The 115343-nt window shown below is 55.2% G+C and carries 99 protein-coding genes, 1 tRNA gene and 3 riboswitches (1 of these 103 running past the window's edge); of the genes, 56 read left to right on the plus strand and 44 right to left on the minus strand.

What is annotated here, in order from left to right:
- The 21 genes from ACOCF6_RS08470 to ACOCF6_RS08570 form a co-directional block, all read left to right on the plus strand.
- Window positions 1-764, plus strand: partial view of a phage head morphogenesis protein gene (locus tag ACOCF6_RS08470; protein ID WP_482459947.1) — the 3' portion only. The gene continues 49 nt to the left of window position 1, outside the view; 764 of the gene's 813 nt are visible here — the last part of the coding sequence; the start codon falls outside the window, past its left edge; it ends in the stop codon at window positions 762-764.
- Window position 765: 1 nt separating this feature from the next.
- The gene (locus ACOCF6_RS08475) at window positions 766-1314 is read left to right on the plus strand and encodes a phage virion morphogenesis protein (protein ID WP_482459948.1); all 549 of its coding nucleotides are present in this window, start codon (window positions 766-768) and stop codon (window positions 1312-1314) included.
- Between the two features lie 352 nt (window positions 1315-1666).
- Complete coding sequence (locus ACOCF6_RS08480; RefSeq protein ID WP_482459949.1) at window positions 1667-2782, plus strand: hypothetical protein; 1116 nt, start codon at window positions 1667-1669, stop codon at window positions 2780-2782.
- A gap of 2 nt (window positions 2783-2784) precedes the next feature.
- Window positions 2785-3159 (plus strand): hypothetical protein, encoded by a 375-nt coding sequence (locus ACOCF6_RS08485; protein WP_482459950.1) that lies wholly within the window; start codon window positions 2785-2787, stop codon window positions 3157-3159.
- 33 nt (window positions 3160-3192) lie between these two features.
- On the plus strand, window positions 3193-4122 hold the full coding sequence (locus ACOCF6_RS08490; protein WP_482459951.1) for a hypothetical protein: 930 nt from the start codon (window positions 3193-3195) through the stop codon (window positions 4120-4122).
- An 81-nt stretch (window positions 4123-4203) separates the two neighbouring features.
- Complete coding sequence (locus tag ACOCF6_RS08495; RefSeq protein ID WP_482459952.1) at window positions 4204-4521, plus strand: hypothetical protein; 318 nt, start codon at window positions 4204-4206, stop codon at window positions 4519-4521.
- Between the two features lie 3 nt (window positions 4522-4524).
- Window positions 4525-4956, plus strand: a complete 432-nt coding sequence (locus ACOCF6_RS08500; protein ID WP_482459953.1) for a phage protein Gp36 family protein — start codon at window positions 4525-4527, stop codon at window positions 4954-4956.
- Window position 4957: 1 nt separating this feature from the next.
- The gene (locus tag ACOCF6_RS08505) at window positions 4958-5380 is read left to right on the plus strand and encodes a hypothetical protein (protein ID WP_482459954.1); all 423 of its coding nucleotides are present in this window, start codon (window positions 4958-4960) and stop codon (window positions 5378-5380) included.
- A 10-nt stretch (window positions 5381-5390) separates the two neighbouring features.
- Entirely contained in the window at window positions 5391-5570 is a 180-nt protein-coding gene (locus ACOCF6_RS08510) for a hypothetical protein (RefSeq protein WP_482459955.1), read from the plus strand.
- Entirely contained in the window at window positions 5554-6495 is a 942-nt protein-coding gene (locus tag ACOCF6_RS08515; RefSeq protein WP_482459956.1) for a hypothetical protein, read from the plus strand. Before ACOCF6_RS08510 ends, ACOCF6_RS08515 begins: the two co-directional genes overlap by 17 nt.
- 156 nt (window positions 6496-6651) lie before the next feature.
- The gene (locus tag ACOCF6_RS08520) at window positions 6652-7236 is read left to right on the plus strand and encodes a hypothetical protein (RefSeq protein ID WP_482459957.1); all 585 of its coding nucleotides are present in this window, start codon (window positions 6652-6654) and stop codon (window positions 7234-7236) included.
- 185 nt (window positions 7237-7421) lie between these two features.
- The gene (locus ACOCF6_RS08525) at window positions 7422-10733 is read left to right on the plus strand and encodes a phage tail tape measure C-terminal domain-containing protein (RefSeq protein WP_482459958.1); all 3312 of its coding nucleotides are present in this window, start codon (window positions 7422-7424) and stop codon (window positions 10731-10733) included.
- Window positions 10733-11092, plus strand: coding sequence for a hypothetical protein (locus tag ACOCF6_RS08530; protein WP_482459959.1), 360 nt, complete (start codon window positions 10733-10735; stop codon window positions 11090-11092). The genes ACOCF6_RS08525 and ACOCF6_RS08530 overlap by 1 nt, the downstream gene beginning before the upstream one ends.
- Window positions 11092-11709: a phage minor tail protein L gene (locus ACOCF6_RS08535; RefSeq protein ID WP_482459960.1), complete on the plus strand. Its 618-nt coding sequence runs from the start codon at window positions 11092-11094 to the stop codon at window positions 11707-11709. The genes ACOCF6_RS08530 and ACOCF6_RS08535 overlap by 1 nt, the downstream gene beginning before the upstream one ends.
- On the plus strand, window positions 11706-12092 hold the full coding sequence (locus tag ACOCF6_RS08540) for a C40 family peptidase (RefSeq protein ID WP_482459961.1): 387 nt from the start codon (window positions 11706-11708) through the stop codon (window positions 12090-12092). The genes ACOCF6_RS08535 and ACOCF6_RS08540 overlap by 4 nt, the downstream gene beginning before the upstream one ends.
- 221 nt (window positions 12093-12313) lie before the next feature.
- Window positions 12314-16183 (plus strand): TipJ family phage tail tip protein, encoded by a 3870-nt coding sequence (gpJ, locus tag ACOCF6_RS08545; RefSeq protein WP_482459962.1) that lies wholly within the window; start codon window positions 12314-12316, stop codon window positions 16181-16183.
- 8 nt (window positions 16184-16191) lie between these two features.
- Window positions 16192-16560 carry a hypothetical protein gene (locus ACOCF6_RS08550; RefSeq protein ID WP_482459963.1) on the plus strand — a complete coding sequence of 123 codons (369 nt, stop codon included), beginning with the start codon at window positions 16192-16194 and terminating at the stop codon, window positions 16558-16560.
- Entirely contained in the window at window positions 16560-16901 is a 342-nt protein-coding gene (locus ACOCF6_RS08555) for a hypothetical protein (RefSeq protein WP_482459964.1), read from the plus strand. The genes ACOCF6_RS08550 and ACOCF6_RS08555 overlap by 1 nt, the downstream gene beginning before the upstream one ends.
- 17 nt (window positions 16902-16918) lie before the next feature.
- Window positions 16919-17074, plus strand: coding sequence for a hypothetical protein (locus tag ACOCF6_RS08560; RefSeq protein WP_482459965.1), 156 nt, complete (start codon window positions 16919-16921; stop codon window positions 17072-17074).
- A gap of 309 nt (window positions 17075-17383) precedes the next feature.
- Window positions 17384-17623 (plus strand): DNA adenine methylase, encoded by a 240-nt coding sequence (locus tag ACOCF6_RS08565; protein WP_482459966.1) that lies wholly within the window; start codon window positions 17384-17386, stop codon window positions 17621-17623.
- 327 nt (window positions 17624-17950) lie between these two features.
- A complete protein-coding gene (locus ACOCF6_RS08570) occupies window positions 17951-18154 on the plus strand; it encodes a hypothetical protein (RefSeq protein WP_482459967.1) in 204 nt (67 codons plus the stop codon).
- 186 nt (window positions 18155-18340) lie between these two features.
- Here the strand turns inward: ACOCF6_RS08570 and ACOCF6_RS08575 are convergent.
- Window positions 18341-18416 (minus strand) — tRNA-Lys (locus tag ACOCF6_RS08575).
- A 166-nt stretch (window positions 18417-18582) separates the two neighbouring features.
- On the opposite strand from ACOCF6_RS08575, the gene ACOCF6_RS08580 reads away from it, so the two are divergent.
- Window positions 18583-19722, plus strand: a complete 1140-nt coding sequence (locus ACOCF6_RS08580; protein ID WP_482459968.1) for a DUF362 domain-containing protein — start codon at window positions 18583-18585, stop codon at window positions 19720-19722.
- Here the strand turns inward: ACOCF6_RS08580 and ACOCF6_RS08585 are convergent.
- The 9 genes from ACOCF6_RS08585 to gatC form a co-directional block, all read right to left on the minus strand.
- Window positions 19719-20159, minus strand: a complete 441-nt coding sequence (locus tag ACOCF6_RS08585) for a TraR/DksA family transcriptional regulator (RefSeq protein ID WP_482459969.1) — start codon at window positions 20157-20159, stop codon at window positions 19719-19721. The two genes, ACOCF6_RS08580 and ACOCF6_RS08585, sit on opposite strands and share 4 nt — an antisense overlap.
- Before the next feature lie 96 nt (window positions 20160-20255).
- Window positions 20256-21572 (minus strand): 30S ribosomal protein S12 methylthiotransferase RimO, encoded by a 1317-nt coding sequence (rimO, locus tag ACOCF6_RS08590; protein ID WP_482463304.1) that lies wholly within the window; start codon window positions 21570-21572, stop codon window positions 20256-20258.
- Between the two features lie 45 nt (window positions 21573-21617).
- Window positions 21618-22103: a YajQ family cyclic di-GMP-binding protein gene (locus ACOCF6_RS08595; RefSeq protein WP_482459970.1), complete on the minus strand. Its 486-nt coding sequence runs from the start codon at window positions 22101-22103 to the stop codon at window positions 21618-21620.
- 34 nt (window positions 22104-22137) lie between these two features.
- On the minus strand, window positions 22138-22848 hold the full coding sequence (locus tag ACOCF6_RS08600) for a LolA family protein (RefSeq protein WP_482463306.1): 711 nt from the start codon (window positions 22846-22848) through the stop codon (window positions 22138-22140).
- Window positions 22849-22968: 120 nt separating this feature from the next.
- The gene (locus tag ACOCF6_RS08605; RefSeq protein ID WP_482459971.1) at window positions 22969-24597 is read right to left on the minus strand and encodes a chemotaxis protein CheA; all 1629 of its coding nucleotides are present in this window, start codon (window positions 24595-24597) and stop codon (window positions 22969-22971) included.
- Between the two features lie 3 nt (window positions 24598-24600).
- Window positions 24601-24963, minus strand: a complete 363-nt coding sequence (locus tag ACOCF6_RS08610) for a response regulator (RefSeq protein ID WP_482459972.1) — start codon at window positions 24961-24963, stop codon at window positions 24601-24603.
- A gap of 14 nt (window positions 24964-24977) precedes the next feature.
- The gene (gene gatB, locus ACOCF6_RS08615) at window positions 24978-26498 is read right to left on the minus strand and encodes an Asp-tRNA(Asn)/Glu-tRNA(Gln) amidotransferase subunit GatB (protein WP_482463308.1); all 1521 of its coding nucleotides are present in this window, start codon (window positions 26496-26498) and stop codon (window positions 24978-24980) included.
- Window positions 26498-27955, minus strand: a complete 1458-nt coding sequence (gatA, locus tag ACOCF6_RS08620) for an Asp-tRNA(Asn)/Glu-tRNA(Gln) amidotransferase subunit GatA (RefSeq protein WP_482459973.1) — start codon at window positions 27953-27955, stop codon at window positions 26498-26500. The genes gatB and gatA overlap by 1 nt, the downstream gene beginning before the upstream one ends.
- A gap of 30 nt (window positions 27956-27985) precedes the next feature.
- Window positions 27986-28273 (minus strand): Asp-tRNA(Asn)/Glu-tRNA(Gln) amidotransferase subunit GatC, encoded by a 288-nt coding sequence (gatC, locus tag ACOCF6_RS08625; protein ID WP_482459974.1) that lies wholly within the window; start codon window positions 28271-28273, stop codon window positions 27986-27988.
- Window positions 28274-28475: 202 nt separating this feature from the next.
- Here gatC and rplM point away from each other — a divergent pair, with 202 nt between their 5' ends.
- The 3 genes from rplM to argC all read left to right on the plus strand — a co-directional run bounded on the left by rplM (window position 28476) and on the right by argC (window position 30564).
- Window positions 28476-28904 carry a 50S ribosomal protein L13 gene (rplM, locus tag ACOCF6_RS08630; RefSeq protein ID WP_482459975.1) on the plus strand — a complete coding sequence of 143 codons (429 nt, stop codon included), beginning with the start codon at window positions 28476-28478 and terminating at the stop codon, window positions 28902-28904.
- Window positions 28905-28925: 21 nt separating this feature from the next.
- On the plus strand, window positions 28926-29318 hold the full coding sequence (rpsI, locus tag ACOCF6_RS08635; RefSeq protein ID WP_482459976.1) for a 30S ribosomal protein S9: 393 nt from the start codon (window positions 28926-28928) through the stop codon (window positions 29316-29318).
- A 205-nt stretch (window positions 29319-29523) separates the two neighbouring features.
- Window positions 29524-30564 (plus strand): N-acetyl-gamma-glutamyl-phosphate reductase, encoded by a 1041-nt coding sequence (gene argC, locus ACOCF6_RS08640; RefSeq protein WP_482459977.1) that lies wholly within the window; start codon window positions 29524-29526, stop codon window positions 30562-30564.
- An 84-nt stretch (window positions 30565-30648) separates the two neighbouring features.
- Here argC and ACOCF6_RS08645 read toward each other — a convergent pair whose 3' ends face one another.
- Genes ACOCF6_RS08645 through ACOCF6_RS08655 form a run of 3 tightly spaced genes read right to left on the minus strand, consistent with a single transcriptional unit; the run spans window position 30649 to window position 34762 of the window.
- On the minus strand, window positions 30649-31941 hold the full coding sequence (locus tag ACOCF6_RS08645) for an adenylosuccinate synthase (protein WP_482459978.1): 1293 nt from the start codon (window positions 31939-31941) through the stop codon (window positions 30649-30651).
- Between the two features lie 2 nt (window positions 31942-31943).
- Complete coding sequence (locus ACOCF6_RS08650; protein WP_482459979.1) at window positions 31944-33257, minus strand: ATP phosphoribosyltransferase regulatory subunit; 1314 nt, start codon at window positions 33255-33257, stop codon at window positions 31944-31946.
- Entirely contained in the window at window positions 33254-34762 is a 1509-nt protein-coding gene (locus ACOCF6_RS08655; protein WP_482459980.1) for a VCBS repeat-containing protein, read from the minus strand. Before ACOCF6_RS08655 ends, ACOCF6_RS08650 begins: the two co-directional genes overlap by 4 nt.
- A 466-nt stretch (window positions 34763-35228) precedes the next feature.
- On the opposite strand from ACOCF6_RS08655, the gene ACOCF6_RS08660 reads away from it, so the two are divergent.
- Together ACOCF6_RS08660 and ACOCF6_RS08665 are read left to right on the plus strand one after the other, a co-directional pair.
- Complete coding sequence (locus ACOCF6_RS08660; RefSeq protein ID WP_482459981.1) at window positions 35229-36197, plus strand: hypothetical protein; 969 nt, start codon at window positions 35229-35231, stop codon at window positions 36195-36197.
- Between the two features lie 119 nt (window positions 36198-36316).
- Window positions 36317-37594: a hypothetical protein gene (locus tag ACOCF6_RS08665; protein ID WP_482459982.1), complete on the plus strand. Its 1278-nt coding sequence runs from the start codon at window positions 36317-36319 to the stop codon at window positions 37592-37594.
- A gap of 166 nt (window positions 37595-37760) precedes the next feature.
- On the opposite strand, the gene ACOCF6_RS08670 is transcribed toward ACOCF6_RS08665, so the two are convergent.
- The 11 genes from ACOCF6_RS08670 to gltX all read right to left on the minus strand — a co-directional run bounded on the left by ACOCF6_RS08670 (window position 37761) and on the right by gltX (window position 54224).
- The gene (locus tag ACOCF6_RS08670) at window positions 37761-37931 is read right to left on the minus strand and encodes a type II toxin-antitoxin system CcdA family antitoxin (protein WP_482459983.1); all 171 of its coding nucleotides are present in this window, start codon (window positions 37929-37931) and stop codon (window positions 37761-37763) included.
- A gap of 149 nt (window positions 37932-38080) precedes the next feature.
- Window positions 38081-39499 (minus strand): histidine kinase, encoded by a 1419-nt coding sequence (locus tag ACOCF6_RS08675; RefSeq protein ID WP_482459984.1) that lies wholly within the window; start codon window positions 39497-39499, stop codon window positions 38081-38083.
- Window positions 39500-40040: 541 nt separating this feature from the next.
- Window positions 40041-40451, minus strand: a complete 411-nt coding sequence (gene mce / locus ACOCF6_RS08680) for a methylmalonyl-CoA epimerase (protein ID WP_482459985.1) — start codon at window positions 40449-40451, stop codon at window positions 40041-40043.
- A 68-nt stretch (window positions 40452-40519) separates the two neighbouring features.
- On the minus strand, window positions 40520-42172 hold the full coding sequence (locus ACOCF6_RS08685; RefSeq protein WP_482459986.1) for an acyl-CoA mutase large subunit family protein: 1653 nt from the start codon (window positions 42170-42172) through the stop codon (window positions 40520-40522).
- Between the two features lie 221 nt (window positions 42173-42393).
- A complete protein-coding gene (locus ACOCF6_RS08690; protein WP_482459987.1) occupies window positions 42394-45291 on the minus strand; it encodes an ATP-binding protein in 2898 nt (965 codons plus the stop codon).
- Window positions 45292-45324: 33 nt separating this feature from the next.
- On the minus strand, window positions 45325-47049 hold the full coding sequence (locus ACOCF6_RS08695) for a carboxyl transferase domain-containing protein (protein ID WP_482459988.1): 1725 nt from the start codon (window positions 47047-47049) through the stop codon (window positions 45325-45327).
- A 72-nt stretch (window positions 47050-47121) separates the two neighbouring features.
- The gene (locus ACOCF6_RS08700; RefSeq protein ID WP_482459989.1) at window positions 47122-47685 is read right to left on the minus strand and encodes a helix-turn-helix domain-containing protein; all 564 of its coding nucleotides are present in this window, start codon (window positions 47683-47685) and stop codon (window positions 47122-47124) included.
- A 200-nt stretch (window positions 47686-47885) separates the two neighbouring features.
- Window positions 47886-49169 carry a (Fe-S)-binding protein gene (locus ACOCF6_RS08705; protein WP_482459990.1) on the minus strand — a complete coding sequence of 428 codons (1284 nt, stop codon included), beginning with the start codon at window positions 49167-49169 and terminating at the stop codon, window positions 47886-47888.
- Window positions 49170-49275: 106 nt separating this feature from the next.
- Window positions 49276-51303: an excinuclease ABC subunit UvrB gene (gene uvrB, locus ACOCF6_RS08710; protein WP_482459991.1), complete on the minus strand. Its 2028-nt coding sequence runs from the start codon at window positions 51301-51303 to the stop codon at window positions 49276-49278.
- Between the two features lie 15 nt (window positions 51304-51318).
- Window positions 51319-52728, minus strand: coding sequence for a Ni/Fe hydrogenase subunit alpha (locus ACOCF6_RS08715; RefSeq protein ID WP_482459992.1), 1410 nt, complete (start codon window positions 52726-52728; stop codon window positions 51319-51321).
- 98 nt (window positions 52729-52826) lie between these two features.
- Entirely contained in the window at window positions 52827-54224 is a 1398-nt protein-coding gene (gene gltX / locus ACOCF6_RS08720; RefSeq protein WP_482459993.1) for a glutamate--tRNA ligase, read from the minus strand.
- Window positions 54225-54490: 266 nt separating this feature from the next.
- Here gltX and ACOCF6_RS08725 point away from each other — a divergent pair, with 266 nt between their 5' ends.
- Window positions 54491-55204: a diguanylate cyclase gene (locus ACOCF6_RS08725; RefSeq protein WP_482459994.1), complete on the plus strand. Its 714-nt coding sequence runs from the start codon at window positions 54491-54493 to the stop codon at window positions 55202-55204.
- 15 nt (window positions 55205-55219) lie between these two features.
- On the opposite strand, the gene mnmL is transcribed toward ACOCF6_RS08725, so the two are convergent.
- The 4 genes from mnmL to thiS are packed head-to-tail and all read right to left on the minus strand — an operon-like array spanning window position 55220 to window position 57812.
- Window positions 55220-56164, minus strand: a complete 945-nt coding sequence (gene mnmL, locus ACOCF6_RS08730) for a tRNA modification radical SAM protein MnmL/YtqA (RefSeq protein ID WP_482459995.1) — start codon at window positions 56162-56164, stop codon at window positions 55220-55222.
- The gene (thiE, locus tag ACOCF6_RS08735) at window positions 56148-56783 is read right to left on the minus strand and encodes a thiamine phosphate synthase (protein WP_482459996.1); all 636 of its coding nucleotides are present in this window, start codon (window positions 56781-56783) and stop codon (window positions 56148-56150) included. Before thiE ends, mnmL begins: the two co-directional genes overlap by 17 nt.
- Window positions 56776-57558: a thiazole synthase gene (locus ACOCF6_RS08740; protein ID WP_482459997.1), complete on the minus strand. Its 783-nt coding sequence runs from the start codon at window positions 57556-57558 to the stop codon at window positions 56776-56778. Before ACOCF6_RS08740 ends, thiE begins: the two co-directional genes overlap by 8 nt.
- 5 nt (window positions 57559-57563) lie before the next feature.
- Entirely contained in the window at window positions 57564-57812 is a 249-nt protein-coding gene (gene thiS, locus ACOCF6_RS08745; RefSeq protein ID WP_482459998.1) for a sulfur carrier protein ThiS, read from the minus strand.
- A 52-nt stretch (window positions 57813-57864) separates the two neighbouring features.
- A riboswitch (TPP riboswitch) is annotated at window positions 57865-57965 on the minus strand.
- 253 nt (window positions 57966-58218) lie between these two features.
- Between thiS and ACOCF6_RS08750 the strand changes: the two genes are divergently transcribed.
- The 5 genes from ACOCF6_RS08750 to ACOCF6_RS08770 all read left to right on the plus strand — a co-directional run bounded on the left by ACOCF6_RS08750 (window position 58219) and on the right by ACOCF6_RS08770 (window position 61640).
- Window positions 58219-58551, plus strand: coding sequence for a PilZ domain-containing protein (locus ACOCF6_RS08750; protein WP_482459999.1), 333 nt, complete (start codon window positions 58219-58221; stop codon window positions 58549-58551).
- A gap of 32 nt (window positions 58552-58583) precedes the next feature.
- On the plus strand, window positions 58584-59675 hold the full coding sequence (locus tag ACOCF6_RS08755; RefSeq protein ID WP_482460000.1) for an AAA family ATPase: 1092 nt from the start codon (window positions 58584-58586) through the stop codon (window positions 59673-59675).
- A 96-nt stretch (window positions 59676-59771) separates the two neighbouring features.
- Window positions 59772-60095 carry a flagellar FlbD family protein gene (locus ACOCF6_RS08760; RefSeq protein ID WP_482460001.1) on the plus strand — a complete coding sequence of 108 codons (324 nt, stop codon included), beginning with the start codon at window positions 59772-59774 and terminating at the stop codon, window positions 60093-60095.
- A 3-nt stretch (window positions 60096-60098) separates the two neighbouring features.
- Window positions 60099-60848: a flagellar motor protein gene (locus ACOCF6_RS08765; protein WP_482460002.1), complete on the plus strand. Its 750-nt coding sequence runs from the start codon at window positions 60099-60101 to the stop codon at window positions 60846-60848.
- A gap of 6 nt (window positions 60849-60854) precedes the next feature.
- Entirely contained in the window at window positions 60855-61640 is a 786-nt protein-coding gene (locus tag ACOCF6_RS08770; protein ID WP_482460003.1) for an OmpA family protein, read from the plus strand.
- Window positions 61641-61673: 33 nt separating this feature from the next.
- Here ACOCF6_RS08770 and ACOCF6_RS08775 read toward each other — a convergent pair whose 3' ends face one another.
- Window positions 61674-62618, minus strand: coding sequence for a class I SAM-dependent methyltransferase (locus ACOCF6_RS08775; RefSeq protein WP_482460004.1), 945 nt, complete (start codon window positions 62616-62618; stop codon window positions 61674-61676).
- A 105-nt stretch (window positions 62619-62723) separates the two neighbouring features.
- On the opposite strand from ACOCF6_RS08775, the gene ACOCF6_RS08780 reads away from it, so the two are divergent.
- Window positions 62724-62915 (plus strand): hypothetical protein, encoded by a 192-nt coding sequence (locus ACOCF6_RS08780; RefSeq protein ID WP_482460005.1) that lies wholly within the window; start codon window positions 62724-62726, stop codon window positions 62913-62915.
- On the opposite strand, the gene ttcA is transcribed toward ACOCF6_RS08780, so the two are convergent.
- Together ttcA and metX are read right to left on the minus strand one after the other, a co-directional pair.
- Window positions 62844-63641, minus strand: a complete 798-nt coding sequence (gene ttcA, locus ACOCF6_RS08785; protein WP_482460006.1) for a tRNA 2-thiocytidine(32) synthetase TtcA — start codon at window positions 63639-63641, stop codon at window positions 62844-62846. The two genes, ACOCF6_RS08780 and ttcA, sit on opposite strands and share 72 nt — an antisense overlap.
- A gap of 4 nt (window positions 63642-63645) precedes the next feature.
- Window positions 63646-64749: a homoserine O-acetyltransferase MetX gene (gene metX, locus ACOCF6_RS08790; protein ID WP_482460007.1), complete on the minus strand. Its 1104-nt coding sequence runs from the start codon at window positions 64747-64749 to the stop codon at window positions 63646-63648.
- Between the two features lie 56 nt (window positions 64750-64805).
- Window positions 64806-64904: riboswitch (SAM riboswitch) on the minus strand.
- A 176-nt stretch (window positions 64905-65080) separates the two neighbouring features.
- Here metX and ACOCF6_RS08795 point away from each other — a divergent pair.
- The gene (locus ACOCF6_RS08795) at window positions 65081-66082 is read left to right on the plus strand and encodes a hypothetical protein (protein ID WP_482460008.1); all 1002 of its coding nucleotides are present in this window, start codon (window positions 65081-65083) and stop codon (window positions 66080-66082) included.
- Between the two features lie 110 nt (window positions 66083-66192).
- On the opposite strand, the gene cobI is transcribed toward ACOCF6_RS08795, so the two are convergent.
- Window positions 66193-66897: a precorrin-2 C(20)-methyltransferase gene (gene cobI / locus ACOCF6_RS08800; protein WP_482460009.1), complete on the minus strand. Its 705-nt coding sequence runs from the start codon at window positions 66895-66897 to the stop codon at window positions 66193-66195.
- On the minus strand, window positions 66897-68114 hold the full coding sequence (cbiE, locus tag ACOCF6_RS08805; protein ID WP_482460010.1) for a precorrin-6y C5,15-methyltransferase (decarboxylating) subunit CbiE: 1218 nt from the start codon (window positions 68112-68114) through the stop codon (window positions 66897-66899). Before cbiE ends, cobI begins: the two co-directional genes overlap by 1 nt.
- A 273-nt stretch (window positions 68115-68387) precedes the next feature.
- Window positions 68388-68464, plus strand: a riboswitch (cyclic di-GMP riboswitch).
- An 84-nt stretch (window positions 68465-68548) separates the two neighbouring features.
- Here cbiE and ACOCF6_RS08810 point away from each other — a divergent pair.
- Window positions 68549-68983, plus strand: a complete 435-nt coding sequence (locus tag ACOCF6_RS08810; RefSeq protein ID WP_482460011.1) for a hypothetical protein — start codon at window positions 68549-68551, stop codon at window positions 68981-68983.
- Window positions 68984-69055: 72 nt separating this feature from the next.
- On the opposite strand, the gene ACOCF6_RS08815 is transcribed toward ACOCF6_RS08810, so the two are convergent.
- The 3 genes from ACOCF6_RS08815 to ACOCF6_RS08825 all read right to left on the minus strand — a co-directional run bounded on the left by ACOCF6_RS08815 (window position 69056) and on the right by ACOCF6_RS08825 (window position 75322).
- The gene (locus tag ACOCF6_RS08815; protein ID WP_482460012.1) at window positions 69056-71968 is read right to left on the minus strand and encodes an ATP-binding protein; all 2913 of its coding nucleotides are present in this window, start codon (window positions 71966-71968) and stop codon (window positions 69056-69058) included.
- Between the two features lie 192 nt (window positions 71969-72160).
- Window positions 72161-73966: a translational GTPase TypA gene (gene typA / locus ACOCF6_RS08820; protein ID WP_482460013.1), complete on the minus strand. Its 1806-nt coding sequence runs from the start codon at window positions 73964-73966 to the stop codon at window positions 72161-72163.
- Between the two features lie 99 nt (window positions 73967-74065).
- Entirely contained in the window at window positions 74066-75322 is a 1257-nt protein-coding gene (locus ACOCF6_RS08825; RefSeq protein ID WP_482460014.1) for a glutamate-5-semialdehyde dehydrogenase, read from the minus strand.
- A 261-nt stretch (window positions 75323-75583) separates the two neighbouring features.
- Here ACOCF6_RS08825 and ACOCF6_RS08830 point away from each other — a divergent pair, with 261 nt between their 5' ends.
- Window positions 75584-77878: an ATP-binding protein gene (locus tag ACOCF6_RS08830; protein ID WP_482460015.1), complete on the plus strand. Its 2295-nt coding sequence runs from the start codon at window positions 75584-75586 to the stop codon at window positions 77876-77878.
- Window positions 77879-77897: 19 nt separating this feature from the next.
- Here the strand turns inward: ACOCF6_RS08830 and ACOCF6_RS08835 are convergent, their stop codons facing one another.
- The 4 genes from ACOCF6_RS08835 to ACOCF6_RS08850 form a co-directional block, all read right to left on the minus strand.
- Entirely contained in the window at window positions 77898-78629 is a 732-nt protein-coding gene (locus ACOCF6_RS08835) for an RluA family pseudouridine synthase (protein WP_482460016.1), read from the minus strand.
- Window positions 78630-78645: 16 nt separating this feature from the next.
- On the minus strand, window positions 78646-80643 hold the full coding sequence (locus ACOCF6_RS08840) for a (Fe-S)-binding protein (RefSeq protein ID WP_482460017.1): 1998 nt from the start codon (window positions 80641-80643) through the stop codon (window positions 78646-78648).
- Window positions 80644-80784: 141 nt separating this feature from the next.
- Entirely contained in the window at window positions 80785-82104 is a 1320-nt protein-coding gene (locus ACOCF6_RS08845) for an electron transfer flavoprotein subunit alpha (protein ID WP_482460018.1), read from the minus strand.
- A gap of 21 nt (window positions 82105-82125) precedes the next feature.
- Window positions 82126-82941, minus strand: coding sequence for an electron transfer flavoprotein subunit beta/FixA family protein (locus ACOCF6_RS08850; RefSeq protein ID WP_482460019.1), 816 nt, complete (start codon window positions 82939-82941; stop codon window positions 82126-82128).
- Window positions 82942-83708: 767 nt separating this feature from the next.
- Between ACOCF6_RS08850 and gdhA the strand changes: the two genes are divergently transcribed.
- Together gdhA and ACOCF6_RS08860 are read left to right on the plus strand one after the other, a co-directional pair.
- The gene (gene gdhA / locus ACOCF6_RS08855) at window positions 83709-85055 is read left to right on the plus strand and encodes an NADP-specific glutamate dehydrogenase (protein WP_482460020.1); all 1347 of its coding nucleotides are present in this window, start codon (window positions 83709-83711) and stop codon (window positions 85053-85055) included.
- Window positions 85056-85151: 96 nt separating this feature from the next.
- The gene (locus tag ACOCF6_RS08860) at window positions 85152-86366 is read left to right on the plus strand and encodes an aspartate kinase (RefSeq protein WP_482460021.1); all 1215 of its coding nucleotides are present in this window, start codon (window positions 85152-85154) and stop codon (window positions 86364-86366) included.
- Between the two features lie 78 nt (window positions 86367-86444).
- On the opposite strand, the gene ACOCF6_RS08865 is transcribed toward ACOCF6_RS08860, so the two are convergent.
- The 4 genes from ACOCF6_RS08865 to nifX form a co-directional block, all read right to left on the minus strand.
- A complete protein-coding gene (locus ACOCF6_RS08865) occupies window positions 86445-87239 on the minus strand; it encodes an NAD(+)--dinitrogen-reductase ADP-D-ribosyltransferase (RefSeq protein WP_482460022.1) in 795 nt (264 codons plus the stop codon).
- A gap of 71 nt (window positions 87240-87310) precedes the next feature.
- Window positions 87311-87640: a NifB/NifX family molybdenum-iron cluster-binding protein gene (locus ACOCF6_RS08870; RefSeq protein WP_482460023.1), complete on the minus strand. Its 330-nt coding sequence runs from the start codon at window positions 87638-87640 to the stop codon at window positions 87311-87313.
- 55 nt (window positions 87641-87695) lie between these two features.
- The gene (fdxB, locus tag ACOCF6_RS08875; RefSeq protein WP_482460024.1) at window positions 87696-87959 is read right to left on the minus strand and encodes a ferredoxin III, nif-specific; all 264 of its coding nucleotides are present in this window, start codon (window positions 87957-87959) and stop codon (window positions 87696-87698) included.
- A 98-nt stretch (window positions 87960-88057) separates the two neighbouring features.
- Window positions 88058-88444, minus strand: coding sequence for a nitrogen fixation protein NifX (gene nifX, locus ACOCF6_RS08880; protein ID WP_482460025.1), 387 nt, complete (start codon window positions 88442-88444; stop codon window positions 88058-88060).
- A 445-nt stretch (window positions 88445-88889) separates the two neighbouring features.
- Here nifX and ACOCF6_RS08885 point away from each other — a divergent pair, with 445 nt between their 5' ends.
- The 17 genes from ACOCF6_RS08885 to ACOCF6_RS08965 all read left to right on the plus strand — a co-directional run bounded on the left by ACOCF6_RS08885 (window position 88890) and on the right by ACOCF6_RS08965 (window position 115299).
- Window positions 88890-89738, plus strand: coding sequence for a phosphate/phosphite/phosphonate ABC transporter substrate-binding protein (locus ACOCF6_RS08885; protein WP_482460026.1), 849 nt, complete (start codon window positions 88890-88892; stop codon window positions 89736-89738).
- A gap of 1 nt (window position 89739) precedes the next feature.
- Window positions 89740-91083 carry a PAS domain S-box protein gene (locus ACOCF6_RS08890; protein WP_482460027.1) on the plus strand — a complete coding sequence of 448 codons (1344 nt, stop codon included), beginning with the start codon at window positions 89740-89742 and terminating at the stop codon, window positions 91081-91083.
- Between the two features lie 38 nt (window positions 91084-91121).
- Window positions 91122-91850 (plus strand): PAS domain-containing protein, encoded by a 729-nt coding sequence (locus ACOCF6_RS08895; RefSeq protein WP_482460028.1) that lies wholly within the window; start codon window positions 91122-91124, stop codon window positions 91848-91850.
- Window positions 91837-94185, plus strand: coding sequence for an MASE3 domain-containing protein (locus ACOCF6_RS08900; protein ID WP_482460029.1), 2349 nt, complete (start codon window positions 91837-91839; stop codon window positions 94183-94185). The genes ACOCF6_RS08895 and ACOCF6_RS08900 overlap by 14 nt, the downstream gene beginning before the upstream one ends.
- Before the next feature lie 14 nt (window positions 94186-94199).
- Window positions 94200-95699: a PAS domain-containing protein gene (locus ACOCF6_RS08905; protein WP_482460030.1), complete on the plus strand. Its 1500-nt coding sequence runs from the start codon at window positions 94200-94202 to the stop codon at window positions 95697-95699.
- Between the two features lie 167 nt (window positions 95700-95866).
- Entirely contained in the window at window positions 95867-98224 is a 2358-nt protein-coding gene (locus ACOCF6_RS08910) for a PAS domain S-box protein (protein WP_482460031.1), read from the plus strand.
- Between the two features lie 27 nt (window positions 98225-98251).
- The gene (locus ACOCF6_RS08915; protein WP_482460032.1) at window positions 98252-101908 is read left to right on the plus strand and encodes a response regulator; all 3657 of its coding nucleotides are present in this window, start codon (window positions 98252-98254) and stop codon (window positions 101906-101908) included.
- 94 nt (window positions 101909-102002) lie between these two features.
- Entirely contained in the window at window positions 102003-103028 is a 1026-nt protein-coding gene (locus tag ACOCF6_RS08920) for a response regulator (RefSeq protein WP_482460033.1), read from the plus strand.
- Between the two features lie 47 nt (window positions 103029-103075).
- On the plus strand, window positions 103076-103939 hold the full coding sequence (locus ACOCF6_RS08925; RefSeq protein ID WP_482460034.1) for an MEDS domain-containing protein: 864 nt from the start codon (window positions 103076-103078) through the stop codon (window positions 103937-103939).
- Window positions 103936-104811 (plus strand): phosphate/phosphite/phosphonate ABC transporter substrate-binding protein, encoded by an 876-nt coding sequence (locus tag ACOCF6_RS08930; RefSeq protein WP_482460035.1) that lies wholly within the window; start codon window positions 103936-103938, stop codon window positions 104809-104811. The genes ACOCF6_RS08925 and ACOCF6_RS08930 overlap by 4 nt, the downstream gene beginning before the upstream one ends.
- Complete coding sequence (locus tag ACOCF6_RS08935) at window positions 104808-106283, plus strand: GAF domain-containing protein (RefSeq protein WP_482460036.1); 1476 nt, start codon at window positions 104808-104810, stop codon at window positions 106281-106283. Before ACOCF6_RS08930 ends, ACOCF6_RS08935 begins: the two co-directional genes overlap by 4 nt.
- On the plus strand, window positions 106280-107773 hold the full coding sequence (locus ACOCF6_RS08940) for an ABC transporter substrate-binding protein (RefSeq protein ID WP_482460037.1): 1494 nt from the start codon (window positions 106280-106282) through the stop codon (window positions 107771-107773). The genes ACOCF6_RS08935 and ACOCF6_RS08940 overlap by 4 nt, the downstream gene beginning before the upstream one ends.
- Before the next feature lie 12 nt (window positions 107774-107785).
- Entirely contained in the window at window positions 107786-109690 is a 1905-nt protein-coding gene (locus ACOCF6_RS08945) for a sensor histidine kinase (protein ID WP_482460038.1), read from the plus strand.
- Window positions 109683-110135, plus strand: coding sequence for a response regulator (locus tag ACOCF6_RS08950; protein ID WP_482460039.1), 453 nt, complete (start codon window positions 109683-109685; stop codon window positions 110133-110135). Before ACOCF6_RS08945 ends, ACOCF6_RS08950 begins: the two co-directional genes overlap by 8 nt.
- Window positions 110128-111117, plus strand: a complete 990-nt coding sequence (locus ACOCF6_RS08955) for a PAS domain-containing protein (protein ID WP_482460040.1) — start codon at window positions 110128-110130, stop codon at window positions 111115-111117. The genes ACOCF6_RS08950 and ACOCF6_RS08955 overlap by 8 nt, the downstream gene beginning before the upstream one ends.
- Entirely contained in the window at window positions 111114-113189 is a 2076-nt protein-coding gene (locus tag ACOCF6_RS08960; protein WP_482460041.1) for a TonB-dependent receptor plug domain-containing protein, read from the plus strand. Before ACOCF6_RS08955 ends, ACOCF6_RS08960 begins: the two co-directional genes overlap by 4 nt.
- Window positions 113190-113223: 34 nt before the next feature.
- Complete coding sequence (locus tag ACOCF6_RS08965; protein WP_482460042.1) at window positions 113224-115299, plus strand: TonB-dependent receptor plug domain-containing protein; 2076 nt, start codon at window positions 113224-113226, stop codon at window positions 115297-115299.
- Window positions 115300-115343 lie beyond the last annotated feature (44 nt).

A 115343-nucleotide genomic window follows, 5' to 3' on the forward strand; every position in this document is an offset into this window, starting at 1 on the left:
TCGCCTGGTTTAATGCCAAGGGTATGCAGTTCACTTGGGACTGGGCCGAGATGTGGCAGGAGGAACATGCCAGGGCCTTCACCGTAGCCAAGGTCACCAAGGCAGATATCCTGGTCGATATCTTCACTGCCCTGGACCAGGCCATGAAGAACGGGACCACCTTCGAGCAATTCAAGGCGGATCTTGTTCCGCTGCTGAAGCGTAAAGGCTGGTGGGGCAGGCAGGAGGCGCTCGACACGGCTACTGGCGAACTGCGCACCGTTCAGCTGGGCAGTCAATACCGCCTTAAAACCATCTTTAATGTCAATATCCAGACCTCGCTCCAGGTTGGTCACTACAAGGCCCAGACCGACCCGGACGTACTCAAGGCCCGGCCCTTCTGGCGCTACTCTGCCGTAATGGATGGCCACACTCGCCCCATGCACCGTATCTGGCATGGCATGGTTCTCCCTGCCGACTCTCCCTGGTGGGATACCCATTATCCGCCCAACGGCTGGAATTGCCGCTGTACCGTCGTCTCCATGTCCATGCGTGAAATCGCACGGGACGGCCTGCGTGTTTCCGACATGCCGGCGGAAAACCTGCGCCCCTGGACAAACCCGAAAACCGGCAAAACATTGTACGTCCCCGAGGGCATCGATCCCGGCTGGGCATACAACCCCGGCAAGGATCCCATCGGGCATGCCCTGGCTGTAGCCAAAGATGCAGCCAGTTCGATGCCGAAAGAGATCAGCTGGAAGCTGTTGAAAGACCTGGAGGCATAATATGGCCGGTTTTACTATCAGGCTCAACATACAGGATGAACCGGTAAAGGCGCTGTTTGTAGAACTGAGCCAACGATCGAATGACCTGACCCCGGCCATGCGGATCATCGGCGAGACCGTGCGGACCTCGGTTGTCAAAAACTTTGAAAGTGAAGGGAGGCCCACTCCCTGGAAGAAAAGCAAACGGGCTTTGAAGGAAGGTGGCCAGACGCTGACAAAAAGCGGCAGATTGCGCAAGGCGATCGTATCCAGGGCCGGCAGTACTTCGGTTGAGATCGGCACCAATCTTGTCTATGCCCGCATCCACCAGCTGGGTGGCACCATCAACATTCCGGCCAGGGAGCGGGTGCTGCATTTCAAACCCAAGGACGGCCGCAAGAAAAACAGCCCCATGCGATTTGCCAGGCCGAGCCAGGCCAGGTTCGGCATGAAGGTGGCCGGCAAGGCCTACACCATCACCATGCCCAAGCGTGAGTTCCTGATGGTCCAGCCTGAAGACTGGCGGGAAATTGAGGCGGCCCTGGCAGAGCACTTGACGGGCAAACCATAGAAAGCGCTAAAATCGCCCCGTAAGCGTCTGCAGCTTGCCAAGACGCTGTGACCCCCGCAGTCAATCCCGTTCGCCCCACACAGCAAAATTTAAAGACGGTTTTAAGACGGTTTCAAAACGCCACTCCGCCTCTAAAATCCAATTTCTTGTTTTGATCGTCTCCCTTGACATAAATTACCTGCCGTGTCATAAGGCAAAAAACGAAATTACTCAGCCCTTCTCCAAACCCCGGAGAGGGGCTTTCTGTTTTAAAGCCGCTTTAAACCACTCAACCAATCCCATCCAGTAGTATCCCATCTCGCATACACCCAGCCACTTCAAATTCGCTACTCCCTGGAGAAAGGGAAACACCATGACAGGAAAATGGATTGAGATGTTCAGAACCGGACGCCAAACCGACAGCGCCGGCAATACCCGCGACTGGACCGAGCAGGATCTGGACAAGATCGTACAGCAGTACAACGGCGGCGAGCATGAGGCTCCCATTGTTGTCGGTCACCCGGAGAGCAATTCCCCCGCGTTCGGCTGGATCGAGTCGCTCAAGCGTGAAGGCAAGCTGCTCTATGCCAAGCTCAAGGACGTCATGCCCGAGTTCGAAGAGCTGGTCAAGGCCGGTACCTACAAAAAGCGCTCGATCAGCCTTTATCCCGATCTGACCTTGCGCCATATCGGTTTTCTGGGCGGCATGCCCCCGGCGGTAAAGGGGTTGGCAGATATTGCCTTTGCCGATGGAAATCAGCAACCCATGGTCATTGAATTCAGTGACTGGAAAATGGTCGGAGTGGGTAGGTTGCTCTCTAATCTCCGCGACTATCTGGTAGAGACCCTGGGCGTAACCAAAGCAGACAGCATACTCCCGTCCTGGCAGGTCCAGGATTTACAGACGCTACCCGAGCCGGAAGCCATAAGCAGTCCAATGTTCAACGAACCCAACAAGGAGGAGAGTATGAAGCTTGAAGAGGTACAGGATCTTGTCGCCAAAGCGGTGACAGCAGTAACGTTGCAGTTCAACGAGGCGATGGGCAAAACCCGCAAGGGTCTGGAAACCCAGATCGCCGAACTAAAACAGGGGCAGGCCACGGAACGCGAGTCAGTCCTGCAGAGGGAGTTTAAGGAATTCCTGATGACCCCCGAAATGCAGAAACGCGTTAACGAGGGATCACGAGATGCCACCATCCGTCACATGATGACCCTGGCGAGTGCCGATCCTGTCGAGTTCGGCGAAGGTGACAACAAGACCAGCAAGCCTGCCCTGGATGTTTACAAGGCTCAGCTGATGGCACTGCCTGAAGTGATCCAGTTTGGAGAACACGTCACCAAGGACAAAGTTGGTGACGTGTCAATCAACGGCATGAGCGCCGAAGTACTCTCACAAAAAGCGGTCGAGTTCCAGGACTCCGAATCAAAGGCCGGCCGCACCGTGAGTATGACCGATGCGGTAAACCACGTCAAAAAGGGAGGTAAGTAGTCATGCCCAATCCAGGACTGATCAAGACCTACTTGGCAGAGGCGGCTGTTGCCGCCTACCGCATTGTTAAGCCCGGAACCGCCGACGGTAATGTCGTTCCGGCCGCCGGTGTCAACGATGCGCTCACCGGCATTAACGGTTCGATTGCCGGCGATATTAACAAGCGGGCGGATATTATCCATTCCGATATCGCTGATGTCGAATACGGAGGTGCAGTTACCCGAGGCGACTGGCTGACCTCGGATGCCACCGGTCGGGCTGTTACGGCTGCGCCTGCCGCAGGCGCCAATAATAATGTTATTGGCCGCGCACTCGTTTCCGGTGTGCTGGGCGATATCGGCTCTTGTCTCATCTACCCCGGCCGTATCCAGGGATAATTTTAACTACACATTTAACGGAGGTTTAAACTCATGCCAAATGCCCCATTTCCTATTCAACCTGAATTGACCGCCATCGCCATCGGCTACCGCAACCCCAAGCTGATCGCCGATGACGTGTTGCCCCGTATTGCTGTCGGCACCCAGGAGTTCAAATACCTGGAATACAATCTGGCCGATGGTTTCACCGTACCTGACACAAAAGTAGGCCGCAAAGGCAAGGTTAACGAGGTGGAGTTCTCGGCCACCGAAAAGACCGATCAGACCGACGATTACGGCTTGGAAGATCCGATTCCGCAGTCCGATATCGATAACGCCCCTCCAAACTATGATCCGGTCGGCCGGGCTACGGAGGGTACTACCGACCTGATATTGCTTGACCGCGAGATCCGTACAGCCGGTGTCGTCTTCAACCCTAATACCTACAGCGCAACCAACAAGGTTACCTTGGCCGGCGTCACACAGTTTTCAGACTTCGCCAACTCTGACCCCATCGGCGTCATTCAGGCCGGTCTGGATACATGCATTCTGCGGCCGAATACCCTGACCATCGGCCGACTGGCATTCTCGGTACTTTCCCGTCATCCCAAAATCTGCAAAGCGATCTTCGGCAATAACACCGATGCCGGCATTGTAAACAGGCAACAGCTCGCAGCGCTCTTCGAACTGGAAGAGGTCCTGGTCGGTGAAGCGTTCCTCAACTCGGCCAAGAAAGGTCAAGCCGTAGCTCTGTCGCGGGTATGGGGCAAGCATATCTCCCTCACGTACCGCGACAAGCTCGCCACTACCAGACAGCGTATGGCCTTTGGCTATACCGTGCAGTGGCGCGGCCGAGTGGCCGGATCCTGGGAGGATAAGAATATCGGTCTCCACGGTGGCACCCGGTTGCGAGTCGGCGAATCGGTCAAGGAAAAGATTGTCGCCCCGGATCTGGGTTATTTCATCCAAAACGCCGTAGCATAATTCACGTAGGGGCGGGTCACCCCGCCCACTACTACGGGCTGGCCCCTTAATTTTAATTCATTGTCAGAAAGGAATGCTCATATGGAAGATCTCAAAACATATCCTGTCCTTTCCCCGGTGCTGTTCGACCGGCGATACGAACCAGGTGAAACTATCAATCTGGATGAAGCTACAGCCGGGCCATTGAAGACCGCCGGTGCGATCGGCGAGGCAACCGGCAACGCAACCGGCAACGCCGCCACACAAGCTTCATCCGCCAAGCCGCTTCCCGCCGCCGAGCTTATCGAGCAGATCCAGCTCGCCGCCACTACCGACGCTGTCGATGCTATTTTAGGTTCAGACAAGCGGGCTACTGTTGTCGCTGCTGCCGCCGCCCGCAAAACAGAACTGGCAGGTTAACCCATGCCCAGTTGCACTCTGGCCGACATAGGACTGAGCGACAGGGAGTTGATCCAGCTCACCGATTCACAGGTCCCCCCAACGGTCATTGTCATGGCCGAGGTGGACAAGGCTATCGCATCTGCCGATATGGAGGTCAGGGCGCGACTGGGAACAAGGTTCCCCGGTGTGGTGGATGATCCGCCCGATATGGTGCGTCTGGCTGCGGCGGCCATTGCCCGATGGTATTTGTATAACCTCAAAAAGCGCCTGTCCATGCCCGAAGCGATCGACAAGCAGTATTCCAAAGCGCTGAAGGATCTGAACGATATCCGTGATGACAAGCTGGATATCGGTGTTACACCGGTCGGTGCCACAATACAGTCCTCATCTTCCAAGATTGTCTGCACAACACCGGACCGTGTTTTTTCGGATACAAATCTGGCGGGATTCTGATATGCCGACCGTTGGCCAGATAGAGGACACGCTCCTGCAGGTACTCACCACCCTCAACTGCTGGGCCATGATCCAGAGCGCCGGGCGCAAGGCCCTGCCGGATATGATCTGCTACCCGGCCTGTTTCGTGATCTGGGATGGTGATGACGATACCGGCAGCAAGCCCCGCCCCGTCGACCATGTTGACTTCAAGGTGATCATACAGAACCAGAACCTGGCCAGCGAAGATCTGGCAGCCTTCGATGCCTATGCCCTCAATGACCTGGTTCGGGCAAAAATCAGAGGTAAGGTACTGGGGCTCACCGACATCGAGCCTTTCGCCTGCGTGTCCCGTCGCTGTACCGATTACGATGACAGTGACGGCATGATCGAATACACACACATCTACCGCACCCGGCTCTATAACCCGATAGTAGTAGAATAAGGAGACCAGTATGAAACCAGAAGCCGCCCCCGGCATTACCATCACTACCAACGACGCATCTGTAATGCGAGTTGTGCAGCAGGTCGACGGTGTTGAACAGGACATAACCCCTGTGCCGGAACAGGAACCATCCGCCGCAAAAGCGGACAAAAAGAAACAGGGAGGAAATGCCAATGCTGACAAAGCGTAGAATCCTCGCCGGCAAGGTTGAGGCCGTTGAAGGAACAGCGGAAACTCTGACTGCAGCAGAGGGCGGCATAATCGCCATCGATGCCAAGTGGACGCCTGATATCAAGATGCTGGATCGCATGTCATGTCTGCCGACACTTTCCAAGCTGAAAAAGATACCCGGACTGGCACTTGCCCACATTTCATTCAAGGTCGAGTTGATGGGGCGCATTGCCGCCTTTGCGGCCCTTAACCTCCCATACATTGACCCCTATCTGCGCGCCTGCGGCTTCGCGGCCACCTTGGATGCCACGGTCAGCAACGAAAAGGTAACCTATCGACCAGCCAGCACCGGTTTTCCTTCGCTGACCCTGGGGCTCTATACGGATGGTCTGCGTAAGATGATTACCGGAGCACGGGGTACGGTCAAATTTTCCGGCACAGTGGGAGAGCAGATCTTCGCCGAGTTCGACTTTCTGGGGGCCTACAATGCGGTTACCGATACAGCAATTCTTGCTCCGACGTTTCCGACACACAACCCCCCGTTGCTGATCAGCGCCGGTTTGACGGTTGCAGGCTACACCCCGGTAGTAAAGAGCTTTAGTATCGATTTGGGCAACAAGCTGGCACCCAGAGAGGATATGAACGCCCCCAGCGGCTACAAGTCCTTCATGCTGACTGATCGGGACCCATCCGGACAGTTTGATCCGGAAATGACAACCGTCGCCGCTCGCGACTGGTACGGCCTCTGGAGGGCCGGGACATCCGGCGCTCTGAATATCGGTGCGATCGGAGCCACCCAGTACAACAAGGTCAAATTCACCGCCCCGACACTGACACATACCAAAGTCGGCGAAGGGGATCGGGAAGGCATGGAGATTGCCAATACGGATTTTCAGCTGGGCATGGGTACCGGTGATGATGAACTGGTAATTGAATTTTCGTAATTGACAATTCCCGCCTGACATAGTACAAGGCACAAAACTACTCAAGCCCTTCTCCGAATCCAATGGAGAGGGGCTTTTGTGTTTTAAAGCCGCTTTAAACCACCAAGCTTCCCGCCTGTCGTATCCTACCCTCCATACTCATCCAGGAGGGGCATCATGTCAGAAAAACAATACTACTACACCATCGGCGGCAAGCCATGGACTCAACGTCCACTGGTTCTTGGCCAGTGGAAACAGCTGATGGAAATCATCAAGGGCCTGGCCATTCCAGGCGGTGCGGACATATCGCAGCTGGTCGCTATTCTTGGCTCACGGCTGCCACTGGCTATGGCCGTAATACTGATCGAGGAGGATGGCAATCTGCGGAAGCGTTTCGGCTTGCGCACGGTCGCCGGGTCTGAAGGTGTCCAAATCCCCGAGTGGTACCAAAATCACGAGGTGATGCTCGATATCGCCAACGACATCGAGGCCGGCCTGGATGCCGGGACCGCTATGAGGGTGATTGACGATTTTTTGTCCTGCAACCCGGTCAGCTCGATTTTGGAGAGACTGTCCGGGGTTCTGGCCACAGCCAGCCAGATCCGGACAATGACGCATCCGGAATCGATGTCATCGTCTCCATCCTCTCCGGAGGCGATATCACCCGAAGCGAGCGCATCCTCTGGGGATACACACCACGAGACTGCATCCCGTACCTCAAGCACCGAGAGCGAGAGATCATCTACCGAGAGTCAGTCATAGCCATGTGTTGCGGGTTTGGCGTCAAGATTGGCAAATCGGCGGGACCAGGTACAACGGCAAGTCGTAAACAGCAGGGCATAGGCGAATATTGCCATGGGGCGGATGTAGAGGAATGTACGGCGATGTTTAGGGATGGGATTGCGAAGATATGCGCCACCTGTCCGAATTAATACAGGGAACCAACCATGAATGATCATAGAATCCAACTGATAATCGAAGCATTCAACAAAACCCAGGGGGCTTGGAACGAGCTGTCGGGGCAGGTTGAAAAGGCCAAGGCTCAGGCGGGTACTCTGTATGATGCTTACGGTAAACCTGTCCAGGCGCTAGATAAGACAGCGGCCGCAGGCACGGCCGCTGGAAATGCTCTTGATGTTGCCGGCAAGAAGGGCAGCAGTGCCCTGGGCCAAGTCGACAAAACCGCCGGATCTGTCGGTAACTCCCTGGACGCCGCTGGTAAAAAAGGCGGTCAGGGGATGAAAAACATCCATGACCAAGCTAGTCAAGCCCATTCTATGCTGGGTCAAATGGTGCAGATGGCGATCATCATGACGGCTGTTATGGGCTCCAAGCAGCTGGCTGAGTCTGGGATCGATTATAACCGCACCCTGGAAATATCAAAGCTGGGTATTGGCGCGATCATCACCAGTATGGGGGTGGTCACCGATCAGCAGGGTCGAATACTTCAGGGGGAAGAAAAGTGGCAAGCTTCACAGCAAATATCAGCTGAGGCGCAGAAAGAGTTACAGAAAATTGGCATGACTACGGCCGCCACATATCAGGAGCTGGTCCAGGCATATCAGGGGCTTCTTGCCCCAGCGTTGGCCGCAAAAATGACCTTTCGGGAGACCTTGGACCTGACCGGACTTATGACCAATGCCGTTAAATCCATGGGTATGCCGATCAACCAGATCGTCCAGGAAACTCGGGACCTGGTATCCGGTACAATCGACCAGAATTCCCAACTCTCCCGAAGCCTTCAGATCACCAACGAAGACGTTAAAAAGTGGAAAGAAAAAGGGATCGTCTTCCAGGAAATCAAGAAACGCCTGGAGGGATTTACCTATGCCGAACGAGAGTTTTCTAACACCTGGGACGGTGCCTGGTCCAACTTCAAGGACGTTGCCCAAAAGGCCTTGGGTGAAGGTTCCATGCCGATGTTTGACTTCCTGAAAAAGGAAATGATCAAGTACACAAATGACCTGGTTAATATTACCAAAGACGCCAATGGCAAGATTATCGATGTCCAGGTAAAGCCCGAGGTGCTCACGCGGATCCGCGAACTGGCAGAGGATTTGAAAAAGCTGGTTCAGGTCTTTGAAACAGCAGTTAAATGGGGTGTTAAACTCGCCGAGCCTGCGATGTATGTGGCCGTCGCTATAGGTATTGGCAAGATTACAACTGCCGTTCGTGAGCTCTCTCTGGCATCCAAGAGCATCAATGCCACGGTGATCGGCGCAATGGTCGCCGCTACGTTTTCTTTGGGCAAGGCTGGCTATGATGCACACAACAACACGGATGCTGATGATGTACGGAAACAATATAAAGCGGTCGGCGGCAAAGAGGACCTGGGCTGGCTAGGCCCTGACAAGCTTTCCGCTTTCAAAAACAGTTCCGGAATGGACAATAAAGACGTTGCTGCAGCACTCAAGTCCGGAGCATTGAAGCGCAGTAGCGAACCCAACGACAATATCTATGGTTGGGGTGATTTTGATTTCGATAAGGCTCTTTGGGAAAAGCAAAATAAAGCCAATGAAGGTACGTTTGGCCTGAAAGGCCCTAACAAGAAAAGTCCCGATCAGATCAAAAAAGATCGTGCTTCCGCCATAGCCGCCCTGGAAGATAGCTACGCCGAATCGGCCGGCATCTACAAGGTGGGCGAAGCCACAGAGGCCGAGGCTATCAAGACCGGTCTGAAAGAAAAGGAACTGGCTTACCAGCAGGGGCTGATCAGCCAGGAAGAATACAGCCAGGCCCGTGCCGAAATCCAAAAGAAGGGTCTGACAGCGGAGCTTGATGCAATCTCGGCCCAACAGGTCGAGTTGACCAAGAAGTATAAAGCGGAAGCCGCCCAGATCGAGGATCCCAAAGAGGCCTCGGACAAGCACAAGGCCTACGTTGCCGATTGGTATCGCCTGGAGGTGGATTTTGTAAAGAAGTCGGCCGACCTGAAGCGTGCCGGGCTTGATGAAAGTCTGCGCGGGATCGAGGAGCGCCGCAAGCTGGAAGCTGTTGAGCGGGATGGGGCTTTAAAGCTGCTTCAAGAGCGCTTAAACGGTGAGAAAGAACTGAACCAGATCCTGCTGGAGCGTGGCCGGATCACTCCCCTGGATGCGGAAAGCAGAAACATCGCCAACGAACAGGCCCTGCTCGAAGCCGACTACTGGAAAGCATTCGGCGAAAAGCAGTCCACACTGGACACCCCCGGCAAGAAGGCCAAGGAAAACGAGCTGCAGGATCTGGAGCAGCGCATGGCCAACCTGGACGCCAAAACGCCCCTGCGCTTGGAAAAGGCCGGACTGGAGACCAGGGCCAAGGAATTCCAACGGCGTGAGGCCGAGATCAATCACCAGCTGGCCCAGCTGGACGCTGATGAGAAAAACCGCGAAATCAGCAAAACAGCTGCCTTGAGCCGCCGGAAGATACTGCTTGAAGAGATCCTGCATATCCAGGAAGCCGACCTGAGCGCCATCGACAAGGCAGCAAACCCGCAAGCCTGGTTGTCACAACAGGCTGCCATTGACGGCACCCATCAGAAGCTGCTCGAACTGCAGATGCAGACGCGGGATCTGTCAAACGATCTGGCCGGTGGTCTGCTCGAAGGCCTGCTGCAGTACGTGGATGAAGCCGGTGGTCCATTCAATCGCATGGTGGAGCTGTCTCGTACCACGGCCCAGGCCATGGAATCATCATTCAGCGACTTCTTTTTCGACGCCATGACCGGCAAGCTGAAAAGCTTTGGTGATTATGTCAAATCGTTTCTCAGCTCTGTTGCTAAAGCCATGGCCAACATGATGGCCCAACAGGCCTCACAAGGGTTGGCTTCCGGCATTAGCAGCCTGATTAGCGGCATACTCGGCAGCGGCAGCGGCACCGGCACGGATGCGACTGCAGGCGGAACAGTCAACACTTCCGGCGCATACACCGGGACATCGATTTACGGCAATATTGCCGGACTCGGTAAATTTCACGATGGCGGCCTGATCGTGCCCCGCTTCCACTTTGGCGGCCTGGCGTCTGATGAAGTACCGGCTGTCCTGCAGACCGGAGAGCGTGTCCTGGATCGTGAACACAACGCTCTGATGGAGCGCTTTGCCAATAAGACGGAAGGCCCTGGCGGCATCACTAAAATCGAATTGATCAACCAGAGCGGGACGCCCATGAAACAGCGCGATGGGGGCACCAAGATCGATTTTAACGGTGCTGTAAAAACCATTGTCCTGACAGCCATGGATGACGACCCGTCCTTCCGCTGGGCTATGAGGGGAGGTGCCTGATGCTGACCTGGCCAGTACTATCAGTTACACCCTCCCTGGAAGGCTGGAAAGAGGGCATCGCCAACGATCCTACGTTGAAGACGAAAAGCGAAGCCGGCTATACCCAAACCCGGCCGCGCTTTACCCGTGTCCCCAAGAAATGGGATTTTCGTTATGCCGGCGGTAATGCATTGGACCCCAGCGATAAAGCTGCGCTTGAGACCTTCCAAGGCCTGATTAAGGTTGGTTCTTCAATCTTTATCTGGCCCAATCCAATGAACAATACAAACTATAACGTGCGCCTGGCTCAGCCACTCTCCTTTTCTCCTCAAGGCAATACCCTGCACTGGATGGTTGAAGTGTCGATCGAGGAAGCCTGATGAAGAGCCTCCCCCTCGCACTCCGCCAGGCAAAGAATCAGTTCGGCCAGGATTCCCCCTGGTTGATCATGCTGGACCTGGACCTGACATCCCTGGGCGGTCCGCTGTTCCACCTGGTGTCCAATAATGAGGACATCATATTTCAGACGCGGGAATATGTCGCCTGCCCAATTAACGTGGAGCTGCCAAAAGAAAGCAGCAAAGGCGAAATCCCATCGCTGAAACTGTCCATCTCCAACGTCACCCGCTTTCTGCAGGTTGAGTTCGAGAAATATGGCGGCGGCATCGGTGCGCCTGTCACACTCTACATCGTCAACGCCGGCCTTTTGACAGAGAACTATGCCGAGCTCATGTACGACTTCAACATCATCAGCGCTGCCTGCTCAGCACAATGGGCAGAAATAAGCCTGGGCGCATCAAACCCATTGCGGCGGCGCTTCCCGCTACATCGCTACATCGCGGCACACTGCAACTGGCAATACCAAGGTGCCGAGTGCTCCTATACCGGAATACTGACAACGTGCAAGCGTACACTTGAGGACTGCATCGCACACGGTAATGCCCCCCGTTTTGGTGGCTATCGCGGTCTGGCGTCCGGATCGTTGAGGCTGGCATGACATACATCGATCTGCTTGGAAAAGAGTTTGAATGGGGTGGCCGTGGACCGGAGCGATTCGACTGCTATGGACTGTGCATCGAATTGGCTCAGCGTAATGGACAAATCATTCCGGATTCAGCCTGGAGCGAAGAACCGGCAGAAATCGATGCACTGCTTGAAGTCGGATATAAACGGGGATTCCAATCGATCGACAAACCGGAAATAGGCGACTTCGTGACCTTCAGGTTACGCCCTCCGTTCGTTTCTCATGTGGGTGTAATCGTTAATACAATACCGCTTGAATTCCTGCACATCACAAAAGGGACACGAGTATCGCGTGAGCGCATAGACAGTCCGGTGTGGAATCGCAAATTGGCGGGGTACTATCGATGGATCGGATAACACTGGTCACCATACATAACGCATTCGAGCGTACCGGCAGGGACACCAAACAGATTGAATCCGGTCTGACGCTGGCAGAGTTACAGACGCTCTACCTGCCCGCGGCGGTCGACTTCGCCCTGTCAGTCAATGGCCGCACCGTCACCGACCTGAACACAATCCCTCGCGGGGGCGATATAGTCAGCGCGGTTCCTGTGCTACAGGGGGGCAGTGACGGCAAGATGATCGGGCGGCTGATTGCTATGGTCATCATTGCGGTCGTTGCCTGGTATGCCGCCCCCGTAATCGCAGGTGCATATTTCGGCGGGAGCATGGCCGCCGCTTCAATCATTGGCGCAGCTATCACCATGGTTGGCGGCATGATCGTCAACATGGCATTTGCTCCGAATACACCAGGTGGCGGAGGATTGCAGACATACGGGGATAATGTCACAAATTCCCCATCATATGGCTGGTCGCCACAATCTACCCAGCAGCAAGGCACCGTGCTCCCCCGCTGGTATGGCAAAAACAAGCTGTACGGCAACATCATAGTTGCACATGTGGATTATTCCGGGGCCAACAGCTATGTCAATGCCATCATAAACCTGGGCCTCGGACCGTATAAATCCCTGACAGACTATCAAATCAATGACCAGCCGGTTGCAAACTTTTCCGGTGTCCAGGCACCGGATATTCGGCTGGGATATGTCAATCAATCGGTATTATCAGACTTCAAGGACGCAACAGTCGAATACAGCACATCTCGACTTGTAACATTCAGCAGTCCGGTAATCTACACCACTCAGGGCAATGATTTCGATAGCCTGGAGATATTACTGCAGCTCCCGCGTGGTCTTGGATATTACAACGATCAGGGCGGGATCACATCGTTGACTGTGCAGTATCGTGTTTCCATAAAAAAACATACCGATGCAGCATGGACAGTTATTTCAAAGACACCATACCAGCATGGCCTGACGGCGGATAACCACTGGAGTTCCGGTTACTGGGTCTATCCCGACGGAGTTTCCAAGGTGTGGCACGAAACAACTGAAGGGTCGAATGATTATAGCGCCCATTATGAAGGCGAAATTTTCAGACAGTTTTCGCCGTTGTCAGGATACAAAACGGAGTGGTGGCACTGGATTGGAGGCAATGAAAGCATAGTTACAAGTTTTCATGATTATGGTGTGATCTCCGGCGCACAAGCCAACCCTATACGCATCACATGCGCCGGTAACACTCCTGAAAAAGACTACTACGATATCAAAATTGAGCGTCTCACCGCTGATTTTACTACAACCCGTCATTTAGGTGAATTATACCTGGCCAGCGTCAAAGAGGTAACTGGCCAGGCCTTTACCTATCCGAGACAGGTACTGGTCGGATTACGTGCGCTGGCCACTAACCAGCTTTCAGGGTCTCTGCGCTTCTCCTGCATAGCAGAATGCGCCATTGTCCGTGTGTGGAATGGGGTCGCGTGGACCAGTGAATACAGCACAAATCCGGCATGGATTTGTTACGACGTGCTGACTCAGCCTGTTTTATCTACAACCCCGATGTCATGGGGGTTCAATGGCGTTGCTGACGGCTGGACCGGCATTAATATGTCGCTGGCCGTAAATGCCAATTCAATTACAGTTACTCCTACTACAACAATAAACACTTTCCAGCGTACCGAATTGTCATTTCCCGGAGCCAGTTTTTTCATAGTGAAAATGCGCATCAAGCGCATATCCGGAACGTCGTGGGCTGGTTATTGCTTGGGCACGGTCCCTGGCGAAACTCTGACATATACGTTTTATGCAACTGTACCGGAGCCGGCATGGACAGGCGATTTCGTTGAAATAGTATTTGATATGTCAACGTCAATAAACCAGCATTTCGGTGGGCCGGGATGGACGGAAAGTGAAATTACAGCGTTATCGTTTATGTTTGCCTACCCTACTGACAACGTATTTGAAATCGACTCAATCATTATTACCGACCACGCAACAGCTGTGTACCGTTACGACGGCATAAACCCCGCCCGCATCGATCATGTCAAGTTCAAGGAATGGGCAGACTACTGCGACGAGCTGCTGCCGGACGGCACAGGCGGTACCGAAAAACGGATCGAGTTCAACGGCGGTTTCGACAGTGAAATGTCTCTATGGGAAGCTGTCCTACGTATCTGCACAGTGGCCTATGCTGCCCCGATCTGGAACGGTATCAAGCTGACGGTATCGATCGACAAGCCATCTGACCCGGTGCAATTATTCTCACTGGGTAATATCGACCAGGATTCATTCAAAGAAACCTTTCTCCCAATGGAAGATAGGGCGGCTGAGATTGAAGTGGATTTCATCAACGAGGAGAATAACTACCAACGCGATAAGCTGACAGTCATTAACGCAGAGATGACCAACATTACCAGCAAGGTCAACTTGTCGCTATTCGGAGTCACCAAGCCCTCTATGGCATGGCGAAGCGCTATGCGGAAGCTTGCCTATAACCAGCACATCAGCAGGATCATTGATTTTGGAGCTGATATCGATTCTATAGCCTGTACCATCGGCGATGTGATCCTGATCCAGCACGACGTGCCGCAGTGGGGCTATGGCGGCCGAATCGTATCCGCAACCACTGTGGCCATTACTGTTGATCAGATAATCACGCTGCAGCCTGGCACCCAATACGCCATCCTTGTACGTATGACTGATGATAGCCTGATCGAGCGAGATATTACCAACGCTCCAGGCGATACCAGCGTTCTGACCGTTTCCCCTGCCTTTCCAGCTGCACCGCAGGCGTTCGATGTGTTCACCGTAGGCGAAATACTCAAAACTGCCAAACCCTTCCGCGTGGCGAACATCTCCAGGGACAGCGATCTTAAAGCCATGATCAACGCAGTGGAGTACGTTGAAGGCATCTTTAACGTTGATTACAACATCCCCATTGTAGGTGTACTCGACTACACAGACCCGTTACGGACCTTCAAGCAGAGCCTGCCACCGTTTGAATCGGTAATAGGTCTGACCGTCTCAGAATCTCTCCGCAAATATAGTTCCGGCCAAGTATCAGCCATCGCCACAATCTACTGGACACCGGTTGTCAACCGCTATGCATTTCCTTCGGTCGAAATATGGGCCTGGCAGGATGGAACTACTCCTCAGAAGATCAGCAACCCGATCAGCGCCGACTCGTTTGAATGGCCGGTACCGGCCGATGGTGTTTACTGGAATTTCGCCGTTGCCTGCGTCAACCTCAATGGAGAATCACAGGCGCTGGCGGGGCTGGTCCCGTATCGTAAATTCATTTTTGGCAAAACTGCACCGCCGGAATCTGTATCCGATTTTTACGCGACAGCGGCAAACACCGGCGGCGTCCGTTTCGCCTGGACTCCTGTTGCCGATCTTGACGTCTATGAATATCTGATCAGGTACAGCCCACTGTTGACGGGCGCAGATTGGTTCGGCAGTTCGGAAATAATCCGCACCTCTGCCAATTACGCCAACCTGAATGTTGCACAGCCTGGCACCTATATGATCAAGGCCATCGATACGACCGGGCACGAATCAACGACAGCTGACAGCGTTGTAATTGCCAGCATACCGTCAATTGTAGGATTAACACCGCATACGCTGATTGAAGAGCATCCGGCCTGGGCGGGATATGGTTACAATTGCGTTCCTGATGGCAATGGTAATTTGATAGTTGCCTGGACAATGGGGCCACCTCCGCTGCCGGAGGAGTGGAGTTTAATAACGGAGATTTCAGGTGGGTATCAAGTCGGTACGGCTATTGATTTTGGCAGCCCCAAAAACGTCAGGGTCAGCGCTAAATGTGAATGGAATATAGTATCGATGAGCAATGATTTTGACGGAGTTTACAATATTGACAATGTTGTGGGGTGGGACCAAAGCACATCGGAAACAACTGTTAATTTATTTATTCGGACGTCACAAAACAGCGGTGCTCCGTATGATATGCAACCGTTATTTGCCGGTGATTATGTGTTTCAAAGAGCTGAATTCATGATTGGATTCGCAAATAAAATGCCCGACACATTAACCATATCGAGTCTCAGTATCAATATCGACCTTCACGACACCGCTATAACTCTATAGGAGGGCTTATGAGCCAGCATGATTACAACATCACAACTGCAGATGCTAACACAGGGATAGCATATAGAGCTGCAGTCAATGCAGCATTGCAGGCATTGGCCAGTAATAACTTCGGGAGTACGCCTCCGGCTGTTCCATACGCTGGTATGACGTGGGTGCAACCTCAAGTTAATTACAGCATTGTTCATATGAGAAATTACAATAATACCGCGTGGTCAATATTGTTTTTTATTACTGCAACCGGCTTGACGCTTGTCGGAAATATTAAACTCAACACCGTACCCACCGACTATGCCGATAATGCCGCTGCATTGGCTGGTGGTCTGACAGCTGGGGAAATGTACCGAACTGGCGACATTATGAAGGTGGTGCACTGATGACAATACGACTGATAGCAATCACCTTGATCCTGATCACCGCCTCGGCCTGGGCCGCGACTCAGAAACTGAACGAATTACCAACCATCCAGCAACTGCATGATGATAGCCGGATGTATGTTCACGACACGTTGAGCGGGAACCGAAACATCACTGGTGCAAAGCTGAAACAGGAGATCAATACAAGCCCTGTTCTTAAAATCCCTTACGGTAATTATTCGGCAATTCAAGCCAGGTATTCATCTAACGGCGTGCGGATCCGGATCTCGACTGAGTACTACAATCAACGATTCGTTTATTTCAGAGGTCCAACTTTGGTTATCACCCCCGTTGCACCATAATAAAAGGAGAGATCATTATGAAAACACTCATCTGCATAGCACTGGCAATACTGATTACCTCATCAAACGGCGGGCAGGTTGTCACCTCGAACGCCCTGGGCAAGGTCGTCTACAAGAACGTTAAAATCAATGGGACATTAACCGTCGGGCCGCCGGTTGGTGTTAGCCAGTAGTTGGCCCTATTGATCCTGTCTGACCTGGCCAGTCAGACACAACAGCCGCAGTGGTCCATACCAGAAACATCAAGCGATGGAGAGCGTACCTGTAGTAGGGGGCTGATGCGTAAACTCCCGGCTGGTGTGGCCACTGCGGTTTAGTTGTATTGGGAGATAAAACAGAAGAGGCAGCGACCGGCCTGCGCGCTAACACAGACCGGCCGCCAACACACAGTAGAGCTGTGAGCCAGCCAAGGCTACCCCACCACGATCGCGGCGAGGGGAGCCTACCATAAACCTACTCAAACATCAATGGAGGCACTCACAATGAGGCATTATCCTATATTGGCATGGCCGGGCGGGAAACGCCGCCTGGCAAAGAAACTGATTCCACTTATCACCAGCCGGCCGCATTCCTGTTATGTCGAAGAGTTTGCAGGCGGCGGTTCCATGTTCTTTCTCAGACAACCGGCCGAAGTCGAGGTTCTAAACGACGTCAACGGCGAAGTGATCAATCTCTATCGGGTGGTAAAGAACCACCTGGAGGAGTTCTTGCGGCAGTTTTAAAATGCCCTGGTCAGTCGGCAGCTGTTTGAATGGGCCAAAGAGACGCCTCCGGAAGTCCTGACCGATATCCAGAGAGCTGCTCGTTATCTGTACATCCAAAAGCTTTCTTTCGCTGCCAAGGTAACCGGGCAAACGTTTGGCACCTCACCCAGCTCCGCGCCCAGGTTCAATTATCTGCGATTGGAGGAGGATCTGAGCCAGGCCCATTTACGACTGTCTCGGGTGTGGGTTGAACACCTGGACTGGCAGAGCTGTCTGACTAAATGGGACCGCGACTATACTCTCCATTTCATGGATCCTCCCTATTGGGAGACCGAAGGATACGGCGTGCCGTTCCCCCTGGAGGAATACTACAAGATCGCAGAGGCCATGATGACGATGAAAGGCTCAGCGATATTGACCATCAATGACCACCCAAAGATGAGGACAATTTTCCAGGCATTTGAGATGGAAGTCGTGGATATAAACTACACGATCGGCGGGGCTGGGAAGGGTGCAAAAAGGAAGGAACTGATCTTTAAAAACTGGTAAATAAAGAGGGGCTTTAAGTGGTGTTAAATTACCCCCTTTAAAGCCCCTTTATTTTGTGCAATTTTTTACAGAAAGCATGTGTCCGCGTTTCGCGGATCATGTGTCGCGTTACACACCGCTGGACCGCAGCGACAATCAAAACAACAAAAAGGGCGTTACGATCAGATCGTAACGCCCTGTAATGTTTGGTGAGCCGCGTTGGGGTCGAACCAACGACCACCTGATTAAAAGTCAGGTGCTCTACCGACTGAGCTAGCGGCTCGAAAGAATTGAGTTTATACCGCAGCTGCGCCACCAAGTCAATACTTTTTTCCAGTCTTATATATTTTTTAGTTACATTCCATACAGACTTGCACTTGCCAGCACCATCGGATAGTTTGGAATGAATCTGTAACTGTCTTTTTTCAAGACCATGCAAGGAGCTTCCGATGAATTTGGTGTCACTCACCAGATGCGACGATTATGATCTTTCCCGCGTTCGGGCGGCGATTTACCAGCTTCTTGAACCGCTCGGCGGCATGAGTGCATTTGTCTACCCCGGCGAGCGAATACTGCTTAAACCCAATATGCTATCAGTCAAAACACCCGAACAGGCCGTCACCACCCATCCGGCCGTCGTGCGTGTCGTGGCCGAACTGGTCCGCGAAGCAGGCGGTCAGGCGCTGATCGGCGACAGCCCTGGGATCGGAGGATTCCAACGGGTTGCCGACAAGAGCGGGATTGCTCGTGCCGCTGCGGACAGTGGCGCCGAACTGGTAGAATTCGCAGCCACCGTTGATCTGCCCGGTAGCGGCACCTTCCGCCGCATTACACTGGCTCGGACCTACTGGGAGGCTGACAAGATCATCAATCTGCCCAAACTTAAGACCCACGAGATGATGACCATGACCTGCGCCGTAAAGAACCTGTTCGGAGCGGTCGTCGGGGCCGAGAAAGCCGGCTGGCACCTCAAGGCCGGTGCTTCGCGGGAACAGTTCGCCCGTCTGCTGCTGGAAATCTACCTGCTGAAAAAACCGGTATTGAATATTGTGGACGCGATTGTCGCCATGGAGGGCAACGGACCGGGGAGCGGGGACCCGCTGCAGGTGGGGGCACTGCTTGCCGGCGTAAACCCGGTGGCAGTTGATACGGTAGCAGGACGCCTGGCGGGTATTCCGGCGGAAATGCTGCCTGTGGAGCTCGAGGCACGCCGTATGGGCCTGGCCGGGACCGTGTGGGATCAGCTGGAGATCATCGGTGCCCCCCTAGACGGCTTTCCATCACACCCATTCAGACTGCCCAGCGGCCTGGACACACAGTTTGGGCTGCCGAAGTTTATGAGCACCCTGCTCAAGCACCAGCTGACAGCGTTCCCGATTGCCGACCGGGAGCTGTGCGTTCTGTGCGGAATTTGCCGGGAGGCCTGTCCGCCTGGGGCCATAGAAATAAAAAACAGCGCCCTGACGGTTGATCAGGAGCGCTGTATTCGATGCTGGTGTTGTCGCGAGCTTTGCCCCCACGATGCCATGCAGGTGCGCCGGAGCCTTATGCTGAAAATCGTTTCCGCCCTGGCCGGGCGCAGGCGCTAGGCGTCTTCCTCTTCGGAACCGAGCGGGATTTCACGGTAGGCGCGCTCCTCTTCAAAACGTTTGGTCTGGGCCTGTAGCTTCTCCAGATCCGATTTGCATTTGACGCAATGACGCGCGAACGGCATGGCCTTCAGCCGGCCTAGAGGGATTTCCTCCTCGCACTCCTCGCAGACCCCGTATTCATTCTCATCGATGCGCAGCAGGGCCTCATCTATGGCATGCACCTTCTCCCGCTCACGATCACCCAGCAGAAGACCAAGCTCCCGATCACGCTCGGACGAGGCCTGATCGTAGATGTCACCACTCGGTTCGCTGATCAATGCGGAATCGGCACCATTTTTGAGCGATTTTGCTATCTCTCGCAGGGTATCCTCTTTCATCTGCAGCAGGATATCCCGGATTTCTTGCCATTTCTGCTTCTTCGGCTTTGTCGCCATGTAGATACTCCCGTGGACTGCCTGTCATTTACCTTACCCGGAAAAAGGGGGCAAAATATTGCAGATAACAGCTGAGTTGTCAAGCCAAAAGAAATATCAGTCGACCATCTCTCCGATCAGATCATAATCTGATGAATCGGTTATCCGCAGAAGGACGATGTCTCCAACATCGGCCGTACCGGCAGTGATGTACACCTGGCCATCAATATCCGGGGCCTGCCGGGACGAGCGCCCCTTGAGAAGCAGTTCGGTCTCTTCGCTGTAACCCTCGACAATAACCTCTTCGGTCTGGCCGATCAGGGCACGGTTGCGACGGAACGAAAGCCGGGCCTGGGCACGCATCAGCTTGCGGTAGCGCTCGCGCTTGACCCGCTCCGACACCTGATCGGGCAGCGCCGCGGCCGGGGTGCCTTCCTCCTTGGAATAACAGAAAACCCCCAGACGGTCAAAATGGGTATGCTCAATGAAATGCATCAGGGTGTTAAAATCGTCGACCGTTTCACCGGGGAAACCGACAATCAGCGACGTGCGCAAGGTGATGGACGGGATTTCCTTCCGCAGCCGGGCGATCAGGTCACGAATCTGCTGTTCGCTGCTGCGCCGCTTCATGGCCTTGAGTACCGGGTCACTGATATGCTGGATCGGTATATCCAGATACTTGCAGACCTTGGGCTCATCACGGATCAGTTCGATCATGCTGTCGGTGATGCCGTCCGGGTAGGCATACAGCAGACGGATCCAGCGCAGACCTTCAATAGCGGCCAGGCGGCGCACCAGCGTCTCCAGGGTAGCGCCATCCTCCAGATCGCTGCCGTAGCGGGTAATGTCCTGGGAAATCACGTTGATTTCCTTGACACCACGGGCCACCAGCCGTTCTGCCTCCGCCACCAGCGCCTCCAGCGGACGGGAGCGATAGGCGCCGCGCAGCTGCGGGATGATGCAGTAGGAACAGCAGTTGGAGCAGCCCTCGCCGATCTTCAGGTAGGAGTACCAGGCCGGCGACGAATTGAGTCGCGGCAGGGACTCATCATAGACGTAATCAGGGTCACCAACATAGCGCAGCTGTCCCTCAGTCCCGCCCTTCTCGGCCAATATCTCGGCAATCCGGGGATAATCACCGGTACCGATGAAGATGTCCACCTCGGGCAGCTCCTGTGCCAGCTCCTCCTGATAGCGCTGCGGCAGGCAGCCTGAGACGATCAGGGTATGACAGCGTCCATCGCGCTTGCGTTCGGCCAGATCCAGGATGGCATCGATACTTTCCTGTTTGGCCTCTTTGATAAAGGAACAGGTGTTGACGATGATGACATCGGCATCCTTCTCATCGGTTGTTATCTCGTACTCCTGCTTGGAGAGCACGCCCAGCATGACCTCGGCATCCACCAGGTTCTTGGGGCAGCCCAGGCTGACCATGCTGACTTTCTGTTTTACAGTATCGCTCAATGTACCCTCTCTCACTTATTCCCTGAAATTCAAAAACTGCATCTCCACATCCAGATCCTTGCCCTTGAGGAGCTGGATCGCTTCCTGAAGATCGTCACGGTTTTTTCCGGTCACCCGCACCTGGTCATCCTGGATCTGGGCCTGCACCTTGAGTTTGGCCTCCTTGATAACGGCAATGATATCCTTGGCCTTCTCCTTGGATATGCCCTGCTGGACCGTGATGACCTGGCGTACCAGGCCGCCCGAGGCCGGCTCGACCTTGCCGTACTGTAATGCCTTGACGGAGATGTTGCGCTTGAGGAATTTGGACTGCAGCACGTCAATTACCGCCTTCAACTTGTAGTCATCGTCGGCCAGGATCTTGACCGAATCTTTTTCCGGGGTGATCTGGCACTTGGACCCCTTGAAATCGTAACGCTGACCGATCTCCTTGACCGCCTGATTGACGGCGTTATCTACCTCCTGCATATCAACCTTTGAAACAATGTCGAATGACGGCATACAATCCTCCACAAAACTGTATTGATAAATGTACTTACGGTTTTATGACCTCGACCCCTTTCGGGATTTTGAAACTGAAGGCGCTGTTGGCCAGCCCCTTGTTGACCCTGACGCGACTGTACTCGATGCGGGTCTGATTACCCCCGGCATCGTGGATAACAGAGGCCAGCACGGGAAAGATATCCTGCACGCTGCCGTCCCGCAAAAAGCTCTCCACGGCTGCGGCAGAGACGGTCAGCTGCAGCCGTGCCAGTACGGCGGACGGGCTCTTCGGTACCAGCTCAAGCAGATAATTGCCGTTCTTGTCCTGAGTCTCTTTTGCAAAGCTTGCATCAAAATCACGGGACACATGTCCCAGTCCCGTCAGGTAATTCAGGGCAATGGAATTACCCCCCTTGAACATGTCAGCCACCGGGGAAACCATGACCTGCTTGTTTTCTGCAAGATAGAACCAGACCTGTTTGCCGTTGGAGACAATCTGCTGTTTCGGTTTTGTGTAGTTGAAACGGAACATGGCGGTGGCAGAGGCCGGTTTTTTCAGCAGCAGCTCACCACTCCCTTTTTGCTCGCGGTTGATGCCGGCAATGATTGTTTTCTGTGCAAAGTCGGCCTGGACATCCTGCAACGAGGAATACCCCTTTTCCAGGGCCGAAACCACATCCTTCAAGGCAGCCTTTTTTTCAGCTCCCCACACGGGTGCGGAAAGCGGCACCATGAGCATCAACATTATCGCGGTACGTATCATGTTTTTCAAGATGGTCACCTTTTACACTCATCAATCTATTTCCAGCTTCGTAATGTGCCATAAGCACGCTGGTATCGCAACCGCTATCGATCAGTACCGCGAGTGTGTCACAACTGACGTTCACGCCAGGGCGCTGGCATCCACGACAAAAACGATCCGGCCGTCGCCGGTGATGGCCCCGCCGGTAAGACCCTTCATGCGCCCCAGAGGGATGCCCAGCGGCTTAACAAATATTTCCTGCTGCCCCAGCAGCCTGTCCGTAACCAGACCCACCGGGCTGCCGCCGGCCTCTGTCACGACCGCCGGAATAATCGGCCCGGCCCCTTGAGCGATTTCCTGACCGAGCAGCCGGTTAAGGCTCTTGACCGGCACAGGCCGGCCTGCAAGCAAAAAGACCTTGCGGCCATGGTCCTCAAAGATGTCGCTGCGCTTGAGTTCGATTGTTCGGGCGACGGCATTGACCGGGAAGGCTATCGTCAGCTTGCCGCAGTCCACCAGCAGTGCATGGATAATGGAAACCGTAATGGGAAGCCGCAGGGTGAAGCGGCTGCCCCGGCCGCATTCCGACTCAATGGACAGGGTGCCGCCCAAGACATGAACAGCCGTTCTGACCGCGTCCATTCCGACGCCCCGGCCGGAGATGTCGCTGACCTCCGCAGCGGTGGAAAACCCGGGGGCACAAACCAGCATCAGGGTCTCCTGCGGGGAAAGCCGCCGCGCCTGCGCAGCGGTAAGGATCCCCTTCTCAAGCGCCTTTTCGGTAATATGCGCGGGGTCCATGCCACGGCCGTCATCATGTACCATGATATCCACATGGTCCTTATCCCGGGTAACACTGATGCTAATCGTTCCAGCATGCGGCTTGCCCGCCGCAACGCGCTCATCGGGTGTATCCATGCCATGGTCAACCGCATTGCGCAGGATGTGAACCAGCGGCTCGGTAATCTCTTCCAGGATGCCCCGGTCAAGTTCGATATCCCTGCCTTCGATCAGGAGAGCGACATCCTTGCCCTGCTTTCGGGCCAGGTCACGCACCAGGCGGGGGAAACGTTCTGCGGCAAAGGCAAAAGGGAGCATGCGGGCCTGAAACACTTCGTCCCGCAGTTCCCGCAGGAGCGCCGAAAGCTGGTGAAGCGGTTCATCCAGCGCTGCACCGGAATGACGGCGGGCCTGATCAGTCAAGCGGTGACGGGTTGTGATAAGCTCGCCGGTTATATTGACCAGGCGATCAAGTATATCGGTTTTAACGCGGACACTTTTGAAAGAGTCCGTGTGCCGGAACTGATGTTTCTTGTGCGGAGAATCCGCGGATATGTCTGCAGCAGCTGCATCGGCGGGTGGCGGCTGTTCTCCCTGGACGCGATCCGCTGAATCAGGCGTAAACGATGTCAAACGATCGATCAGATCACTTGCGTCAGGCTGCTGCCCGTCTCCGTTTTCGATAACGGAAACCATGCCGGAGAGGAGATCGCCCCCCTCCAGCAGGAGATCAGCCATGTCTGCAGAGAAGGGAAACTCATCGTTGCGGACCCTGCTTAACAGATCCTCCATACGATGAGCCAGAGCGGTGATGGCATCAAACTGCATGGTGGCGGCCATCCCCTTGAGGGAGTGGGCATGACGGAAGATCTCATCAATGGCGTCCCGATCGGAAACATTCTCCTCTAGCTGAACGATCAGTTCGTTGAACGCGCTCAGGTGTCCCCGGGACTCTGAGACGAACAGATCCCGGTACTGGGACATGTCCATGCTCTAATCCTCCAGGCTCTGCAACACCTCAATAACCTTTTCGGGGGTAAAGGGTTTCTGAATAAAGGCCTTTGCCCCGTGATCCAGGGCCTTTTTCACAATCTGCTCCTGGCTGAGGGACGAGCAGACCACGACCTTTGTCCTGGGGCGAGCCTCGAGGATGGTCTCCAGCAGGTCAAGCCCGTTTGCGTCAGGCAGAATGATATCCAGGATGATGATATCCGGATTAAAGGTAAGCAGGTGCTTCATGGCCTCAATGCCACTGGCGGCCTCGGCGACAACGGTGTACCCCTTGTCCTGGATGATGCCGCGCATGATACTGCGCATAAAAACGGCATCATCGACGATCATGACAGTCGCGCTCATACCTACCTCCGCTGCTACCCCTTGAGTTTACTCAACAACAGCTCATTTACCACAGCCGGATTGGCCTTGCCCTTGCTGGCCTTCATAACCTGCCCGACAAAGAATCCGAACAGCTTGTCCTTGCCTGAGCGATACTCCGCAACCTGGCCGGCTTCCCGGGTCAGAATCTCATCGATAATCGCTTCGATGGCCCCGCTGTCGGAAACCTGGACCAGCCCCTGCTCCTGTACGATGACAGCCGGGGCCTTGCCGCTCTGCCATATCTCGTCGAAGACCGTTTTGGCGATCTTGCCGGAGATGGTTCCGCCTTCGATCAGCTTGAGCAACTCCACCAGGAGTTGCGGCGTGACCGGGCAGCGATCAATGTATGTGCCGGAGTCATTCAAGGCGCGGGTGATCTCACCCATGATCCAGTTGGAGACCGCCTTGGCATTGTCATGGAGCGCAACGCAGGCCTCAAAATACTCCGCCAGCGCGCGGCTGGCGGTCAGCACCTCGGCATCGTAGGCAGACAGGGACCAGTCGGTCATGAAGCGCTGTTTTCGCTGTTCCGGCAGCTCAGGCAACGCAGCCCGCGTCCGCTGCACCCAGGCATCGTCAATCACCAGCGGCACCAGGTCAGGATCGGGGAAATAACGGTAATCGTGGGCCTCCTCCTTGCTGCGCATGGAGCGGGTCGTGCCGGAGTTGGGATCGAACAGGCGCGTTTCCTGTACCACCGTACCGCCATCCTCGATCAGGTCGATCTGGCGCTGGATCTCGTACTCGATGGCCTGTTTGACAAACTTGAAGGAATTGACGTTCTTGATTTCGGCCCGCGTTCCGAGTGTCTCGGAACCCAGCGGCATGACGGACACATTGGCGTCACAGCGGAAGCTGCCCTCTTCCATGTTTCCGTCACAGATGCCGAGCCAGGTCACAATCTGATGGAGCTGTTTCAGATAGGAGACCGCCTCATCGGACGAACGCAGATCCGGTTCGGAAACCACCTCCAGCAGTGGTGTGCAGGCGCGGTTCAGGTCAACACCGGAGCCGTCCCCAAGACCGGAGACATCATTGTGCACCAGCTTGCCGGCATCCTCCTCCATATGGATACGGGTGATGCCGATCCGTTTAGTGCGTGAGAAGTTATTTTTTGCGCTTTTCTGGCAGGAAATAACTTCGTTAACGCACTTATCCTGTTTTTCAGGGCTTAATTCCTGCCCTTCGACTTGGATGTCCAGCCAGCCGTGCTGGCAGATCGGATCCTCAAACTGGCTGATCTGATAGCCCTTGGGTAGATCAGGGTAGAAATAATTCTTGCGGGCAAAGATGCTGCGGGGGGTGATGGAACAGTTGGTGGACAGTCCAGCCTGGATAGCGAATTCGACTACCTTTTTGTTCAGCACCGGAAGTGCGCCGGGCAGCGCCAGGCAGACCGGGCAGGTCTGTGAATTGGGCTCGGAACCGAATGCCGTGGAACAGCCGCAGAAAATCTTTGAATCCGTCTTGAGCTGGACGTGAACCTCAAGACCGATAACCGGTTGGTAGCGCATCAGATCACCGCCTTTCTGGTATGCCACTCGGTGGCCTGTTCAAAGGCGTGGGCTGCACGCAGGATCGTAGCCTCGTCGAACGGCTTTCCGACCAGTTGCAGGCCGATCGGCATTCCAGTGGAGCTGATTCCCGCTGGCACAGACAGGGCACAGGTGCCGGCCAGGTTGACCGGAATGGTGAATATGTCCGACAGGTACATCTGCAGCGGATCATTGACCTTTTCACCGATTTTGAAAGCTGGGGTGGGTGCCACCGGGGTCAGAATCACATCCACATCCTCGAAAGCCCGGATAAAGTCCCGCATGATCAGGGTCCTCACCTTCTGGGCCTTGACGTAGTAGGCATCGTAGTAGCCGGATGAGAGGGCATAGGTCCCGATCATGATGCGCCGCTTGACTTCGGCCCCGAACCCCTCGCTGCGGCTCCTGGTATACATATCAAGCAGGCCGGACGCACCCTCGGCGCGAAGGCCGAAGCGGACGCCGTCGTAACGCGCCAGGTTTGAGCTGGCCTCAGCCGTGGCGACCAGGTAATAGGTTGCCACCGCATAATCGGTATTAGGCAGCGAAATGTCGACGAACTCGGCACCCAGGCTGCGATAGGTCGCAATGGCCTGGTTCATGGCAGTTTGCACGTCAGCATCCAGTCCATCAATAAAATATTCTTTCGGCAGGCCGATGCGCAGCCCCTTGACATTGCCGGTCAAAGCCGCACGATAGTCCGGCACCGCTGTATCGACACTGGTGGAATCCTTGGGATCATGACCGGCCAGGGCCCCCAGCAGGATAGCGCTGTCAGTGACATCCCGGGTCAGCGGACCGACCTGGTCCAGAGAAGATGCATAAGCGATGACTCCGTAACGCGATACGCGGCCGTAGGTCGGCTTGAGGCCGACACAACCGCAGTGGGAAGCCGGCTGACGAATGGATCCACCCGTATCGGTGCCCAGGGTGGCCGTGGCCTGACGGGCGGCGACTGCAGCAGCCGAGCCGCCCGAGGAGCCACCCGGAATCCGCGTAATGTCCCAGGGATTACGCGTGGTGCCAAAGGCACTGGACTCGTTCGATGAACCCATGGCAAACTCATCCTGATTGAGTTTTCCCAGCAGAACAACGCCCCGTTCCATGAGTTTTTCATAGGAGCTGGCATTGTAGGGGGGCACAAAATTGTGCAGAATGCGCGAACCGCAGGTCGTGCGAATATCCTTGGTCAGAAAGATATCCTTGAGAGCCAGCGGGATACCGGTCAGTACATCCATTGTGCCGGAAGCAATCCGCTTGTCAGCGGACTCGGCGTCAGCCAGGGCCTTTTCCGGGGTGACCGTGATAAAGGAACCAACCTGCGGCTCAACCTCCTTGATTCGGTCCAGCATGGCCTTGGTCGCCTCAAGGGAAGAGACCGCCTTTGATTTCAGCCTGCTATGCAGTTCGTGTATGGTCAGATCACATATATTCATGCGGATGCTGTCTCCGATTCGGATTAATGTTTATTCTATGACTTTGGGAACTCGGAAAAAACTTTCCACTCGATCCGGGGCATTGGCCAGGGCCGACTCAATTCCGATGGCCGGGCAGGCGACATCCTCGCGAAAGGAGTTCTCCATCGGAACAGCGTGGGATGTCGGCAGAATCCCCTCTGTATCCAGCTCCTTGAGCGTATCGACATACCCGAGTATGGCCCCCATCTGGACGGCAAAGAGGCTTTTTTCCTCGTCACTCAACTCCAGGCGGGCCAAACGGGCAACATGCTCCACTTCTGCAACGCTAATATTCATGTCGGCAAACTCCGCAAAATTAGGTACTACTGCAGCTGGTTTGTAGCATGAATCAGCCCGTTTGACAACCCTCGTTCACCGGGTCGAAAGCGGGAACTGTTTTTTTGCTTGACATGTCTCCAATCTTTAAGTAATTTACACCTCTTCGAAAAAAAACCATCATCCAAGTACATGTACAGATTGTGCAGTATGTGAGGAAGCTATGAAAACACAAGTTGCAAAACTCGAAAACGTGAAGCGGGACTGGTACCTGGTTGACGCTCAGGAAGCGGTACTTGGCAGGCTTGCAACCCAGATTGCCGGTGTTCTGCGTGGCAAGAACAAGGCCATCTACACCCCCAGCGTTGACACTGGTGACTTCGTCATCGTGGTAAACGCCGAGAAGATCGCCCTGACCGGCCGCAAACTGGCCGACAAGATCTACTACAACCACTCCGGCTATACAGGCGGCCTGAAAGAGACCACTGCCGGCAAAATGCTTGAGACAAAGCCGAGCGAGCTCATCAAAAGGGCTGTCAAAGGAATGCTCCCCAAAAACAAGCTTTCCCGTCACATGCTCAAAAAACTTAAAATTTACGCGGGTGCCAGCCACCCACACGACGCTCAACAGCCCAAGAATCTGACATTTTAATTCTCTGAGGAGAGGCACGATATGGCAGCAGTAAGTTTTTACGGAACAGGCAAGCGCAAGACATCAATCGCCAGGGTTTGGCTTAAACCGGGTGCCGGCGCAATCACCGTCAACAACAAGACCCTTGATGAATACTTTGGACGTGAAACATCCAAGATGGTTGCCCAGCAATCGCTGGAGCTGACCGAGAATATCGGCAAGTTCGATATCTTCGTAACCGTCAAAGGCGGCGGCGACACCGGCCAGGCCGGCGCAATCCGCCACGGCATCACCAAGGCCCTGCTGGCAAGCGACCCCGAGTTGCGCGGCAACCTTAAAAAAGCCGGCTTCATCACCCGCGATTCCCGCGTTAAAGAGCGTAAGAAATACGGCCGCAAGGCAGCGCGCGCCCGCTTCCAGTTCTCCAAGCGTTAAACCGCTGGGAACATCTATCAGATTCGATACAAGGGGAAATCCGCAAGGGTTTCCCCTTTTTTTCGTATCATTACAAATGCGACGTAACCTTCTTCACCACGCCGCACCCTATTATCGCCGAATCAGTCACCCTGATCTTATTGACAGTCATGATTGTCTACACTAGAGTGTGTACAGTAACGATCGAAGGTATTGGAGGAAAGAGATGCTGAACGTAGCAATTGTTGGAGCCAGCGGTTACACCGGCCTGGAACTGATCCGTATCCTGCACTGCCACCCCGAGGTGGCGGTAACCTGCCTGACCTCTGAGCAGAGTGCCGGCCGTAAAATTTCGGATGTCTTCCCAACCCTGCGGGGACGCTGTGATCTTATACTGGAAAATCTGGAACCGGTTCGGGTGGCCGAAAAGGCCGACATCATCTTCACCGCCCTGCCCCACAAGGCGGCCATGGAAGTTGTTCCGACATTCCTGAAACTGGGCAAGCACGTCATTGACCTTTCCGCCGATTACCGCCTGAGCGCCCCTCAGGTCTACGCTGAATGGTATGAGCCGCATCTCAACCCCGCCAACCTGAAAAAAGCGGTGTACGGGCTGCCGGAGATCAGGCGCGCAAAGATCAGGGGCGCCAAACTGGTTGCGAACCCGGGCTGCTACCCGACCAGCATCATTTTAGCCCTGGCCCCGCTCTTGAAATCCAAAGCCATCAGCCTGCAAGGAATCATTGCCGACTCGGCCTCGGGCGTTACCGGAGCGGGACGGGCGGCAAAGGTGGACAGCCTGTACTGCGAGGTTAATGAAGGCTACAAGGCGTACGGCGTCGGGGGTGTCCATCGGCATACCCCGGAAATCGAGCAGGAGTTGTCACTTCTGGCCAAAGAGGAACTGCTGATCACCTTTACCCCGCACCTGGTTCCGATGGATCGCGGCATTCTTTCCACAATCTATGCTGTTCCCCATACACCAACAACTACGGAAAAACTGGTCAAACTGTACAATGAATTCTACAACGGGGAACCGTTCGTGCGTGTTCTGCCCCAGGGCAGCCTTCCCAGCACGGCCTTCGTCCGGGGTTCCAATTTCTGTGATATCGCTCCGGTTGTGGATGGGCGTACCGGGCGGATCATACTTGTCTCTGCCATCGATAATCTGGTTAAAGGCGCTTCGGGTCAGGCTGTTCAGAACATGAACCTTGTCTGCGGATTCCCGGAAACCATGGGGCTTGACGGGCTGGCGCTGTTTCCCTGATAACGTTCTCGGAACATTTGATGCGAAAAAGGGGTACCTCAACTGGAGGCACCCCTTTTTGTTTCCGACCATTATCGTTTAGATCTACTCAAATGGATTCCTCAAGGAAATGGTCTGGTCACGGCGCGGACCAACCGAAACCATGATGATCGGGCATCCCGCCAGTTCCTGCAGCCGGCGGACATATTTTCGGGCATTTTCCGGAAGATCTTCGAAGCTTTTTGCGCCGGTGATATCCGTCCTCCAACCGGGCAGTTCCTCGTACACCGGTTGGCAGCTTTCGAACACTTCCAGAGCTGCAGGCAGTGTTTCCAAGGCTTTGCCCTGGTAGGTATAACCGGTACAGACCTTGATCGTGTCGAAGTCGGAGAGCACATCCAGCTTGGTAAGGGCAATGCCGGTCAGACCGTTGACCCGCACAGCATAGCGGATCACCATGGTATCGAACCATCCGCAGCGGCGGGGGCGGCCGGTGGTAGCGCCGAATTCTCCGCCGGTCTGACGCAGTTGCTCCCCGGTTGCATCCAACAGTTCGGTCGGAAACGGCCCGCTGCCGACCCTGGTCACATATGCCTTGGATATACCGACAATTTCATGAATATCGCGGGGACTGATGCCCGACCCCGTGCAGGCACCGCCGGCACAGGTCGAAGAGGAGGTCACGTAGGGATAGGTGCCATGGTCAACATCCAGCAAGGTTCCCTGGGCGCCCTCAAAAAGCACTTTTTTCCCGGCCTTGAGGTCCTTGTCAAGAATCAGCGAGGTGTCGGCTACATATTTGGCAAGAACCGCTGCATACCCGCGGTACTCGGCCAGTATCTCATCAAAACTGCAGGGAGGCTCACCAAGCAGATTTTCCAGCAGGAAGTTCTTCTCAACCAGAAACTCTTTCAGCTTGCGAGCAAAAACCTCTTCGTTGAGCAGATCCATCAGGCGGATACCGCGGCGACCGATCTTATCTTCATAACAGGGACCGATACCGCGGCCGGTTGTACCGATTTTCTTGTCGCCGCTTTTGGCCTCGCGGGCTATATCAATCCGCTTGTGGTACGGCATGATCACATGCAGCGACTCGGACAGCAGCAGACTGGCATCATCCTTGATGCGGCCCGATTCCTTGAGCTTGGTAATCTCCTTGATGAAAACTTCCGGGTCGAGCACAACGCCGTTGCCGATGATGCAGCGTTTGCCTTCGTGCAGGATACCTGATGGGATCAGATGCAGTACAATCTTCTCGCTGCCCACGACCAGAGTATGGCCGGCATTGTTGCCACCCTGATAGCGTACGATGTCATCGGCAAATTCCGTATAAATATCGACTACCTTACCTTTACCTTCGTCGCCCCACTGGGCGCCAACCACTACTACGTTTGCCATAGTTATTCGTCTCCCTGGCTTTCTTCTATAAATTCCATCAGTCCAAATTGTTGAAGCTGTTCTTTTGCAATCGGTATTGTTCGGCCATCCCGGATACGTACGGCCCTGTACTGTCCACTGAGGGACTCGTCATCTATAACCAGCATGCAGCGGATATTCATGCGGCGGGCGTATTCCAGCGAATGGTCATATTCACGACGAATGATGTCGCGGGCAGCGGTATAACCCTGCGAACGAAGCAGGTGTGCCACTTCCAGCACCTCGCGACGGTCATCACGCGCATTGAACAGCAGAAAATCTCGCGTCGTGCTGGCTTCAAGCTCGGGGCGTTTCTGCAACGCCTGCAGCAGGCTGAGAATATTGAACGTGAAGCCTGTGGCCGGAGCCTGGAAACCGTAACGTCCGGTCAGGTTGTCATAACGGCCGCCGCTGCAGACCGGCTCGCCCAGACCGGCTACGAAACCTTCAAAAGTGATGCCGGTATGATAATCCAAACCGCGGGTTTCTCCCAGATCGATGGTCAGGTGTTCACTGACGCCGTGTATGTCGAGGATCTCCAGTACCTGGCACAGGTTTTCAAGTGCAGCACGGGATCTGCAGTTCGTCACCACCCGCCGGGCCTCATCCAGAACCTCGCGACCACCGAACAGGCGCGGCAATGCAGCTATTTCGGCACGCGACCCTTCCGGCATGTCATTTTCGGCGATGATTTTTGCCACTGCCGATGAATCCTTGCGGGCAACGGCCAACTGCAGTTCATGCAGAGGCTGCCCATGAAGGCCGGAAGCCTCCATGATCCCCCGGCAGAACTCGACCTGGCCCATATCGATCTTAAAATCGGCAAGATCTAATCCCTGGAGCGCTTCCACCGCCATGGCAACCATCTCGGCATCTGCTTCCGGTGAATCCAGGCCGATCAACTCAACACCGGATTGGAAAATCTCCCGGCTGCGCCCCGCCTGTATTTCTGTCTGGCGCAATACCCTGCCGCTATAACTGATACGGTGCGGCAATGGCCAGCCGGTCAGGCGCGTAGCAACTATCCGGGCGATCTGCGGGGTAATGTCCGGTGGAAACGCCAGCAGACGTCCGCTCTGGCGATCATCGAAACGATAGGTTTTCCCCTTCAACCCCTCTCCCATACCGATCGCCAGGACATCTTCATATTCCAGCTTGGGAGTAATGACACGACGGAAACCCCACAGTTCGAATACGCGGCGGATTCGCCCCTCGATATAACCAATCTTGGCGGCAGCCTCAGGCATAAAGTCGCTGACCCCACGCGGCAGGGATATGTCAGGTGATATACTGGTCATTCTACCTTCTTGATTGCAAGGGATGATGCCCCGCGGGAATTAAACCCGCTACGCTGGACCGTCTGCAGAATCAGCAGTTCATTGCGGGCCGCATCATAATAATAATCCGGCATATAATTCTGGGTATCCCGTGTGCGCCATTTTTCCTCAAGACTGGAACCGTTCCAGGCCATATTGTACACGGCGCCCTTCTTGTATAAGCGAGCATCGCCCATCACCCAGAAACCATCATTCTTGCCGACCAGCACTTCACCCTTGTCGGTCACTTGTACCCGCTGATTCATGAAGATGGTGCGGAATTTATCGCCGGTGACTCTCGGATTGGCGTCTTCTTTCTGAAAAAACAGCTCCGATCCGCCAAACTTGTCGTTACTGCGCCACAACTCGGTCAATCCCTGATCGTACACAATCAGGTAACCATCATGATTGATAACCACTGAATAGGTTTTACCTTCACGATCACGAAACTGATTAAAACTGTACAGGTCACCAAAGCGAGGCATTTTAACCGGATTCTTGAGGTTGATACTGGAGCCGACACGGCTGGCTTCAGCAATATCACCGTAGAAATCGGCATCACGACCCATTGCCTGGGCATAGAGCTTTTTCGGGCCGCCGGCCAGACTGAAGCTACGGAAAAAGTAGGGGAGATTTTCTGCGACCTTTACCAGCTTGTCTCCCTTGACCTGCCAGACCTGCGAAGCCAGTTCATCCGACCGCACGATAGTCACATAGATGTCAACAGTTCCGTCGCTGCCCTCAATGGTATCCAGTGAAAGAATCTTCTCCGAATTTTTGAACTCTGTTTCAGCCACCAGCTTCATGTCAGCACCCTGGCGGTAAAAAGTCAAACGTCGGTCTTCAGACAGAAATATCTCACGGCTGCCATCCGGTAGGTTTTTGCCGATGGCCATCTGATTTGCAGCACCGTTCAGGCGCTTACTCTGCCAGCCGCCACTGCTGCTGCGATCATAGTCGCTCGGCTTGATAAACTCGCTGACAGGAGCCGGACGGACCTGCTGCTCGTTTTTGATAAAATCTGATTTCGGCGCAGCAAGAGCAGGCGGGGCTGGCTGCACGGGCACCGCAGCAGATACGGGAAGTTGGCCGGGAGCATAGATCTTTCCAAGTTCTGCGGACAGCTTTTCTGCCAGCTTGCCCACCGCCGGAATCAGCTCATCCTGCCCCTCACCCTGCACAAAAGCCCTGGTCAGCGTCTTGCCGGCAGCCGTCTTGGCCAGTGCATCCACGCTGAACACCTTGCCGATGGTGACATAGGTTCCGGTTACGACAGCATCAGCCTCGGCGGCGCTGCCGACAGCGATAATCCTGTCACTGGTAAGTCGTGATGACAGCAACGTCTGCAGGGTCGCCTTCATGTCATCTTTGTTCTGTACTCCGATTGCATTCATATCAGCAACAAATACACGCACCTGGGCGGCAAGCGCAGGAACTGCTACCAGTATGCTGAACAGCGCAACGAGCGCTACAGACCGCTTTTTCATGATACCTCCAAGACTGCATATAAGCCGGCGGATTATCGCAAATGCACCCTGTAAAGTCAAAATAAAAGCCGTGCTGGCATCAAATTAACCGCTGCCATCCGGCAAAATATCCCATCGTATCAGTGGCATCGAAATACTCCCGACAACAACCCGTTCGCTTCCCCAGACTTTCTACGTCAGTGCTCCACCCAGCTATTGTTACTACCTTGCACTACTTTATGTATATCCCTAAGAGCTTTATTCCATGGAGAATCGCAGCACTTCCTGCGCAACAGAAACAAACAAACGCTGTTTTTCATATAAATTATCGTGTTTACGCCTTTATTATCTCAAATTGTTTGACATTGAGCTCGCAGTTCGGTAAGAAATAAAACACATTATATGCTATTGCGTGACACCGTTATATTTTTGTGCAAACATTTGAACCCCGGAGCCTATATAATCCGAATTTTAAAAGGAGCAGCCTTTGCGAGTTAATAAATATTTTCTTCTTCCACTTGTGCTTTCCCTGACGGCCTGCGCCGGAACCAAGGCAAATGACAACCGTTCATCTTCGGAATACGTGGAGATAAGCAATCCGGCCTTCACCATGTCGCGTGACGCCCCCGCCACCATCTGGGTGCCGAAGAGCTCTGTGGATAATGGCCCGCCACGTGGCAGCGAGGTAATCAAAAAAGCCTATGATTCAGTAACTAATAGTCAGGCCGTAGTTTCTGCCCAACAAATGACAACACCAGACACTGCTGCACAACCTGCAGTAGCGGCAAAGCCATTTACCAGCGGCATGCGAAGTCGAGCTGCTGTACTGGAAACAGGCCACAGTCAGCTTTCCATCCCATTCAAGGAAAAGTTGCGTGTGCTGCCAGGCTCTCCCGTCATATCCATTGCTCCCGAAGCGGCTGCGGATAAACTCTTGTCCAGAGATGAACGTGCTGCCTATGCCGCCAAGGCCTGGCAGGATCTGGGTGTAAACGTGTCGCTGTTTGTATCCGCTCCGGATGGACTCGGATCAGGCAAATATCTGTCGGTGGAAATCTATGACGGCATGGGGGCGGGATTGATCAGCAAGGTTGATTCAATCATACCGGCCTATGATGCAAAAGATTCTGTTGCCATGAACAGTGCCGTTGCAGCATCGATGGCTACACTTGCCGACCGTTCACGCGAAGCGATTGCGCACCTCCCATGGTATGCAAAGATCGTGGCAATTGAAGCCGGCAAAATCTACATCAATGCCGGCCACGACGCCGGTGTCAATCTGGGCCAGAAACTGAACGTCCTGCGCGGCGGGAAGATTGTCCAGGGACTCGGCTTTGCACCGGGAACCGTTATAGGTAGCGTGGTGATAACCGGATTTGTTGGATCGAATGGGGCGACTGCTACGGTAAAAGACGGTTTTCAGGTATACCCCACTGACATCATAGCAGTGCAATGATTTACCACATTTAAATGAAAGGAGGTTGAAGCTGCATATTGCAAGGTTTTACATGTAATTTGGATTGGAATGTGGGCAAAACTCGTTCAGAAACTACAATGACATGAAGGAGACACACAATGAAAAAACGTATATCCAGCTCTATCTGTGCAGCTCTGCTCTGTTCAGTACCGGTAATGGCCTTTGCGGCACCGGTCACCAGCAAGTTTGACCTCTCCATAGGCGGTTTTGTGAAGCTCGACTATGCCTACAACTCGGTAAACTTCGGTCAATCAGGCGGATTGACGCCTGGATCTGGCGCAATAGTCAGAAAAGCTACAGCTGCAGGTTCACAGGAGCAATCCATTTTTACCGCTCGCCAGTCCCGTCTGTGGTTCAAAGCCAGTGGCCCTGAGTTCATGGGAGCCAAGACCAGCGCCCTGATTGAGGGCGACTTCTACGGTGATGCCTCAGGCGCAGCAGAGAGTCCTCAGCTTCGTATGCGTCTGGCCTACGGCTCGCTGGACTGGGCTAACACACAGGTGATTTTTGGACAGAACTGGGATATCTTTGGCCCCTATGTCGCCTCCACTGTTGACTTCCGCTCAGGTTCTCCACAGGGCGCCCCGAACAATCCGCGCGTCCCGCAGATTCGCGTAACCCAGAAGATCAACTTTAATGCCGATAACGCCCTTAGCCTGGTAGTAGGCGTCCAGGACCCCAACCAGGACGGAAACAATAATCAGACTTTCACAGCAAACACGACAACCGGGGCGGTTTCCACGACAGCACCCACAACCTATGGAGCAACAGTCAATGGCGCCGGCCAGATCATGTTCACCAGCAAGGCCATGGGTGTTGCGCCCGGTTACTTTGGTCTGCCCATGAAACCCCTGACCCTCGGAGTTTTTGGTCTTTATGGAAACTCAAAGATGGTATCAACTGGAAGTGCCAGAAACGTAGACTCCTATGGTTATGGATTCTACTCATTTGTTCCTATTTTGAAGTCTTCCGACGGCAAGAGTCGCGCCATGACCATGTCTCTTGAGGGCCAGATTTATGAGGCTGCCAATATGAGCTTTAACTCGGCAACGCAAGGCACTGTCTATGCTTCGACAGCCACACCCAACCCGGCCAAAGGTTACGGCCTGGGAGCAGAGGTCATCTTCTACCCGACGCAGGAACTGGGAATCACTGCCGGTTACGGCAGAAGGGGTGCCATTAATTATTCCAATTTCACTTCAGAATTCCAGAAATCCAGCTCGCAATTTTACGGCAACCTGTCATATGACCTGAACGCCGCCGTTCGCGTCATGACCGAGTATCAGCACCTGGAAACACAGTATGGAAGATCGGGCACAGCTCATAATGAAGGTTCCGCAAACGTATTCCGTCTGGCCGCATTTTATTTCTTCTAAATTGTTCCAAATGACCAATAGGTGATTTCCCCTATAACAAAAGGGCGGGGAGTTTGTTAAACTCTCCGCCCCTTTCATTTGATCCTGCCTTATTAATAGCTCTCTACTCTTTACATCAATAGCCTACAAATGGAAATTCCAGTGCGCTTATAATCAAATTGCGACATCAGAAACACCTCAATGAATCACCAAAACATCCATGATTTTCAACAAACTGCCCATATCCTTCCATCGCTTCCCGGCTGTTATCAAACCATTCCTGCCACAGGAGATCGCTGTTAATATTCAAGTGAGCTGTTTTCTTTGGTGCATTTGAATCAAAGACATTCGATTGCATGAGCACTCTCATTCATTATGGCCATAAGCGATGCTAAAATGAATGAATAGTTTTTTGGATGCAACCATTTACATTCACAACGACATTATTGAACGAAAAAAAGGGCGGGATTTCTCCCGCCCTTCGAGGTGCTGCGTCATACAAATTGCTTAGAATTTGAACGAAGCAAGAAGACGTGCGGTGTAGGGGTTCTCTGGATCTTTGCTGGCACCAACAGCACTGTTCAGTGCGGAACCTTTGTAGTAGCCACCCAGAACCATGTAGGCGGCCTGAGCGCGCAGGGTCAGGTTGCTGTTGACTTTGTAGCCGCTCTCAAGATTGAACTCGGCACCCAGGAAGTCACTGCCATTGCTCGCTGTTGTAGAGATTGATTTATCAGCCGGTGCACCTTTGGAAGCAGGAGCCCAGCCAAAGCCGACATTAGCATTGGCAAAGATCTTGTCAGTTAAATTAGCGTCATATCCCAAAGAAGCCACGGCAATATTGGTAACAACCTTACGCAGGTAACGGTCGGTATTACTTGGGCTGTTTTGTGTAGCACGAACAAGAATCATCATGCCACCGTCATTATAGCTGTTGATACCGGAAGAAACCCAACCTTTGTAGCTGCTATTATTGGTGCTGTTATCACCGGAGGTGAAAAGCAAGGCTGCTTTAGCAGCACCTGGACCAACCGCCATCTTGCCTGTCACGTTTGCAGCATAACCATGGAAATACCTGCTGGTATTAGTAGGAGCAGCAATCCGTTTCTGATGGCCGGCCTGCATTGCGCCAAAGCCACTCAGGGACAATGGGCCAAGCTTTGTTTCGGCACTCAGGGCAAACGTATTCAGCAGTATGGCCTGATCCTTGGTATGAGCGGCTTCAACACCCGAACCGTTAGCAGCATTTGCTGTATAGTCAGCAAGCAGGTAGTAGGAAAGTGCTGCTTTCGTATCCTTGGTGAATGCAAAAGTATTGTCCATGATAAACAGGTCTTTTGCACCGTCACCCAGACGAGTCAGGCCTGTCGTAACAGAGCTGCTCTGGTAATCTTCTGCAAAACGCGAGAAACCCAGACCCAAGGAATATGCACCAAGTTTCGTGGTTGTCATGATTGCAGGAAGGTCAGCGTCAATAAAAAGTCCTTTGAGAGTATCCTTGTATGGCTGAATACCGAGCTTGGTGTTGAAGTTCTGCCCCAGATTGAAGTCAAGATAAACATGCTTGGTCTCGAAACTGATACCATCAGCGTCAAGTACGCCAGAATCAGTTGAGTTGGTGTATTTGCCGCTGTTGATGCCACCGAAACGGGTATCTAATTCAAAATGAGTAACAAGTTTGAGATCGTCGCTGACCTTTGCTGTGTATTGCAGGCGGGCGCGCTGCTCAAAATAGTTATTCATCTGAACGCTATCTTTTTTCTGTGTCGGACTGTAATCACCTGATCCGCCATCCTGGAAGTTGGAGAAGATACCGCTGAATGAGTAGGTACCGTGAAATTCATTCTCCAAGGCCATTGCCGGTACGGAGATGGCGGCCATTGCACCGACTGCTGCTGCGATTGCTACTGATTTCTTCAAACTCATGTGTGCCTCCTTCAAATTTTATAATATGCTTGATATTGCTGCGAACAACTGTTTCAAAGTACAAAAGCTTATCTGATTACTGTTCACCACCTTTCATAATAGATTTAACTTCAAACATAATCTGTGGCAGACATTAAATGTATTTCCACAATCCCCTGCCGGGGATAAGTGCGATAACGAATCATTTCTGCAAAATGCCGCAGAAAATAGATACTACCGCACTAAAAACACGAATACCCCTGAGCAGCTTAAACAACAAGCCGCCCAAAGGTAATATAGATAGAGTGCTCTTTGTTATATTTTCTGAAACGTTTCACAGTATTTTCGCTCCCGGTTACATAGTGTTCATTTTTCAACAAACACTATTGGTATCAATCGGTTAGCTACTTCAGGAGGTTCGTTTATTTCAGACTATGTTCTAAAAAGCTGCACAAGATAAACAACAAATCAAACCATTGTCAAGGGAAAAATGCTTTTCAACGCCGTAACATCCTGTAAATGCTCAATTTGATAGAAGTTCCGGCCAAGAGAAACTGCCAGACTACTTGTGCTCACCGCACTGGCAGAGCTCTGTTAATACACCATTGCTGCTTTTGGGGTGAATGAAGGCTATGCGCGTACCATGGGCGCCCGGTCGCGGTGTCTCATCGATCATCCGTGTCCCATCTGCCATCAGCTTTGCAATGGCGGCCTCGATGTCGTCCACCTCGTAAGCGACATGGTGTATGCCAGGGCCGTTCTTTTCAATGAACCTGGCCACCGGGCTATCCGCTGCTGTCGGCTCCAGCAGCTCTATCTTGGATTCTCCGATCTGCAGCATGGCAACTTTCACCTTTTGTTCTGCGACCTCTTCAATACCGTCAAAGGACATACGAAGGTTGTCGCGGTAAAAAGGGAGACTTTCCTCCAGAGATTTTACGGCAATACCGATATGGTTGATTTTTGTAAGCATCAGAAAGTTCCTTATACTACAGACGTAGTCTTGAATTCAGGTTACGGAATCGTTACTTTTGTGAAAAATCAGAGCACCACCGTCTCGGTATGTTTCCCGAATACCCCGCGGAAGACATCCGCAATCTCACCCAGCGTGGCATAGGTCTTGACTGCCGACAGGATATGCGGCATGAGGTTGTCTGTTCCCCTGGCTGCCTTCTCCAGCTGTGCCAACGCTGCTTGTACAGCCGCAGCATCCCGGCCGGCTTTCATCTCGCCCAGGGACTTCTTCTGGGAGATCTCCACCGCTTCCTTGACTTTGAGCAGTCCGGTCGGCGGCGGCTCCTGCACCGTAAACTTGTTGACGCCGACGATGATCAGTTCGTTCTTCTCAATGGCCTTCTGGTAGGCATAGGCCGAATCCTGGATCTCCTTCTGCTGGAAGCCGCGCGAGATTGCTTCTACGGCTCCGCCCAGCTGGTCGATCTTGTTTATGTACTCCAGGGCGGCCTTCTCGATCTGGTCAGTCAGGGACTCCACCAGGAAAGAGCCGGCCAGGGGGTCGATGGAATCGGCGGCACCCGATTCGTAGGCGATGACCTGCTGGGTACGCAGGGCGATACGGACGGAATCTTCCGTCGGCAGGGCCAGGGCCTCGTCGCGGGAGTTGGTATGCAGCGACTGGGTGCCTCCCAGAACGGCGGCCAGGGCCTGCATGGTGACGCGCATGATGTTGTTGTCCGGCTGCTGGGCGGTCAGGGTACAACCGGCGGTCTGGGTGTGGAAGCGCAGCATTTGGGACTTGGGGTCCTTGGCGCCGAAGCGTTCTTTCATGATCTTGCCCCAGATACGACGAGCGGCGCGGAACTTGGCCACCTCTTCGAACAGGTTGTTATGGGCGTTGAAGAAGAAGGCCAGCCGCGGAGCAAATTCATCGACCGCCAATCCGGCCTTGATGGCGGCGTCCACATAGGCAATGCCGTCGGCCAGGGTGAAGGCGACTTCCTGGACAGCGCTGGAGCCGGCTTCGCGGATGTGATAGCCGGAGATGGAGATGGTATTCCATTTGGGTACGTTGTCTTTGCAGTAGGCAAAGATGTCGGTGATAATACGCATGGACTCTTTTGGCGGGTAGATGTAGGTGCCGCGGGCCATGTATTCCTTGAGGATGTCGTTCTGTATCGTGCCGGAAATCTTGTCAGCCGGTGTGCCCTGCTTCTCGGCGACGGCGATGTACATGCAGAGCAGGATGGCGGCGGTGGAGTTGATCGTCATGGAGGTGGAGACCGTGTCCAGCGGAATGCCGTCAAAGAGGATCTCCATGTCAGCCAGAGAGTCGATGGCGACACCGACCTTGCCGACTTCACCCTGGCTCATGGCGGCATCCGAGTCGTAGCCCATCTGGGTGGGCAGGTCGAAGGCCACCGAGAGCCCGGTCTGTCCGGCGGAGAGCAGGTATTTGTAGCGTTCGTTGGATTCCTTGGCCGTGCCGAAACCGGCATACTGGCGCATGGTCCAGAAGCGGCCGCGGTACATGGTCGGCTGCACACCGCGGGTGTAGGGATATTCACCGGGGAAACCCAGTTGCTCTTCGTAACCGGGATAGTCGAAACCGGGTGTGAAACAGCGCTCCAGCTCTATGTTGGAACTGGTAAGGAACTTCTCCATCCGTTCCGGTGACCGGGCGATGTTCTTGGCAACTACTGCTTTCCACTTCTCTTTACGTTCCTGGATGTTCATGTATGGCCCCTTTTAACTTACTGTATTCAACCAAAATATTTGAAACACAGAGCAACTGAACAACGGAGAAAATCAAGATCGATTTTTTTCTGATTTTTTGCTCTGATGTTCTCTGTTGCTCTGTGTTATTCAGATTGTCATTTACGATTCAATAAGAAAAACCAGGGGAGAAGATGTACTCCCCACCCTGGCCTTAATTTGTCTCCGTCTAAAATAACGCGTTACAGAACGGCCTTGAGGTACTTGCCCGTACACTCCCGTTTTTCGCGCTCGATCTCTTTCTGGTCAACTTCCACGAACTTTTCATCAGGGGTGATCTTGAAGAGCGGCTGCCCCTTCTGGACAATGGTGCCATCGCCCCCCTCCATGATGATCTTGTCGATGGTCCCGGAAAAGGGTGCCCGGATGGTGTTGAACATCTTCATAACTTCAATGATGTAGAGCGGCTGGTCCTTCTCGAAGTGCATCCCTTCGCTGACGAAGGTCGGCAGACCCGGAGCTTCCTGGCCATAGTACATCCCGCCGCAAACGGCGACAATTTCGTCCGCCTTGGTAGCCGGGGGCGGCACCAGGATCTTTTTCATCCGAGCCTGCAGATCAAGATCAGTCAGATAGTCGGGGATCACAACCTCCAGGTCATCCAGCACCTTCATATCCCAGAATTTGGTCGTATCTCCGATCAGGAACAGCATGCCCAATAATTCGATTCCGGCCTCGTAACCGAAATGGGCGGAGCGGATCTGCTCCCAGGTTTCAGCGTCAAAGCCGGCCTGGGGTTTTTCCTTATTCACCAGATCGTTGAGCTTGAAATATTCATCCCGCTCCAGCCCGAGCTTTTCACGGAGTGTCCGATAGAAGTGCAGGGACTGCTGCAGCAGTTCATTGTCATGATCCCAGATGATCTCTGCCGCCGGTTTATGAGGGCGGTAATTCATGTGCAGGTATTCGTAGGTTTCATTGAGCACGCCCAGCGGGTTCCTGAGCCAGATGACCTTGCCCTTGTCGATGCGGAAGTTCTTCGTATTGATGCTCAACCACCCTGACAGCAGGTGCGGATCTTCCAGGAGACGTTCCATGGGGCGCGTGATCAGAGTGCCCTTGCGGTCAAGCAGGGCCGACATGTTTTTCAGTTCTTTAGCACAGACGTCCGGCTGATCGGCGTACTGTTCGGAGATCAGCTTGGCATAATGCTTCTTCATCTGGAAGAAGGCATAGACCACATCCAGCTTGTTGGCCTCCTCCTTGAGGGTACCGACCAGTGCCAGATAGGGGACGACAAAGCGGGTGGTCGGCTTGGCCATGACATTCCTGCCCAGGAACCAGTTGACCAGACCGTAATGGAATTCAAGGTTTGTTGCCAGGGCGCTGCCGCGCAGGGTTGTGCTGCACAATACGTTGGAGAGTCGTTCATAGCTGGCCAGACGATCATCCCCCTTGGTAAGCAGCAGGGCGATATTGGAATCGTAGGCACCGGCAACTTTATATTTCATAAAGATTCCGGTATCAGGATTGGTCATGCTGATGCCCTGATCATCACGGACTTCGCCTTTGATCGGTTTCGACCAGTAACGGATCATACCGCCGGCGTGGGGCGACAGTGAAGCATCGGTGGCGTTCAGACGGGCCTCGACCGAGGCGTTGAAGCGGACAACACGCTCCGGCTTGGGCAGGCGCTCCTTGTGACGCGCCAACAGGGCCATGGCCTCTACCAGGGATTCGACAACAAAGAAATCCTTCTTGTCCTTGGGATTGGTGAACTTGAGGCTGTAGCAAAGCTCGGTGACACGGTGTTCAACCTGGATACGGGTGTTGACCTCCATGAAAAAGTGGCGGTCACGGTCGACGATGCACTCGAAGGTGGAGGCGGAATCAAGCCCTACGGCCTGGCCAAAACGGGCCGACTCCTCTTCCATCCGGGCGAGGACCTTCAGATCGCTTTCCAGGGCCTTGACTTCCGCCTTGCGGCCGGCAGCCTTGGCCTTCTCAATGGCAGCCATCAATCCTTCCTGGGTAACAGAAACCTCCAGGAGTTTCTGTTCGTGCATCTGCAGGGAACAGTCGCGGCCGCCCAGGGAGATGCACCATTCGCCGTTGCCCAGCAACTGGATCTCGTTATGACGGGTCTGCTCAATGTTCAGTTCGATCAGAACGTTCTTATTATCGCCGACACCGTTGGCCTTGACCTCGTTCAACACTTCCCTCACCAGGGTCGGGGCCTCAGCGGCCGCCTTGGCAATCGCCTTGTCATCGGCCTTTTTCAGCGCCAGCAAAGAGGCACCCAGGATACGCTGACCCTTGCCGCCTCCGCCGCCGATCGCCTTGATGCGGAAGCGACTCTGGGGATACTTCTTGAATAATTCTGTCACTTCAGCCTGCACCTGGGCAGAAAGTTCCTCAATGGAAAACAGGTCGATACCCTTGGCGTAGGAGGCCATCAGGATATGGTCGGCCAGGGTCGCGTCGGAAATCTTCTTGTCTGCCAGAACCTTCTTGTCGCAGGCCAGACCTTCTGCCTCGACCAGCTTGAGCAGCTTGTCGCGGGTAGGATATTTTTTGAGCAGGGTCAGAGCGGTGACATTGTTGACGCCCGGGGTAACGCTGACATTCACCTGCAGGGCGGTACGCTTGGCCTCGTCCTTTTTGCCGGCTTTGGCCTGGGTGGCGGCACAGGGACCGATAAACTTGAGGCCGGCCTTTTCAATGGCAGCCACGAACTCTTCGTCCTCAGCCATGAAGCCGTAACCGGCGAAGATGGAGTCATAGCCGTTATCCAGGGCCATCTGGATGATCTGGTTGATGCGCTCAACCCGCTCTTCCTTGCTGGCGCCGCTGTAATCGGGTACCCGGTGGACGCGTTTCGAATCGGTCAGCTGACGTAACTCGGGAGCCAGCGCATTCGGATAGATGATCGAGTCCTTCTCGGATAGTAGGATACCGTAGTGGGTAATCCCCATCTCTTCATACACATCCATGGCCTCTTTACGGATCGGCCCGCGGCAGACGATCAGCGGCTTGAGATCCTCACAGGAAAAGGAGCGCACCCATTCGGAGGTCGACTTGCTCAATTTGCGGGCCCGGTGAACCAGGGGGTTATACTTGTAGTAATCGGTCTGTGGCATGGTCTCTTTATCTCCAATCTGGAATGAATGAAATTAATGGAACTCGCGCTGAACTGCCTGCATCGGACCCGGCTTGTAATGACGCAGGAAGAAGTTCATGTTCTCTCCCAGCACCTTGCGCAGGTCGGTGGGCATGACAAGTGAGGAGATGGAGCCCAGGGCCAGACCCTCTTTCGGGTTCATCAGTTCTTTTTCATAGCGCATGTTCAAGGCGGCATCCTCAATCTTCAGCCAGTCAGCGGCATCCCGTTCGGCATCTATTTTGGCCTCGCCTGCCGACATACCTGCAGCAACACGTTCCTGGACACCATGCTTTACACGCTCGCTAACAGCAGCGCGCATCTTGCGCACTTCGTCCTTGTAGACAAATTCCTTGCCGGCCGGCCCCATAACCGCAAGACGCGTCGTGGGAAGTGCCAGCACCAGATCAGCACCGGTAGGGTAGTTATTGTACGAGGCATACGCCCCGCCGTAGGCGTTGCGGATGATCAACAGAATGCGGGGTGTCCTGATGTCAACAATCGAATCCAGCATGGCGCGACCGGCCTGAACGATGCCGCGACCTTCCTGCTCACGACCCGGCAGGAAGCCGGTGGTGTCTTCCATAAAGATCATCGGGATATTGTAGATATTGCAGAAGCGGTTGAAGCGGGCAATCTTGTAGGCAGAATCCACCGTAATCTGACCGGAAGCAACCGCACTGTTGTTGGCCACAAAACCGACCACGTTGCCACCCAGGCGACCAAGGGCGGTAACAGCCTCACGGGCACGATCACGCTGCAGCTCAAAATAATCACCATGATCGCAGATCTGCTGGATCATGATCGAAACATCAAAGGGGGTGTTAAAGCCGGTCGGAGAGTTGAAGGCCTTCTTCAACAGCGTGTTGATCTCCCAGGTTTTACGGTCCAGGGGATCACTGGTCTCGCGGTAGCGGGCCATGACACTGTTATTGTCCGGGAGATAGGAAAGCAGCTGCAAGGCGGTCCGAAGTGCATCCACCTCATCTTCGACCGTCATATCGGCAACCCCGGACTGCCCATGGACCTTGGGGCCACCCAGATCTTCTGGCGTCACATCCTCGCCAAGAACCGACTTGACAACCCCCGGCCCGGTCAGACCGAAAAAGGTGTCCTGAGGCTGGATCAGGAAGCTGCCCTGGCGGGGGAGATAACTACCGCCGCCGGCATTGAAGCCGAACATGCACATGATGGAGGGGACCACACCGCTGATCTTGCGCAACGCGGTAAAGGCCTCGGCATAGCCGTCCAGACCGCCCACCCCGGCAGGCACATAGGCACCGGCCGAGTCATTCATCCCGATCAGAGGGATACCCTTCTCGCCGGCCATCTGGAACAGCAAGGCCAGTTTGCGGCCGTTGGTTGCATCGATCGAACCGGCCCGCACCGTAAAGTCATGGCCGTAGAGTGCCACATCGCGGCCGTTGATATTGAGGATGCCGGTCACCAGAGAAGCGCCGTCCAGATTCTTGCCCCAGTTCTGGAACAGGATATTGGGTTCGTTTTCCGTCAGCACGCGGATCCGCTCCCAGACGGTCATGCGTTTTTTGAAGTGCTGCTTTTCAATCTGGGCGATGCTGACCGATTTGACGGGGCGTTGGATCAGGTCATAACCTTCCTTCATCGCCTCCTCGTAGCCCCCCTTCTTGCCGGGGATCTCGCCGGGAATAGTAAATTCAACAGTTACCGGAGGTGCAAACGGGTTTTTAAGTGAAGCTTTTATCGCTTTTTTTGACATCTCAACCATCCTTCCGCTACTTGATATGGAGCTCAACTGACTCTATCTAAATTATATACAGATGTACGGGAACTACCGGGTAACCACCGCCAGCACCTTGACTTCATCGCCGTCTTTTGCCAGGAGCCGGTGCTTGAGGGCCGAATCGAAATACACGCAGTCGCCCTCGTTGAGAACAATCCGCCGGTCATCCAGCAGCAATTCGGCCGTTCCCTTCATGACAAAAAGGAACTCCTCGCCATCATGGCTGTAGGTATTTTCTTCAAGGGCCTTTTCAGTGATCGTCAGCAGGAACGGTTCCATCTTCTTGTTCTGCTTATGAAAGGAGAGGGATTCATACGAATAGCCCTGGCTGGTACCGGCCTTGGAGATAACCCGTGGAATGGCCTTGCGCTCATGAGCCCGAACAACCTCAAAACGGCACTCTTCTTCATCATCCGCGAAAAACAGGCCGATCTTTACGTCAAAGAATTTTGCGATCCGGGAAAGAGTGGCTATCGGCGGGGAAACATTATTGTTTTCAATCTGTGAAATCAGTGCGGGTGAGAAACCGGTCTCCTTGGCCACAGACTGAAGAGTCAGTTTTTTTGCTAGACGGAGCTTCTTGATTTTCGCCCCGATATTGTAATCACTCATCCATACTCCTGCCAAGAATAAAACCAGTTTTTATGCGGGGGTTTGTATACAATTTACAATATAATGTCAATAAAAATTATTTATTACGGGTAAAGTATGTGGGGCGATTTTGGGGATCTAGAGCGACAAAAACCCTGTTCGTGATGAGACCGGCCTCCGGGGTATTTACCCCCCCGGAGACCGTTTTGAAATGGTGCGGACTAGATCAGCTTCAAACGGCGTGCCAGCAGCTGCAGGGTATGCAGCACCTCGACACGCGAACCATGCTGCTTGAGCCCATCGGACAACTGCATCATGCAGCCGGGACAGCCGGTGGCCACAGCCTGGGCTGCGGTGGCGACAATGGCCTGGCTCTTGGCCTCGTTGATGGTCATGGAGGAGCCGTAATGATACACATTAAACGTCCCCCCCAAACCGCAGCAGCGATCGGCCCCTTCCATCTCGACCAGCTCCACGCCCGGTGTTGCCTTCAGCAGTTCACGGGGCTGTTTCGTCAACCCTCGGGTACGCAGATGGCAGGGATCGTGATAGGTCACGCGGATTGAATCACCGGCCCCGGTTTCCTCCGGGCTCAGCCCCAGTTTCTGCAGCAACTGAGACGCATCCACGGTCTTGGCGGCCAGCGCCTCCAATCGGGCCTTCAATTCCGGATTGCGCTTTCCGATCACCAGCGGGTAGAGCCGGTGCAGGGCACCGCCGCAGGTCGCACAGGCGCTCATGACATAATCGGCCTCATAGCGCTCCATTTCTGCCAGATTTTTCTCGGCCAGGTCGCGCACGGTGTTCAGATCCCCGCCGGACATGCCCGGCAGACCGCAGCACTGCTGACCCTTGGGTATGATGACCGTACAGCCCAGATGACGGAAGAGGGCCAATGCCGCCTCCCCGATCTCCGTATACACGAAGTTGGTCATGCAGCCGACAAAGAATACGATCCGCGGCTTGCCCGGTTCTCCCGCTATGACCTCGGGATGGCGGTCCATGAAAGGTTTCTTGGCGATAGCCGGGATGTGGCGGGTGTTCCCCATAAACGGCAGGGGAAAGCGCAGCCGCAATCCGGATGTCGCCGGGACCTTTTTGAAAAACAGCGGGCCGAACAGTGATGCCATCCGGGCCCCCATCTGCATACGGGAGCGGTTCTTGATCACCTGTCCGACCGCCGCATGGAAAGTAGTCAGACCACGTTTTTTTGCCAGGGCCTCGCGGGCGGCGATAACGATCTCATCGGTCGGTACCTCGTTGGGACACTTCTCGACACAACTGCCGCATAACAGGCATTTCGACATGGCCAGATAGGTCTGGTCATCCAGTTCTATGTCGTCTTTAAGTATATGCTGTGCCAGGGCAACCTTGCCGCGGGCCACGGCCGGCTCGCGACCGAAGGCGGTAAAGGCCGGACAGTTGGCCCGGCAGGCACCGCACTTGACACATTTTTTCAATTGATCTTCAACCCGCTTGAGCGGGTCACTGGTTGCATCTGACATTACTGATTCCTTCTTGCTGCGAAAAGTCGATTGCTGTTACCACATCTCTAAAGAGTAAACAAACCACCGCTATTTCTCAATCTAAATTATCATTCCGCTATCTGCATCAGCGCAATGCCAGCTCCATCCCTTCCAGTTTTTTCACCCGGTCGCGAAGTTTGGCGGCGTTCTCGAAATCCAGTGCCTTGGCCGCTGCCAGCATCTCCTTGCGCAGCTTCTTGATCAGCTTGGGGATGTCTTTGGGGGCAAGGTACTCCTCGTCTGCTTCGGCCACCGCGCCGGGCGGGGTGTAGTAATCCCGCTCTTCAATGGAACCCAGGATGGTTCCCATACTCTTCTTGACCGTCTCGGGGGTAATGCCATTTTCCTCATTATAGGCCAGCTGCCTGACGCGGCGACGGTGGGTTTCATCGAGACAGGACTGCATGGAACGGGTGATTGTATCGGCATACATCAGCACCCGGCCGTTGATATTGCGGGCGGCCCGGCCGCAGGTCTGGATCAGGGAACGGGCCGAACGCAGAAAACCTTCCTTGTCCGCATCGAGAATGGCCACCAGCGAGACCTCGGGCAGGTCCAGACCCTCGCGCAGCAGGTTGATTCCGACCAGTACATCAAATTCCCCCAGCCTCAGATCACGCAGGATCTGCATCCGCTCAATGGTAACGATATCGGAATGGAGGTAGCGCACCCGTACCCCCAGCTCGCGGTAGTAATTGGTCAGTTCCTCGGCCATGCGCTTGGTCAGGACCGTCACCAGCACACGTTCACCATGGGCCACGGTTTCGCGGACCTCGTGGAGGAGGTTGTCCACCTGACCGACTGAAAGCCCTCGTGCCGTCACCGGCCGGATCTCTATGACCGGATCGACTAACCCGGTCGGGCGGATGACCTGTTCGACAAAGACACCGCCGCTGCGCTCCATTTCGAAATCGGCCGGCGTGGCGGAAACATAGACCGCCTGCTGGATGCGTGACTCGAACTCCTGGAAGTTGAGCGGCCGGTTGTCGAGGGCGGCCGGCAGACGGAAACCGTACTGGACCAGGGTCTCCTTGCGCGAGCGGTCGCCGCGGTACATGCCGCCGATCTGGGGGACCGTGATGTGGGACTCGTCCACGAACAGCACAAAATCTTCCGGGAAGTAGTCGATCAGGGTGTAGCCCGGTTCACCGGCCTGCCGGCCGTCGAAATAGCGGGAATAGTTCTCGATCCCCTGGCAGAAGCCCATCTCTTCCATCATCTCGATGTCAAAGAAGGTGCGCTGTTCGATACGCTGGGCCTCCAGCAGCATATTCTGCTCACGGAAATAACGGATACGCTCCCCCAGATCGACCCGGATCAACTCGACCGCCTTTTCCAGGGTTTCGCGGGTGGAGACATAGTGCGAAGCCGGATAGATGGCGCACTTCGTTATTTTCGTCAGAACCGTCCCCCGCAACGGATCGATCTCGCTGATCGCCTCCACCTCGTCGCCGAAGAACTCTATCCGCAGCGCCTTGTCGTTGTCATAGGCCGGAAAGACCTCCACCACATCGCCGCGCACCCGGAATGTCCCGCGATGAAAGTCCGTATCATTGCGCTCGTACTGGATCTCCACCAGCTTCTTCAGCAGGGTGTCGCGGCCGTACTCCTCCCCCTGGCGAAAGAAGATATGCAGCGCCTGGTAGGCCTCGGGCGATCCGATACCGTAGATACAGGAGACCGAGGCCACGATGATCACATCACGCCGCGTCAGCAGGGAGCGGGTGGCCGAATGGCGCATCTTGTCGATCTCGTCATTGATCGAGGAGTCCTTCTCGATAAAGGTGTCGGTGGTGGGGAGATAGGCCTCGGGCTGGTAGTAGTCATAGTAGGAAACAAAATACTCGACCGCATTGTCCGGAAAGAGTTCCTTTAGCTCGCCGTACAGCTGGGCCGCCAGGGTCTTGTTGGGGGCCATCACCAGGGCCGGCTTGCCGGTTCGGGCAATGACGTTGGCTACGGTAAAGGTCTTGCCGGAGCCGGTTACGCCCAGCAGGGTCTGGTGCCGGTCGCCACGCTCGATGCCCTCTACCAGTTCTGCAATTGCCTGGGGTTGGTCGCCACGGGGAATATAATCGGTTTTGAGGATAAACGGAGATGGTTCTGAATTCATGATGCCATTTTAGACTTACAGCACGGAACTGTCCAGCACCTTCCCGTCCGGGGCATGCAGTTCAACCCGTATCCCCATGCGGCCGTGGAGGTGGGTCGCGCAGGATAGGCAGGGGTCGTAGAGCCGGATGCCGTGTTCAACACGATTGAGCAGCCCTTCCGTCAGGCTGTCGCCACGGATGTGCAGCTTGGCTATGTCGGTGATGGCACGATCCATGGCATGGCTGTTGTGACCGGTGGCCACGATCAGGTTAACCCTGGTGAGCAGGCCATGCCGGTCTACCTGGTAGTGGTGTATCAATGTCCCGCGCGGGGCTTCGGTCACACCGACCCCTTTAGAATGGTTCACTCCGGACCGTATCAGCACATGCGGATCGCAGACCGCCGGATCGTCCAGCAGCGTTCCCATGCGCTCGACGGCATACAGCATCTCGATCAGGCGGGCCTGGTGGTAACTGAGACTGCCGGTCACAGCCCCTCGACCGCCAAGAAACGCCTGGCGCATCCGCTCAGCCTGGGGTGCACCGACAAAAGGGGCCGTATTCAGTCGGGCCAGAGGGCCAACGCGGTAGAGCCGTGTATCCCCGAGGATACATTCCGTCGGTTTCATATAGCTGTCACCGGACTGAGTCTCACGGATCGCCTCGCCATACGCCTCCGCTGCCACCTCACGCACCAAGACTCCGGAATCATCCACGAAGCGCAGCCGGCCAACGGTATAGTCGAGGCGCCCGTCCTCCCCCACCAATCCCAGGAACAGACTGGGAAAATCTGCGCATACGCCCATCCCGGACAGCAAGCTGTCACCATACGCATCCCAGATATTCATGGCATAGTGCACCAGTTCCAGCGCCTCCGGCAGCAGGACAGCAATGGTATCGCGCCCCTCTGCACTGAGCGGCGCGCGCATGCCTCCCCCAACAACGAATTCGGGATGTAGAGCGCCTCCGCCGACCAGGTTGACGATCTCCTGTCCGATCTGGCGCAGACGGATCCCCTTTGCGATCAGTTCGGGTTTGTGCCGGGCCAGACCGACAATGTTGCGTTCCAGCGGATCGCAATCCAGTCCAAGGACGATATCGGGGGCAGAGAGATGAAAAAAACTGATGGAATGGCTGAGAACCAATTGGGACAGTGAGAGGAGAGACCGCAGCCGGCGGGCGGGCGGCGGAGGTTCCACGCCCAGGATGCGATCACACGCCTGAGCCGCTGCCAGTGCATGACTGACCGGACAGATGCCGCAGATGCGGGCGGTGATGGTCGGCATCTCCCAATAGGGACGTCCGACACAGAAGGCCTCGAATCCACGGAACTCCTGGACATGCAGACGGGCGGCTGCAACCTGTCCGGCTTCATTCAGACTGATGCTAATTCGGGCATGCCCTTCAATGCGGGTCACGGGAGAAATCGTAATTGTCTGGCTCATGTAAAAACTGTATCACAAAACAGGTCCGCTGCCAGATCAGCCACAAAAAAACCCGGACCGTGCCGGGTTTTCTGCATGCTGCTTATCGCATGTCCTAGTTATGCCGTCACGACTTCACGCGCCCTGGCAATTCTTCGTGCAGCCTCCTCAACCCCCAGTACCTCGACGATCTCGCCGATACCGGGCGCCTGGGTGCCACCCGAAAGGGCAATACGGGTCGGCTGACCGACCTGGGGCATCTTCCAGCTGTTCTCCGCACATATTGCTTTAAACAGGGCATCCAGCTCTGCCGCCGATGCGCCGGCTGACGCGGCCAACCGGTCGGCAACAACCGTAAAGACTGTTGTCAGGTGCCCTTTGTCGAACTTGGCCAGGGCGGCCTGATCATAAGACTGCGGGGCTGTATAATAGAATACTGCCCGCTCAGCCATCTCCTCCAGGGTCTGGGCGCGTTCCTGCAGGGTTTTGACCACTGCCACGAGATCCGGGCCATGCAGGGTACTGACACCGCGACTGGAAAGGTGCGGCAGCAGCAGATCTGCCAGGCGCTCCGGATCCCCGGTCTTGATGTAGTGGGCATTCAGCCAGTTGAGCTTTTCCGTATTAAAAACACCGGCGGATCGTCCCACATCGGCAATATCAAACTTTTCAATCATCTCTTCACGGGAGAAGATCTCATCATCACCGTGACTCCACCCCAGTCGCACCAGATAATTCATCAGCGCCTCGGGCAGATAGCCCATATCCCGATAGGCGATGACGCTGGTGGCCCCGTGGCGTTTGGAGAGCCGTGCCTTGTCGCTGCCCAGGATCATCGGCACATGGGCAAACTGGGGAACCGGAAAACCAAGTGCCTGGTAGAGCTGAATCTGGCGCGGGGTATTGTTGACATGGTCATCACCACGGATAACGGTGGTAATACGCATGATGGCGTCATCAATCACCACACAGAAGTTATAGGTCGGTGTGCCGTCCGTACGCTGAATGATCAGGTCGTCCAGTTCTTCGGCCGGGAAAGCAATGCGACCCTTGATCAGGTCGTCGAAGGCCACCTCGCCCCCCTGCGGCGCACGGAAGCGGACAACAAAAGGGGCATCGGGCTGATCGGCGCGATCGCGGCAGGTACCGTCGTACTTGGGCTTGCGCCCCTCCTTCATGGCCAGATCGCGCTTTGCACCCAGCTCCTCGGCGGAGCAGTAGCACTTGTAGGCCTTGCCCGCATCCAGCATCTTCTGGACATGCTCCTTGTACAGATCAAAGCTGTCGGACTGGTAGAACGGGCCCTCATCCCAGTCCAGGCCAAGCCACTCCATCCCATGCAGAATGGCATCCACCGATTCTTTGGTAGAGCGTTCCACGTCCGTATCCTCGATGCGCAGGATAAACGTCCCGCCGAGCTTGCGGGCCAGAAGCCAGTTGAAGAGGGCGGTACGGGCACCGCCCACGTGCAGGTAACCGGTAGGGCTGGGGGCGAAGCGAACGCGGATTGGGGACATGCAAAACTCCTTCTGTAGGTAATTACATACGTTTATGTGTGCCAGGGCCATGTCATGCGCTGAGACTTCGGGTGCGGTACTATAGCATTGCAGATTATTCCAAAAAAGCACTTTCTTCTGCGTACACATTCTTTAGTCTTTGACAATGTACCGTAATACTGTGCTAAAATATCGCGATTTCTGTTCACACATTGTCACGAACTGTTATTCGACTCTAATTGCATCCAATCATTTCAATTGTTATCGCAGCGCAAGAGGGAGGGGACATGAAGACCGCACATAAGGTCAAGGATTTCTCAGGCAGCAGTGACATGGCTCGCTTCGAACAGATCATCGCCGACAGGCGCTTTGCAGACACCACCCTTCTTTCTGAACTCACCCAGCTTCATGAACACTCTCAACTGCTTGAGCGCCGTGTAGAAAAACTGACAGCAGAAAATGAGCAGCTTAAGACCGAACTGGTCAACATGGTGCGTTCGCTTGATCTGGCCAGCAGGATCGACGGCATGACCGGGCTGGCCAACCGCCGCGATATCATGGAGAAGATCGATCGGGAAGCCACCCGTTCACAGCGCCACCAGCACCCGTTTACAATCATTTTGATCAATATCGACCATTTCAGACAGGTTAACGACACCTATGGCTACAATGCCGGTGATGATGTGCTGGTAGAGGTCTCACGCGTCCTCAGAGGGTGCGTGCGTAACGAAGACATCTGTGCCCGCTGGGGCGGAGAAGAGTTTTTGCTGCTCCTTCCGGAAACAGGCGCCGAAGCATCTCTTGCAGTGGCGAACAAGGTGCTTGAATCGACCTCCATGTCGGAGTTCAAGGCCAACAAACCGGGCATACGACTTACCGTCAGTATCGGGATCTGCGAACATGATCCGTCCCAATCCGTCCAGGAATGCATCTCCAGGGCGAACCAGGCCCTGACCCTGGCAAAACAGGGCGGCAGGAACCGCTACATCATCGCGAAATAGGGACGTCCTGCCCGATCAGCTGCGCGCTGCCCGGCAGCCCTGCCAGGTGCCGCGCTTCTGCAATTCATTGATAACCGCATACCACATCTGATTATTCTTGAGGCCCCAGCGCGGAGCAACGCTGATAGCCAATGGCGCAGAACCATACAACCGCTGTACCGTGATCCTCGCCGGCAGCTGTTCCAGGAAATCGGCCGCAGTGGCGACGTAATTCTGCAGGGTAAGCGGTATAAATTCGCCACGCCGGTACATCTCCGCCAATTCAGTCCCTTCCACAGCATGCAGTTGATGCAGCTTGATCGAATCAATCGGCAGTGATGCTATCAGATCTACGGTTTTCAAGAAATCTCCGGCTGACTCACCGGGGAACCCGTAAATCAGATGGGCACAGATGTCAAATCCATGACCCGCCGCCCGCTGGACCGTCGCCACAAACTCTTCCAAGGTATGTCCCCGATTAATCCGCGACAGAATGGCATCATCCATGGACTGCAGACCCAGCTCCAGACACACATAACGCGTCCTGGCAATCTCCGTCAAAAGCTCCAGAGCTTCGGCGGAAAGCGCGTCCGGCCGGGTCCCGACCGAAATACCGACCACATCGGGATATTCGAGGGCCCGCCTGAAAAGATCAGCCAGCACATCGACCGAGGCATAGGTGTTGGTGTATTTCTGGAAATACACGATAAATTTTTCGGAGCCGAGCCGGCGACGATGGTACTCCATGCCATGGGCCAGCTGATCTTCCAGTGGGACCATCGGCTGGGTGTCTTTGGGCGAAAAAGATACATTGTTGCAATAGATACAGCCGCCGGTCCCTTTGCTGCCGTCGCGATTGGGGCAGGTAAAACCGGCATCCACGTTGACTTTGCTGACCCGGCAGCCGAAACGGCGACGCAGGTAGTGCCCGTAGGAGTGGATGCGCAACTCTTTGTGTAATATTTCAGGAAAGTTTTTCATGACAAGCGATCAGGCGAAGAAATGCTTCGGTTTCTGCAGCGGGATCCTGAGCGGAGATAATGGCCGAGATCAGGGCAATGCCGCGAGCACCGGCTGACAGAACTTCAGTAGCTGACGACATTTTGACACCGCCCAGAGCAAAAACCGGAATAGTCAAAGCCGAGGCAGCTTCGGCCAACCGTGTCAGGCCAAGCGGCTCACCGTAGGCAGCTTTGGAGGGGGTCGCAAAAATCGGTCCGAAGGAAACAAAGTCGGCGCCGTCCTGTTCGGCCTGGCGTGCTTCTTCCACGCTATGGGCAGAATATCCGATCAGCCGGTCACTGCCCAGCATACGTCGGGCAACTGTCACGGGCAGACCGGCCCGGCCCAGATGTACCCCATCGGCCCCGACCGCCAGGGCGATGTCAATACGGTCGTTGATCAGCAGCTTAGCGCCATATTCCCGGGTGATATTCCGCAGTTCACGTGCTGATTCAAATAATTGACAGCTGCCAAGATCCTTTTCGCGCAGCTGAACCGCCTGCAGCCCGGCGCGCAATGCATCAGTGACAACGGCAGGGAGTCCCCTCCCTGCCGTCTGCGTTCTATCGGTTATCAGGTACAGACTGAAATCAACCAAGCAGACCCTCAATCGGACTGGAGGCATTCGCGTACAGCTTGCGCGCGATGCGGCCGGCTTTATAGGATAGGCGGCCGGCACGTACAGCCAGATTCATCGCCTCGGCCATGGCGATCGGGTCCTGAGCACCGGCAATAGCAGTGTTCATCAGGACACCATCACAACCCAGTTCCATGGCAATGGCTGCATCCGAAGCACAACCGACCCCGGCATCCACGATAACCGGCACCTTGATGTTCTCCAGTATGATCTTGATGTTGTAAGGGTTACGGATACCGAGACCGCTGCCGATGGGCGCCCCCAACGGCATGACCGCGGCACAGCCCAGATCCTCCAGCTTGCGGCAGACGGTTACATCGTCACTGCAGTAAGGCAGAACGGTAAAGCCCTCAGCAACCAGGATCTTGGCAGCCTTGAGCAGTTCCTCGTTGTCCGGAAAAAGGGTCTTCTCATCACCCAACACCTCCAGCTTGACAAAATCCGACAATCCGGCTTCACGCGCCAGGCGACAGGTACGCACGGCATCATCGGCTGTGTAGCAGCCTGCGGTATTGGGCAGCAGGGTGTATTTTTTCAGATCGATATGATCCAGCAGCGACTCCTGATTGCGATCGCTGATGTTGACCCGCCGTACCGCCACGGTGATGATTTCGGCCCCCGAAACTTCCAGCGCCTGGACCATCTGCTGAAAACTGGCATACTTGCCGGTACCCACCATCAAGCGCGAGTTGAACTCGCGGCCGGCAATAATCAAGGTATCACGCTGTGTATTCATGGAAGTTACTCCTCTGTTAGATAGTTGAAAGGGGCACGTTGTTGCACACAACCTTGGCCGCCGCCCACAAAGTGGACAATCTCGACTCTATCGCCTTCCGCCAGGGTGTGCGAGTCATACTGCACCTTCGGTATAATCTCCAGTCCGACCTCCACAGCGACCCGCTCGCGGGCAATCTGCAGATGATCGAGCAGCTCTGCGACCGTGCAGCCGTCCTTGATATCAGCGGACTCACCATTTACCATCACCTGCATGTCAGCCTCCATTACCCGAAAAAAAGAAAAAGCCGCGAAAGCGGCTTGTGAGTGTTGGTCGGTTGCGCTTCCCTCCGCCGGCATTACCCGGATCAGGTACTAAGGGTCGCGGCCAATGTGCCGCTCTCAGTCGAAACTCCCCCAGCGATTTTTCCTAAATTAGATGATTGGCTTCAGCCTGTCAATCCAATTTACAGGCCGCAATCAGCAAACCTCGCAGTACATAGCCCTGATAAACAGGATACGTGCGTTAACGATGTGATATTTTGCCTGTATCAAGATACAGAACGATATTTGCAACGAACTAAAAAAACTTTCCCAAAATTTCTACCACTAATTACAAATTGTGGTATATTTCTGGCATTAAAAAACGGATGCGAATCTAATTACGACGATGGAGAGTTCAATGGCGGACAATCGTGAGATCACACGACTCAAAAAGCGTTTTTCCGTGCGTTTTGGCATTGATGAGGCGGCCAGAGTCGCATTTACCGAAGATATATCCATGACCGGCATGTTTATCAAAACCCCAAACGTCTGCCCTCCCAACACCAAGATTATCGTCGAATTCGAGCTTGCTGACAAAAAGGTGGCGCTGGTCGCACGTGTCATGTGGGCCAAAAAAGTACCGCAAAACATGTTTCATCTTGTCAAGAAAAGCGGGATGGGTGTGCGCTTTCTCCGCTTCCAAAACGGAGAGGATCATTTTAATAACTACTTTGAGAATCAACCTGCCTAGACAGGCACTCACTGTTTCAGGATTGTGAACCCATGTGCAAAAAGATATTCATCGGTGCAACCGGACAGCACTGCGGCAAAACCACGATCAGCTTATCGCTGATGCACCTGGCCCGAAAAAAATATAATCGGGTCGGCTTTATCAAACCGATCGGACCCAAATGCATAGAGTACCGGGGCCTGACCATGGATATGGACGCTGCCATGATAGCAGGGGTGTACCACCTGGATGATGACGCACACCTCATGTCCCCCGTGACCCTTACCCCCGGCCTGACCCGCAGGTTTCTGGACGGAGAACTCCCCCCGGATTATGCGCGCAATGGCATCCTCAAGGCTATTGAACAGCTTGAAAGTAAGAACGATTTCCTGATTATCGAGGGCGCCGGTCATGGCGGTGTCGGTTCGGTTGTCGGGATGAATAATGCCGCCATCGCCTCCCTGACTAATGCCCCGGTACTTATGGTCACTGGCGGCGGCATCGGCAGCGTCATTGATGCAGTCGAACTCAATCTCGCCCTTTATAAAGAAACCAACGCTGATGTCCGCTGTATCATGGCCAACAAGCTCGTCCCGGAAAAGCGCGAGCGCTCACTGGCCTATCTCCGCAAGGCCTTTTCGGGCAAGGGCATTACGGTAACCAGCGCCTTCGATTTTTCACCGATTCTGGCTGATCCCACGCTGCAGCATGTAGCAGAATTGCTGGAACTGCCGTTGATGGGTGCTCCCTCCGAGCGCAGCCGAATCTGCCACACCATCCAATTGGGCGCATCCTCCTCCCAGCGTGTCATCGATCACCTGGGAGACTCAACACTCCTGATCGTAACCAGTTCACGTGACGAACTGATCGTAACGGCATCATCACTGCACCATATACCCGATTTCAAAAAACGCCTGACCGGTCTGATCATCAGCGGTCATGCCCCCATGTCCAACATCACCCAGCAGATTCTGGAGGACAGCAGAATCCCCTATATCCGGATAGAGGAAACCTCTTCGGTCGTTTTTTCACTCCTGCGGGAGCATGTATCCAAAATCGGGCCGGATGATGCTGAAAAGATCGAGCTGGTTAACTCGATGGCCGAACAGTATATCGACTTTGATGCCATTGATGCCATGCTGTGATGCCAGCGGTGTCCCAACGGTCCAACAACGTAAAAGTTCTTGACCTTACAACCTTTTTACTATTTATAGAGAAATCTTCATAAAATCGGCGGTCAAATGATTTTGTTAACCCGCATGGACAAACAGGAGATGCACATCAACCCCGACCACATCGTCAGCATCGAAGAGACGCCCGACACGGTCATTGCACTCTTCAACGGACACCACTTTATCGTCAAAGAACGAGCCAGCACAATTATCAGCAGGATTGTGGCATACAGAACCAAAATTATCCGCAGGTCCGGTGTGTATGGCCGGAAAAAATATCTTGAGCGGCAGAAAACAAGCCAGTTTCGCAGCAGTACACTTAATCGGGATATAGTCTGCCCGGAAAACTGCTCGGTACATGAACGCAGCCCACTCCTTAGCAGGGAACTATAACGTATGGATTTAGCAACTATCATCGGGTTGGTCATGGGATTCGGAGCGGTTTTCGGCGGCGCGGCCCTGGAAGGCGTTCACCTGAAGGCGCTGATCCAGCCGACAGCGGCAATGATCGTGCTCGGCGGCACCTTCGGCGCCACCTTTATCAGTTTCCCGCTTCCGGCGATTATACAGGCATTCAAAGACGTTAAAATCGCCTTCCTTCCCAACAAAGTCGACCTGGATGGCGTGGTCAAAGACATCATCAACTACGCGACCAAAGCCCGCCGTAACGGATTGATATCTCTGGAACAGGAGGCTCAGGCGGTACGGGACCCTTTTGTCAAGAAGGGCATTTCTCTGGTCGTTGACGGCATTGACCCGCAGAAACTGCGTGAGACACTGGAAGCAGACATCATGGCCTACGAGGATCACACCAAGCATAGCGTCGAATTTTATGAATCGGCAGGGGGATTCGCACCCACTATCGGTATCATCGGCGCTGTTCTGGGTCTCATCCACGTCATGGGAAATCTCTCCGACTCATCCAAGTTGGGCGGCGGTATTGCCGTGGCATTCGTTGCCACAATATATGGTCTGATGGTCGCAAATATCATTTGCATTCCAATCAGCAGCAAACTGAAGATCCGCATGAAAGAAGAGATTTTGAGGCGAATAATGATCCTGGAAGGATTGATCGCAATCCAGAACGGGGAGAACCCCCACTTCATTGAACAGAAACTCAAGGCATTCGTGGGTGGTGATCACTAAGCGGCCATGGCACTCAAAAAAGTACCGGAAAAAGCTCCAAACCATGAGCGCTGGCTCGTCTCCTACGCCGACTTCATCACCCTGCTGTTCGCCGTGTTCGTAGTGCTTTATGCCATGGGGCAGACTGACAAGAAAAAGACCGATGAGGTCATAGCCTCGCTGCAATCCTCGTTCGGCTTGGCAAGCATAGGTGCCACAGCTCCGAAAATGAACGTAATACCGTCCAAGCCGATCAGCATCATGCCTTCCCTCAAGCCCGAGCTCTCGATCACACCGGCCGGCAGAACCGGGCGAGGCCAAGCCAGAACACGGGCCGAAGAAAAAGACTTCCGCCAGATCAAGTCCTCCATTGAAGCCTACCTGGTGAAGCAGGGCGCCCAGAACAAGGTATCACTGAACATCACCAGACGCGGACTGATCGTCAGCCTCAAGGAGGCCGGTTTTTTCGATTCCGGCCAGTCACAGATCAAACCCGAGGCCTATGAACTGATAAACACCATCTCCGAGGTTATGACCCAGTATAACAACCCGCTGCGGGTTGAGGGCCACACCGACAACGTCCCCATCAGCAGCGCCCAGTTTCCTTCCAACTGGGAACTGTCCACAGCACGTGCAACCAACGGCCTCAAATACCTCATCAAGCACTTCGAGGTTGATCCCGATAAAATATCGGCGACCGGTTACGCAGAGTTCCGTCCCATTGCCGACAACGCAAGCCCCGATGGCCGTGCCAAAAACCGACGTGTCGACCTGGTCATGCTCTCCAGCGACGGCGAACGCGGCGAACCGTAGTCCAACCTCCCCAGTATCGTATTCTTCGCAGCCTTAACCTTCTGAGGATACAGGCTTACGCCAGAAAAGATAGACACCTGCATCCAATTCAGGCGGCAGCACCAGACGACTGAGTTCCTTGTCTTCTTCGAGATTGAATGCAGATTGTTCGTGGTAGTCCCCCCAGTTTCCGGCTGCAAAACGATGCCGACTGCTGATCACGATGTAGAGCTGAACACTTCGTGACCTGAAGACCTGGCGTTCAAAGCTGTTGCCTGCCGGTGGCCAGGAGCAGATCACCGCATCGGGTGCGTAGCGGCGTAACGCTTCTACTGCATCCAGCCGGGCAACCCACTCGGGGTAGCGGACCGCATGCTCCCAGCTGTAATCATCCGATGCCTGAATCTGAACTCCCTGCTGTGACAAAAACCGTGTCAGTGTCCCATCACCGGCAGCGATCTCAAGACAGGAGCGCGTTCCGATTTTTTTCGCCAGGGCTGCAATCAACTCCCGGGAATAGAAGCAGTAAATCCCTTCCGGCTGAACAAGCGGCATCAGCAGCCTTTTCTGCCATACCAGCGGCCAGAAGATACGGAACCAGAACATCGAAGCCGGTTTGCGCTCCAATCCGTCTGCAAACAGCAGTTTCTGGGCAACAAATCCATTCAAAAGATTAAAGCGAACCTTTCCGCTTTCAATTCCGGAGGCGATTGCTATGCAGTGCTGCTTAACCGCCGTATGCGCCATACGGTAACGAATGTTGTATCGTACCGCACTGTCCGCTATCTTTATGGTTCTGTGGCCCTTGGCCGAAAGCTGTCCCTGCAATGACAGGCGTTTCAGATATGCCTGCAGCTCTTCCGGCTTGCCACTGGCCAGAACAGCCCCAAGCTCTGCCTGCACACATTCCCACTCATCCGGATACGCTGCACAAAGCTCTTTAAGGCCCGGATTATTGTTAAGCCACTGCAAAACAGCATCCGGATCTGTCATCTTCACGAGATCTCCTCCTGTCATCGCCCCTCTGCAAGAGCCGAAACGACTCATTATGTCACAAGCTTCCGTTATACTCCCGACATCAACACTACAACGAGGAGGCGCCGTATGGAAGCGATAACAATTGCAGGAGTGGCGGTACTGGCGGTCGGGGGATATTTTTCTGTCATTGATTTCATGAATGATCTGGGGATTCGCCGGAAAAGAGTCGAGGTTGCCGTGCAGAAGCTATATGTCTCCCGGCGTTATGTCGTCGCGCCGCAGACCGGGATCAAGAAGATGGCGGGGATGCACATTTGAAAGGGCCTTGAGCAGGCTGTTTCTGATATGCGGGATATCCTTCTCAAGAGTCTGCAGCAGTATTTTCATGCGCTTACGCTGCTGATCGGCCGTGCCGCAGACCGGACAGCAACAGCACACGACCGGAAGCTCGGCCTGACGCGAAAAGCTGATGATGTCCGACTCTGCCACGTACACAAGCGGCCTGATGACGGTTGTTGCTCCATTGTCAGCCAGCATGGATGCCGACATGGCCTTCAATGAACCGACAAAAAACTGGTTGAGCAGCAGGGTTTCAATGAAATCATCGCGGTGATGCCCAAGCGCCAGCTTGTTACAACCCAGTTCCTGCGCCACGGAATACAACGTCCCGCGCTTAAGCCTGGCACAGATGGAACAGTAGGAAGAACCGGGCCGACGCTTGTCCTGAATAATGGCATAGTGCTCGGTCGGCACCATCCTGTGGCTGAATCCGTACTCCCGCAGGAACCCCTCGATGACGTCGGTTCGATACCCGGGATAGCCGGAATCAATATTGATCGCGATCAACTCGAATGAAACCGGTGCCCGTCGACGCAACTCCTCAAGCAACAGCAGCAGCGTGTAGGAATCTTTGCCGCCGGACACTGCGACCGCAACCCGGTCCCCCTCCGTGATCAGGTCAAAGTCGGCAATCGCCCTGCCTACACCGTGCCGCAGTTTTCTGAACAGCGGCAGGCTGCGGATGTCCTCCCATCCCTGAGTCATCGTTTCAGCCTTCAATGCGTGTCAATAACGACATGACCATGGGGGCAAAGGTTTCATGTTCCAACAGAAAGGCATCATGACCGTAGGCCGATTCGATCAGGTGGTACTCAACAACCTTTCCCAATCCTTTCAGGCAGGTCACCATTTCTTCGGTCTGATAGGGGGGATACAGCCAATCCGAGGTGAATGCAAAAAACTGGATCGGGGCCGTTACGGCACTGAATGCCTCCGCCATGGATTCACACCCCCAGGCAACATCATAGAGGTCCAGCGCCTTGGCCAGATACAGGAAGGAGTTGGCGTCAAAGCGGTCAACAAAACTGTAGCCGTTGTAGTTCAGGTAACGCTCGACCTCGAACTGCCCGAAAAAATCGAACTGGCCGTCCTTGGCGGAAAATCGCCGCCCGAACTTGGCATTCATGGACTCGTCGGACAAAAAGGTGATATGGCCGATACCGCGGGCCAGTGCCAGACCGTCCTTGGGGTTGTGTTTATATTCCCCCTTGCGCCAGGTAGGGTCATTGAAGATCGCCCAGCGGGCTACAGCGTTCAAGGCGATCGCCTGTGGAGAGGGTCGCGGCGTAGAGGCCAGCACAACCGCTGAAGCGATCGAGTCGGGATACTGGGTGGCCCACTCCAGGGCCTGCATCCCGCCCATACTGCCACCCATGACACAGAGCAGCTGCCGGATGCCGAGATAGTCTGTCAAAAGTTTCTGAGCCCGCACCATATCCCGCACCGTGACGACCGGGAAGGTCAGGTTATAGCGCTTGCCGGTTTTGGGGTTGATGGAGGCCGGACCGGTGGAGCCGTAACAGGAACCGATCACATTGGGACAGATGACAAAATAGCGCTCCGTATCCAGAAGTTTACCGGGGCCGACGATCGTATCCCACCAGCCCGGCTTGGGATCGTCGGCGCTCAGCTTGCCGGCCAGGTGGGCATTTCCGGTCCAGGCGTGCTCGACCAGAATGGCATTGGAGGCAGCAGCGTTGAGGGTTCCGTATGTTTCATACACAAGGGTGATTGGCGCAAGGATTCGACCGCTATCCAACCGGATACCGGAATCAAAGGTGACGGATTGTTCAGTAACAATGCCAACGGACATCAAAAAACCCCTTCACAACACATGAGAAGGGGCTGAAACGACGGTTCACAGCGCACCTCTCATCTTTGCCTTCCGGCAGGAATTAGCACCTGACGCCTGATTGGCCGGTTGCTGTGGTTTCGCAGGGCCTTTCCCTCCACCACTCTCGATAAGCAGGTTTTGTTGGTCAAGAATACGAAAGAACCCCCCTGTTGTCAATCAAATACACCGCCGCACCATGCCGCTTCGGCCGCTCGCACGTGCCGCCAAATTATCTGGAAAACAGGGCAGGCATCTGCTATAACCATCTTCATTGAAATCCGGTGTATCACGCCGCCTGCAAGGAGATTATATGAAACGATTGTTGCTGGTTTTCACATTGTTTGCCACCGTTATTTCGGGTTGTTCACAGAACCACTTTAACATTCCCACCGAAAACTTCGCTGACAAGGTCCGGGTGCTTGGCATTGCCCCCATTATCGTAGATGCGGACTCAGACATCAAACATCCGGAGAAAGATCAGCTGATTTCACTGCTGGCAGAAATGAACCGCAAATACGAACAGCAGTTTGTACGCAAGCTCAAGGCTACCGGCAATTTTTATACGGTGGCACTGCTGGATGGTGACCCGCAGAGCATCTATGGAAAACTCTCTGCACGACGTGAAAAACGTGATGATGCGTCTGTTCTGTACAACAAATATTTCTGGAAGAACGATGAACTGCGCGACTATCTTCAGAAGAACAACCTGGATGCGGTCATGCTGCTGGTGGTCAGCGGACTGACCAAATCAGACAAAGAAATATCCTACGGCCAGTTTAAATCCCTGACCACTGACTACAACTATCTGATTATGACGGCCCAGATTCTGGATGCCAGTGGATCCATTCTCTGGGAATACCCGAACTTCCGGCAGCGCATCCCGAGTTACGACCCGATGATAAACCTGGAATATCCTGATTTCAATGAGGCAGAGGCCAACATGACAACCAATGCCAATGTCAAATTCAAAACCATTGATGGCATCAGGCGCACTTTGGATCAGAAAAGCAAGGATCTGATGCTGCGTGAAACGCAGGAATCGAATGTTTACAGCAAACAGTTTGATGAGATGGTTTCGTTCCTGAAGTATGACCATGACAAAGAAAAGAAGTCGTCTGTTCCGGTCGTCGAGACATCCCGTCCTCTGGCACCTGCTGCGCAGCCGGTCAAGGCCGTTCCGCCAGCCGTATCACCGCAGGCACCGGCACCAGCTCCGGCAATCGAAGTACCCGCTGTCACACGGGTACCCGTTCTGGAACAACCGGCAGCACCGACCGATGAAATAGTGCCCGCCAAAGGCAGCACACTGTAGCACGTATCCTGCGAAGCAGGGTTAGTGCGGTTGCAGAAGCTGTTCACAATGCGAAAAGGCCCTTTCAGAACAATTCTGAAAGGGCCTTTTACATTACGCCACCGGTCACCTCAACTGCGCCTGACAATCATCAACGACAGGTAATCCGGTGTATGGGCATCCATCTCGTCCAGGCTGGTCAGCACTTTCTGCCGGGCACCGCCGACCCGTTCGACAAACACCGCGCTTCGATCCCGGCCCATCTTCCTGAGAACCGCAAGAATGTCCCCAAAGAGCGGTTTGACCTTCAGCAAAACGACCGTATCGTAGGTTGCCAGCGCCTCGATGACCTTATCCATTCCGGCTGTCGCCGGAATAATGGCGATCCGTTCATCCGCCTCGGCCAAGGATACACAGGCAACGGCAGCGGAGGTATTGATGCTGGAAATACCGGGTACGATCTCGATGGCAATCTGTGGATATGATTCCTGGAAGATACGCAGCAGATAGATAAACGTGGAGTAGAGCAGCGGGTCACCGATGGTAATGAAGGCCACATCCTTGCCGGCTGCAATTCGTGCGGCAATTGACGCGGCAGCCTCCTGCCAGGCCGGAATCAGCCGGCTCTTGTCGGAGGTCATCGGAAACTGGTGGATAATGATTTCCTGACGCCCTTCATCCAGAAATTCACGCACGGTTTCCAGTGCCACACTGGCTTCACCCGGATTGGAAACCGGAGCCAGGATCACATCGGCCTGACGCAGGACCCGCTCGGCCTTCCTGGTCAGGAGTTCCGGATCGCCCGGGCCGACACCGACAGCAAATACAGTTGCCACTATTCCTTGCCCTTCCAGGCGGAGATGATGTAGACCGGGTTCTGGGCCTCAAACATCTTGTATTCCGTAAGTCGGCGGGTCTTGGAGATATTGACGCAGGTCGCTTCAACGACATAGCCATGATCCTCCAGAAACTCCACCGCCTTGGTAAGAGTATCCAGGGTCACGGCATTCAGAACGATCAGTCCTTCCGGCTTGAGGCGTTTATCGACCGCATCGATGATCTCTTCCAGCTGGCCGCCGGCACCGCCGATAAAGACCCGGTCCGGGTCCGGCAGGTCCTCCAGCCCTTCGGGGGCATAGGCCTCAATAAGCTTCACATTGCGAGTGCAGAATTTTTTCAGGTTTTCATTGATAAAGCCGACACACTGCGGGTTACGCTCCACGGCAAAGATGCGGCCATTGGGCATCAGGTTGGAGGCCTCGATGGAGACCGAACCGCTGCCGGCGCCGATATCCCACAAGGTCAGGTCATCCTGCAACTGGAGCTTGGAGAGGGTAACAGCCCGCACTTCCTGTTTGGTAATCAGCTTCTTGGAAGTCTGGAACTCATCGTCGTCAATGCCGAGCAGCGGATACTGGACCAGGTTTGGTTCATAGGTCTTGATCAGAATAAGTATATTAAGCTCCGACGGCTTCAGCTCCAACAGGCCACGCAGATCGCTGCGGGTAAACTTTTCGCCCGGCAGGCCCAGATCCTCGCACAGCCAGGCTTCATACCCCTCTGCTCCGCGATCAATCAGCTCCCTGGCAACCGCAGCGGGCGTATTGACTTTGTCGGTCAGGACACAGGCCTTTTCAGCGGCTACAATCTTGTCCACCGCTGCGTGCATCCCGCGGCCATGCACCGAGACGAAAATGGCATCGTCCCACGGCTCTTTGATGCGGGAAAAGGCATACTGCATGCTGGTTACGTTGGTGAATATCTCAATGCGCTCCTTGGGCAGGTTGCGCAACAGGAAGCGGGAAATACCGAAAAAGGTCGGGTCACCTGAAGCAAGGATGGCAACACGCTTATCGGTTTTCTGGAGAAACTCGAGCAAAGCGGACAGGTCGCCCAACTCGGTCTTCTGACCGCTGAAATCCGGGAAAATATCCAGATGACGCTGATGCCCGATCAGCACTTCGGCCTTGCCAATGATCTCCAGCGCCTTGGAGCTGAATCCCTCCCAGCCCGCCATGCCGGCGCCGACCAGATAAATTTTTTCCTGCGTCATATATATGTCCCCCGTGCGGGATTCACTGCTCTCTTCAAGGTGGCGACTATAGCACTCTGGAATCTAAAAATCATCAGATTATCTGTCGTAACTGCTATCATTCGACCGGATAAAAATTGTCACCTGACTTCTTCTATTCGCCATTTTACGGAATATCCGTAAACCCGGCTTTGCAAAATAAATTCACAAAACCCCATTCAGCATGCTTTTAAAGAGATCTTTAGGATATGGCACACAACATGCTAACCATGTTGTGTGGTTAAATAGCGGGATACACGAAAATACTAAACCATCCGCGAGGGTGGGACGGAAAGCCTACAGGGTCTCTCTGAGACAGCCGGGTCGCCGAAATATCTCATGGTATTGGCGACCCGGCTTTGTTTTTGCCGGGACAAGCGGCACCAGGCAGTACAGCCTGGCACAAGGAGACCGCGATGTCAGACTCTGAGAAAAGGTCGTTTGCTTCATTCCTGACCCTGTTAAACAGGATAAGTGCGTTAACGAAATATTTCTGCAAGATGCCGCAGAAAATAGTATCTAACTTACTAACAATACTCATCCCCGTTATCGTTTCACTGGCTATCTCGTCAGCCCCGGCACTGTCACATGCCGACCCATTCCTGTTACTGCAGTATGATGCGGGACCTGCCCTGACACCAGCAGCAGTAAAGCACGTTGACACGCGTTCAGTGACGATCGGACTCAACGGGAATGGCGATCTGGCCATACGGCACAGCGATGTTTCCCTGATCGTAGCCTACAATCCACCCAACAACAGTATCGACCATCAGGAGCGCATCAGAATCGCACAGAGGCAGGAATGTCCCACCATCAGCGGCATCAGCCTCACCGTAAGTCTGCTCTTCTAACCTCCGGATGAGTGGCGCTTCAACGCACGAGGCCCCCGGAAAATCCGGGGGCCTCGTGAAGCAACGTTTTGATCATAACACCAGCCGGATCCGCTCCAAAAGGGCCTCTGCGGTAAACGGCTTCTGCAGATAACTGACCTCTTCCTCCAGCGTACCGCCCCGGATACTGGGATTCATAGGATATCCTGAAATATACACCACCCGCAGGTCCGGCATCTGCACCACCAACTGCTCGTATAACTCCGGCCCGCTCATGCCGGGCATGACCACATCCGATACCATCAGCTCAATCCGATCCTGGCTGCCGGCAGCAATCCCGATCGCCTGCACAGCGTCGGCAGCTGTCACGACACAATAACCATACCCTTCCAGCATCTCCCGCACCATCTCCCTGACCATCTCGTTGTCTTCAACAACCAGAATAGTGCTCGCAGGATTACCATGGACATGGCTGTGATCAACCAGGGCTTCCCTGGTTTTCATCAATGGAACCAGCGTACTGGCAGGCAGATAGATACGGAAGGTGGTACCCTCGTTTTCGCGGCTGGTAACGCTGATATGCCCATTGTGCTGCTTGACAATGCCGTATACCGTGGCGAGACCAAGTCCGGTGCCATGGCCAGCAGCCTTGGTGGTAAAGAAGGGTTCAAAGATATGTGCCAGGACATCGCTGCCCATGCCGCAACCACTGTCCGAAAAGGACAACAGGATGTACTCGCCCGCTGTCATGCCGGGGTGCAGACGAACATTCTCCCCCTCCATGAAAACCTTGCAGGTCTCGATTGAAATCACGCCCTTTCCGTTCAAGGCATCCTGGGCATTGACGACCATATTGAGGATGATCTGCTCAATCTGCGACCGGTCAGCGGACACATAGGCACCCGCCGGATCCAGGGTCAGGTTGATGGTGATGCTCTCGCGGATGGTTCTGCGCAGTACGATATGAAACGATTCAATCACCTCGTTCAGATCAAAGACCGTTGTAGTTACCGCCTGACGACGACCGAAGCTCAACAGCTGCTGGGTCAGGTCCTTGGCTTTGTGGGCTGCGGCACTGATCCCCGCCACCTTTGAAGACAAGGGATCACCGGCACTAAGCCGGGCGGAAATCATCTCGGCATACCCCAGAATCGGCGTCAACAGGTTATTGAAGTCATGGGCGATACCACCTGCCAGATGACCGATGGCCTCCATTTTTTGGGCCTGGCGCAACTGCATCTCCATCTGCATCTGTTCGGAAATGTCGCGATCAACGACAACCAGTCCGCGACGGCTGCCATCAGCCTTGAACAGCGGTATTTTGATGGTGTCGAAGGTGCGCAACTGGCCAGGTCCCATGGCGATGGTTTCTTCCGAGTGTGCCAATCCGCCCAGCTCCCAGGCAGCCAGGTCGCTTTGATGGCACGACAGCAGGGCATCCCTTCGCTGTGGCACCAGCTCTGCCAGCTCCAGATTTGTTTTCCCCACATAATCAACCTGCTGCAGGCAGAACAGTTCAATACCGGCAGGGTTGACCAGCAACCATCTGCCAGTGGCATCCTTGAAGAAAATTGCGTCAGGAATTGCCGAAAGCAGTCCCCGCATACGGGTTTCGTTTTCGAGCGCCTGTTCTTCGGCAAGCTTGATGTCGGATATATCCGAGACGATGTGAACAGCCCCCGTGAGCACACCGGCATCGTTGGTGACCGGATCAACCGCCACATCATACCAGCGTTCGCCAATCTTGATCTGCATGGAAGCACGATGCCCGGTTTCAAGCATCTTATTGAAGGGACAGTTGTGCAGTGTATCAGCGTAACTATGGGCAACTTCGCAACACAGCAGACCGATCACCTGCTCCTGCTGCATACCGAAAATCGTCTCCGTGGCTTTATTGGCGCGCAACACGTGGCGGTCCAGATCCATCACCCAGACAGCCGCGCCCACGGCATCAAACGTTGCCTGCCATGCTTCGGATGAGGCTGTTATTTCAATCTGCTGCTCCAGCTGCAGGCGATAGGCATCTTCAATACGGCGTATCTGCCGCAGGAGCACCGAAGCCAGCAACCACAGGGCCAGCGAAACCACCAGGGACAGCGCAGCCTGGAGCAGGGTATTGCTGCGCCACTGGGCGGTTACCTCATCCAATCCCATATTGGCATTCGCAACCACCGGGAAATGCTCCAGTGAATCGTAGGAAACAATACGGCCGTCCGGCTCGAGCAGCGCCTTGCCGCCGGCGATGCGGAAGGTTCCTTTGGGGGAGCGGGGCAGATAGGTACGGATAAGATGGGATTTCCTGAAGTCGCTTGAATAATCCGATTCCTTGAACGGCTCAGCCAGCAGCAGCGACCCATCCCGTCGCACCAGAACAATCTTGCCTTGCTTTCCTAGATCAAGGGATGCATAGAAATCCTGGAAATACTTCATCTCAAGAGCAACGACTACCAGGCCTTCAAGAGTGCCATTAGCCGAGCGCAGCGGCCGTGATAGTGTGATGCGCCATTTGCCGTTGAGTCTGCTCTTAAACGGCTTCGAAAGGAAGGTTGATGTATCGGCGGGATTGTCACGGAAATGTATAAAGAAATCGCGGTCACTGACATCGGCCTGCTGTACCGGTGAGTCCAGCGAATGGGCAAACAGCATACCCCTGGGGTTCACCAGGACAATTGAGCCGATCTGCGGTGTATTGCGGGGGTGTCCCATGAGAAAACCGCGCAAATGCTCGCTGTCTTCCTTGTCGATCCCGCCTTGGGACTGGATGTGGTCGATGGTGTCAAGCAGCACATTGTCAGCCTCGCTGAAGGCACGCTCGGCATGTTCTTTGAGTGCACGTGCGTAACCGCGCGTCTGCTGTTCTGCCCCCCGGATTGTCAGACGATATTCGGTCGCTGATTTCCACACCGAAAAGGAGACAATCAAGAGGATCAATGTTGCCACTGCAACAATAACGGAGCGCTTGAACAGGCGATAGTCTGGAGCGGTTGCGTGTGCAGGAGAATTCATAAACGAGGGTCTCGCTTGATGTCAGAGGCAGTAGCTGCTGAAACGGCCAGACAGGCCCCCTGAGTTTGTAGTTCCGGCAGATACACATACTACATAACTCAAGATAATGCAGTATTCAAATGATACATACAACAGCAGGCCGGTAAAATATCACCGGCCTGCTCTGGTTCATACAGTATGTTAAAATCCGATCTAGCCTTTGAAAGCCCGTTTGCGCTTGGTCGGGTCAAGTTCTTTTTTGCGCAGGCGGATTGAGGTCGGGGTGACCTCAACCAGTTCATCGTCAGCAATGAATTCCAGCGCCTGCTCCAGGGTCAGAAGACGCGGCGGAGTCAGCTTGATGGCATCGTCCGTTCCTGAGGCACGCACGTTGGTCAGTTTCTTGCCCTTGGAGGGGTTGACTTCCAGGTCATTGTCCTTGTTGTGCTGGCCGATGATCATGCCACCGTAGACCTCAACGCCAGCCCCGATGAACAGGGTGCCGCGAGGCTGAAGGGCATCCAGCGAGTAGGCCGTTGTCTCACCATGCTCCATGGCCAACAGTACGCCGTTTTTACGGCCGGGAATATCCCCCTTGTAGGGAGCGTACTCATGGAAGGTGTGGGTCATAACCGCTGTACCGCGGGTATCAGTCAACACCTCACCGCGCAGACCGATCAGGCCGCGGGCCGGGACAATGAACTCCAGGCGGACCATCTCGCCCATGGGGGCCATAGCCACCATCTCACCTTTGCGTGGCCCCATCTTCTCAATGATGGCACCCTGGAACTCGGAGGCAACGTCCACTACCAGGTATTCCATCGGCTCCATCTTGACGCCGTCCTTGATCCTGACGATGACTTCCGGTTTGGAAACGGCCAGCTCGAAGCCTTCACGGCGCATATTCTCGATCAGGATCGACAAATGCAGTTCTCCGCGCCCTGAAACCTGAAAGGTATCGGCGCTATCCGTATCTTCGACCCGCAGTGAAACGTTGACACGCAGCTCTTTGGTCAGGCGTTCGCGAATGTTGCGAGAAGTAACCCATTTGCCTTCACGACCGGCAAAAGGTGATGTATTGACCATGAAGTTCATGGAGAGGGTCGGCTCGTCGATGGAAACGTACGGTACCGCGATGGGGTTCTCGGCCGAGGCCAGGGTTTCGCCGATACTGACATCCTCAAATCCGGCTACGGTCACGATGTCGCCGGTGCCGGCCTCTTCGATATCGACCTGCTTGAGTCCTTCATAGCCGAGCAGCTTGGAAATACGCCCCTTGGTGATTGTACCGTCGGCTTTGATCATAGCGACGGTTTCACCGGCCCGGACCTTGCCGTTGAAGATACGGCCAGTGGCCATGCGCCCGATATAATCGTTGTAATCGATGTTGGCGATCAGCATCTGGAAGGGCGCGTTCGCATCGCCCTTGGGAGGGCGAACATTGGACTCAACCACCGCAAAGAGAGGCTCCAGGTTGGTGGATTCGATATTAATGTCCAGCTTGGCATATCCGAGCTTGGCACTTGTGTAGACGACCGGGAAATCCAGCTGGTCGTCCGAGGCTTCCAATTCGCAGAACAGGTCGAAGACCATGTTGAGAACTTCCTCGGGACGTGAACCGGGACGGTCGATCTTATTGATGACCACGATCGGCTTCAGACCCAGGTCGAGGGATTTTTTCAGTACGAAGCGGGTCTGGGGCATGGGGCCGTCCAGGGCATCCACCAGCAGGAGGACGGAATCGACCATTTTCAGAACGCGCTCCACCTCGCCGCCAAAGTCGGCGTGGCCAGGGGTGTCGACGATATTTATCTTATACTGGCCGTGATGGATGGAAAGGCTCTTGGCAAGGATGGTGATGCCGCGTTCCTTTTCCAGGTCGTTGCTGTCCATCACGCGCTCGGTAATGGCTTCGTTTTCGCGGTAGACACCGGCGTGTTTGAGCATGGCATCAACCAGGGTAGTCTTACCATGGTCAACGTGGGCGATAATGGCGATGTTACGGATTCTTTCCTGCATGAAGGGACTCCTCAATCTCTCTCAAAATAAAAGGACGGGCAAAGGCCCGTCCGTGAAACATGATACTATGGCAATTTTTTTCTTATATAGCAAGAACTTTCACTCTCTAATCTGTCCATCCCCATACACAATGAACTTGGTGGTGGTCAGATCCTCCAGCCCCATGGGACCGAAGGAGTGCAGCTTGGTGGTGGAGATACCGATCTCGGCACCCAGACCCAACTGGTTGCCGTCGGCAAAACGGGTCGAGGCATTGACCATCACGCAGGAGGAGTTGACCTCGCGGATGAAGCGCTGGGCGCGGCTGTAGTCGCTGGTAATAATCGACTCGGTGTGCAGCGAACAGTAGCGGTTGATATGGTCGATGGCGGCGTCGATATCGTCAACGACGCGGCAGGCCAGAATCAGTTCCAGATACTCGGCATACCAGTCTTCTTCCGTCGCGGGGGTGGCGGACAATGCATAACTGCGGAAAGCCTCATCACCGCGCAACTCCACACCCAGACCTGACAGGGTGGCGGCAATTCTGGGGATAAATTCGGCCGCCACATCCTTGTGGATCAGGAGCGTCTCCAGGGCGTTGCAGACACCGGGGCGCTGAGTCTTGCTGTTGACAATAATCTGTTCGGCTTTGTCGAAATCAGCCGACTGATCGACAAAGATGTGGCAAACGCCCTTGTAATGCTTGATGACCGGGATGCGCGAGTTCTCCACTACGAAACGGATCAGGCTCTCACCGCCGCGCGGGATGATCAGATCGATGAATTCCTCCTGCTTGAGCATCTCCAGCACCCCTTCCCGCTCGGTGAAGGGGATCAGCGACAGGGCCGCTTCCGGAATTCCCTTGGCCTTCATCACCCCCTGCAGGACCGCGGCAATGGCGCGGTTGGAATGGATCGCTTCGGAACCGCCTCGCAGAACCACGGCATTACCCGCCTTGAGACAGAGCGCGGCTGCGTCGGCAGTCACATTGGGGCGTGCCTCGTAGATGATGCCGATCGTTCCCAGCGGTATGCGCATCTTGCCGACCATCAACTCGTTGGGCCGCTTCCACATTTTGGTAACCTCGCCCACCGGGTCGGGCAGGGCAGCCACCTCGCGCAGGGCATCGGCAATGCCGGCAATACGTTTATCATCCATCATCAACCGGTCGATCATGGCACTGGAGAGCCCTTTCTGGCGGCCGGTCTCCAGATCTTTGGCATTCTCGGCGATGAGATGCCGGGCCTGAGCCTCCAGCGCCTGTGCCATGGCACACAGCATATCGTTCTTGGCAGTTGCGGTTAAGCGCGCCATTACGAGTGAGGCCTGGCGGGCGTTTCGGGCAATGCTTGCAACCTGTTCAGCGAGGGACATATGTGCTCCTACCTGGTGATGTGTCGCTACTATCTGTAAAGTGTAAGATACTTTGCGAGGTACTTGCAAGAGGAATGACGGGCTCTGCCCTGTTATCAAAACACACCCGAAGACCACAGGGCAGATCGGGTCCGGCCAGGATTACGTTGTTAACCTCTGTTTTAGTGGTAATCTAAATGGTGCTTATGAATTTTCGGCACTAACCCCGTGTTCTCTGTTCGGAGGCACCTTCGTGATAATCTGTACGGCAGGAGAGCACCCATGCTTCAAGAACTGATACTCCTATTTACACAGTTTGGCGGCGGCCCGGGGGATCCGGCCAACAATGTCGTGCGGTTTCTGCTGGCCGCCTTTTTCTGGGTGGTACTGCTCCTGGTTTCCTACCGGATGTGGCGCACAACCAGCGATCGCCGCCATCTCTATTTTTCAATCTCTGCCGCGGTCGGCGCCAGCAGGGAACTGTTCATGTTTACAGCCGAATACGGAAGCTTTCGGGGATACATCTCTTTCCCGACTATTTTTCGTTATTATCCTCCCATTGAGCACTCGATAGAAACCCTCTCGATCATCCTGATGGGCTATGCCTTTATTCGCTTCTATTTCAATTTCGAACGATTCTCCCGTATATTCCTGATCGGCAGTTCGATCCTGACCGCACTCACCTACAGCATTACCGCACCGCTCTGGCCCAGGTTTCTGGATGCAACCGAACGCGCTTCGCTGAGCAACAGGCTGTTCATCGGAGCCCAGTTCCATGATTTTTTTGGTGATCTGCTGTTCCGGGTAATCGGTGTGGTCGTTACCCTGTTCATACTTGCTGCATTTATATACGCGCGATCCCGGTCCATCAGGGTGCCCTGGCTGGCATTTCTGGCGTTCTTTTTATTTTTCCTGGACCATGGACTGCAGGCTGTCAACGACCTCTGCAACGACCGTTATGCGCCGGTCTTTGCCCCTGTGCGGCACTGTCTTCATACCGGGGGTATCGTGCTGCTGGTCGGAGTCTATTGGTGGGAGGTCACCCGCCAGCTCAACAGCCGGAAACAACTGCTGCAATCCCTGTTGGATGCCATTCCCGATCACATCTTTTATAAAAACACCAAAGATACCTATCTGGGGTGCAATCAGACCTTTGCCGAACGATTTGTCGGCAGACCCAAAAACGAGATCATCGGGTACAGTGAGCAGGATTTTTTTTCAAACGCTGCCCTGGCAGAGCGTTTTAGCAGCTGCGACCAGGAGATAATCGCCACGAATACGTCTCGCACCTATGAGCTGCCTTATACGCTGCCAGACGGGAAACAGGTTGTGCTGGAGACCATCAAGACCCCGTTTCATGACCCTGACGGCCAGATTGCCGGGTTGATCGGTGTTTCCCGCGACATCACCGAACGAAAAAACCTGGAAGAGCAGCTGCGTCATTCCCAGAAAATGGATGCCATCGGCCAGCTTGCCGGAGGTGTCGCTCACGACTTCAACAATATTCTGACAGCTATCATCGGCTATGCCAGCTTGATACAGTTTGAAATGGGTTCCGATCATCCTCAGGCAAACAATCTCAACCAGATCCTGTCTTCATCGGAGCGGGCGACCAAGCTGGTTCAAACCCTGATGTCCTTCAGCCGGAAGGAAACCCTGACAGCCAGTTACCACGATTTGAATACCATCGTAAACAATCTGAAGGACTTCCTCCAGCGCATCATCACGGAAGACATCCATCTCCTGTTAACCTGTTGCGAATCTGCGCTGAACGTATATGTTGACAGCGGCCAGATCGAACAGGCACTGACCAATCTGGTCACCAATGCGGGGGATGCCATGCCGAAAGGGGGCCGACTGGCCATATCGACTCAACCGTACGAAATGGACGACAGCTTTATCCGGAACCACGGTTATGGCAAACCGGGCAGTTACGCCCTGCTAACAGTAGCGGATAACGGTCATGGCATGGACGATGAAACCCAGAAACGGGTCTTTGAACCCTTTTTTACCACCAAGGATATCGGCAAGGGCACCGGTCTCGGACTGGCCATTGTGTACGGCATCGTCAAACAGCACCGCGGCTTTATTACCGTTTCCAGCACCCCGGGCACGGGCACGACCTTCCAGATCTTCCTGCCGATCGTCAAGAGGGAACATACCGCTGAGAATAACATGGCCGCCGCCACCCTCCCCGAGAAAGGCTGCGAGACGATTCTGGTTGCGGAAGATGAATCAGCCGTACGCAACGTCGTTGAAACAACCCTTCAAAGATTCAATTATAACGTGATCAGTGCTGTAGACGGGCAGGATGCTGTCGAAAAATTCGCGGCCAACAGAAACAACATCAGTCTTGTATTGATGGATATCATCATGCCCAGAATGAATGGCAAGGATGCAGCGGACGAGATCAGAAGGCTGAGGCCGGATATTAAAATCCTGTTCACCAGCGGCTATACCGCCGATATTATCCGCAGCCGCGGGGAGCTTGACGCCGGAGATGAGATACTGTTCAAACCGGTCAATCCGATGGATCTGTTACGAAAGATTCGCCAGATACTCGACGGTCAATCCTGATAAACTGCGGTATCCGCTATCAGGATGGTACCGGTGATGCTGAGTTCCCGCTCCCGGTCCTGCCCACCAGCCGGGCAAAGTGTTCCGGAATCGGGGATTCAAAATACAGCGGTTTTCCACTTATGGGATGTGTACAGGAAAGAGACCTGGCATGCAGCGCCAGAAAAGGATAGCCATCACCCCCCTTGCCGTAGCGCTTGTCACCCACAACCGGATGACCTTTTTCAGACAGATGCACCCGAATCTGATGCTTTCTGCCGGTCAGCAGACAGATCTCCAGCAGACTGAAACCCTTTGTCTCTTTGAGGACCTTGTACGCGGTATGGGATAACTTGCCTTTTGTACTGTCGGGTGTCGAATACACGCTGTATGCAGAGTTTTCAGCCAGATAGGAGCTGATCACTCCCTCTTTCGGAGTGAGTTCGCCATACACAATTGTCAGATATTTCTTTTCCGTGTCCTGCCACTGCTCCTGCAGTATCATTTTTGCTTTTTCGCTTTTTGCGAAAATCAGAATACCCGATGTGTCGCGATCCAGACGATGCACAATATAAATCCGGTTGCGGGATTTGCTATTCCCCTTGCGGACATAGTCATTGAGGATCGTGTGGGCCGTCCTTGATTTATCCCGATCCGTCCCCATGGTTAACAGACCGCAGGGTTTATTGATCACCAGGATATCTGCGTCCTCATACAGCAGTTCAACCCCTTTGGGCCCATGCTTCGCTCGGGGGCTGCTATTTTTGATCATCGTTGATCCCACGCTGCTACCGCAACACCGCTTCTGCCATCACCTCGGCTACATCCCGCACCCGGACCCCCTCCACATTCACATCCTTGAGACCGTCCTCGAACATGGTCAGGCAGTAGGGACAGGCGACACAAATCGTGTCCGGCTGCTGCTCAACCGCCTCTTTAACGCGGGTCAGGTTGATGCGTTCGCCGCTATGCTCCTCCATCCACATCCGCCCGCCGCCCGCCCCGCAGCAGAAGGCATTGTTGCGGTTGCGCTCCATCTCGACCGGGGCAGCGCCGGTGGCCGCCTGGATCGCCTGGCGGGGCGCGTTGTAGACATCGTTGTGGCGGCCAAGGTAGCAGGAATCATGAAAGACAACACTGCCGAAGTCTGCAACCGTTGTATCCGGTTTCAGGCGACCGTCCTGCACCAGGTTGCGCAGCAGTTCGCTGTGGTGGATGACTTCCAGCTCCAGGCCGTACTGGCGGTAATCATTCTTGAGGGTCGAGAAACAATGCGGACACTGGGTGATGACCTTTTTGACCCCTTTCTCCGTGAAGACGGCCACGTTTTCCCGGGCCAGCTTGTCGAAGACAAATTCGTTGCCCAGCCGGCGCACGCTGTCGCCGCAGCATTTTTCATCCTTGCCCAGGATGCCCCAGGAGACACCGGCCCTGTCCAGCAGTTGGGCCACGGCCACGGAGACATGCTTGTTGCGCGAGTCAAAGGAGCCAGCACAGCCGACATAGAACAGGTATTCGGTAGTGCCCTTTTCGAACGGCTTGACCTCCATCTGGCTGCACCACTTGGTGCGCTCAGTGGGGGCGATGCCCCACGGGTTGCTGCGCCCTTCCATGTTTTCAAACAGGTTGAGCAGTTCTTCCGGGAAGCGGGCCTCGGTCTCCACCAGGTGGCGCCGCATCTGGATGATTTTGGGCATCTGCTCGATAAAGACCGGACAGGCCTCCATACAGGCGCCGCAGGTGGTGCAGCCCCAGATCGACTCCTCGGAAACGCTCCCTTCACCACCCTCCCCGATCAACGGGGTGCGGGGCTGTGCTCCCCGTTTCAACAGACTGCCGTTCTCCAGCAGATTGACCTTGATGTCGTGGACCACGGCCCGCGGGTTGAGCGGTTTGCCGGTGATGCTGGCCGGGCAGACCTTCTGGCAGCGGCCGCATTCGGTGCAGGAAAAGGAGTCCAGCAGGTCCTTCCAGCTGTAGCGATCCACGCTGGCTACGCCAAAGGTGTTGCCGGTGACGAATTCTTCCCGGGGCTGGGTGTTGGGTTTCTCCTGCCTGCGGAAGAAGCAGTTGGGGATGGCGGTCAGGATATGCATGTGCTTGCTGTGCGGCAGGTAGCACATAAAGGCAAACAGGGCACAGGCATGCACCCACCAGGCTCCGGCATGTATGACGCCCAGCTGAGACTGCGGAAGAAGTCCGGCAATCTGTGCCGATACCGGCATGATCCGCCCGGCGGTGGCAAGGAATGACAGCGGGTCGGAGTTGGAGCGGATCATGATCGTGGCCAGCTCCGAGGCATTGAGGCCGAAGGAGGCCAGCATGAGCGCCGCGATCAACCCCAGGATAAAAAACGCCTCCGGGGTACGGGCCTCCGGATAGGGCGGGGAGACAACCCTTCTCACGGCTGCGACCGTGACGGCAGCCAGGGCCAGGAGCGAGGCGATGTCGATCATGAAGGCCAGGGGGACATACAGTTCAAACGGAAGCTTGATCAGCTTGATACTGTGGGGGAACAGGCCGTTCAGGATGAATTCGGTGTTGGCGATCATCAGGATGATGAACGACCAGAAGATGACGAAGTGGTTGATGCCGAACGGTTTGGCCAGGACCCGTTTCTGGGCGAAGGCAAATTTCAGCATGTCGCCGACCCGGCTGCTTATGTTGTCGAAGCGGTTTTCCGGCTGACCGAGCGAAATCAGACTGAGACGCTTCCAGCAGCCCCAGGCGAATACGGCCAGGGAGGCGATCAGGAGCGGGGTGAAGATGAGCGAACTGGGTGTCATATATACCTCTGAACGGCATGTTATCCACGAAAGGCACGAAAGAAAATCTAATAACAGTACCAATAAGGTTCTGTTGTTATTCCTGAATAATTTTTCGTGTGCTTCGTGTCTTTCGTGGACAAATGTTTGATTTTATGGTGGTTAACGCTTCTGTTTCAGTTCCCGGATCTGTCGGGTTATGGCCGGTATCACCTGGAACAGGTCACCGACGATGCCGTAGGTGGCGACCTCGAAGATCGGGGCGTTCTTGTCGCGGTTGATGGCGATGACCATGTCCGAGTCCTGCATGCCCACCAGGTGCTGAATGGCGCCGGAGATGCCGCAGGCGATGTAGATCTTGGGGCGGACGGTCTTGCCGGTCTGGCCGACCTGGCGGTCGCCCGGCATCCAGCCGGCATCGACGGCGCTGCGGGACGCGCCCACGACCCCGCCCAGTTCATCGGCCAGTTCCTGCAGCAGGGCAAAGTTCTCCGGCCCCATCATGCCGCGGCCGCCGGAAACGATGAAGTCGGCGCCGGTGATGTCAACAGCGCCCTTGCTGTGTGAATCGCGGATGATTTCGATGACCTTGGTGAGGATATTTTCTTCCGGGACGACGAACGGATCGCGGATGATCTCTCCGGTCGCCCCGGCCTGCAGTTCGGGCATCGGCATGACGTTGGGACGGACGGTGGACATCTGCGGCCGGAATTTGTCGCACATGATGGTGGCCATGATGTTGCCGCCGAAGGCCGGGCGGGTTTGCATCAGGTTGCGTTTGTCATCGATGGCAAGGCCGGTGCAGTCGGCGGTCAGGCCGGTACCGACCCGGGTGGCGACGGCGCCGGCCAGGTCGCGCCCCATGCCGGTGGCGCCCATCAGGATGATCTCCGGCCGGTACTTTTCAATCAGGTGGCAGCAGGCCTCGACATAGGCCTCGGTACGGTAGTTCCGGTATATCGGGGCATCCATCAGATAGGCTTTGGTTGCGCCGTGGGCAAAGGCCTCGCTGCAGAGATGTTCGACCTGCTCACCGATCACCATGGCACACAATTCGACCCCCAGTGATGCGGCCAGTGTTTTTCCGATTCCCAGCAGTTCCCAGGAGACCTTGGCCGGCTCACCTTCGGTCTGCTCGACGAAGACCCAGACCCCGCGGTACTGGGCCAGCTTCTGAGCCAGTGCCGCGGCTTCCGGGTCGATCTCCTCTTCGACCGGCAGGGCCGAAGCGGCCAGCTCTGCCAGGATCTTCTGCTCCTCGGGGGTGAAGTACATCTCCAGGGCAGAGGCCGGACAGATCTTGACGCACTTCAGACAGCCGATACATTTGTCGGTCAGGATGATCGGCTCACCGCTGTCGGTCATGTCAACGGCGTTGACCGGACAGGCGCTCTGGCAGCGGGCACCGCAGGCGATGCATTTGCCTTCCAGCAGGCGGGCGACGCCGCGTGGTTTCTTTATCTTGGGCTTGGGATCAGTCATGTAACAACCTTTACTTTGGAGTTAAATCGGCAGCATATCCTTGGCCAGCAAGTTGTCGATCAGTTGCTTGGCAGTGCCTTCCGGGTCGGCGTAGCCATCTCCCAGGATCTCCCCTTTGGCGCGCTCGGGGGAGAAGATCTTGGAGACCCAGGTCGGAGAGCCTTTCAGGCCGATCTTTTGCTCATCCAGCTGCAGGGTCTGGTTGTTCCAGAGTTCAACCGTGGCATCGACGGCGGCCAGACGCATGGGCACTTTCGGATAGCGGGGGCGGTTCAGTTCACGAACAACGGTCAGCATGGCCGGAAGAGGGGCTTCTACGATCTCGTGGCGCCCTTCGAGTTTGCGACTGACACGGATGCGCTTGGCAGACAGATCGATATCGACGATGTGATCGACCAGGGTTAATTGCTGGTAGTCCAGGCGACTGGCGATGCCGGGGCCGACCTGGGCCGTGTCGCCGTCAATGGTCTGCTTGCCGCACAACACCAGGCCAACCTCGTCCACCTCCTTGTGCAGCTTGCTGATCGCCGCGGAAAGGACGTTGCTGGTGGCCAGGGTATCGGCACCGCCGAAGACCCGGTCAGACAGCAGAATGGCACGGTCCGCACCCAAGGCCAGGGCCTTCTTGAGGGTGGCTTCTGCATTGGGAGGTCCCATGGAGATGGCAACGACCGTACAGCCGAAACGGTCTTTGAGGCGCAGGGCCTCTTCCAGGGCATGGGTATCGTAGGGGTTGACGATGAACGGGATTCCCTCGCGCACTAGGGTATTGGTGACCGGGTCGATCTGAACCTGGGTTGTGTCCGGAACCTGTTTGATACAGGCGACGATTAGCATGGAAACCTCAAGTAGACTAAAATGTTATTTTGCAGCTGACTCGCATGGAATACGTAACCAGGTATGCGCCCTGATCAAATTAAAGCACGGGGAGAATATCTTGCAACCTGCATAATATTTTTATACGGAAATTACATAAAAAAAGCCCGACTGATATCAAAGCCGGGCATCGTTGCCTCATCTACCTGCACCTGTAACAGGTTCATGATATTTGAGCAGGAAGCGTGCCGTTTCAGCCAGAGTCAAAAGTATTACGTTGATCAGGACCGTCTTATCTTAGCTCCATCGTACACATTATACCTGATTATGTATTTTGCAGCGGCTGTCGCAATATTTAGTCACATCAAAAATGCGCCGCAATGATGCATAAATTATAGGCATGCTGCCGTTTAAATGGGCGCCAAACGAGGTTCATTGTACCAATTTTCGCATTCCGGTCAACTGTTTATGCAGAGGCCAGCTCAATTAGCAACAGCAATGCTGTTTTTCAGTATTCAGTGCGCAGTGGCTGCGTACCAGGATACAACACATTAGCTACTCACTTGTGTAGCCCAACAACCCTAATCAGGACATCACGCAACAGGTAGCGCACAACGTGATATGCCGGCAATAAATGCAAGTGATTAATTTCCCGGCCAAGCTTGTATAAAAATAATGCATGTTCGATCCGTGGCACGATATCTGCTTTAAAAACGGGCATTGAGTGCAGTTGTGTGCATATTTATTATTCACATCTGCCCGCATTTTAATCTTTTTCAGGAGGCATCATGCCAAAGGTCGACGAGAAAATCGAAGGAATGTATCAGGAAGTTCTGAAGCGCAACCCCGGCGAAACCGAATTTCATCAGGCGGTTCTTGAAGTCCTGGAGTGCCTGGGACCGGTTGTGACCAAGCACCCAGAATACCTGGAGCGCAAGATCATCGAGCGCATCTGTGAACCCGAGCGCCAGATCATATTCCGTGTGCCCTGGCAGGATGACAAGGGCATCGTCCATATCAACCGCGGATTCCGGGTAGAATTCAACAGCTCACTGGGCCCCTACAAAGGCGGTCTGCGCTTCCACCCGTCCGTGTATCTCGGCATCATCAAGTTCCTCGGTTTCGAGCAGATCTTCAAAAATTCACTGACCGGACTACCGATCGGCGGCGGAAAAGGCGGCTCCGACTTTGACCCCAAAGGGAAATCTGACGATGAAGTCATGCGTTTCTGCCAGAGCTTTATGACAGAACTGTATCGGCACCTGGGCGAGCACACCGACGTACCGGCCGGCGATATCGGCGTGGGCGGCCGCGAAATCGGCTATATGTTCGGCCAGTACAAGCGTATCACCAATCGCTATGAGCCGGGCGTACTGACCGGCAAGGGCCTGACCTGGGGCGGATCACTTGTACGCACCGAGGCCACCGGTTACGGCGCCACCTTCTTTGTCAACGAGATGCTCAAGGCACGCAAGGACTCCTTTGACGGCAAGACCTGCCTGGTCTCCGGCTCAGGCAATGTTGCCATCTACACCATCGAGAAGATCCACCAGCTGGGCGGCACATGCGTTGCCTGTTCCGACTCCAACGGGGTGATCTACCACGAAAAGGGCCTCGATCTGGACCTGATCAAGCAGCTCAAGGAAGTCGAGCGTCGCCGCATCTCTGATTATGTCGCCACACACAAGGACGCAAAGTATATTCCAAACGGCAATATCTGGGATATTCCCTGCCAGGTTGCCATGCCGTCCGCCACCCAGAACGAAATCAACGGCAAGGATGCCAAAACCCTGGTTAAAAACGGCTGCATCGCTGTCGGTGAAGGCGCCAACATGCCGACGACCCCTGAAGGCGTCAAGGTATTCCTGGATGCCAAGATATCCTACGGTCCGGGCAAGGCTGCCAATGCCGGGGGTGTGGCAACATCAGCTCTCGAAATGCAGCAGAATGCCGGACGCGATTCCTGGACCTTCGAGTTTACCGAAAAGAAGCTGGAAGACATTATGGTCAACATCCACCGCAACTGTTTTGAAACCGCCGAAGAGTACGGCGCCCCCGGTAACTATGTTCTTGGCGCCAATATCTGCGGATTTATCAAGGTTGCCAACGCCATGGTCGCTCACGGCTTGATCTAACTGAAAAAATAGGCTAATCTGTCCTCATGCCCAGCCACCTAGGCTGGGCATTTGTTTTAGGTAGCAGGTATGTCTGAATTTCAGCGGGAGAACGGCATGGCACGTGTAGTTCAAAAATACGGCGGCATCGCGGTAACCACACCGGATCAGATCAAGAAAATCGCCCAGCGCGTCATTGACTCATACAATGACAACAATGACGTGGTTGTCGTCATCTCTGCCAGGGCGGGCGAAACCACCCGTTTGATCGAAATGGCTCATGAAATGTGCCCCGACCAGGAAGGGCGCGAATACGACCTGCTGATATCTGCCGGCGAACAGGTTTCGGTCGGCCTTCTGGCCCTCTGCATCTCGTGCATGGGATACAAGGTCAAGACCTATCTGGGATGGCAGGTGCCGATCATCACCGACTCCCTGCATGCCAGGGCCTCCATCAAGGAGATCGATCCGACCAATATCATCAAGGATCTCAAACTGGGGGCCATCGTTGTCGTCGCGGGCTTTCAGGGCATCGACAAGACCGGCAGCATCACGACGCTCGGGCGGGGCGGAGGAGACACGTCAGCCGTTGCCCTGGCCCACGCGCTCGGTGCCGAACAGTGCGAACTGTACTCGGATGTGGAGGGGGTTTTTTCCGCCGACCCTGCGGTCTGCAGCGATGCCCGCAAGATTGATACGATTTCATACGATGAGATGCTGGAACTTGCCAGCCAGGGTGCCCGCGGCGTCCAGATCCGCGCCATTGAATATGCGAAAAAACACAATGTTACCATTCATATCCGCTCAAGCAGCAGCACCGCCAGCGGCACACTGGTAACCAGAGAGGATACGACCATGGAAGGTGTTGTAGTAACCGGCATCGTGTATGACAAAAACGAGGCTAAAATAGCGGTACTCGGGATACCCGACACGCCGGGCACAGCGGCCAGGATACTGACGGCCCTGGCAGATGCAGACATATCCGTCGATATGATCGTCCAGAACGTCAGCCAGGCCGGACTGGCCGATCTCACCTTCTCGGTCTCAAAGAACGACCTTGACAAGGCCAATCTGATCACAACAAAAATTGCCAATGAACTCAATGCCCGCGAGGTGATTGCCGATAAAAACATCAGCAAGGTCTCTATAGTCGGACTCGGCATGCGGAACCATGCCGGTGTGGCGGCCCGCATGTTTACTGCCCTGGCCTATAACAACATCAACATTCAGATGATATCCACCTCTGAGATCAAGGTGTCGGTGGCAATTGACGAAAAATACACCGAACTGGCCGTCCGTGTTCTGCACGAGGCGTTCAAGATGCATGGCTGACCCTGATATCACACTCTACCCTGAGCCCGGTTAATTGCCGGGCTCTTTTTTGTACACTCCCCTTCCGGAACAGCAGGGTCATACCGTGCACATGACCTGCCGCACCAGGTACTCGCCCCCGATGATCAGGTACTCACCCTCACCTTTCATAATGCTGCCGGGCAGCAGATCGTTGTAGAAAACGATCTTGCAGAGCGGCACATGGGTTTTCCACACGGTTGACCCGAACTCCCAGGCCCGTTCTTCGTCCGATGTGAAGGAAACCAGGTTATTGAGCCGCACAATCTGCTCACGTTTGCTGACCTGTTCCAGCACGTCATGCTCACTGGCATCGTAGGTGCCGCGAAACAGCGCCAAAACCGGCGAATCGGGAAATTTCAATGACAGCTCGAACTGACAGTACTGATACAGCAGATCAAGCTGCGATTGGATGGCATTGGTACGGGCACTGCCTTTCATGACATCTACCGAGAAATCGAAATAGGCCTGGCTGTGGATCCCCGAAATCCGGTTCCGGTGATAGGTTGGCGTGATACCCATGCGGCTCTCTACCCAGCGTTTGAGTACCGCACCCTCTATTGAATTGGAATCCATCATCCAGCCCCGCAAAAAACGCAGGTAACTGTTCTTGATGCTTTTTTTTGCCATATCGGTCTGATCCTGCCAGTGATGCAGCTGAAATTTGACCGACATGAAGTCGTTGAATACCAGGGCGCGCTCTTCCTGACTCGCGATGCCTGCCAGCTTATTGAACAGGAAACGATTGGCTTCCTTGACCCCCTGAATCTCCAACGGTTGGGGGTTTTCGTTAAAATGACGTGAAGCGATGACCCAGGGTGGAAGATTGCAATAATTGAAAGAACCGCTGCCCATGGGTCATCACCTCCTTGTGAATGCATGCAGGGGCAGGATTTCTCCGCCCTATCGGGCAGGGAGACCCTACCCTACAGTATCTTTGCCAGCTCAACCAGTGTCTGCTTGATCGGTCCGCTGGCAACAAACGGCTCCACCCCCAGCTTCTCCAGTTCACCCTTGGGATGTTCACCCATCTGGGCCGTGACAACCGCCCGACATCCATCCAGCGCCTCGGCAATGCCTTTCAGCACATGCCCGCGCAGGGGATGTTCCGGATCAAAACTGCAATACCGTTCCACCTGCTTTTCATCAACCAGCCGGGCATCACCCTCATCCACCGAATAGATCAGAAAACGCTCGGCATGGCCGAAATGCTGGTTGATTTCCCGCCCGTCTTTTGTAGCTACCGCGATCAGCATACAACACCTCCTCTCGCAGGCCTCCGGGACTAGGGTAGTCCCGGAGACGTGACGCCTACGCTACGACCGGTTCGAAGGAGAAACATTTCTTCGAGCAGGTGCGTTCGCATGCCTGGCAGCCGATACAATTGCCGGGATTGGCTACCCGCATGTACATTTTGGCAGAATCGTCACCATCCAGTTCTTCAAAAGCCAGCACATCATGGGCGCAGACCTTGTAGCAGCGACCGCAGCCGATGCAGGTTTCTTCGTCGATAGATTTAACAAACTGGGGGGTCCATTCATGTTTGTCGCGAGTTAATCCGGTAATGTAAGCCATGTTCATAACCTCCAATTGTTTTAATGTTGAAGTATGAGTTATGAAGTATGAATTCAGCCACCTCACACTTCATCATTCATACTCATGATTGTTTTTGATCAGTCGTCCAGAAATGACGTCAAGGCGCCCTTGTTCATCGCTTTTCTCAGCCAGGGAGGCGGATTGCCGCGCAGCACCTCCTGAAAACGCTCGACCGTCTCCTTCAGGCTGACCTCGGCATTCGTCTTCATGGGATGAATCTTCTGGGCAACCAGCTTTGCCGCTGCAGGACCGCCAATCTGCATGGTGTAAACAATGGCACAATCAGACAACAACTGTGCCCGGGCTGCGATGCGATCCTCCTCGTCACTGCCGTGTTCTCCAACGCTGACCGCCTCCAGAAAAACAGCTTCATCCGGACCAACCTCCCAGATGTGGAAACTCTGGCACTGGCCAAAATGCTGATCGATGATCTCGCCGGTTGAAGTGGTAAATGCGATTTTCATACATACCCCCTGGTCTGACTGCTGTCTGAAACAAGAAAAAAGGCGCTATTCCCCTGTCAGGAAATGGCGCCATTGCCAGCATGCATATAAACCGGCCGCGTCGTGCAATAACACTTCAGCCGTACCTACGTATTAGCACAGGACGTGCCAATTGCTATCCAATTGGAATCATTGGCACAACACCATTACCGGGTGTCCAGCACCAGCATCAGCACAGTCACCAATGCCTAATAATTAACCACATGACCGACAGGCTGCTCTCCGAATGTCCAGAAACAACACCGTCAATGAAGGACCTGCGCAACGCGGGGATACATCAAAGGTTCAGCCACGCTTGAATTGCATCCAAACTACGTTAGAATTGACATATCTAGAATACGCTCCGCTACAGTTCTGCTTGTTGTAAAGCAACAGGGTACAGACCCGCACCAGGAAGGAGGACCGGATGCTGAACTACACCTCAATTATCATTCGTTGCACCATGCTGGCCCTGCTCATGTTCGGCGCCTCCGTGCCGGCTACCGCCGGGCAGGATAAAGTCTACACCATCGCCGTCATCCCCTCAGCACCGCCGGTAACCCTGCACCGGCTGTGGGCCCCTTTTGTGGAGCATCTCACCAAAGAGACAGGGCTTGAGTTTCAGCTCAAAATGTACGAAAAAATGGCTGAATTCGAGCGGGATATCTGGAGCGGCGCACCCGACTTCATCTTCTCATCGCCGATCCAGACCGTCGTGGCCCGCAATGCGAACGGCTACGTGCCCCTGGTGCGTGGCGGCAAGCAGATCGCAGTCGGACTCTTCGTGCGTACAGATTCTCCCTACAAAAGCATCAACGATCTGACCGGCAAAAGCATATCATTTGTCGGCAACAAGAACCTCTGCAGCGTTTTTATCCAGCACCTGCTGGGAACGCAAAAAGAAAAATTGTCCTTCACCAAGGAATATGCCGGATCAACCAGAAACGTGATCATTAACGTGCTGCTGGGCAAGAGTGCAGCCGGAGCGGTATTCATTCCCGAACTGGCGGCGGAGTCAGCGGATACCCGCAAGCAGCTGCGGGCACTCGCGGTGACGCCGGAAATTGCCCCGCATCCGTTCAGCGCTCACCCGCGCGTTCCCCGGACGGTGCAGGCGGCAGTCACCAAGGCAATGCTCGCCACTGCAGCGACCAGGGAGGGCGCCGAACTGCTCAAAACCATCAGGCTGGCGGCCCCGGTCACAGCTGATTATGATCGGGATTACCGGGCCCTGGAAGAGATCGACATCAAGGGTCTCACCAATTGGGGACAGTGACATGGCACTTCTGCCCCGCCGGCTGAATGCCCGCATCATCCTGCTCGTCTCGTGTATCCTGCTCGTCACCGGCGTGACCTCCGGCTGGATAACCGCCCGGCATCAGGCAACAAGTCTCCTGGCAGACATGCGCCAAAATTCATCGTTCATGATCAGGAATATTGCCGAAAGTTGCGCCCACGACCTGCTGGTACAGGACTATGCCGACCTGGAATCCTTCCTGCTCAAATCGACAGAGCTGCCCGAAATCCGCAGGCTTCAAGTAAGTGAACCGAACGGTGCCCTGATCTGGGACATCGAACGCGTCAGCAGCGGCAAGCCTCTTTCAAAAATCGGCATCGCCCGCATCACCACACCTGCTTCCCAATCAACGTCCATAGACACCGAACACGACCTGCTGGTCGTCTGGCAGCCTATTATCGCCGGCAGCATGCTCGGCTGGCTCAGGGCGGACATCAGCCTGTCTGCCATCCGGGAGGCTCAGACCGAAACATGGAAACACACCCTGATGCTGACCGCGGCCTGGGTTGCCTGCAGCTCGTTCCTGATTATCCTGTTGCTGCGACCGATCGTGCGCTCAATCAGCGTTCTCACCGCCTTTGCCACCCGGCTTGACGGGCACAAAGGCGCACAGATTGTTGTCAACGACCAGCCCCTCGAAATCGCTGAACTGGGAAACGCTCTGAACGAGGCTTCAGCACGGCTGTTATCGTCAGAGCGGCAGTTGTTCGACGAACGGGAGCTGCTACGGAAGAGCGAAGAAAATTACAAATGCCTGCTTGATACCGTTCAGGAGGGCATCTGGGTTATCAATTCGGAAGCGGTCACGACATTCGTCAACCCGCGCATGGCCGAAATCCTGGGATATTCCCACGATGAAATGATCGGAAAGCATCTTTACACCTTCATGGATGACCAGGGCAGACAGATCGCCGAATACAATATTGAACGCAGGAAACAAGGCATCAAGGAGCAGCACGATTTCGAGTTTATAAAAAAGGATGGCGAGCGGATCTATACGAGACTCGAAACCGGCCCGATAGTTGACACTAGCGGACAGTACATTGGTTCCATCGCAGCTGTTGCCGACATCACCGAACGAAGGCAGGCGGAGGAGCAGATCCGCAAACTTAACGAAGAGCTCGAACAGCGGGTCAGGCAACGCACAACAGAGCTTCAGGAAAAAATCGATGAACTGGCCCGGCTGAACAAAGTCTTTGTTGGCCGTGAGCTCAGGATGATCGAGCTGAAAGAGCGGATCCGGGAGCTGGAACAGCACCATCAGGCCGCAGGAGCGCGTGATAATAATTCGCACGTGTGCTGCCTGGACCCAATGGATAATTAACCTTCTTTACATCTGATTCGGATCTAGTGAGGGTCGCAATGGAGATCACCAAGGACAAAAGCATGTCAACACCAGCCAGCGAACTGCGCCGTCAGGCTGAAGATCAGTTGCGCGCGAATGCGGCAGAATTTCAACCACCCCCGGCAGATGAAACCATGCAGCGACTCGTCCACGAGCTTCAGGTCCACCAGATCGAGCTGGAGATGCAGAACGCCGAACTGCGCCAGACCAGAGACGATCTGGAAAAGGCCCTGGAAAACTACACCGGCCTCTACGATTTTGCCCCGGTCAGCTACTTCTCCCTCGACCGCAACGGGACCATCAGCGCCGCCAACCTCACCGGAGCCAGCCTCCTGGGGCTCGAGCGCTCCCGATTAATCGGCCAACGTTTCGCGCAGTTCATCACAGAAAATTATCGCCCTGATTTCAGCACATTCCTCGACAAGGTCTTCAGCGGCCATGTCAAGGAGACGTGCGAATTGACGCTCCTGAACCATGGGAATCTTACTCTTACGGTACTGATTGAAGCCGTGGCAACCACATCTGGACTGGAGTGCCGTCTCGCCCTGGTCGACATTTCAAGGCTCAAGCACGTGAGTGTGGAGCTGCAAAACACTCAGGTAAAGCTGGAGGTCAAAAATGCGGGCCTGGAACAACTCAATCGCCTCTTCGTCGGCCGTGAACTCAGGATGATGGAACTTAAGGAGCGCATCAGGGTGCTGGAAAGCAGGTCCGGAGAAAAAGGTGCTCACGATGACCGAGAATAGCAGGCTCGAACAACTCACTCATATCGGTGCCATCACCGTAATAGTTCTGGGGCTTTACCTCAGCAGCCTCTATAGCTATCTCCTCTTCCACAGCATCATCGAGATCACAACCATTGCCATCGGTTTCACCCTTTTCATCCTTACCTGGAATACCCGCAGATTCCTGTCAAACCACTTTCTCACCATCCTTGGCATCGGCTACGGCTTTATAGCTCTGATCGACCTGCTCCATACCCTCGCCTACAAAGGGATGAATGTATTCTCGGGCTTCGACGCAAACCTGCCCACTCAGCTCTGGATAACTGCGCGCTCCCTGCAGGCTGTCACCCTCTGCACCGCGCCGTTCTTCGCAGAACGCAGGGTGGAGAATCGGGCCGTTCTGGGAGGATATGCCGTCGCGGTCCCGGTACTTGTGGCGATGGTATTTTCCGGCAATTTTCCGGACTGCTACATCGAAGGGAAAGGGCTTACCACGTTCAAGATCTGGAGCGAATACGTCATAACCGCCACACTTATCACCTCCATATACCTCTTTTACAGGAAACGGAGATCAATCAACGACGGGGTTTTTTTTCTCACAGTCACTTCAATAGCCTTCACCGCCATCTCCGAACTGTCGTTTACCACGTACCTGAGTGTGTACGGTTTCGCCAACCTGGTGGGGCATTTCTCCAAGCTGGCGGCTTTTTACCTCATCTATCGTGCAATACTCGTAACCGGACTCCGGGAGCCGTTTAATCTCATTTTCAGAGACCTCAAACAGGCGGAAGAAAACCTTCTGAAAGCACATGAAACGCTGGAGGAAAAGATTAGGGAGCGAACCGCCGATTTGAGTGCCAGTGAAGTTCGCTACCGTTCGCTCATCCATAAGGTCCAGGCCGCCATCGTACTCCATGACAAACAGGGAAAAATCCTGAGTTGCAATCCTTTGGCCGAGGAACTGCTCGGCCTTTCCGCGCCCCATCTGCTCGGCAAGGCCTTGATCGATCCGGCCTGGCAGTTCCTGCGGGAAGACGGTTCCGTTATGCCGGTCTCCGAATACCCGGTAAGCCTGGTGCTCTCTACTGGAAAGCCACTCAGGGCCCTGGTGACCGGCATCAGCCGTCGGGACTATGACACAGTCACCTGGGTGCTGGTAAATGCTGAGCCGGAATTCGACGACTCAGGCGCAATCACACGGGTAATAGTCTCCTTTGTCGATATCACCGGGCACAAGCGGACAGAAACGGCGCTCTATCAGCTGAACCGGGAACTGCAGGCCATCAGCAGCTGCAGCCAGGCCCTGATACGGGCGCAGGACGAGCAGGCCCTGCTGAGTGAAATCTGCCATATTATCTGCGAAGAGGCCGGCTATCGCATGGCCTGGGTCGGATATGCGGAGGATGATGACGCCAGGACCGTCCGTCCGGTCGCCTGGGCCGGGGTCGAGGACGGCTATCTGGCAAACGCCGGCATCACCTGGGCCGACACGGAGCGTGGGCAGGGCCCCAGCGGAAGCGCTATCCGGAGCGGAAACAGTGCCTGGATACAGGATTTCAGCACCGACCCGCACGCCGCGCCCTGGCGCGACGCCGCCATGAAGCGCGGCTATCGCTCCAGCATCTCCCTGCCACTGAAGGATGAAAGCGCACACTCCTTCGGTGTTCTAAACATCTATTCCACGGAACCCAATGCATTCACACCCGCTGAAATAAGACTTTTGGAAGAACTGTCAGACGATCTGGGGTTCGGCATCATGGTCCTGCGCGCCCGCAGTGAACGTACCAAGACCGAGCTTCAACTTCGTGCCAGTGAGCAGGCCTTCCGCGCTGTCGTGGAGAACTCGCCTGACGTCATCGTACGCTACGACCGGGAGGGAAGGCGGGTGTACGTCAACCCCGAGTTCGAGCGGGTCAACCACCTCTCGGCCCGGGAGGTCATAGGCACGAAACCGGTCGAATTCGCGACCGAACTGGCGCCCATGGCGAACGTTTTCACGAAAAGGCTGATGGAGGCGATGGAGTCCGCTACGGTCACCCAGATCGATCTCGAATGGACCAAGGATGGAAAACCTAAATGCTGGTTCGTGAGGATTGTGCCCGAATTCGATCAGGACAATAACGTCATCAGCGCCCTCACCATCTGGAACGACATCAGCGAACGCAAGCAGGTCGAGGAGGAGATCCGTAAACTCAACGAAGAGCTGGAACAACGGGTACAACAGCGCACCGCAGAACTGGCGGCCAAGTATGCGGAACTGGAACGTGCCAACCGGCTTTTCGTCGGCCGGGAACTGCGCATGATCGAGCTGAAGGAGCGGATCAGGGAGCTGGAAGGGCAAGGAAGAGGCAACTGAGGGGAGCCCGAATCATGAGGCAAGAAACGCGGAATGACCTTCTAAAATCCGAATCAGCGTTTTTCGGTTTTGGCAAGCGGGGTGGACATCCATATATCGCCATCGCATTCGCGGCACTATTGCTTCTGACTGTAGCAGGGATCGGGCCCGTACGGGCGGCATCCGACACGCTTCCCCTCTCCCCGCAGGAGCGGCAATGGCTTGCACAGCATGATGGGACGATCCGGGTCGGCATCACCGTGATCCCCCCGCAGGTTCTGCGCGACAACAAGGAATTCACGGGACTTTCCATCGATTATATCCGCCTCATGGAGCGAAAACTCGGCTGTCGTTTCACGTTGGTTCCCTACACCACATGGAACGAGGTCATTCAGGCGGCAAAAGATCGACGGATCGACATGATTTTCGCTGCCCAACGCACCCCGGATCGCCTGGCATACCTGCTGTTCACCGAGCCGTACATCGAGCTCCCCAACATGATCGTGGTGCGCAAAGACCGGCAGGGGGGCTCCGGCCTGAAGGATATGAAGGGGTGGAGCGTTGCGGCCTCCGCAGGGAGCGCGGTGCATGAGTATCTGCGGAAGGAGCACAGCTATCTGGATCTCCGTCCCGTCCAGGATGAACTGAGCGGACTGATGAAGGTTTCGCTGGGCGAGGTCGACGCCATGGTGGTCGAGATTTCACGTGCTTCCTACTATATCGAAAAGGCGGGGATTCTGAATCTGCGGGTTGCCGGCAGTGCGGGACTTCTCTACCAACTCCGGTTCGCGGTCCGAAGCGACTGGCCGGTCCTGTGCGGAATTCTGGACAAGGGACTCTCCGCCATCACCGCCGAGGAGAAGAAGGACATCGGACGGCGCTGGATCATCGTCGGTGAAAAAAGCCTGTTCACCTCCCGTGCGTTCCGGCTTTCGCTCGCCGCCACGGCGGCAGGGGTCACACTGGCGATTGGGGGGATCACTGTCTGGAACCGGATCCTCAGGCGGACCGTCAGGCAGCGGACAGCGGAACTACAGCAGGAACTGGCCGAACGAAGGCTGGCGGAAGCAGCGCTCAGTCGAGAGAGATCCCTCCTGCGCTGCATCATCGACTCCGCCAGCGACCTCATCTTTATCAAAGACCGCACCGGCACGTACCTCGGCTGCAACAAGGCTTCCGAGGAGTTCGTCGGCCTTCCGGAAAGCGCACAGATCGGCAAGACCGACTTCGATTTCTTCGACCGGGAAATGGCGGAATCAATCCGGCAGAGCGACCGGCAGGTGACCGAAGGTGAGAAGCCACTGCGGACCGAGGAATGGGTGACCTACCCGGATGGGCGCAGAATCCTCCTGGACACCCTGAAGGTTCCATTTTACGGTCCTGACGGGGAGCTCAACGGCCTGGTAGGGATCAGTCGTGACATCACCGAGCGCAAACATGCCGAAGAGGAGCTTCGCCGACTCAACGGAGAGCTGGAGCAAAGGTCAGGGAACGTACCAAGGAACTGGAACGCAGGAATTATGAACTTGAACTGATGAACAAGTCATTCGTCGGTCGGGAGCTTCGAATGGTGGAGTTGAAAGAGCGAATCAAAAAACTTGAGGGAAAGTCCGGATAAAGACCGCAATGGGCCATTATCCAGCACAGATTAACAACGCACGCTCAAACTGTTTCACGGCTGGTTGATGTAGGAGATGTATGTATGTCCGACAAGATTCGACCCTATAGACTTCTGGTTGCAGCGTCCCTGATCGTGCCGCTGCTGCTGTTTGCCATCGTCATGTGGCAGGACTACCGGAGCCTGCAGATTGAAAACCAGCGTGTTGTAAAACGCACCGTGGACCTTTTTCAACAGCACGCCCTCAACGTGTTCGAGACCCACCATCTTGTCTGTGAGCGTGTCAACGAACGGTTGCGTGGTATGAGCTGGGACGAAATCGGACAATCCGCAGAACTTCGCGGCTATCTGAAGCAGATTTGTGACAAGTACCCCCAGATTCAGGCGATCTGGCTGGCCGATTCCGCCGGCATCGTCCGTAACTGCAGCCAACCGCTGCCCGCTTCACCGGTCACTGTTGCCGATCGTGACTACTTCCGTTCCCTGCGTGAATTTGACAGTGACCTGTTCATCGGCCACATCGTCAAGGGCAGGGTCATGAAGGGCCTGAATTTCAATATCGCCCATCGGCGCGAAAACAAGACCGGCACATTCGACGGGGTTGTTATCGTAACCGTCTTTCCTGAGTATTTCAGCAAGTTCTGGAATAATGCCGGAGAATTGGACATCGCCGCCGGCTTGCTGAGAAATGACGGGATGTTTCTCGCACGGGCGCCGCAGCTTGATCCGGAGCGTCTGAAACTCCCACCTACGTCAGACACCATGCGTGCAATCAGTGGTGGGGAACGGGGCTCTTACTACGGCACGTCATCTATTGATGGATCAAAACGCTACTATGCCTTTCGCAAGGTGGGCGGATACAACGCCTACATGGTGTACGGCGCAGGCACCAAGGCCGTACTCAAGGAGTGGCAACAGCATGTTCTCTACTATGGCGGTTTGTTCGGGTTCGCGACCCTGGCGCTCCTGTTGCTGTCACTGGTAACGCTGAAACGCGCCCGGCAGGAGCAGCAGGCGAAACAGTCCCTGAACCGGGCGTATGCTGAAATGGAATCACGTGTGCTGGAACGCACCGTCGAACTGAACAAGGTGAATACGGAATTAACCAACGAGATCTTCGAACGCAGATCGGCGGATGAGACCATCAGAAAGTCCGGCGCGTATAACCGCAGCCTGATCGAGGCCAGTCTCGACCCCCTGGTTACGATCGGGCAGGACGGCACCATCACCGACGTGAATGCCGCAACCGAGGCCGTAACCGGCTACCCCCGGGAGACACTTGTCGGGACGGATTTCTCGGATTATTTCACCGAGCCCGAGAAGGCCCAACGGGGTTATCGCCAGGTATTTCAGGAAGGTCTGGTGCGTGACTATCCGCTGGAGATCAAGCGCTGTGACGGGCAGGTGACCTCGGTGTTGTACAACGCCACCGTATATCGGGACGACGCCGGGGAGATCCTGGGAGTATTCGCCGCCGCGCGCGACATTTCCGAACGTAAAAAGGCGGAAGATGTCATCAGGAAAGCCGGGGCATATAACCGCAGCCTGATTGAGGCCAGCCTCGACCCCCTCGTGACAATCGGGCAGGACGGCACAATCACCGACGTGAATGCTGCCACGGAAGCCGTGACCGGCTATCCCCGTGAGACGCTCGTCGGAACGGATTTCTCGGATTATTTCACCGAGCCGGAGAAGGCAAGGACTGGGTATCGCCAGGTGTTTCGGGAAGGACTGGTGAGGGACTATCCGCTGGAGATCAGGCGCTGTGACGGGAAGGTAACCGCGGTATTGTACAACGCCACCGTGTATCGGGATGAGAACAGGGAGGTCCTGGGGGTCTTCGCTGCCGCGCGCGACATTACCGAACTCAAACGGACAGAAGAACTGTTGCGCAAACGGGAACAGGAATTCCGCTCACTGGCGGAAAATTCGCCCGACAACATCGCCCGTTACGACACCGATTGTCGCCTGCTCTACGTCAACCCCGCATTGAGACGCTCCGTGAACATAGATTTTGACGCGAGAATGGGCAAAACACCTTTGGAGACACCTCCCGGCGGGCGCGCGGAATTCGGCAGATATGAAAACATGCTCAGGGGCGTCATGGAAAACGGCGAACCGGGAGAAATCGAGATCGACATGCCGCATCCCGACGGCGAATACCACACCCATCAGGTCCTATTCGTGGCAGAGCGGGATGAACAGGGGATCGTAACCGGTGCCCTGACCATCGGCCGCGACATCACTGAACGAAAAAGACTGGAAGTAAAGATCAGCAAAATCAACGAAGAGCTCGAGCAGCGGGTACAGGAGCGAACCGCAGAACTGGAGGGGAAGAACGCCGAGCTGGCCCGGTTGAATCGGGTCTTTGTCGGCCGGGAGCTCAGGATGGTGGAGCTGAAGGAAAGGATCACAGAGTTGGAGAAGAAGATCAGCAGATAGTCATCTGTCTCCGACGGGAGGAAGCACATGAGCTGGTATGCAGATTTGCGGATTCGCAACAAACTGATCTCGGGCTATGCCCTGGTCGTCCTGCTCAGCGGCATGATCGGGTATTTCGGCATCAGCGGCTTGAAAGATCTCAAAGCGATGCTCGATAACACCCATGACGACGTGATCCGTTCGATCGTAGTCATTTCCGATGCCGACCATCATGCCCAGCAGCACAAGCGTTTACTCCTGCAGTATCTGCTTGCTGCCGACACCGGTTCCCGACAGGAGATTCTCGCCGGGATCAAACGGGAAGAAGGGCAGATCAAAGCGGCCCTGGCCGAACTGGGAAAAATGCCGATGGTGCCGAAGGAGCAGCAGATCTTCGCTGCCATCCGGCAGGCATGGGAGACCTACCTTGATGCCGCAGGGCGGGTGATGGCGGTTGCAGAGGGTAAACAGAGCGGCAATGTCGGGGAGATGGAGCGCTTGCAGCTTACCCCGACCTTCAAAGAACTGGAGGAACTCAACACGCAGCTGCGCAGCTACAATGTCGAAGAGGCGGACCTGCACTACGCCAGCGGCGGACGGACCTACAGGCAGCTGAGCCTCTGGATGATCGTACTGAGCATCTGCGTTGCCATTGCATCGTTCGTAATCGCCATTGTCATTACGCGCAGCGTGACCTCTCCGTTGGGCAGGGGACTGGAGGTAGCCCGGTCTCTGGCACAAAGCGGGGAGGAAAAGGCCCGTCTGACAGATGCGATCGCCAGCGGTGACCTGAATCAGAACATAACGGAATCAAAACCGATCGAAATAAATGTCTCCGGCCTGAGTAACGATGAATCGGGGGCCCTGCTCAGATCGCTTGTCAGGGTGAGCGAAACCCAGGGCCTGCTCGATCAGGCATTTGCACGGATGACCGCATCGCTGCGCAGGAGCCGTGACGACGAACAGGCCCGCGACTGGCTGAAAACCGGACTCAATGAATTAAACACGCTGATGCGGGGAGATCTGAGTACAGAGGAAATTGCGGACAAGGTGCTGACCTTTCTGGCTGCGTATTTGAAGGCCGGTACCGGCGCCTTTTACCTGTATGAAGACAAGGGGCAGACCCTTGTGCTCGCGGCAACCTTCGCCTTTTCCCGGCGCAAGAACCTGAGCTACCGCTTCCGTCTCGGAGAAGAACTGATCGGCCAGGCGGCCCTGGAGAAAAAACTGATCTGCCTTTCGAATATTCCCCCGGATTACCTCCAGATCGGCTCCGCCCTCGGCGAGTCGGCTCCTCACAACATTGTTGCCCTGCCGCTCGTCCATAACGGGCAGCTCGTGGCCGCAGTGGAACTCGGTACGTTCAAACCGTTCAGCGACCAGGAACTCGATTTTCTGACTCAGGCCACAGAGGGTATTGCCATCGGACTCGGGGTGTCATACTCCCGCCAGAGAATCAATGAACTTCTTGAACAGACCCAGCAGCAGGCCGAAGAACTCAGGGTGCAGCAGGAAGAGCTGCAGCAGACCAACGAAGAGCTGGAAGAGCGCGCCGAAATGCTTGATCAGCAGAAAAACCAGATCCAGACCAAGAACCGGGAGATCGAGTCAACGAGCGCTGAAGTACGCCTTAAAGCGCTGGACCTTGAAAAGGTCAGCGCCTACAAGTCGGAGTTTCTCGCCAACATGTCCCATGAACTCCGCACTCCCCTCAACAGCATGCTGATCCTCTCGACACTGCTCATGGAGAACAAGGAAGAGACACTCTCCAAAAAGCAGCTGGAATTTGCTGCAACGATACACAGCGCAGGGATGGATCTGCTGAATCTGATCAATGATATTCTGGACCTTTCAAAGGTCGAATCCGGGCGGCTTGAACTGATGTATGAAGATACAGAGGTAGCCGGTATCTGTGGAAATCTCGAAGACACATTCAGGCAGCAGGCGGAACAGAAAGGGATCGCATTCGACATCATTGTGGAGGAGAACGTACCGGAAACGATCCGGATTGATCAGCAGCGCATTGAACAGATTTTGAAAAACCTGCTCTCCAACGCCATAAAGTTCACCGAAAGCGGTTCTGTGGTCCTGACCATATCAGTTCCGTCGGGAGCGGCAAATCCGTTGTCGCTACCGGCGATAGCCTTTGGTATCAGAGACACCGGGATCGGGATCGAGAAGGAGAAACACGAGCTGATCTTTCAGGCCTTCCAGCAGGTTGACGGCAGCACAAGCCGCAAGTTCGGCGGCACCGGCCTGGGGCTCTCCATATCCTTGCAGCTTGCACGGCGGATGGGAGGAACCATTGCGCTTGAAAGCGAGCGAGGCCAGGGCAGCACCTTCACCCTCTATCTGCCCTGTAACGGAAGCTCCGGGGATGAACTGGCGACCGTGCCGACCGTGTTGAAGATCTCCGGGACTGACAGGCTTGCTGACCGGGGGTGCCCTGTTGCTCAGAATGCAGCGCCGCTTCCGGATGACAGGGAAAGGATGGTCAAGGGGGACAAGAGCATCTTGATTATTGAGGACGACCTCCATTTTGCCGCGGCCCTGATGGCCATGATCAGGGAAAGAGGGTTCGGTTGCCTTGTGGCAGCCGACGGCCCCAGCGGCATGTATCTTGCCGACCTTTACTCTCCCAGCGCGATCATACTCGACGTGATGTTGCCCGGCATGGACGGCTGGAACGTCATGCGGCGCCTCAAGGACAATCCCGCAACCCGCCATATCCCGGTACATTTCATTACCTGTCTGGATGAACGCCAGAAAGGGATGGCAATGGGTGCCGTGGGCTTTTTTACAAAACCGGTCACGCCAGCGCAGCTCGCTGAGGTATTCAGCACCATCGAAAAAAACGTTACCAGAGGCATGAGACGGCTGCTGCTGATAGAGGATAACAGGGTCGAGTCTGAAAGCATGACCATGCTCCTCCAGGATCGCAGCATTGAAGTCAGCGTCGCCGGCAGCGGTGGCGAGGCGATCGACATCCTCGGTCGGGAACAGATCGATTGCATTGTCCTTGATATCGGGTTGCCGGACATGTCGGGCTTTGATCTCCTGGAGCATATCCACCGGGATGAAAAGCTCCGCAGCATTCCGGTCATCATACATACCGGCCGCGACCTTTCCCATGAAGAAGAGCTGAAGCTGCAGCATTATGCCAGGAGCATCATCATCAAAGGGGCAAAAGGACCGGAACGTCTGCTGAATGAAGTCACGCTTTTTCTGCATATGGTGGAAAGCGAACTCCCCCGGGAAAAACAGCGCATGATCCGTGCCGCCCTTGACAACGAGTCCATGCTCGATGGCCGGAAGGTGCTGCTGGTGGATGACGATATGCGCAATATCTTTGCCATCCTGAGCGTCCTGAACGACAAGAACATGATCGTGGTCGAAGCGGAAAACGGCAAGGAGGCTTTGGCCAGATTAGAAGAGCATCCGGATGTCAATATTGTGCTCATGGACATTATGATGCCCGAAATGGACGGCTACGAGGCGATGAAGACCATCCGCCGAGACCCGCGCTTCAAGACACTTCCCATCATAGCCATGACCGCCAAGGCCATGGCGGGTGACCATGAAAAATGCATTCAGGCGGGAGCCAACGACTACATTTCGAAACCGATCGATATTGAAAAACTGCTTTCACTTCTCAGGGTCTGGCTGTACCGGCAGGCTTCCCCTCCCTTGACGGGAGGGGATTGAGGGGTGGGTGAGGCTGCCACGGAGTTATTTCATGGCCAATTACCCCACCCCCTACCCCCCTCCCGCAAGGGGAGGGGGAAAAGGAGCACCTGACATGACTGAAATTATCAACATACCGATCCTGCTGGGTGACGACCGGCCAGAGAACCTCTCTGCCCTGGAAAACCTGCTTGAAGATCAGGGTCTCGAAATATTCAAGGCAACATCCGGCAATGAAGCGCTGCGGCTCTCCCTGAAGCATGATTTCGCCATTGTGCTGATGGATGTACGCATGCCGGATATGGACGGTTTTGAGACCGCCGAACTGATGCGGTCCTACCCGAAAACCAGCCGACTGCCGATCATATTTGTCTCAGCAGTCATGAAAGACACCAAGCACCAGTTCAAGGGGTATGAGAGCGGGGCATTCGACTATCTGTTAAAACCGATTGATCCAACAATTCTCCGCAGCAAGACCAGGGTCTTTTGCGAACTGTATCTACAGCGACAACAGTTGGAACAGCACGAACAGCAGCTTGAAACCCTTGTCAACGAGCGCACCGTTGAACTGAATTCAACACTGGATCATCTGCGGGAGAGCGAGAGGCGTTTCCGCGATCTCCTGGCATCGGTCACCAGCTATATGTACACGGTTGTCGTTGATGATGGCCGGGCCGTCTCGACAACGCATGGCCCGGGATGTCTGGCCGTAACCGGTTTTTCTGCCGAGGAGTACGCTGCCGACCCTGACCTCTGGCATCGCATGATCCACCCGGAAGACCGGATGACAGTCCTTGAAGCTGCTCAACATGTCCTGATCGCGAAATCCAGCGTTACCTTTGAACACAGGATTCAGCACAAAGACGGTTCGATCCGCTGGGTGCAGACCACACTTGTTCCCCGTGTCGCCCCCGAAGGACAGCTTCTGTCATACGATGGCGTTATTACCGATATAACCGGTCGCAAGCAGGCCGAAGAGAAAATACTGCGGCTCAATGAAGAGCTGGAACAGAGGGTCAGGGAACGCACCAGGGAACTTGAACTAAGAAATCATGAGCTGGAAGAGATGAACAGGGCCTTTGTGGGAAGAGAACTACGAATGGTGGAATTGAAGGAGCGGATCGCGGAGCTGGAAAAGTAGCGAGTCATGGTTAAGTGCTGACACAAAGAGTAAAAGAGGTGCGAGATATGGCGGACCAGGCAGACAAAGGATTACTTGCCCTGACAAGGGCAATAGAAAAACTCCGTGTCCACGACCATCTGTGCCTTTTATATGAGACGCCGGAAGAGCAGTTTGCTGCCGTACTACCTTACATTCGGATCGGACTGGAGCGCGGTGAAAAGTGTCTGTATGCCGTTGACGACAATACGGCTGCCACCGTCTCCAGCGCCATGAAGACAGCCGGCATCGATGTGGAGAGCGCAGTCGCATCCCGGAGTCTGGTGATTGTCAGCAAGCAGGACTCATACCTCAAGCAGGGATACTTCGACCCGGACGGGATGATAAACTTTCTTACATGCGCCACGCACGAGGCTAACGCCGCGGGTTTTAGCGCGTTACGGATCACCGGCGAGATGACCTGGATGCTGGGAGGAGACCCTGGCACGGATCGCCTGATGGAATATGAGGCAAAACTGAACTACTTCTTCCCCGAGAACAACGCTCTCGCCATCTGCCAGTACAATCGCAACCGTTTTTCGCCCGAGATCATAAAGAACGTCATAGCCACACACCCGCTCGTAATCTGCGGGGGGATGGTCTGTACAAATTTCTATTACGTCCCGCCCGACGATTTTCTGGTGGAGGAACATGCAAAAAAAGAGGTCGAGAGGCTGCTGGCCAATATTGTCAACAGAGAGAAGCTGGAGAATGAGGTCCGCAGGTCTCAGGAGCGCCTCGAAGAGCTGGTGAGGGAACTCAGGGATCGCACCACGGAACTGGAACGAAGGAATCACGAGCTGGAACAGATGAACAAGGTCTTTGTGGGCCGAGAACTGAGGATGGCGGAGTTGAAGAAGAGGGTCAGGGAATTGGAGGGGGACAGATCATGAAAACACCAACGTTTTTAGGTGTGCTGTTACTGTGGATAGTGTGCATGCCGGTATCCACATTCACCGCCCGTGCGGCGGAAACCCCCGCAACGTCCGAACATGCTGCAGCGGTTTACACCTTCGGCGTCACACCGCAATTCGAGCAGCGAAAGCTCTATGCCATCTGGGACCCCATCGTTACCGAACTGAGCAGACGCACCGGGCTCAAGTTCAAACTGGTTACGACCCTCACCATCGAGAACTACGAAAAGGAGTTCGCCATGGGTGCCTTCGATTTTGTCTACATAAATCCCTATCACATCATGAAAGCCCGCAGCTACCTGCCGCTGGTTGCCGACAGCGTCCCGTTGCGCGGCATCCTCGTCGTCCGCAAGGATGCCCCTATCCAGCACCTTAAAGAGCTGGAGGGGAAAGAGGTCGCGTTTCCATCGCCCAATGCGATCGGCGCCTCGCTTCTGATGCGCGCCGACCTCGAACGGCTGCATCACGTGAAGGTGAAACCGCTCTATGTCAAGACCCACAGCTCCGTATACCTCCATGTCGTAAAGGGACTGACCACAGCCGGCGGTGGTGTCGAAAAGAGCCTGAGTGAGCAGGACCCGGCTATCCGTAATGCCCTCCGGGTCATCTACACGACACGCGACCTACCATCCCATCCGGTAGCCGCCCATGAGCGCGTCCGGCCCGCCGATCGTGAGAAGGTACGCCATGCCCTCCTGGCAATGGACGCGACCCCTGAAGGAAGAGCTCTCTTGGCAAAAATTCCGACAAAACGGTTCATGCCGGTTTCCCCGACTGATTACGAAAAGATGCGGGGATGGGGGCTCGATGCCTATTGGGTTGATCTCTGGAAAGAGGAGCCGGGCCGATGACGCTGCGCAGCAAGACATTTCTGCCCCTGGCATTTCTCAGTGCCCTGTTCCTCCTCTTCCTGTACGGTTACTGGTTCCCGCAGTCGCTACGCAACGTGGAGCGCGAAGAGCTACGGGCAACCACACGTCACCTGAACAGCGTTGCGGAAGGGCTGGTTCCGCTGCTGCTTGCGCACCAGCTTGACACCATCTACGAAAACCTCGATGCCCTGCTGGGCCAGAACAAGGAGTGGGTCGGCATCCGCCTGATCAATCCCGGCGGCGCTCTGCTCTACCCTCTTCAGGAACTGCCGGCGGCTCCGTCGGGGGAGCATGTGCGGGTCGTGGAACACCGGATACAATATCTCGGCAATGATCTGGGTAGGCTGATACTCAAAATCGACATCTCTGCAATAACGGCTGCCACAGAAAAAAGACATCTCCAGCTGGTGACAGCGTTGTTGATTGTCTTCTGCGGCTACCTTCTCAGCATCGGCATCATCGTCGAGCGCATCGTGAGAAGACCGGTCAATCTGCTTGCCCACGCCGCGGAGGAGATTGCGCAGGGAAACTTCGAGGCGCCTTTGGTCAAGACAGGTCACGATGAAGTAGGAATCCTTGTGGACAGCTTCGCCGGGATGAGGGATGCCATCCGGAATTATCAGGCGACCCTGCATGACCAGACGGTCGAGCTCGAAGAGGAGATGGCTGAACGTCAGATGGCGCAGGAAAATCTTCAGGAAAAGGCGCTGTTACTGGAAGAAGAGATTGAAAAGCGCCGGAATATTCAGGACGAACTGGAGCAACTGAACGAGAATCTGGAAGAACGGGTGATGTTGGCAGAGCTTTCCGCAGAAATAGGGTGCGACCTGACTGCATCGGAAAATCTCCAAAACATGTTGCAACAGTGCTCTGATTCTCTGGTGCGACACCTTGATGCGGCATTCGCCCGAATCTGGACCTTTAATGACGCCGAAAATTGCCTGGAACTGCAAGCCAGCGCCGGCATGTACACAAGGATTGATGGCAGCCACAGCCATGTGCCGGTTGGCAAATTCAAGATCGGGTTGATTGCCGCAGAGCGTAAGCCGCACATTACGAATGCCGTCCTGGGCGACCCGCTAGTCCATGATCAGGAATGGGCGAAGCAAGAGGGGATGGTGGCATTTGCCGGTCATCCTCTTGTCATTGGGGATAAACTCGTCGGCGTCATGGCGATGTTTTCCCGCAATCAGCTCAGCGACGTAACCCTTAAGGCGTTGGGATCCGTTTCCAATGAAATCGCCATCGGTATTGAACGCAAACGGAACGAGCAGGCGCTTGAGCAACTCAACGAAGAACTTGAACAGAGGGTCAAGCAGAGGACCGCCGATCTCGAACGCTTGAACAAAATCTTCATCGGCCGGGAGCTCAGGATGATCGAGCTGAAGGAGCGAATCAGGGAGTTGGAGAAAAGACCGGCCAAGGACCCATCCTCAGGAGGTCCCATATGAATCTGTTCAAAGCCAATAGTTTCACGGTATGGAAATTACGAATCCCGGCGGCCGTGACCACCCTGCTGGCCTGCCTGGCGCTGTGGCCTATGCCGGCCGCTGGCGCAGAGGAGACAACAATCCGTAAACCGGTCCTGTCCGGCATACCGGCACTACCCCAGGCAGCCAAATCAACGTCCGAGATCCGTGGAAAACGAAATCCCGCCAAAACGGCAAAACGCACATGGAGTTTGACCGAAGCGGCCAGACCGTATAGAGGAATGACCGTGACCGCATCATTTCTTCCCCGCCCCGGTTACGAGGCTGCGATCAAGCTGATTCCGGAATTCGAGAAACTGACCGGGATCAAGGTCAAATGGGAAAGCATCTACTATGAAAAGATGCGCGAAGCCCTGGTATTGGACTTTACCAGCGGCAAGCCGAGATTTGACGTTATCCTGATCGACATCGTCTGGATTGGAGAGTTTGCGTCCTCCGGCTGGATAACTCCCCTTTCCCAATTTTTCACTAAACCAGCCTTGACCGATCCGGACCTGGATCTGAAGGATTTCTTTCCGCTCCTGCTCGCATCGTTCGGCACCTGGGACAGTATCGTCTTCGGCCTTCCGTTCGACAACTATTCAGGTCTCCTGTTCTACAACAAATGCCTGTTGCGAAATGCCGGGTTCGACCGTCCCCCCAAAACATGGCTAGAGCTGAAGGACCGTTACGGTCCGGCGCTTACCAAAGATAATCGCTATGCGTTTGCCCTGCAGTCCCATCAGGGCGAAACCCAGTCCTGCGACTCTTTCATGCGCTTTGTCTGGCCTTTCGGAGGTTCGCTCCTGACCGATACATTCAAACCGAATCTCTCCTCCAGCGGATCCCTGGCAGGCCTGAAATTCCGCCAGCAGTTGCTGCGCTACATGCCTCCCGGGGTCGTCGACTGGGAACACGAACCGACCGTGCAGTCCCTGGCCGACGGGCGGGTGGCGATGATTACCGAGTGGAGCGGCTGGTACAAATGGCTGGCAGATCCCGAAACCTCCAAAATATCCGACTGCCTGGGAGTCGCCGTCGAGCCGGCCGGACCAGCCGGGCGGAAACCGGCTCTCGGCGGCTTCTCCCTGGGGATCAACGCCCAGAGCAGCCCCGAAAAGCAGGCTGCGGCCTGGCTCTTCATCCAATGGCTCACGTCAAAACAGAAGGCGCGCGATTACATCCTGGCGGGCGGTGTGCCCGGTCGGCGCAGCGCCTATAGAGACAAGGAACTGAAGAAGCGCTTTCCCTACTTCGATCCCCTCGTCATATCCTGGGAGAAGTACGGCAACCCCAACTACCGACCCCGTTTCCAGGAGTGGCCCGCGATCTCCCGCATTATCGCCAACACCGGCACGGACATGATGCGGGGTACTATCAGCGTGGACAAAGGCGCCCGAATGATCGACGACCAGGTGCAGTACATCCTGTACGAGTCGGGCTATTACGGAAACAAGGCAAAGTTGCAGTAACGAGGAGCCGCCATGGGCGAAACCGTCAATAGATACCGCAGCATCATCACCCGCCTGACACTGGTAGTGACCGGTATTTTGGTTGCGGCGGTACTGATCGTGGGGAGCATGGCTTTGCTCGGCCAAGACCGGCAACTCCATCAGGCGCTGGGGACCAAAGCAGCTACCCTGGTGCAGTTTATGGCCCAGGTAACTCCCCTCAGCATCCTATCGCTGAACTTTGTTGAATTGAACAACAACGTTAAAAAAGTGGTACTGACCGATGACGAAGCCCTGTATGCGGTCATTCTTAACGGCCAGGGGATTCCACTGGTCTCATTCTTCAAGGATACGGACCCGCTGGTGACCGACGAGGTGCGCGGCCTTGTGAAAGAGCGGAAACCGCTGGCCGCAATTGAGGCGCTGAAACGCATCGACCGGATCCTGGAGGTAACGGCCCCGATCGCCGCGGGCGAGAAGCAGATCGGCTCGGCCACCTTGGGATTTTCAACCGAAAAAATGCGACAGGCGCTCCGGACGCAGATATCGCTCATCGTGGCAGCCCTGGCCATTATCATCGGCTTGAGTATCGCCCTGCTGAGAGTGCTCTTGCAACGGATTCTGCACCCGGTGCAGGCGCTGACCACCGCCGCTACCCAGATCAGTACCGGTGATTTGAATATCGTGCTGACCGGAACGGATCGGACCGATGAACTTGGGGTTCTGTCCAGGACTTTCGAGAGCATGGTGGGCCGGTTGCGCGATCTGATTGCCGGATTGGAGGAGCGGAAGGAAGACCTCAGGCGGATGAACGAACGCCTCTCTTTGGCCACCCAAGCGGCGCAACTGGGGGTTTGGGACTGGGACATACCTAATAACGAACTGGTGTGGGACGACTCGATGTACCGCTTATACGGCCTCCAAATGGGCGACTTCGGTGGCGCTTACGAGGCCTGGGTACGCACTATCCATCCACAGGACAAGGCACTCACGGAAGGGGAGATTCAGGCCGCCCTGCGCGGCGAGCGAGAGTATGCACCCGAATTCCGCATCGTCCGGCCGGATGGCACTATCCGCTGCATCAAGGCGGACTCGCAGACATTCCGGGATGAGGCGGGCAAACCGATGCGCATGATCGGCACCAACTTGGACATCACCGAGCGCAAACAGGCGGAGGAAAAGATCAGCATGCTCAATCAGGAACTGGAACAGCGAGTTGCCGAACGCACCACCCAGCTGGAGGCGTCCAACAGGGAGCTGGAAGCGTTTTGCTACTCAGTGTCCCACGACCTGCGAGCGCCGCTCAGGCATATCGACGGCTACGTAGACCTGCTGGTCTCGCGCTGCCGCGCAGGACTGGACGATAAGGGGCTGCACTATATCGACACCATTGCCGCTTCAGCCCGCCAGATGGGGTGTCTGATCGACGACCTGCTGCTCTTCTCCCGCACCGGGCGCGCCGAGATGCGCCAGGAAGAGATGGACATGAACCAGGCCCTCCAGGATGTGCTGCCCACCTTGCAGGAGAGTTGTGTCGGCCGCACCATCGAATGGGTCATCGAGGAGCTGCCGCCGGTCCGGGGTGACTACGCCCTGCTGCGGCAGGTGTGGGCCAACCTGTTGGGGAATGCCGCCAAATATACCCGGACCCGTGAAACCGCCCGGATAAAGGTCAGCTCCCGTGCAGAAGCAGCTGAAACCATCTTCGTGATCGCGGACAACGGGGTCGGTTTCGACATGCAGTATGCCGGCAAACTCTTCGGCGTCTTCCAGCGCCTGCACTCCCAGGAGGAATTCGAGGGGACCGGCATCGGCCTGGCTACTGTGCAGCGCATCATCACCCGTCATGGGGGCCGGGTCTGGGCCGAGGCCGAGCCGGACCAGGGGGCCACGTTCTATTTCTCGTTGCCATCACCAAAGGAGGCACACCATGCCTGAACTGAAACCGATCCTGCTGGCGGAAGACAATCCCCGGGATGCCGAACTGACCCTGGAGGCCCTGGCCGAAAACAACCTGGTCAACCGGGTCACCCTGGTCCATGACGGCGTGGAGGCGCTGGAGTACCTGCGCTGCCAGGGGAAATTCACCCAGCGCCAGCCGGGCAACCCGGCGGTGGTGATCCTCGACATCAAGATGCCGCGCATGGACGGTATCGATGTGCTGCGGGCCATCCGCTCTGACCCGGCCCTGAAGCTGATCCCGGTGGTGATGCTGACCTCCTCGCGCGAGGAGCATGACCTGGTCCGGAGCTATGAACTGGGAAGCAATGCCTACGTGGTCAAGCCGCTCAAATTCACGGAGTTTGTCGCGGCGGTCAAGCAGGTCGGGGTTTTCTGGGCCATGCTGAACGAACTGCCACAGGGAGTACCCCACCATGAATAACGAATCAGACACAGAGAAACCCTTGCGGATCCTGCACCTGGAAGATTCGCCGCAGGATGCGGAGCTCATCCGGGAACATCTGCTTGACGCCGGTTTTTCACTGCAGCTGGACTGGGCGGCCAACGAGCAGGAATTCACGGCGTATCTCCAGCAGGGGGGCTACGATCTCGTCCTGGCCGACTACCTGCTGCCCGGTTTCGAGGCGCCGGCCGCGCTTGCGCTGACCAAGGCCCTCTGTCCCGGCATTCCGTTCATCTCCGTTTCCGGCGCCGTCGGCGAAGAGAAGGCCGTGGAACTTCTCAAGCTGGGTGCCACGGACTATATCCTCAAGGACCGGCTGGCCAAACTGCCGATGGCGATAGAGCGGGCGCTCAACGAGGTGAGAGAGCACAGGGCGCGCCGAGTGGCGGAGGAGGCACTCAGCGAAAGCGAACGGAGGCTGGAAGAGGCCCAGCACATGGCCTGTATCGGGTACTGGGACCGCAGCTTTGAATCAGGCGACGTCATCCTTTCGGACGAAACCTGCCGCATCTTCGGTCTGCCGCGGCAGGAGACGCGGCCTGACCTGGCCCGATGGCATCAACAGTGGCAGGAGCTGATTCATCCGGAGGATCGCTCAAGGGCGGCCCAAGCGGTCGCTGATGCGCTGCGGGGCGGTCCCCGTTACAACCTGGAATACCGCATAATCCGGCCAAACGGAGAGGTGCGGGTCGTGCACAGCCAGGGAAACGTGGAGCTTGACGCATCCGGTCAACCACGACGCATGTTCGGCATGATGCAGGACATCACGGAACGAAAACGGGCGGAGGATGCGCTGAAGCATCTCAATGAAGAACTCGAGCAGCGTGTGAAGGAACGGACCGCCGAGCTTGAAGAAAAGAACGAGGAACTGGCCAGGATGAACAAGATCTTTGTCGGCCGTGAATTGCGGATGCTGGAGTTGAAGGAGCGGATCAGGGAGCTGGAGGAAGGCCATCAATGAAAACCCGAATGTCAATTGTTGTGATGTTTCTGATGTGCCTGCTGTCATTCGCCGGAAAAGCCAGGGCGACTGAGAGCACTGTGCCTCCGGACGGGGTAACGACAACTGCTGATGAACAGGCCGAACTCCTGTTGTTGTACGAAGAAAAAGACCTGGTCACGGCCACCAAGCGTTCCACCCCGCTGCGCAAGGCCCCGGCCATCGCCACTATCATCACCGCCGACGAGATCAGGAACATGGGGGCGCGCAACCTGCTGGACGTGCTGAAGATGGTGCCGGGGATCGGGATCTCGACCAACGAGTGGGGGATCAACATGGTCGAGGTGCGCGGGATCAGGACGTACATTAACGAAAAGATCCTCGTCATGATCGACGGCCATTCCCTGAACAGAAACATTACCGGCAGTGCCATGTATCAGTTGGCGGATACACTCCCGGTTGAAAACATCAGGCAGATCGAGGTGGTGCGCGGCCCCGGTTCGGCGCTCTACGGCAACAGCGCCTTCGTGGCCACCATCAACGTCATCACCCGCGATGCCGATGATATCGATGCTCTGGAGACAATGGCAGGGGGCGGCAGCTTCGATACCTTCAAGGGAAATCTGGTAGGCGCAGTCAAATATGGCGACAGTCTGACCGCTTCGGGGAGCTTTGACTACTACCGGACCAGAGGTCCCAAGCTGCGTGTGGAGTCCGACGTCCTGAGAAGCACACCCTTTTCCATGGCGCCCGGCACAACGCATCTCGATGTCGAACAGACCGACGCCTTTGTGAAGGTACTTTACGGCGACCTCTCCTTTCGGGGGCACTACCTCGCCTCGCGTAAAGGGATCAACATCGGCATGGCTTATGCCCTCACGGACGAAGATTACAACGATGCGGAGAACTATTGGGGCGAACTGGCCTATGACCTGCGCCTGTCAGACACCCTGGCTGCCCATATAAAACTGTCCTACGACCACTACAGCCAGGAACCGCAGGTCAAGATCTACCCGAACGGATTCGGCGGCAGCTTTCCCCAGGGTATGATCGGCAAGCCTCTGGTAAAAGACAGGACCTTCGGCACTGAGATACAGATCGATTGGATCCCCTTCAAGGGAAACCGGCTGATTGCCGGCCTGGCCTATGAAGAGATGCGCCAGTACGACGTCAGGCAGTTGGGCAACTTCAATCCGCTGACCGGCGCCGATCTCGGTTCGATCCAGGAGGTTGCCAACTGGAACAAGGATGCAAGCCGCCGGATCTGGGCGACCTACCTCCAGGACGAATGGCAACTGCTGGAGAGGCTCAATCTTACAGTCGGGGTGCGTTACGATCACTACAGCGACTTCGGCGACACGATCAATCCGCGCGCGGCACTGGTTTGGAACCTGCTGGACAATGTAGACCTGAAGTTCCTCTACGGCCGCGCCTTCCGTGCCCCCAATTTTCAAGAACTCTACAATATCAACAACCCGGTGGAGGTCGGCAATCCGGCGCTCAAGCCGGAGCGGATCGAGACCTGGGAGGCCGGTGCCAGCTACCGGTTTTCCCGGGCGCTGAACATTGATCTGAACTACTTCCATAGCGTCATCGACGACCTGATCAATAAAGACAATTCCACAGCACCTGCCCTGTATATCAATGCCGGCAGATCCAGAACCCAGGGGGTGGAGGTCGGTCTGGACGGCAGCGCCTTTGCCACCTTGAAGTGGCGCTTGAGCTACACCTGGCAGGATCCGCGCAATGACATTACCGGGCAGCGGCTCCCCTATGTGCCGACCCATCGCGCCACCGGCAGCGTGAATTACGGTCTGACCCGCTGGCTGAACCTGCACAGCGACGTGCACTGGACCGGCCCGAGGCCGCGCGATACAGGCGACATCAGGGCGGAGATGCCGGATTACACCACCGTGGATCTGGCGCTGACGGCCCATGATTTCCTCAAGGGCTTGGAAATACAGCTGGCGGTGCATAACCTGATCGACCAGCGCTATTCCGATCCGGACACCTCCGGGGCTACCCAGAAGATCCCGGGCGATTTCCCCCGCGAAGGGATCTCGACGCAGGCTAATGTGCTGTACAAGTTTTGAAGATGAGGATCAGGAAGCTGGAAGGAGATAGGCCATGAGAGTCCAAACGTCAATTGCGGTGGTGTTGCTGTTGTGCCAGTTGTCAATTGTCGCCCGTGCCGGGGCGGTTGAGAACGCTGCACCTCCAGACCAGGCGGCGATAACCGTTGACGAACAGGCCGAACTGCAGCTTCTGTATGACGAGCAGGCCCTGGTCACCGCCACGAAACACTCTACCCCGCTGCGCAAGGCACCGGCCATCGCCACCATCATAACTGCCAACGAGATCAGGTACATGGGAGCGCGCAATCTGCTGGACGTGCTGCGGATGGTGCCGGGGATCGGGATATCAACCAACGCGTGGGGGGTCAACATGGTCGAGGTACGCGGCATCAGGACGAGCATGAACGACAAGATCCTCGTCATGATCGATGGCCATTCCCTGAACAGGAACATTAACGGCAGCGCCCTGTACCAGCTGGCGGATACGCTCCCGGTGGAGAACATCAGGCAGGTGGAGGTGGTGCGCGGCCCCGGTTCGGCCCTCTACGGCAGCAGCGCCTTCGTGGCCACCATCAACGTCATCACCCGCGATGCCGATGAAATAGACCATCTGGAGACAAAGGTGGGGGGCGGCAGTTTTGACACCTTCCAGGGGAATCTGGTCGGCGTCATCTCCTCAGACGACAAGCTGGCCGCCTCGGGAAGCTTCGACTATGTCCGGACTAACGGCCCCAAACTGCACGTGGAGTCCGACGCCCTGAGAAGCACACCCTGGTCCATGGCGCCCGGCACGGCGCATCTCGATGCCGAACAGACCGATGCCTTCCTGAAGGTGATCTATGGCGACCTCTCCTTTCGAGGTCACTACCTCACCTCGCGTAAAGGGTACTATATCGGCATGGGCAATGCCCTCACGGACGACTCGTACAGCGATAAGGAGAACTACTGGGGGGAACTGGCCTACGACCTGCGCCTCTCCGATACCCTGACCGCCCATATTAAACTATCCTATGACCACTTCAGCCAGGATCCGCGCGTCAAGATATTCCCGAACGGGTTCGGTGGAGGCTTTCCCCAAGGGATGATCGGTAATCCCCAGGTGAAAGACAGGACGTTCGGCACGGAGATTCAGGTCGATTGGATCCCCTTCAAGGGGAACCGGCTGATCGTCGGCCTGGCCTATGAAGACATGCAGCAATACTACGTCAAGCAGATGGCCAACTTCAATCCGCTGACCTACGCCGATATCGGTCCGTTCCAGGAGGTTGCCAACTGGAACAGGGAGACAAGCCGACAGATCTGGGCGACCTATCTGCAGGACGAGTGGCAACTGCTGGAGAGGCTCAACCTGACGGCGGGTGTACGCTACGATCACTACAGCGACTTCGGCGACACGATCAATCCGCGCGCCGCCCTGGTCTGGAACCTGTTTGACGATATGGATCTGAAACTGCTCTATGGCCGGGCCTTCCGGGCCCCCAGCTTCCAGGAACTGTATGACATCAACAATCCGGTAGTGCTCGGCAATCCGGCGCTCAAACCGGAGCGGATCGAGACCTGGGAAGCCGGTGCCAGCTACCGGTTTTCCCGGGCACTGAACATTGACCTGAACTACTTCCATAGCACCATCGACAATCTGATCAATAAGGACAGTTCCATCACACCCGCAGTGGAACGCAATATCGGTAAAGCCGTGACCCAGGGAGTGGAGCTCGGCTTGAGCGGCAAACCCCTTACCACCCTTCAGTGGCGGGTGACCTACACCTGGCAGGATCCGCGCGACGATCTCACCGGACAGCGGCTCCCCTACGTGCCGTCCCACCGTGCCACCGGCAGCCTGAATTACGCCCTGACGAGGTATCTGAATCTGCACAGCGACCTGCGCTGGACCGGCCCGAGGCCGCGCGACACCGGCGACACCAGGCCGGAGATGCCGGATTACACGACCGTGGATTTGGCGCTGACGGCCCATCATTTCCTCAAGGGGCTGGAGCTCCAGGTGGCGGTGTTCAACCTGTTCGACACACGTTATTCCGATCCGGACACATCCGGCGCTGCCAACAAGATTCCCGGAGATTATCCCCGCGAAGGGATCTCGGTGCAGGCGAATCTGCTGTACAAGTTTTGATTCCCCCTACCCTTGCGGGAGGGGGTTAGGGGGTGGGGGAGGTT

This window comes from Geobacter psychrophilus (assembly GCF_056821595.1).

Bases quoted from the DNA above. Each gene is read 5' to 3' on its own strand.
- ACOCF6_RS08475 (WP_482459948.1), top strand. From the start codon at position 766: ATGGCCGGTTTTACTATCAGGCTCAACATACAGGATGAACCGGTAAAG.
- ACOCF6_RS08480 (WP_482459949.1), top strand. From the start codon at position 1,667: ATGACAGGAAAATGGATTGAGATGTTCAGAACCGGACGCCAAACCGAC.
- ACOCF6_RS08485 (WP_482459950.1), top strand. From the start codon at position 2,785: ATGCCCAATCCAGGACTGATCAAGACCTACTTGGCAGAGGCGGCTGTT.
- ACOCF6_RS08490 (WP_482459951.1), top strand. From the start codon at position 3,193: ATGCCAAATGCCCCATTTCCTATTCAACCTGAATTGACCGCCATCGCC.
- ACOCF6_RS08495 (WP_482459952.1), top strand. From the start codon at position 4,204: ATGGAAGATCTCAAAACATATCCTGTCCTTTCCCCGGTGCTGTTCGAC.
- ACOCF6_RS08500 (WP_482459953.1), top strand. From the start codon at position 4,525: ATGCCCAGTTGCACTCTGGCCGACATAGGACTGAGCGACAGGGAGTTG.
- ACOCF6_RS08505 (WP_482459954.1), top strand. From the start codon at position 4,958: ATGCCGACCGTTGGCCAGATAGAGGACACGCTCCTGCAGGTACTCACC.
- ACOCF6_RS08510 (WP_482459955.1), top strand. From the start codon at position 5,391: ATGAAACCAGAAGCCGCCCCCGGCATTACCATCACTACCAACGACGCA.
- ACOCF6_RS08515 (WP_482459956.1), top strand. From the start codon at position 5,554: ATGCTGACAAAGCGTAGAATCCTCGCCGGCAAGGTTGAGGCCGTTGAA.
- ACOCF6_RS08520 (WP_482459957.1), top strand. From the start codon at position 6,652: ATGTCAGAAAAACAATACTACTACACCATCGGCGGCAAGCCATGGACT.
- ACOCF6_RS08525 (WP_482459958.1), top strand. From the start codon at position 7,422: ATGAATGATCATAGAATCCAACTGATAATCGAAGCATTCAACAAAACC.
- ACOCF6_RS08530 (WP_482459959.1), top strand. From the start codon at position 10,733: ATGCTGACCTGGCCAGTACTATCAGTTACACCCTCCCTGGAAGGCTGG.
- ACOCF6_RS08535 (WP_482459960.1), top strand. From the start codon at position 11,092: ATGAAGAGCCTCCCCCTCGCACTCCGCCAGGCAAAGAATCAGTTCGGC.
- ACOCF6_RS08540 (WP_482459961.1), top strand. From the start codon at position 11,706: ATGACATACATCGATCTGCTTGGAAAAGAGTTTGAATGGGGTGGCCGT.
- gpJ (WP_482459962.1), top strand. From the start codon at position 12,314: ATGATCGGGCGGCTGATTGCTATGGTCATCATTGCGGTCGTTGCCTGG.
- ACOCF6_RS08550 (WP_482459963.1), top strand. From the start codon at position 16,192: ATGAGCCAGCATGATTACAACATCACAACTGCAGATGCTAACACAGGG.
- ACOCF6_RS08555 (WP_482459964.1), top strand. From the start codon at position 16,560: ATGACAATACGACTGATAGCAATCACCTTGATCCTGATCACCGCCTCG.
- ACOCF6_RS08560 (WP_482459965.1), top strand. From the start codon at position 16,919: ATGAAAACACTCATCTGCATAGCACTGGCAATACTGATTACCTCATCA.
- ACOCF6_RS08565 (WP_482459966.1), top strand. From the start codon at position 17,384: ATGAGGCATTATCCTATATTGGCATGGCCGGGCGGGAAACGCCGCCTG.
- ACOCF6_RS08580 (WP_482459968.1), top strand. From the start codon at position 18,583: ATGAATTTGGTGTCACTCACCAGATGCGACGATTATGATCTTTCCCGC.
- ACOCF6_RS08585 (WP_482459969.1), bottom strand. From the start codon at position 20,159: ATGGCGACAAAGCCGAAGAAGCAGAAATGGCAAGAAATCCGGGATATC.
- rimO (WP_482463304.1), bottom strand. From the start codon at position 21,572: ATGGTCAGCCTGGGCTGCCCCAAGAACCTGGTGGATGCCGAGGTCATG.
- ACOCF6_RS08595 (WP_482459970.1), bottom strand. From the start codon at position 22,103: ATGCCGTCATTCGACATTGTTTCAAAGGTTGATATGCAGGAGGTAGAT.
- ACOCF6_RS08600 (WP_482463306.1), bottom strand. From the start codon at position 22,848: ATGATACGTACCGCGATAATGTTGATGCTCATGGTGCCGCTTTCCGCA.
- ACOCF6_RS08605 (WP_482459971.1), bottom strand. From the start codon at position 24,597: ATGGACATGTCCCAGTACCGGGATCTGTTCGTCTCAGAGTCCCGGGGA.
- ACOCF6_RS08610 (WP_482459972.1), bottom strand. From the start codon at position 24,963: ATGAGCGCGACTGTCATGATCGTCGATGATGCCGTTTTTATGCGCAGT.
- gatB (WP_482463308.1), bottom strand. From the start codon at position 26,498: ATGCGCTACCAACCGGTTATCGGTCTTGAGGTTCACGTCCAGCTCAAG.
- gatA (WP_482459973.1), bottom strand. From the start codon at position 27,955: ATGAATATATGTGATCTGACCATACACGAACTGCATAGCAGGCTGAAA.
- gatC (WP_482459974.1), bottom strand. From the start codon at position 28,273: ATGAATATTAGCGTTGCAGAAGTGGAGCATGTTGCCCGTTTGGCCCGC.
- rplM (WP_482459975.1), top strand. From the start codon at position 28,476: ATGAAAACACAAGTTGCAAAACTCGAAAACGTGAAGCGGGACTGGTAC.
- rpsI (WP_482459976.1), top strand. From the start codon at position 28,926: ATGGCAGCAGTAAGTTTTTACGGAACAGGCAAGCGCAAGACATCAATC.
- argC (WP_482459977.1), top strand. From the start codon at position 29,524: ATGCTGAACGTAGCAATTGTTGGAGCCAGCGGTTACACCGGCCTGGAA.
- ACOCF6_RS08645 (WP_482459978.1), bottom strand. From the start codon at position 31,941: ATGGCAAACGTAGTAGTGGTTGGCGCCCAGTGGGGCGACGAAGGTAAA.
- ACOCF6_RS08650 (WP_482459979.1), bottom strand. From the start codon at position 33,257: ATGACCAGTATATCACCTGACATATCCCTGCCGCGTGGGGTCAGCGAC.
- ACOCF6_RS08655 (WP_482459980.1), bottom strand. From the start codon at position 34,762: ATGAAAAAGCGGTCTGTAGCGCTCGTTGCGCTGTTCAGCATACTGGTA.
- ACOCF6_RS08665 (WP_482459982.1), top strand. From the start codon at position 36,317: ATGAAAAAACGTATATCCAGCTCTATCTGTGCAGCTCTGCTCTGTTCA.
- ACOCF6_RS08670 (WP_482459983.1), bottom strand. From the start codon at position 37,931: ATGCAATCGAATGTCTTTGATTCAAATGCACCAAAGAAAACAGCTCAC.
- ACOCF6_RS08675 (WP_482459984.1), bottom strand. From the start codon at position 39,499: ATGAGTTTGAAGAAATCAGTAGCAATCGCAGCAGCAGTCGGTGCAATG.
- mce (WP_482459985.1), bottom strand. From the start codon at position 40,451: ATGCTTACAAAAATCAACCATATCGGTATTGCCGTAAAATCTCTGGAG.
- ACOCF6_RS08685 (WP_482459986.1), bottom strand. From the start codon at position 42,172: ATGAACATCCAGGAACGTAAAGAGAAGTGGAAAGCAGTAGTTGCCAAG.
- ACOCF6_RS08690 (WP_482459987.1), bottom strand. From the start codon at position 45,291: ATGCCACAGACCGATTACTACAAGTATAACCCCCTGGTTCACCGGGCC.
- ACOCF6_RS08695 (WP_482459988.1), bottom strand. From the start codon at position 47,049: ATGTCAAAAAAAGCGATAAAAGCTTCACTTAAAAACCCGTTTGCACCT.
- ACOCF6_RS08700 (WP_482459989.1), bottom strand. From the start codon at position 47,685: ATGAGTGATTACAATATCGGGGCGAAAATCAAGAAGCTCCGTCTAGCA.
- ACOCF6_RS08705 (WP_482459990.1), bottom strand. From the start codon at position 49,169: ATGTCAGATGCAACCAGTGACCCGCTCAAGCGGGTTGAAGATCAATTG.
- uvrB (WP_482459991.1), bottom strand. From the start codon at position 51,303: ATGAATTCAGAACCATCTCCGTTTATCCTCAAAACCGATTATATTCCC.
- ACOCF6_RS08715 (WP_482459992.1), bottom strand. From the start codon at position 52,728: ATGAGCCAGACAATTACGATTTCTCCCGTGACCCGCATTGAAGGGCAT.
- gltX (WP_482459993.1), bottom strand. From the start codon at position 54,224: ATGTCCCCAATCCGCGTTCGCTTCGCCCCCAGCCCTACCGGTTACCTG.
- ACOCF6_RS08725 (WP_482459994.1), top strand. From the start codon at position 54,491: ATGAAGACCGCACATAAGGTCAAGGATTTCTCAGGCAGCAGTGACATG.
- mnmL (WP_482459995.1), bottom strand. From the start codon at position 56,164: ATGAAAAACTTTCCTGAAATATTACACAAAGAGTTGCGCATCCACTCC.
- ACOCF6_RS08740 (WP_482459997.1), bottom strand. From the start codon at position 57,558: ATGAATACACAGCGTGATACCTTGATTATTGCCGGCCGCGAGTTCAAC.
- thiS (WP_482459998.1), bottom strand. From the start codon at position 57,812: ATGCAGGTGATGGTAAATGGTGAGTCCGCTGATATCAAGGACGGCTGC.
- ACOCF6_RS08750 (WP_482459999.1), top strand. From the start codon at position 58,219: ATGGCGGACAATCGTGAGATCACACGACTCAAAAAGCGTTTTTCCGTG.
- ACOCF6_RS08755 (WP_482460000.1), top strand. From the start codon at position 58,584: ATGTGCAAAAAGATATTCATCGGTGCAACCGGACAGCACTGCGGCAAA.
- ACOCF6_RS08760 (WP_482460001.1), top strand. From the start codon at position 59,772: ATGATTTTGTTAACCCGCATGGACAAACAGGAGATGCACATCAACCCC.
- ACOCF6_RS08765 (WP_482460002.1), top strand. From the start codon at position 60,099: ATGGATTTAGCAACTATCATCGGGTTGGTCATGGGATTCGGAGCGGTT.
- ACOCF6_RS08770 (WP_482460003.1), top strand. From the start codon at position 60,855: ATGGCACTCAAAAAAGTACCGGAAAAAGCTCCAAACCATGAGCGCTGG.
- ACOCF6_RS08780 (WP_482460005.1), top strand. From the start codon at position 62,724: ATGGAAGCGATAACAATTGCAGGAGTGGCGGTACTGGCGGTCGGGGGA.
- ttcA (WP_482460006.1), bottom strand. From the start codon at position 63,641: ATGACTCAGGGATGGGAGGACATCCGCAGCCTGCCGCTGTTCAGAAAA.
- metX (WP_482460007.1), bottom strand. From the start codon at position 64,749: ATGTCCGTTGGCATTGTTACTGAACAATCCGTCACCTTTGATTCCGGT.
- ACOCF6_RS08795 (WP_482460008.1), top strand. From the start codon at position 65,081: ATGAAACGATTGTTGCTGGTTTTCACATTGTTTGCCACCGTTATTTCG.
- cbiE (WP_482460010.1), bottom strand. From the start codon at position 68,114: ATGACGCAGGAAAAAATTTATCTGGTCGGCGCCGGCATGGCGGGCTGG.
- ACOCF6_RS08810 (WP_482460011.1), top strand. From the start codon at position 68,549: ATGTCAGACTCTGAGAAAAGGTCGTTTGCTTCATTCCTGACCCTGTTA.
- ACOCF6_RS08815 (WP_482460012.1), bottom strand. From the start codon at position 71,968: ATGAATTCTCCTGCACACGCAACCGCTCCAGACTATCGCCTGTTCAAG.
- typA (WP_482460013.1), bottom strand. From the start codon at position 73,966: ATGCAGGAAAGAATCCGTAACATCGCCATTATCGCCCACGTTGACCAT.
- ACOCF6_RS08825 (WP_482460014.1), bottom strand. From the start codon at position 75,322: ATGTCCCTCGCTGAACAGGTTGCAAGCATTGCCCGAAACGCCCGCCAG.
- ACOCF6_RS08830 (WP_482460015.1), top strand. From the start codon at position 75,584: ATGCTTCAAGAACTGATACTCCTATTTACACAGTTTGGCGGCGGCCCG.
- ACOCF6_RS08835 (WP_482460016.1), bottom strand. From the start codon at position 78,629: ATGATCAAAAATAGCAGCCCCCGAGCGAAGCATGGGCCCAAAGGGGTT.
- ACOCF6_RS08840 (WP_482460017.1), bottom strand. From the start codon at position 80,643: ATGACACCCAGTTCGCTCATCTTCACCCCGCTCCTGATCGCCTCCCTG.
- ACOCF6_RS08845 (WP_482460018.1), bottom strand. From the start codon at position 82,104: ATGACTGATCCCAAGCCCAAGATAAAGAAACCACGCGGCGTCGCCCGC.
- ACOCF6_RS08850 (WP_482460019.1), bottom strand. From the start codon at position 82,941: ATGCTAATCGTCGCCTGTATCAAACAGGTTCCGGACACAACCCAGGTT.
- gdhA (WP_482460020.1), top strand. From the start codon at position 83,709: ATGCCAAAGGTCGACGAGAAAATCGAAGGAATGTATCAGGAAGTTCTG.
- ACOCF6_RS08860 (WP_482460021.1), top strand. From the start codon at position 85,152: ATGGCACGTGTAGTTCAAAAATACGGCGGCATCGCGGTAACCACACCG.
- ACOCF6_RS08865 (WP_482460022.1), bottom strand. From the start codon at position 87,239: ATGGGCAGCGGTTCTTTCAATTATTGCAATCTTCCACCCTGGGTCATC.
- ACOCF6_RS08870 (WP_482460023.1), bottom strand. From the start codon at position 87,640: ATGCTGATCGCGGTAGCTACAAAAGACGGGCGGGAAATCAACCAGCAT.
- fdxB (WP_482460024.1), bottom strand. From the start codon at position 87,959: ATGGCTTACATTACCGGATTAACTCGCGACAAACATGAATGGACCCCC.
- nifX (WP_482460025.1), bottom strand. From the start codon at position 88,444: ATGAAAATCGCATTTACCACTTCAACCGGCGAGATCATCGATCAGCAT.
- ACOCF6_RS08885 (WP_482460026.1), top strand. From the start codon at position 88,890: ATGCTGAACTACACCTCAATTATCATTCGTTGCACCATGCTGGCCCTG.
- ACOCF6_RS08890 (WP_482460027.1), top strand. From the start codon at position 89,740: ATGGCACTTCTGCCCCGCCGGCTGAATGCCCGCATCATCCTGCTCGTC.
- ACOCF6_RS08895 (WP_482460028.1), top strand. From the start codon at position 91,122: ATGGAGATCACCAAGGACAAAAGCATGTCAACACCAGCCAGCGAACTG.
- ACOCF6_RS08900 (WP_482460029.1), top strand. From the start codon at position 91,837: ATGACCGAGAATAGCAGGCTCGAACAACTCACTCATATCGGTGCCATC.
- ACOCF6_RS08905 (WP_482460030.1), top strand. From the start codon at position 94,200: ATGAGGCAAGAAACGCGGAATGACCTTCTAAAATCCGAATCAGCGTTT.
- ACOCF6_RS08910 (WP_482460031.1), top strand. From the start codon at position 95,867: ATGTCCGACAAGATTCGACCCTATAGACTTCTGGTTGCAGCGTCCCTG.
- ACOCF6_RS08915 (WP_482460032.1), top strand. From the start codon at position 98,252: ATGAGCTGGTATGCAGATTTGCGGATTCGCAACAAACTGATCTCGGGC.
- ACOCF6_RS08920 (WP_482460033.1), top strand. From the start codon at position 102,003: ATGACTGAAATTATCAACATACCGATCCTGCTGGGTGACGACCGGCCA.
- ACOCF6_RS08925 (WP_482460034.1), top strand. From the start codon at position 103,076: ATGGCGGACCAGGCAGACAAAGGATTACTTGCCCTGACAAGGGCAATA.
- ACOCF6_RS08930 (WP_482460035.1), top strand. From the start codon at position 103,936: ATGAAAACACCAACGTTTTTAGGTGTGCTGTTACTGTGGATAGTGTGC.
- ACOCF6_RS08935 (WP_482460036.1), top strand. From the start codon at position 104,808: ATGACGCTGCGCAGCAAGACATTTCTGCCCCTGGCATTTCTCAGTGCC.
- ACOCF6_RS08940 (WP_482460037.1), top strand. From the start codon at position 106,280: ATGAATCTGTTCAAAGCCAATAGTTTCACGGTATGGAAATTACGAATC.
- ACOCF6_RS08945 (WP_482460038.1), top strand. From the start codon at position 107,786: ATGGGCGAAACCGTCAATAGATACCGCAGCATCATCACCCGCCTGACA.
- ACOCF6_RS08950 (WP_482460039.1), top strand. From the start codon at position 109,683: ATGCCTGAACTGAAACCGATCCTGCTGGCGGAAGACAATCCCCGGGAT.
- ACOCF6_RS08955 (WP_482460040.1), top strand. From the start codon at position 110,128: ATGAATAACGAATCAGACACAGAGAAACCCTTGCGGATCCTGCACCTG.
- ACOCF6_RS08960 (WP_482460041.1), top strand. From the start codon at position 111,114: ATGAAAACCCGAATGTCAATTGTTGTGATGTTTCTGATGTGCCTGCTG.
- ACOCF6_RS08965 (WP_482460042.1), top strand. From the start codon at position 113,224: ATGAGAGTCCAAACGTCAATTGCGGTGGTGTTGCTGTTGTGCCAGTTG.